We start from the raw sequence: 114420 nt of genomic DNA on the forward strand, positions 1-114420 counted from the left end.
TGTTGACCACCGATGGCCCCACCTGGTCCACCAGGTCGGTGAAATCGGGCAGGCCGCGCACCGCTGCAGGTGCGGGCGTCTGAGCTGCAGCGGGCAGCATCATAGCGCTGCTGACGGACAAAATCGCCGCCAGTGCACTGACCTGGAAAGGCTTCCAACGCTTTAGAGACATATCACTCCTCAATTTGACAATATGGCGGCACCGTATTCGCGAAGATTCAAGCCGTTTGCGATGGAGCCGTGCCGGAATTGGAGGGGCATCTAGCCTCAAGGTTCCACCCGTGCATCTCCATCAGATAGGCGGCAAACCACCGGTTTCAAGCCTTCAGCGCTGAAAGGCATAAAAAAACACCTGCAAGCAGGTGTTTTTGGCAGGTTCAGGCGATGTTCAGCTTCAGCACAGCCGCGAAGCCTTGTCCGCGCAACCACCGGTACGCTTCTCGGCATTGAAGGTGGCATTGCGCAAGAAGCCAGCAGGCATCTGCAAGTTGGCAGTCACGCCAATCTGGCCGCGGGCAGCGAGCACCTCATCCAAACGCGGATCGCGCAGCATGATGGTGGAGTTCTGGCCTACCGTCACTTGCTGTTCAATGAAACCTTGCGCGTTGGCAGCAGCAGGCCGGGTAGAGGCTGCAGAAGCCAGCACTTGCGGCGTTGCAGCGCTTGCTAGCTGTTGCTGCGCGTTGCCGCCTGCACCACCCGAGAGCAAGCCCATGCTGTTCCAGCCCACCATGGCCACAGCGGCCACCGTGGCAAAACCGGCCACCATCTTCCAGCGGAAGACGGAATGGTTGGCGGCCTCCGCACTGCCCGCCACGGAGGCTGCGGTTGCTGCAGTGGACACCGCAGGCACAGCGACCACGCCAGGTGCTGGCTGGCCTTGGGTCATCAACGGCGGCTCCAGCGCAATCCTGGCATTCAGCGCATCCAGAAATGCCAGGCTATCGGAACAAGGGCTGTGCGCTGAGCGCATTGCGTCGCCTATTACCTGGTACGACTGCACCGAGGCATAGCAGGCCTGGTCGTCGGCCAAGTCCGGCAGCTCTGCCAGCAGCTGGCTGAGCGTTTGCTCATCCAGCTCACCATCGATCCAGGCAGACAGCTGCTCGCAGGCCACCTCAGTGCTTTTGTTTGATGCTTGGGTTTCGAGATTCATAGCCATATTCCTAGCGGGCCCCAGGCCCTTGCAGCCAGTCATCACACTCATAAACAGCTACCAACGCTTGCCGGACTGGCGCTCAAGCATGGGCTTTACCTTGGCGGAAATCGCCTCGCGGGCGCGGAAAATACGCGACCGAACGGTACCGATGGGACAATCCATCGCGGCGGCAATGTCTTCATAAGACATGCCTTCAATCTCGCGCAGCACGATGGCCTGGCGCAGGTCTTCGGGCAACGCATCCATCGCGGTGTTCACAGCCTGGGCAATTTCCTTGGCTGCAATCACCGTTTCCGGCGTTTCATCGGTCGTTAGTTCTCGCCCGGGCACATAAGTTTCATCGTCGTCATCTTTTGCTCGCAGCGCGCTTTCCGTCATCACTGGATTGCGGATCAGCTCTACCATCGCCTTTTTGGCGGTGTTCACAGCGATCCGGTAGAGCCAGGTATAAAACTGGGCATCACCCCGAAACTGCGGCAGCGCCCGATAGGCGCGCAAAAATGTCTCTTGTGCCAGATCGGGCACCAAATCCACATCGCGCACCATGCGCCCAATCAAACGTTCAATGCGACGTTGGTACTTCAGCACCAGCAGGCCATAGGCCTTTTGATCTCCTGCCACCGTGCGCTGCACCAGGTGCAGATCGCTGTCATTTGCATTCGGGGTACTGGCCGTTGGCGTTCCCGTCATAAAAGTGGCCCTCATGGCGCTACAAGCTTGCAGCTATTGTTGTGGTTGTTCAGCTGTAGGCTACACCGGATGGATGTCTTGCGGTTCAGCAGCAAGCGACGAGTATAAAACCCGACGAATATCCAGCCAACGCTCTGGATTAGAGGCTCGCGCCACAAGCAGCCACTGACTGCGCCGGGGCGCTGGCCCCCGCTGCGCCTGCAGCAAAAGCCAGGATTGCCCATCCATCAACACCGCTAGGTGCGCCAAGTCGATGCGGTGTTCAGATGCCAGCACACCTTGCCCAAGGCACCACTGAGAGCCCGTCCAGCACAAAGAAGTTCCGCGCGGCCACAGCGGCATGCGCCAAACGATGGTGATCACCAACGCCAGCACCGCTACGGCCACCGTGCGCGCGATCGCAGAAGGTGCCGAGGCATGCATCCACACCACAGAAAGCGCCACGACGAGACCGACCCAGGCTGCCAGCAACAGCCGGATGCGTGCTGGCTGAGGCAGTGCATAGGACTGAAACGCCAAGAGCGCACGATGGCGCTGCGCAGAAGGAATCGTCGGCATACAGCGCCATTGTTCCCACGCAATGGCCATGCATCCAGCGGGACAAACCCCCTGCGGCACTGGCTATGCAGGCTGTGCAGGCTGGGCTGGCATCCTAAAAAACAAAGGCCTCTGCAAGAGAGGCCTTAGAAGGGAGCTGAACTGCGGCGTCTCTCAGACGCCCGCTCTCAGACCCGTTTGAACACCAAGGTGCCGTTCGTGCCGCCAAAACCAAAATTGTTCTTGACGGCGATTTCCAGCTTGGCATCACGTGCGGTGTTGGCACAGTAGTCCAGATCGCATTCCGGATCCTGGTCCACCAGATTGATGGTTGGCGGAATCTTCTGGTCCTTCAAGGCCATCACGGTGAAAACGCTCTCCAGACCGCCGGCCCCGCCCAGCAAATGGCCGGTCATGGATTTGGTCGAGCTGATCACCATCTTCTTGGCATGGTCGCCCATGGCCGCCTTGATGGCATTGGTCTCGTTGAGGTCACCCAGTGGGGTGGAGGTGCCGTGGGCATTGAGGTAGTCCACCTGGTCGGCGTTGACACCTGCATTGCGCAAAGCAGCCAGCATGGCGCGGCGTGGGCCGTCCATATTGGGCGCGGTCATGTGACCGGCGTCAGCGCTCATGCCATAACCCAGCAACTCGGCGTAGATCTTGGCACCACGGGCCTTGGCGTGTTCGTACTCTTCGAGCACGACAATGCCAGCGCCCTCACCCAGTACAAAGCCATCACGGCCCTTGTCCCAGGGGCGCGATGCGGCCTTGGGATCGTCGTTGCGTGTGGACAGCGCGCGCATTGCTGCGAACCCACCCACACCCAACGGAGAAACAGTAGCTTCGGTACCACCTGCCACCATGACGTCGGCATCGCCGTACTCAATCATGCGACCGGCTTCACCAATGCAGTGCAAACCTGTCGTGCAAGCAGTCACCACCGACAGGTTCGGGCCCTTGAAGCCAAAACGCATCGATACATGACCTGCGACCATATTGATGATGGACGCGGGAACAAAGAAAGGCGTGATGCGGCGCGCACCACGGCGCTCATATTCACCGTGCGTGTTCTCGATCAGTGGCAGGCCACCAATACCCGAACCAATCACACAGCCAATACGAGTTGCGAGCTCTTCATCCAATGCCTCGCCCAAAGGCAGGCCGGCGTCTTTCACTGCCTCTTGGGCAGCGGCAATGCCGTAATGAATGAAGGAGTCCATCGTGCGTGCTTCCTTGGCACTCATATAGGACTCAAGATCGAAGCCTTTGACCTCACCTGCAATCTTGCAGCTGAAATCGGTGGTGTCGAACTTGGTAATGAGGTCAATGCCGGATTGACCGGCCAAAATGTTGGACCAGGCCTCAGCAACCGTGTTACCCACGGGGCTGATGCAACCCAGACCAGTCACGACGACGCGACGGCGACTCATGCGTTACAACTTTCTTGTTGATCTCTCGGAAGATTGGCAGCAAGACACTTGCGCCACAAGGGCGCCAAGTGCATGCGCAATCAATTAAGCCTTTTGGTGGCTGTTGGCGTAGTCGATGGCGTTCTGCACCGTCGTGATCTTCTCTGCGTCTTCGTCAGGGATCTCGATCTCGAACTCATCTTCCAAAGCCATCACCAGTTCCACGGTGTCCAGCGAGTCAGCACCCAGGTCGGCTACAAAAGCCTTTTCGCTTGTTACTTGAGACTCTTCCACGCCGAGTTGCTCGGCGATGATTTTCTTGACACGTGCTTCGATATCGCTCATGGTTTCCCTCTGGGGGTTGTGAATGAACCCGCGATTCTAGCTGCTTCAGCAATACCTGAGTGCAACTTGCCGTCGCGAGGAAACGGCATTCAACTTTCGTCAAATCTACATATACATGCCGCCATTGACATGCAACTCCTGTCCGGTCACGTATCCAGCGCCATCTGACGCCAAATAGACCACAGCGTTGGCAATGTCTTGCGGCTGTCCCAGCTTGCCCAAGGCAATCTGCGACTGCAGTGCTTTCTTCTGCTCTTCGGGCAACTGGGCCGTCATATCCGTCTCGATAAAACCAGGCGCCACGCAGTTGACCGTGATACCACGGCTGCCCAACTCCTTGGCCAGCGAGCGCGTCATACCTGCCACACCGGCCTTGGCCGCTGCATAGTTGGCCTGACCGGCATTGCCGGATGCACCTACCACGCTGGTGATGCTGATGATACGGCCAAATCGCTGCTTCATCATCGGGCGGATGGCGGCACGGCTGGCGCCGAACACGGCCTTCAGATTGGTGCCCAGCACCGCATCCCAGTCCTCGTCCTTCATGCGCATGGCCAGGGTGTCGCGGGTGATGCCGGCGTTGTTGACCAGCACATGCAAGCCGCCTTGGGTCTTGACCAGGCTGTCAATCAGCGCCTCAACGGCTACGCCATTGTTCACATCCAGCGCCACGCCACGCGAGCCTGCGAAGGCCGACAGCGCCTGCGAGATCTTGGCAGCACCGTCTTCCGTCGTTGCCGTGCCGATCACCTGGTAGCCGGCAGCGCCCAGCGCCTGGGCGATGGCTGCGCCAATGCCGCGCGATGCGCCCGTAACCAGGGCGACTTTGGCTGTTGAAGTGGTTTCAGTCATGCGATGGCTTCTTTGGTTTCTTGCAAAGTGGCGGGGTCATACAAGGCCACACCGACGAGTTCAGGATCAATGCGCTTGGTCATGCCGCTGAGCACCTTGCCCGGGCCGCATTCGACCAGGTGGGTCGCACCCAACGCCCGCAGGCGCTGCACGCACTCTACCCAGCGCACGGGGCCAAAGGCCTGGCGGTAGAGCGCATCACGGATGGCATCCGCATCAGTGGGCATCGCCACATCGATGTTGTTGAGCACCGGAATCTGGGGCGCAGCCAGCTGCAGCCCTGCCAGTGCCAGCTTGAGCTTCTCAGCGGCGGGCTTCATCAGGCTGGAATGGAAAGGTGCCGACACAGGCAGCGGCAGCGCGCGCTTGGCGCCTGCTTCCTTCACGGCCACGCTGGCCGCTTCCACTGCAGCCTTGGAGCCGGCAATGACCGTCTGGCCCGGGTCGTTGAAGTTCACCGCCTCAACCACCTCGGCACCGCCCAGCTGGGCCGTCACCTGAGCGCACACGGCCTTGACCTTGTCGGCATCGAGGCCCAGCACAGCGGCCATGGCACCAGCACCCACCGGCACCGCCTCTTGCATGGCAGCGCCACGCAGGCGCACCAAGGGCGCGGCCTGGCTCAGGGTCAGCACACCGGCGGCAACCAGGGCGGAATACTCGCCCAGCGAGTGACCAGCAACGGCCATCGGCAGGGGGCCGCCTTCGGCTTGCCAAACGCGCCAAGCGGCCACACCGGCCACCAGCATCACGGGCTGGGTGTTGGCGGTCAGCGCCAGCGTCTCTTTGGGGCCGTTATGGATCAGCGCGCCCAGGTCTTCACTCAGCGCGTCCGAGGCTTCCTGCAGCGCCTGAACGACAGCAGGGTGGCTGCCCCAGGCATCCAACATGCCCACGGCCTGCGAGCCTTGGCCCGGAAAAACAAATGCAAAAGCGCTCATGTCTCGGTCAAATCAGTATTTTTATCAAACAAGGTTCAGGCAGTCTGCAGCTAGCCGCAATGCTACATTTTCAGCAGCACGGCACCCCAGGTGAAGCCACCGCCCACGCCTTCGAGCATGACGTTCTGGCCTGGCTTGACCTGGCCGCTGCGCACCGCATGGTCCAGCGCCAAAGGGATCGACGCGGCCGACGTATTGCCATGCTGGTCCACGGTAACCACCACCTTCTCCGGTGCCAGCTTGAGCTTGCGCGCCGTGCTCATCATGATGCGCAAATTGGCCTGGTGCGGAATCAGCCAATCAATATCGGATTCCTGCATGTTCGCCTTGTCCAAGGCGGCACGCGCGGCCTTGTCCAGCACGCCAACCGCCAGCTTGAAGACAGCCTGGCCATCCATGCGCAACAAGGGCGAGCCAATCACCTGGCCACCCGAGACATTGCCCGGCACGCACAGGATATCGACATGGCTGCCATCGGCATGCAGCTCGGTGGCCAAGATACCGGGGCGGTCAGAGGCCTCCAGCACCACGGCACCGGCACCATCGCCAAACAACACACAGGTGGTGCGGTCGTTGAAGTCCAGGATGCGGCTGAATACTTCAGCGCCCACCACCAGCACGCGCTTGGCCGTGCCGGACTTGATCATCGAATCAGCCACCGTCAGCGCATAGACGAAACCGCTGCACACGGCCTGCATGTCAAACACTGGGCAACCATTGGCAATGCCCAGCTTGTTTTGCAGGATGGCGGCAGTCGACGGGAACACCATGTCCGGCGTCGAGGTCGCGACGATGATCAGGTCGATATCGCTCGCCTGAATATTGGCCGCCTGGAGCGCATTTTTCGATGCCTCCAGTGCCAGATCGCTGGCAGCCACATCGGCGCTCGCGAAATGGCGCGCCTTGATGCCGGTGCGCTCGACAATCCACTCGTCGGAGGTTTCCAGACCGCGCGTGGCCAGCTCAGCGGCTAACTCATCATTGGTGACACGGCGTGGCGGCAGGTAACTGCCTGTGCCGGTAATGCGGGAATAAATACTCATCGAATTCAGGTAGGAGACGTCACGGTTCTGGCAGCAGCGGCGCTGTCTGCCGACATCAGCAAGGGCGCAGCCGTCTGAATCTTGGTCTGCACACGCCCCAGCAAATCATTGCGGGCGGCGTCATAAGCGCGCCGCAGGGCATGCTCATACGCCACCGCATCGGCCGAGCCATGGCTTTTGAATACCAGGCCACGCAAACCGAGCAATGCAGCCCCATTGTAGCGGCGGTGGTCCACGCGCTTCATCAAGCGCGCCAGCACCGGGTAAGCGATCACTGCGGCCAGCTTGGTGAACAGGTTGCGCTTGAACTCTTGCTTGAGCCCGTTGCTGATCATGCTGGCAACCCCTTCGCTAGCTTTGAGCGCGACATTGCCGACAAAGCCGTCACAGGTGACGATATCCACCGTGCCTTTGAAGATATCGTTGCCTTCGACATTGCCGTAAAAATTGAGGTAACCCGATTGGCCTGCAGCGCGCAGCAGCTCGCCGGCACGCTTAATGACCTCACTGCCCTTGATGGCTTCTTCACCAATATTGAGCAGGCCGACGCTGGGGTTTTCCTTGTCTTCCAGCGCGCTGACCAAGGCCGAGCCCATGACAGCGAACTGCAGCAAATGCTCTGCACTGCAGTCCACATTGGCGCCCAGATCCAGCACCGTGGTGGCACCGCCCTTGGCTTGGGGAATCTGAGAGGCGATCGCTGGGCGGTCAATGCCATCGAGCGTTTTGAGCACATAGCGGGCAATGGCCATCAGCGCGCCCGTATTGCCGGCCGACACCGCAGCCAGTGCAGCGCCCGATTTCACCTGGGCAATGGCCACCCGCATCGAAGAATCTTTCTTCCTGCGCAGAGCCACCTCAACCGGGTCATCCATAGTGACCACTTCACTGGCATGCACGATGGTCGCGCGCGCGTGCTGAAAAGACTGCAACGCCTCGGCCTGCCCGACCATCAGCAGATGGGCATCGGGGTGGCTATCCAAAAACTTTTTGCATGCAGGCAGCGTGACACGGATACCCGCATCCCCACCCATGCAATCCACGGCCAGTGTGATCATTCGTTCGGCAATTCTTTGACGTTATTCGCACCGAGTCACAGGCAGATGACGCCTTGCACGGCCACCCAATACGGCAATAAAAAAGGCCCGCGCTACTACGTAGCTGCGGGCCTTTTTTATACAGCTATGGCTTAGGCTTCCGACTTGTTCTTCAGAACTTGGCGGCCGCGGTAGAAACCGTTAGGGCTGATGTGGTGGCGCATGTGGGTTTCACCGGTGGTGGGTTCCACAGCGATTCCAGGCACGTTCAGTGCATTGTGCGAACGGTGCATGCCGCGCTTGGAAGGGGATTTCTTGTTTTGTTGAACAGCCATGGTGGCTCCTGAGTCTTGAAAGGGTTGGTGACATGGCCTGCGTAAACACAAACGCATGCCCTAAATTTACGCGACTGGCCCATTAAAGACACGAGGGGATTCGCGCGAAGCCTCAAATTATAGCAAAAATCACGTGGTGGCTTCAAGCCACCCACACTAGGATTGGTTTTTATCGATGCGCAGTGACGCCAAAGCCGCAAAAGGGTTGGTTTTTTCCACAGGGCTGTTGTCAAAATCCTGGGTCGCAGACTCCAGCTTGACCTCGACCGGGCACACCTCGTGCATCGGCACCATGGGCAAAGCCATCAGCAGCTCGTCTTCAATCAGCTCCAGCGCATCTGTCAGCGGTTCGAGCACCAGCAGGTCTTCGTCGCTCTCGTCATCCATGGCCGCTGCCGTCGCTTCGTCTTTCACAAAGCGGAAAGAACGGCTGCTTTCCACCGCCACATCCACCGGGCGCATGCAGCGCTGGCACTGCATTTGCATCTGCGCTTCGGCATGCAGATGCAGCCAGGCCTGGCCTGCTCCGGCGGAAGACCCTACCCACTCGCCATCCAAGACCCAGCGTACGGGCTCGGCCGCTGCGGCTTCCCCGCGCAAATCATCGGCCAGCAAACGGCGCAGCTGCCCCAAGGGCAATTCGCCCTCCAGTGCCGCTTCTTGTTGGGCAAACGCCTTGATGTCCAGGCGATTGACTGAAAATTCCTTTGTCATGCGCGTCAGTGTAAGAGAATCTGGGCATGTCTGAATCCCTGATGCCACGCGCCCTTGTACTGGGCTCCACCTCCCGCTACCGGCGAGAGCTTCTGTCGCGCTTTCGCCTGCCCTTCGAAACCGCCTCGCCCGATGTGGACGAAACCCCGCAACCCGGCGAAAGCCCCGCTGCCCTGGCCCTGCGCCTGGCTCTGGCCAAGGCCCATGCCGTGGCCGCCTTGTGGCCCGAGGCCATCGTGATCGGATCCGACCAGGTGGCCGACCTCCATGGCCAGCCCCTGGGCAAACCGATGGTGCACGACAAGGCCGTCGCACAGCTGCGCGCCATGAGCGGGCAAAGCATGCAGTTCCATACCGCTGTGGCCGTGGTTTGCAAGGCCAGCGGCTTTGCACAGGCCGATACCGCCGTGGTGCGCACCGTCTTCCGCCCACTGGATGACGCCGAAATTGAGCGCTACCTATTGGCCGAGACGCCTTACGACTGCGCCGGCAGTGCCAAAAGCGAAGGCCTGGGCATCACCCTGCTCGATGCGATTGAAAGCGACGACCCCACCGCCTTGATCGGCCTGCCCCTGATTCGCACAGCCCGCCTGCTGCGCGCTGCTGGATTGGTGTTGCCATGAACCAACAAGTCAAAAAAGGACGTTTGTTCCTGGTACCCACCCCACTCGACTTTGGCTGCGCCACCGAGGCCCCGCTGGCCGATGTACTGCCCCTGCACACCGTGCAGACCGCAGCGCAGATCACCCACTGGATCTGCGAAAACGCCAAAAGCTGCCGCGCGTTTTTGAAACGGGTCGATGCCGTCGCACCCCTGGCCGCAGCACTGCAGCAGCAGCAGATTGCCGAGCTGCCGCGCGAAGCCCATAAAAAAGGCGACCACAACCCCCAGACCACCAGCAGCAGCGACAGCAGCGCGCTGCTGGCCGCAGCACTGCAAGGCCATGATGTGGGACTGGTCAGTGAGGCGGGCATGCCCGCCATTGCCGACCCGGGCAGCTCGGTGGTGCGCGCCGCCCATGATGCGGGGATTGAGGTGGTGCCGCTGGTAGGGCCCACCTCGCTGCTGCTGGCCCTGGCCGCCAGCGGCCTCAATGGCCAGAACTTTGCGTTTGTCGGCTATGTACCCAGCGATGCCACCGAGCGCAGCGCCCGCCTGCGGGAGCTGGAGCAACTGGCGCTGCGCCAGGGCCAGACGCAGATCTTTATCGAGACGCCCTACCGCAACCAGGCGCTGCTCGGCGCCCTGCTGCAAACTCTGCAGGCCAACACCCGTTTGTCGATCTCCAGCGGGCTGACCCTGGAGAGCGCCAGCACGCAAAGCCGCCTGGTCAAACAGTGGAAGCCACTGAACACCAGCCTGGACAACCGCACACCGATGGTGTTCGCCATTGGCCGCTGAGCGCTCGTGCGTTAGCGCGTTGGTGCGCTGATGGCACCCACAAAAAAGCGGTGCCTCGGCACCGCTTTCGCATTCAAACCCCCAGCACCGGGGCGCCAGGGCATGGACTCAACGCACCGCCGGCAGCAGCGACATCGAGCGCAAAGTCCCCACGGCACCCGCACCGACCGAAGCCCCAAAACGCTTGGCAAAGCGCTCGGCCACATTCTCGCGGCGGGTGTAATCCACCACTTCTTCGGCACCCACCACATCGCGGGCCACCTGGTCGAGGCTGCCCAGGCCATCGGCCAGGCCCAGCTTCACGGCCTCTTGGCCGGTCCAGAACAGGCCGCTGAAGGTGTCTTCGGTTTCCTTGAGGCGATCACCCCGGCCCTGGCGCACCACCTGGATGAACTGCTGGTGGATCTGGCCCAGCATCTGCTGCGCAAAAGCCTTTTGCTTCTCATTCATGGGGCTGAAGGGATCGAGCATGCCCTTATTGGCGCCGGCCGTCAGCAGACGGCGCTCCACGCCCAGCTTGTCCATCGTGCCGGTAAAGCCAAAACCATCCATCAGCACACCGATGCTGCCCACAATACTGGCCTTGTCCACATAGATGCTGTCAGCAGCGGAGGCAATGTAATACGCGGCAGAAGCGCAAGACTCCTCAACCACCGCATACATCGGCTTCTTGTACTGGGCCTTGAGGCGCATGATCTCGTCATTGATCATGCCCGCCTGCACGGGGCTGCCGCCGGGCGAGTTGATCAGCAGCACCACCGCCTTGGCGGCGTCATCTTCAAAAGCGGTGCGCAACGCAGCAATCACATATTCGGCACTGGCATCTGCACCCGAGGCAATCTCCCCCTTGAGCTCCACCACAGCGGTGTGTTCCGTCGAGGTTTTGGTGGCCGTGCCATCCGAGCCAAACAGATAGGCCACGAATGCCATCACCAACCCCAGCCAAACCAGGCGAAAGAAAATTTTCCAGCGGCGCGCCGCACGCTGCTCCTTGAGGGTGTCAAAGGCCAGGCGCTCCAGCACGGAGCGCTCCCAGCCCGGCGACTGCGCCGCCGCTCCCACAGAAGCGGCTGCTGCATTCCCCCATAAGTCAGGCGCCGGCGGGGAGTTTTGCTGAGGATTGTTGTCCATGGGGTTCATCTTAAAAATCAACAGGTTGGATTCGGCTATCCGGATGCCAATAGACCAGGCCATCGTTTTCAGTCAGCGCAAGCTTGACCAAACCACCACGGCAAGGGCCACCTGCACAGACACCCGTATCGGGTACGTAGGCCGCGCCATGCGTGGCGCAGAGCAACCAACTCCCGGTATCGTCAAAAAACCGCCCTGGCTGGTAGTCCATCTCCATCGCCACATGGGTGCAGCGGTTCAAATAAGCATGCACCCCTTCTTGGTAGCGGATGGCAAAAGCCTGGCAAGTCTGGCCAGCGTACACCACGTCAAAAGCAACAGCCCGCCCACCATGGTGCAGCGCACTGCTTGGGCATATGGCCACCGCAGGGGCCGCAGCATCCGTCATGCGGGCACCTGCTGACCGAGCTTTATCTGACTGTACATACAGACAGTGATTGCACCATAGCTAGGAATGATCCGCCATCCACCGTTGCAATTCGGCAACAGAATGCGCCACATACAGCGGCTTGAAAGGCCCAAACCCATCAAAGTGGTGGGCACCATAGCTCACACCCACACTGGCACAACCGGCATTCACCGCCATTTGCAGATCATGGGTCGTGTCCCCCACCATCAGCAAGCGCTCGGGCGCCACATCCAGCTCGGCCATCAGCTCCTGCAGCATCAGCGGATGGGGCTTGCCCGCCGTCTCATCGGAGGTGCGCGTGGCGTGGAAGCGCCCCTTGAGCAAGGTCGTGTCCAGCACCCGGTCCAGCCCATTGCGGTTCTTGCCCGTGGCCACCGCCAGCAGGTGGCCGCTGGCGGTCAGCTGGTCGAGCAGCTCCAACACCCCTTCAAACAAAGTCACCTGCTCCTGGCGCTTGAGAAAATGCAAGCGGTAGCGGTTGGTCAAGGCCACCATCTGCTCGTCCGGCACATCGGGCGCGGCATGGCGCAGTGCGCTTTGCAGGCTCATGCCAATTACGTACTTGGCATCGGCCAGGCTGGGCACCGTACCGCCCACATCCCGCACCGCATCCTGGATCGACAGCGCAATCGCCGCGGTCGAGTCAAACAAGGTGCCATCCCAGTCAAAGGCAATCAAATCAAATTGGCGGGCCATGGGGTGTTCTTTCTCTATCTGTCACAAAACTGATCTATCGGCCGCCGACGACAGCTGCACGGCCGCTGCCGAGCAAACAACCACATCGGGCGATGTGTGGCCGTCCTAAACGGGCTCGGCCGGGTCGTTGGTTTAACGGCAGGCATTTTAGTTCAGGCACCAGCATCTACGCAGGCCAACGGATTGACAGCAAGAGGCTGCGACTTCTCTCCAACAACAGGGCATGCATCCCCATGGCTGTCTCCAAGAGCCGACACAGGCCCACTTTATATGTACCTAAATGCAAGCTACCGGCAGCGGACGCCTGCCGAACGGCCAGGCTGATTGCAAGGACTTACGCCCTCCTGGCAATATGACAGGGCGCATAAATTTTTCGTTTCAATCCGGCCTCGCAGCGCCGGCTTATACAGCCAGAGCTTGTTTAGCATGGGAATTTGACAAACCAAGGGTCTGCCCGACAAAGCAGGCCTTCAATCCCCCCAAGTGGCGCACCATGCAACGGATTTTGATCAATGCCACATACGCCGATGAGCGACGTCTCGCCATGGTGGATGGCCAACAACTGCTGGACTACGAGATTGAAATAGAAGGCGAAGAGCAGCGCAAAGGCAATATTTACCAAGGCGTGGTCACACGCATCGACCGCATCTCGGGCGCCTGCATGGTGGATTACGGCGATGGCCGCGACGGATTGCTGCCTCTCAAAGAAATCTCCATGCAGTGCCTCAGGCAAGGCTTTGCCCCTAGCCAGTTATACAACCCTCCAGCGATCAAGGAAGGTGACGAGCTGATGGTTCAGGTGGTGGAGGAAGAGTTCGAAACCCAAGGAGCCATCCTCTCCACGGCCATCGCGCTCATTGGTCGCTACCTGGTGTTGGTACCCAGCGGCCACCATGGCAATGGCATATCACGATGCATCGAAGGCAATGCGCAGGCAGGGCTCAACGATCTGCTGAGCCAGCTGGCCTACCCCCAAGGCATGGCGATCACTGCGCGGGACGCGGCCATGAGGCGCAGCGCCACCGAGCTGCAAAGAGACCTCAATTACCTGCTCAAGCTCTGGGACGCCATTGAAGGCGCCACCCAAAACAATGAAGGTGCTTATCTGATCTACCAGGAGTCAAACCTGGTGATTCGTACGATCCGCGACTATTTCCACGACGATGTCGCCGCTATCCTGATTGATAGCGAGGAACTCTATGAACAGGCCCGGCAGTTCATGTCGATTGTGATGCCCGAGTATGCGGGAAGGATCGAACACTACCAGGAAGACATGCCGCTGTTCGAGCACTTCCGGGTTGCCGATCAGATGGAAGCGGTGTACCCCCATTCCGGCCGACCCGCCCCCGCCCAACGCTGAGAAAAGGCGTCCCGAGCGCCATCCATCGCCTGGGCGCGTAAACAAGCACGTTGTTTATTCGGCCGCCGATGCTGCCGCCACAAAGTCCGCCAGCTCCGGCGGTAGCTCAGCCCCCAGCTCCACCCGCTCTGCCGTTTGCGGGTGGTTGAACTGCAGGCGCCAGGCGTGCAGGAACATGCGCTTGAGGCCCTGCTTGGCCAGGCGCTTGTTCAAATCAAAGTCGCCGTACTTCTCGTCACCGGCAATCGCATGGCCGCTGCTGGCCAGGTGTACGCGGATCTGGTGGGTGCGCCCGGTCTTGATGGTCACCTCCAGCAGGCTCAGCGCGGGCAGGCCCAATGGATGCTGGGCTGGGAACAGCTGCTGCACCTTCACCAGAGACACTGAACGCATGCCTTCGGGGTCGTCGGCCGTGGTGGCGCGCACCCGGCGCTCGCCATCGGGCAGCAGGTACTTGCGCAGCGGGGTGTCGATGACTTTCTTGTTGGCGGGCCACGCCCCCAGCACCAGGGCCAAGTAGGTCTTGCCGGTCTCCCGCTCGCGGAACTGGTTCTGCAGATGGGTCAGGGCCGAGCGTTTCTTGGCAACCAGCAAAATACCCGAGGTTTCGCGGTCCAGCCGGTGCACCAGCTCCAGAAAGCGGGCATCGGGGTGGGCGCGGCGCAGTTGCTCGATCACGCCAAAGCTCACTCCGGAGCCGCCATGCACGGCCACGCCAGCGGGCTTGTTGATCGCCAACATGACATCGTCATCCAACAACAAGGGAAACTCCCTAGCTGGCACCGCGCGCTCCGATTCCTCGGGCTTGGAGGACACGCGCACGGGCGGAATCCGGACCACATCGCCGGGCTGAACGCGAGCGTCCGCTGACGTGCGGCCCTTGTTGATACGGACTTCACCCTGGCGAATGATGCGGTAAATGTGGGTCTTAGGCACGCCTTTGAGGTGGCGCATCAGAAAATTGTCCAGACGCTGTCCAGCGTCGTCGGGATGGACCTCCACCAGCCTTACAGCGACTGGGGCTGCTTGTGGACTGCGGGGCTCGCCCGGTTTGCCCCCTATAATATGTTTCACCTGCGCGATAGAGTTATTGGTTAACCGGTGAGCATTTTAATTCACCCACCAGTACCCGCACAGGCCGGTCGATGTCTGGCTGATCACTTTGCCGCTCCACCTGCATTCCAAGAGATTGCGCAGGAGACGCCCAGTGAATCAGGCGGGCAGACACATTGAAACAACGAAAAAACAGATTTTTGGCGGCAGCTGTCGCAAAGGCCTGGCATCAGGCCCCGCCCAGCTGACCGTCTTCACACCAAACATGTTGATTTTGTGGGCTTGGATGGCAACTCTCTGGCACAGCAGCAGCTGCGCGCCAGTGCGTCTTGCCGTGCCCACCGTGCGCATGTCCTCAGGGCAAATTTCTCAGCCGGAGGCAGCTCAGCGCTGGCTGGCTGGTTATTTACATGCCCTCTCCCGCGTGCCTAGGTCCTTTGTGCTGACATAAGTATTACCAGCAAACATGACACGCTCTGTGAATTCTTTCGTTTCTCTGCGTCTGTCCCGGCATCTGTGGCTCCAGTAAGAGCCTGTTTATTGTTGGGATTGGAGACAGGTGCCTGACTGACAAAGGCAGCCTGTCCCGCATTACGAAGGACGCGCATCATGAAACGGATGCTGATCAACGCCACGCAAGCTGAAGAGCGCCGCCTCGCCATTGTTGATGGCCAAAAGCTGCTGGATTACGAGATCGAAATCGAAGGCCGCGAACAACGCAAAGGCAATATCTACAAAGCCGTTGTTACCCGGGTCGAGCCCTCCCTGGAAGCCTGCTTTGTCGACTACGGCGAAGACCGCCACGGCTTTCTGCCGTTCAAGGAAATCTCCAAACAATATTTCGCCGAAGGCGTCTCGCCCAGCCAGGCGCGCATCAACGATGTGATCCGCGAAGGCCAGGAGCTGATTGTCCAGGTCGAAAAAGAAGAACGTGGCAACAAGGGCGCAGCGCTCACCACCTTCATCTCGCTGGCTGGCCGCTATGTGGTGCTGATGCCCAACAACCCCCGGGGTGGTGGTGTCTCGCGCCGTATCGAAGGCGATGAGCGCGCCGAGCTCAAAGAAGCCATGGACCAGCTGGACTACCCCAAGGGCATGTCCATCATCGCGCGCACCGCCGGCATTGGTCGCAGCGCACCTGAGCTGCAATGGGATCTGAACTACCTGCTCAAGCTCTGGGGTGCCATCGATGGCGCTGCCAAGTCCGGCAAGGGCGCCTTCCTGATTTACCAGGAATCGAGCCTGGTGATCCGCGCGATCCGCGACTATTTCCACAATGACATCGGCGACATCCTGATCGACACCGATGACATTTATGAACAAGCCCAGCAGTTCATGGCCCATGTGATGCCTGAGCACGCTGCCCGCGTCAAGCGCTACCGCGATGACGCGCCGCTGTTCAGCCGCTTCCAGATCGAGCACCAGATCGAGTCGGCCTACTCCCGCACCGTGACCCTGCCGTCCGGCGGCGCCATCGTGATCGACCACACCGAAGCGCTGGTCTCCATCGACGTGAACTCGGCCCGCGCCATCAAGGGCGGTGATATCGAAGAAACCGCCACCCGCACCAACCTGGAAGCCGCTGACGAAGTCGCCCGCCAGATGCGTCTGCGCGACTTGGGCGGCCTGATCGTCATCGACTTCATCGACATGGAAGAGTCGAAGAACCGCCGCGATGTGGAAAGCCGCCTGCGCGATGCGCTGCGCCAAGACCGCGCCCGCGTGCAGTTCGGCACCATCAGCAAGTTTGGCCTGATGGAGATGAGCCGCCAACGCCTCAAGCCTGCGCTGAGCGAAGGTGCCCACATCAACTGCCCACGCTGCGGCGGCTCGGGCCACATCCGTGATGCGGAAAGCTCGGCACTGCAGATCCTGCGCATCATCCAGGAAGAGTCGATGAAGGACAACACGGCAGCCGTCAACTGCCAGGTACCTGTCGAAGTCGCCTCCTTCCTGCTGAACGAAAAGCGTACCGAGATCCAGAAGATCGAGCTCAAGCAGCGCGTGTCCGTCACCATGGTGCCCAACAAGGCGCTGGAGACCCCGCACTACAAGCTCGAGCGCATGAAGCACGACGACCCGCGCCTCGACTCGATGGAAGCGAGCTACAAGCTGGCCGATCCCGAAGAAGAGAGCCTGGGCTTTACCCGCCGCTCGCAAGAGCCGACCAACAAGCAAACGCCCGTCATCAAGGGTGTGCTGCCCGATGCTCCGGCACCGATTGCCGAGCCGCGCCCCGCACCGGCTGCGCGCCCCGCCAATGCCCAGCCAGCGCAGAATGGCAAGCCTGCAGGTACCCCAGCAGCCGCCGCGCCCGCCGCAGCCGCTGCTGCCGTACCGCAAAAGGGCTTCTTCGCCTGGCTCAAGCGCTTCTTCGGCATGGCCCCTGAGCCCGCACCAGCACCCGTGCCAGCAGCCGCTGCCGCTCCCGCCGGCGACGCCCGCCGCGAAAACCGTGACGGCCGCAACGGCGGCCGTGGTGGCCGTGGTGAGCGCACCGAGCGTGGCGACCGTGGTGACCGCAAGGACGGCAACCGTCCCGCCCGTGGCGAGCGCGCCGAAGGCGAACGCGGTGACCGCAATGGCCGTGGCAACAATGCCGCTGCCGAAGGCAGCCGCAGCCCCCGTGGTGGTGACCAGGAAGGCCGTAACCGCCGTGGTGAGCGCGGTGAACGTGGCGACCGCCAGGACCGCAGCCGCCGCGACGAAGCGCCGCTGAACCCGCAAGCGGGCGACAACGCTGTTGCCAATGGCGAGCGCCAAGAACGCGCACCCCGCCCCGAGCGCGCTCCCCGCGAGCCGCGTGAAGGCCGCCGCGACCGTGGTGGTGAGCGTGGTGAGCGCCAAGAGCGCCGCAACCCCACCGATGAAAGCGCCCAGCCGCTGAACGCCGTGGCAGCTGCGCCCATCAACGCCGATGCGGTGATCGCGTCCCTGCCATCGCTGGACCTGGATACGGGCAACCAGACCGAAGCCGGCACCGATGCGGACAACGCGACGCCCGAGCGCCGCGAACGCCGCTCGCGTGACCGCTATGGCCGCGACCGCCGCAACCGTGGTGACCGTGAGCGCACGGGTCGTGACGAGCAGGCAGAAGGCGAATCCGCTGCAGCTGATTCGGGCTTTGCCCCGGATGCTGTGCCTGCCGTGCCGCAAGACGCAGACGACGCACCACGCCGCAGCTACTTCAATGCCGCATCCGCGCCTGCGCCGGTTGCAGCACCGGTAGTGGCCGCCGTGGCTGACGCAGCGCCTGTGGTGCCAGCACCGGTGCAGGCCCCTGTGGCCCCTAGCGCCCCGGTCAGCGTTGCCGCAGACAGCCGCCACGCCGAGCAGGCACCCCTGGCCGCAGCGGTTGCTGCACCAGTGGCAGCCCCGGTCGCCGCGCCTGCACCTGTGGCAGCGCCTGTCCCTGCCGCTGCTCCAGCAGTAGCAGCGCCCGTGCAAGCAGGCCTGCCGGTCATCGCCAGCTACGCGCTGCCATTGGATGCCCTGCACCAGATCGCCAGCACCGCTGGTCTGCAATGGGTCAACTCCGATGCCGACAAGATCGCTGCCGTGCAAGCCGCCATCGCGGCCGAGCCCAAGCCCGTGCATGTGCCGCGTGAGCGCCAGCCGGTGGTGCAGATCGACGAAGGCCCGCTGGTCCTCGTCGAGACCCGCAAGGATCTGACCGACCTGGTCCTGCCGTTTGAGCGCGAAACCGCTTAAAACCTGCTGACCCAGCAACCCTCAGGCCGGAGCGATCCGGCCTGTTTCATTGATGGAGCCCAAGATGCTGTTTTTGCTCTCGCCTGCCAAATCCCTGGACTACGAAACCCCGTTGCCTGCCGGTTTGACCAGCACGCAGCCCCAGTTCATCCCCCAGTCCAAGGCCTTGATAGCGGTGCTGCGCACGCAGTCGCCCCAGCAAATCGCCAGCCTGATGGCCATCAGCGACAAGCTGGCGGCGCTAAATGTGGCCCGCTATGAGGCCTGGTCGCCCAAATTCAGCAGCAAGAATGCCCGCCAGGCCATCATGGCCTTCAATGGCGATGTGTATGACGGCCTGCAGGCCCCTAGCCTGAGCGCCAAGCAGCTGGACTGGGCGCAGTCCCACCTGTGCATGCTCAGCGGCCTCTACGGCGTGCTGCGCCCGCTCGACTTGATGCAGCCCTACCGGCTGGAGATGGGCACGCGCCTGGTTACCGAGCAAGGCAGCAATCTGTACCACTTCTGGGGCACGCAGATCGCTGACTACCTCAATGCCCAGCAGGCCAGTGAAGACAAGCCCGTCGTCGTCAACCTGGCCTCGCAGGAGTACTTCAAATCGGTGGACCGCAAGGTGCTGCGCGCCCGGGTAATTGACTGCAGTTTTGAAGACTACAAAAACGGCCAGTACAAAACCATCAGCTTTTACGCCAAAAAGGCGCGCGGCCTGATGGCGCGTTACGCCATCGAGCAGCAAATCAAGACGCCCACTGCCCTGAAAAAATTCAGCACGGCCGGCTACGCCTTCACGGCCGATGCCTCCAGCGATGACCATTTCGTGTTCAGGCGCAAAATCGATTGATGCGACTTTGATGCACAATGGGCCGCGAAAGGAATCCGATGACAGCCACGCAACCCCTCACCCCGGAACTGCGCGCCTGGATCATTGATCAGGCCAGCGCAGGCGTCAGCGCCGATCGCGTCTTCAAAGCCATGTGCGATGCCGGCTGGAACGCCGATGTTGCCGAATCCGCGATGGAATCGGTGCTGACCGAACACCTGGCGCAGTTGCAGGCGAGCAAGGAGACCGCAGCAGCCCCTACCCAGCCTGCGACCCCCACCCGCCCCCTGCCCGAGCCCAGCTTGGCGCAATCGCCCTCAACGATTGATGTCGGTGACCGCGAGGTCAGCGTGCTGCTGGCCCTGCAGCACCCGCGCGTCGTCGTCTTCGGCAACCTGCTGTCCGACGAAGAGTGCGACGCCATCATCGCAGCAGCTGAGCCGCGCATGCAGCGCTCGCTCACCGTCGAGACCCAAACCGGCGGCGAAGAAGTCAATGCCGACCGCACCAGTGACGGCATGTTTTTTCAGCGCGAGGAAACGCCTGCCGTCGCCGCGCTGGAGCGCCGCATTGCCAAGCTGGTCAACTGGCCGGAAAACCATGGCGAAGGCCTGCAGGTGCTGCACTACCGGCCTGGCGCCGAGTACAAGCCGCACTACGACTACTTCGACCCGACGCAGCCGGGCACGCCGACGATTTTGAAGCGTGGCGGCCAGCGCCTGGCCACCTTGGTGATCTACCTGAACAACCCGCAAGCCGGCGGCGGCACCAGCTTCCCCGACGTGGGCTTGGAAGTCGCGCCGCGCCGGGGCAATGCCGTGTTCTTCAGCTATGCCGCGCCTGACCCTGCAACCAAAAGCCTGCACGGCGGCTCGCCCGTGCTGGAGGGCGAGAAATGGATCGCCACCAAGTGGTTGCGCGAAGGCGAATTCAAGTAAACCGCGGCCCCCTGCCTGGCCACCTGCCGGGCAAGGGGTTACCTACCGTTCAAAAGCATGACCGTCCCTTCTTCGCCCGAGCAGTCTCCGCTGGGCCAGCGCTCTGCGTACATCGACCAGTACGACCCCACCCTGCTCTTCCCGCTGCCGCGCCAGGCCAAGCGCGATGAGATCGGCCTGCACCCCGACAAGCTGCCTTTTTTTGGCGCCGACCTGTGGACGGCGTACGAGCTCTCCTGGCTGAACCTGCGCGGCAAGCCCCAGGTCGCGCTGGTGAGCTTCACCATCCCCTGCGAGACGCCCAACATTGTCGAGAGCAAGTCCTTCAAGCTCTACCTCAACAGCTTCAACAACAGCCGCTTTGCCTCGGTGGATGACGTGCGCGCCAAGCTGCTGGCCGATGTCAGCGAGGCGGTATGGCGCGGCGCGCCCTACCAGGCCTCCATCGGCGTGCAGATGATCGACCCCGAGGTCTTCGACACCCTGCCGCTGCAAGAGCTCGATGGCCTGAACCTGGACCGGCTGGACATCGACTGCGAGCACTACCAGCCCCAACCCCAGCTGCTGCGCGCCGCCTTTGACGAGGCGCCCGTCACCGAAACCCTGAGCAGCCGCCTGCTCAAGAGCAACTGCCTGGTTACCGGCCAGCCCGACTGGGGCAGCGTGCGCATCAGCTACACCGGCCCGGCCATCGACCAGGAGCGGCTGCTGCAATACATCGTGAGCTTCCGCAACCACAACGAGTTCCATGAGCAGTGCGTCGAGCGCATGTTTGTCGATATCTGGCAGCACTGCAAGCCGATCCGCCTGACGGTCTATGCCCGCTACACGCGTCGGGGCGGCCTGGACATCAATCCGCTGCGCACCAGCCAGCCGATGGCCTTGCCGGCCAACATCCGCACCGCCAGACAGTAGTCAGTCCAACTCGTCAAACAGCGGCAAGGTGTAGGGGTCGGCCTTCTGCTCCATGCTGCTCTGGGCTTGGCGTATGGCCTGCCAGTCGCCCACCAGCCCTTGGCCCAAGGCCTGCTCCAGTGGCAGCAAGCCGCCCACGCGCACGCCCAGCAGGCGCAGGCGCTGGTCCAAAGGCGCGCGCTTGAGGCACTGGCCGGCGGCATGCCGGATGGCCGCCGCATCCTGGGTGTACAGCGGCAGGCTGTGGTCGCGCGTGGCAATGCGAAAGTCCGGGTAACGCAGCTTGACGCCAATCGTGCGCCCCACATAGCCTTTGCGCTGCAAATCGGCCGCCACCATCTGGCACAGCTCGGTAAAGATCGCACCCAGCTCGGCCTTGTCGCGCACCGCATGCAAGTCGCGGTCAAAAGTCGTCTCGCGGCTCATCGATACCGGCTCGCTCTCGGTCACCACCGGCCGGCTGTCCAGGCCCCAGCTCGATGCATGCAGCCAGGCGCCATAGCTGCGGCCAAAGTGGGCCACCAGCCAAGCCAGGTCCTTGGCCGCCAGATCCCCCAGGGTGTGGATGCCCAGCGCCTGCAGCTTGGCGTCCGCCTTGGGGCCCACACCATTGATCTTGCGGCAGGCCAGCGGCCAGATCATCGTCTGCAGATCGCTCTCCAGCACGATGGAGACGCCATTGGGCTTGTTGAACTCGCTGGCCATCTTGGCCAGCTGCTTGTTGGGCGCCACCCCCACCGAGCAGGTCAGGCCCGTGGCCGCATGGATGGCCGCCTGCATCTGCAGCGCCAGGCTGCGGCCGTGGTCCTCCTGGCCCCCTTGCACATGGGTGAAGTCGATGTAGACCTCGTCCACGCCCCGGTCCTCCATCTGCGGCGCCATGGCCGTGATGATGGCCTTGAACTGGCGCGAGAACTGCCGGTAGCGCGCAAAGTCCACCGGCAGCAAGATGGCTTGGGGGCAGAGCTTGGCGGCCTTCATCATGCCCATGGCCGAGCCCACGCCAAAGGCCCGTGCCGGGTAGGTCGCCGTGGTGATCACGCCCCGGCCTACATAGTCCTTCAGCTGCGGGAAAGCCTCTGTTGGAATCTCATGCAGGCGGTCGCCATAGCGGGCTTTCAGCGCCTCATCTGCTGCCCGGCGGCCCCCGCCAATGATGACCGGCAAGCCCTTGAGCTGCGGGTAGCGCAGCAGCTCGGCCGAGGCATAGAAAGCATCCATGTCCAGATGCGCAATGCGGCGGCGCGGGGGCAGTACAACAGGCGATGGCGAGGGGGCGGAGCACACCTGTCTATTGTCTCCCAGCGCGGCGCGGCCTGCAGCCGACGGCAGCGCAAAATCGGCCGCCGAGCGGGGTCAGTGGTCGTGGTGCAGGTAGGCCGCCTGCTTGGGCAGCCGCAGGCTGAACAAAAAGGCAATCACCATCATCGCCGACACATACCAAAAGAAGGCGTTTTCATGGCCGGCGTTCTTCAGCGCCAGCGCCACAAACTCGGCCGACCCGCCAAAAATCGCATTGGCCACCGCATAGGCCAGGCCCACACCCAAGGCGCGTACCTCGGGCGGGAACATCTCTGCCTTCACAATGCCCGAGATCGAGGTGTAGAAGCTCACAATCGCCAGCGCCACCAGGATCAGCAGGCCGGCCGTCACCGGCGACGAGGCCTGGTGCAGGGTCGTCAGAATCGGCACCGTGCCCAGGGCGCCCAGCGCGCCAAACAGCATCATGCTGGTGCGCCGGCCAATGCGGTCGGACAGTGCGCCAAACAACGGCTGCATGCACATGTACAAAAACAGGCAGACGGTCATCACATAGCTGGCGGTCTTGATCGGCAGGCCCACGCTGTTGACCAGGTACTTCTGCATATAGGTGGTGAAGGTGTAGAAGATCAGCGAGCCGCCGGCGGTGTAGCCCAGCACGGTGACAAAGGCGCGCCAGTGGTGCTTGAACAGGTTGCCCAGGGTGCCGGTCTCCTTGTTCTGCATGGCCTCTTTGGACTGGGTCTCATGCAAGGTACGGCGCAGCAGCATGGCCACCACCGCCGCTGCCGCCCCCACCACAAAGGGAATGCGCCAGCCCCAGGCGCGCAGCTCGGCATCCGTCAGCACGGCTTCCAGAATCACGATCAGCAGCACCGCCAGCAGCTGGCCACCAATCAGGGTCACGTACTGGAACGAGGAGTAAAAACCGCGCTGGCCCTTGAGCGCCACTTCGCTCATATAGGTGGCCGTGGTGCCATATTCACCACCCACCGACAGGCCCTGGAACAAGCGGCACAGCAGCAGCAAGAACGGTGCCCAGGCGCCCACCTGCGCATAGGTAGGCAGGCAGGCAATCACCAGCGATCCGGCGCACATCATGGTCACCGAGATCAACATGGATTTTTTGCGGCCGTACTTGTCGGCAATGCGGCCAAACAGCCAGCCGCCGATGGGGCGCATCAAAAAGCCGGCGGCAAACACACCGGCCGTGTTCAGCAGCTGTACGGTGGGGTCGCCTTTGGGGAAGAAGGCAGCGGCAAAGTAAATGGCCGAGAAGGCATAGACATAAAAGTCAAACCATTCGACCAAATTGCCCGAGGAGGCAGCCATGATGGAGAAAATGCGGTGGCGCTTTTCTTCCGGGCTGTAGTGGGGAGGGGTGTTGGCCGAAGTCTGGGCGGCAGAGGGCCCAGGTCCTGGCACGGAGGGTGTTGTCATTGGAGTAGTCCCGTGTAGCAATGCGGACCATGATGCGCCGCCTGCGAGACCCTCTGATGTCAGACGGACGCTGAATTTCCCCGCTCCCCTGCCAGCGCCTGCGCAGTGCCAAGGCCCTCTACAGCTGGGTGCAGATCACCACAATGCCCACCAGCATCAGCGCAATGCCCCATTTCTCATTGCGGCGCAGCTGCTCCTTGAGCAGCCGGCGCGAGACCAGGTAGCTGAACACCACCTCGACCATGCCCAAGGTGCGTACCGAAGCGGCACTTTGCAGCGCATAGGCGCTGAACCAGGCGAGAGACGCCGCACTGCCCATGCAGCCAGCCAGCAGCGACACGCGCCAAGCCTTGGCAATGCGAACCAGCACGCCGCGGTCACGCCAGACAAACCAGGCGCCCATGGCCAGGGTCTGCATGCATTGGGCAATGAACACGCCCCAGGCCCCGGACAGCAGTGCGCTCGGCGCATCCAGCGCCAGCGCCGCACCGCGAAAGCCCACCGTCGCAATGGCAAAGCAGGCACCGCAGATCAGGCCATACATGGCTGCCTTGCTGCGCCAATCGAGCTTGGCGCCCAGTTGGCGCGGCGGCAAGGACAGCAGCGCCACGCCTACGGTGGCAATGGCCATCGCCGCCAGCGCCCAGTAGGTGGGCAGCTCACCCAGAAAGACCGCGCCAAACAGCGCCACCTGCAGCACCTCGGTCTTGGACAGGGTCACGGCCACCGCAAAATTGCGCTGCTGCATCGCCAGCAGCAAGGCACCAGTGGCCGCGATTTGAAAGAAGGCCCCCAGCGCCAGCCAGCCAAAATAAGCGCCGCTCCAGTGCGCAATCTCAGGCGCCTTGGCGGGCAGGGTATAGAGCAGCACCAGCACCAGGCCGGCCAGCGGCAGGCCATAGAGAAAGCGCACCAAGGTGGCCGGCCAGGTGCCCAGATCGCGGGTCAGCGAGCGCTGCGCCGCGTTGCGCGCCGTTTGCGCCACGGCGGCAAACACCACCAGCGCCATCCACCAACCACCCCATTGCATTCCTGCTCCGTCAGCCATCACCGCATCCCATCCATCACAAGGCCCACGATGGTAGGCGATAGGCAGCACTTGCGCGCCTGCATTTGGCGATGCGAGCCTGCGGCATCAAGAGGGGCCAGCACGCTGCCTGCCCCCTGCTCCGCTCAATAAGGCTGGGGATAGGTGCCGGGCACCAGAATCCCCTGGTCCACGTTGTTGATATTGGTGTGGCCGCAAAACGCCATGGACACATCCAGCTCCTTGTGGATGATCTGCAGCGCGCGCGTCACGCCCTCTTGGCCGTAGGCGCCCAGGCCGTACAAAAAGCTGCGACCAATCAAGGTGCCCTGGGCGCCCAGCGCACGGGCCTTGAGGACATCCTGGCCACTGCGGATGCCGCTGTCCAGCCAGACCTCGATGTCTTTGCCGGCAGCCTGCGCGATCGACGGCAGCGCATCGATGGTCGCGGGCGCGCCATCCAGCTGGCGGCCGCCATGGTTGCTGACGATCAGCGCATCGGCGCCGGTCTGTGCCGCCAGCCGGGCATCGTCGGCCTCCATCACGCCCTTGAGGATGAGCTTGCCACCCCAGCGCTTCTTGATCCATTCCACATCGCCCCAGTTCAGGCAGGGGTCAAACTGGTCAGCCGTCCAGGACGACAGCGAGCTCACATCGCCGACGCCATCGACATGGCCGACGATATTGCCAAACGTGCGTCGCTTGGTGCCCAGCATGCCCATGCACCAGCGCGGCTTGGTCGCCAGGTTGATGAGGTTTCTGAGGGTCGGCTTGGGCGGTGTGGACAGCCCGTTCTTGATGTCCTTGTGGCGCTGCCCGAGTATTTGCAGATCCAGGGTGAGCTGCAAGGCCGAGCAGTTCGCCGCCTTGGCCCGGTCGATCAGGCGCTCCATAAAGCCCCGGTCGCGCATCACATACAGCTGGAACCAGAACGGATGGCGGCCGGTGTGCTCGGCCACATCTTCGAGCGAGCAGATGCTCATCGTCGACAAGGTGAACGGGATGCCAAAGGCCTTGGCCGCGCGGGCCGCCAGGATTTCGCCATCGGCATGCTGCATGCCTGTCAGGCCCGTCGGCGCAATGGCCACGGGCATGCTCACCTCCTGGCCCACCATGGTGCTGCGCGTGCTGCGGCCTTCCATATTCACCGCCACGCGCTGGCGCAGCTTGATTTTGTGGAATGCCGCCTCGTTGTCGCGGTAGGTGCCCTGGGTGTAGGAGCCCGAGTCCGCATAGTCATAAAACATCCGCGGCACCCGCTTCTCGGCCACGACGCGCAAATCTTCAATACATGTGATCTTGGATAAATCAGCCACAAATCTTCCTTGTTATCAAGCCACTGCAGCGGCGCTGGCGGCCAGACCCTATGTGTAACGTGCTGTGAGCGGCGTCCTTGTCACGCAGGTGGCAGACCCAACACCATCTCGTTACAAGGTCTAGGGGTTTTACAGGACTGCGGGCCACCAGCTAGGCCGACATTATGTCGATGTTCTATCCATCCAGGTGTTTTTGTAATAACAGCAGCTAATGGCACGGCTCCCGGCCGCGCACCTGCGCTGCACTACAACGAGGAGTCAGGCATGGTTTGGCAACAGATCTACAACCCGGTGGGCAATATGGTGCTCTCCACCTTGCTGGCGGCGCTGCCGGTGGTGGTAATGCTGGTGGGGCTGGGTTTTCTCCACCTCAAGGCGCATATTGCGGCCGGCGCAGGCCTGGTCTGCGCACTGCTCATTGCCATCCTGGTCTATGGCATGCCGGCCGATATGGCGGGCCGCGCGGCGGTCTTTGGCGGCCTCACCGGCCTGCTGCCCATTGGCTGGATCGTGCTCAACATCATCTTTTTGCACCAGCTGACGGAGCACAACGGCAGCTTCAAGATCCTGCAGGACTCGATTGCCGGCATCACCGAGGACCGGCGTATCCAGCTGCTGCTGATCGCCTTTGCCTTTGGCGCCTTCTTTGAAGGGGCGGCAGGCTTTGGCACGCCGGTGGCGGTCACGGCGGCCATCCTGATCGGCCTGGGCTTTTCGCCGCTGGCGGCCTCAGGCCTGTCGCTGATTGCCAATACCGCGCCCGTCGCCTTTGGCGCACTGGGCACGCCGGTGATCACCCTGGCCAAGGTCCATGGCTATGACCTGATGGAGGTCACCGCCATGGTCGGCCGCCAGCTGCCCTTCTTCTCGGTGCTGGTGCCCTTCTGGCTGATCTGGGCCTTTGCCGGCCGCAAGGCGATGGTGGAGATCTGGCCGGCCATCCTGGTCACCGGCCTGTCGTTTGCGATTCCGCAGTATCTCGTCTCCAACTTCATCGGCCCGGAGCTGGTCGACATCATTGCCGCGATCGTCTCCATGGGCTGCCTGATCGGCTTTCTGCGCGTGTGGCAGCCCAAGACCATCTGGCGCAGCACCTCGCTCAAGAGCCGCGACACCAGCGAAGACACTACGGCCAAGCCACGTGCCGTGGTGGCGCATGCCCGCGCCGATGTGATCCGCGCCTGGACGCCCTGGGCTATCCTGACGGTGTTTGTGTTTATCTGGGGTCTGCCCTCGGTCAAGAGCGCGCTCAACGGCTTGTTTGCGCCGTCCTTCCCGATGACGGGGCTGCACAACCTGATCGAGAAGGTGCCGCCCGTCGTGCCCCAGCCCACCAAGGAAGGCGCGGTCTATGTGCTCAACCTGCTGTCGGCCACCGGCACCGGCATTCTGCTGTCGGCCATCGTCGGCGGTCTGGTGATGAAGTACAGCCCACTGGCCCTCATCAAGCAGTTCTTCAAAACCATCTGGCTGGTGCGCTTTTCGCTGCTGACCATCGTGCTGATGCTGGCGCTGGGCACCCTCACCCGCTACTCCGGCACCGACACCACCTTGGGTCTGGCCTTTGCCAACACCGGCGTGTTCTACCCGTTCTTTGGCACGATGATGGGCTGGCTGGGCGTGGCGCTGACGGGTTCGGACACGGCCTCCAACGTGCTGTTTGGCGGCATGCAAAAGGTCGCTGCCGAGCAGCTGGGCCTGTCGCCCAACCTGATGGGCGCGGCCAACAGCTCGGGCGGCGTGATGGGCAAGATGATCGATGCGCAGTCCATCGTTGTGGCTTCCACCGCCACGCGCTGGTTCAACCATGAGGGCGACATCCTGCGCTATGTGTTCTTCCACTCGGTGGCCCTGGCTACTTTGGTGGGCATCTTTGTCAGCTTGCAGGCCTATGTCTACCCCTTCACCTTGATGGTGGTGAAGTAAGCAAAACGGGGCTCACCGAGGAGCCCCGTTCACCGCATCCCGTGTGTTAAACGGCAGGGACCGCAGGGTTCAGGCTGTACAAGCCGGTGATGCGGGCCTGGCCCAGCACCGGAGCCTGGGCCAGCGCGGCACGCACATTCGCACCGGTCAGTGCACCGTCGACTGCCAAGCTTGGCGTGGCCAGCGCATACACCGTGAACACATAGTGGTGCAGCAGGCTGTCGTTCCAGGGTGGGCAAGGGCCGTCGTAGCCGTAGTAATCGCCCTGCATCTGCGCATCAGCGGCAAACCAGGCGCTGTAGTCATTGATGCCATGGCGCAGGCCCTGGGGCGCAGCCGGGCCGGGCTTGCCATGGGCGGTGATGCCGTCCGACTGCGCGCCGGCGGCGATCTCGGTGGTGCTCGCCGGAATATCGAGCAGCAGCCAGTGGAAGAAGTCGACCCGGGGCAGATCGGCCGGCACCGTGCGGCCTTCCTGGTTCACATCATCGCCCCGGCTGGGCACATCGGGGTCATGGCAGACGATGACAAAGGACTGGGTGCCGGCGGGCACATCGCGCCAGGCCAGGTGCGGATTGCGGTTGGACGACAGCAAGACATGGGCTGTCGCATCGGGCACGGCAAAAGCGAATTCGCCAGGAATGGCCTGGCCGTCTTGAAAGCTGTGGCTGCTGAGCTGCATCTGATAAATCCTTTGCGGGAAAGAAAAAAGCCAAAGGGCCTCGACCGGGGTCGGGGCACTTTGGCAAATTTTAGGCGCAGCAGCACCGCCGACTGTCGCCCAGGCTCAGCGGACTGGCAGCCCGGCAGCTACCAGCCCCCTCAATGCCCGCCGATATAGGCGAACTTGAACAGGAACAGCGCCGCAATGATCCAGACCATCCAGTGCACCTCGCGGGCGCGGCCGGTGCACAGCTTGATGGCCGCGTACGAGATAAAACCAAAGGCCAGGCCGTTGGCGATGGAGTAGGTAAAGGGCATCATCACGGCGGTGATGGCGGCGGGAATGGCCTCGGTCGTGTCCGCCCAGTCCACCTCGGTCAGCTCCTTGAGCATCAGGCAGGCGACAAACAGCAGCGCGGGCGCGGTGGCGTACGCAGGCACCGAGCCGGCCAAAGGCGCAATGAACAAGCAGGCCAGGAACAGCACGGCAACCGTCACGGCGGTCAGGCCTGTGCGGCCACCGGCCTGTACGCCCGAGGCGCTTTCGACATAGGCCGTCGCGCTAGAGGTGCCCAGCAGCGAACCGGCAAAGATCGCGCCACTGTCGGCCAGCAGCGAGCGGTGAAAGCGCTCCATCTTGCCGGGCACCAAGAGGCCGGCGCGCTTGGCCACGCCCATCAAGGTGCCGGTGGCATCAAACAGCTCCACCAGAAAGAACACCAGCACCACGTTCAAGAAACCGCTGGACAGCGCCGTCTTGATATCGAGCTGCAAGAAGGTGGGCGCAATCGACGGCGGTGCCGAGAACACACCCTGGAACTGGTTGCCGCCAAAGATGAAGGAGGCCACCGTCACGGCCAGAATGCCGATCAGGATGGCACCGGGCACACGCAGGCGGTCCAGCACCACGATCAGCAAAAAGCCCAGGCCGAACAGAATTACCGAGGGCGAATGCAGATCACCCAGGGTCACCAAGGTGGCCTTGGATTCCACCACCACGCCGGCGCTCTTGAGCGCAATCAGCGCCAAAAAGAGCCCGATGCCAACGGTGATGGCCACGCGGATGGAGGCCGGTATGCCATTGATGATCTGGTCGCGTATGCGAAAGATGGTGACCAGCAAAAACAGGCAGCCCGAGACAAACACCGCCCCCAGCGCCGCCTGCCAGGTGTAGCCCATGCCCAGCACCACCACATAGGCAAAATAGGCATTCAGTCCCATGCCCGGTGCCACCGCAATCGGGTAGTTGGCATACAGCCCCATGAGTACCGAGCCCAGCGCCGCAATCAGGCAGGTGGCCACAAACACCGAGCCCTTGGGCATGCCCGCATCCCCCAGGATCGAGGGGTTGACGAACATGATGTAGGCCATCGTCAAAAAGGTGGTGATCCCCGCCAGCACCTCGGTTCGCACCGTGGTGCCATGCTCTCCAAGCTTGAAATATTTGTCCAGCGCACTCATGGCTGCTCCTTCTGGTTATTCATCGTTTAAAGGGAAGCTGATTCGTATCGAAGGCGGCGAGTATCGCAGCTGCCCGTGCAGGCTGCCGGCTCGCAGCGTCAAAGCCCTGTCTGCACGGCCGCGATGGCGTCGAGCACCGCCTCGGCCGTGGCCGGTGCGCGCAGCGGCGGGCAGCAGCCCGGCGCGCCGGTCGCAGCCACCGCATCGCGTATCGCAAAGAACACCGAGAACGGCAGCAGCAGTGGCGGCTCGCCCACCGCCTTGCTGCGGTGGATGCTGTCATGCGGGTTGGCGCCGTCGAACAGCTGCACATTCAGCACCGGCGGGCAGTCGTTGGCGGTCGGTATCTTGTAGGTGCTGGGGGCATGGGTCATCAAGGCCCCTGTCTTGGGGTGCCAGACCAGCTGCTCCATCGTGAGCCAGCCCATGCCCTGGATAAAGGCGCCCTCGACCTGGCCAATATCGACGGCCGGGTTCAGCGACTGGCCCACGTCGTGGAGCACATCGGCGCGCAGCAGCTTGCTCTCGCCGGTCAGGGTATCGACCACTACCTCGCTCACAGCCGCGCCGTAGGCAAAGTAAAAGAAAGGCCGGCCGCGCATCGCCGCCCCATCCCAAGACAGGCCGGGCGTCGCATAAAAACCATCGGACCAGAGCTGCACCCGCGCCAGATAGGCCTGCTTGACCAGGGCCGCAAAGCCCAGCGTTTGGCCCGCGCAATGCACTTCGTCATTCACAAAGCGCACCGTGGCCGGGTCGGCCCCAAGCGGGGCGGCCATGCAAGCGGCCAGGCGCTCGCGGATCTGGCGCGCCGCATCTTGCGCCGCCTTGCCGTTCAAATCGGTGCCGGTCGATGCTGCGGTGGCGGAGGTGTTGGCCACCTTGGTCGTGTCGGTGGCGGTCACCCGCACCCGCTCAAAGGCCACGCCCAGCTCATGCGCCACCACCTGGGCCACCTTGGTGTTCAGGCCCTGGCCCATCTCGGTGCCGCCATGGTTGACGAGGATGGAGCCATCGTTGTAGACATGGACCAGGGCGCCCGCCTGGTTGAAGTGCTTGACGTTGAAGGAGATACCGAACTTGACGGGGGTCAGCGCCAGACCGCGCTTGAGCACCGGGCTGGTGGCATTGAAGGCATCGACCTGGGCGCGCCGCGCCCGGTAGTCGCTGCGTGCCTCCAGCTGCGCCACCAGCTCGTCGATGATGTTGTCGTCCACCTCCTGGCCATAAGGCGTGCACTGGCCGCTGTCCTTGGCATAGAAGTTCGCACGCCGCACATCGAGCGCATCCTTGCCCAGCTGCCGCGCGATGGAGTCCATGATGTTCTCCATCACGATCGCGCCCTGCGGCCCGCCAAAGCCGCGAAAGGCGGTATTGCTCTGGGTATTGGTCTTGCCCATAAAGCCGCGCATGCGCACATTGGGCAGCCAGTAGGCATTGTCGAAGTGGCAGAGCGCGCGGGTCATCACCGGCGCCGACAGATCGGCCGAATGCCCGGCGCGCGAGACCATGGTCACCTCGGCGCCGAGGATGCGGCCGCTGTCGTCATAGCCAATGTCGTACTCGTACCAGAAGCAATGGCGGCGGCCGGTGATCATAAAGTCATCGTCACGATCGAGCCGCAGCTTGACGGGCCGGCCCAGCTTGCGCGCCGCCACCGCCGCCACGCAGGCAAACAGGGCTGATTGGGATTCCTTGCCGCCAAAACCGCCGCCCATGCGCCGGCATTCCACATGCACTGCATGGGCCTGCACCCCCAACGCATGCGCCACCAGGTGCTGCATCTCGCTGGGGTGCTGGGTGGAGCACAGCACATGCATGGCGCCCCCTTCCTTGGGGATGGCGTAGCTGATCTGGCCTTCCAGGTAAAACTGCTCCTGGCCGCCCACCTCCCAGCTGCCCTGCAGGCGGCGCGGGGCCTGGGCAATGGCCTGGGAGGCGCCGCCGGCATCGGTCTCGCGCAGCAGCTGCATCGGCGGCACCACATACTGGCCCAGCGCATGGGCCTGCTGCGGGGTCAGCACCGGCTCGGCCTCTTCCACCTTGGCCAGCTTGCGCGCCAGTGCCGCCACGCGCCGTGCGGTTTGCCGGTCGCCGGCCAGTACCGCGAACATCGGCTGGCCCAGGTAGCGTATTTCGCCATCGCAGAGGATGGGGTCGTCATGGACGATGGATCCGCAGTCATTGACGCCGGGGATATCGGCCGCCGTCAGCACCGCTACCACGCCAGGCTCGGCGCGCAGTGCGTCCACATCCAGCGACAGCAGGCGGCCATGGGCAATGGGCGACAGGCCCAGCGCGCAATGCAGGCTGCCGGCCAGCTCGGGCAGGTCGTCGATATAGGTGGCTTCACCGGCCACATGCAAGGGGGCGGACTCATGGGGGCGGCTGATGCCCACCTGGTGGCCTTGCTGCTGCGCCCGGGCCTCTTGCGCCACATCGATGCGCGCCTTTTGGTTGTCGCGGTAATCGGCAAAGGCCTCAGCGCCGGCCAGCAGATGTTTGGGAATAGACGTGTTCATATCAGGCTCCCGGTGCAACAGCATGGTTGGCCTGGGCAGTGCTCACCAAATGCGGCATGGCGGCCCAGACGGTGGTGGCCTCTGGCGCCAACGGGGCATCGGCCCGGGTCTCCAGCCACAGGCGCTGCAGCAGGTTTTGCGCCACCTTCAGGCGGTAGGCCGCGCTGGCCCGCATATCGGTCATTGGTTGAAAATCCTCGGCCAGCGCCGCCTGGGCGCGCTGCACGGCTTGCGCCGTCCAGGCCTGGCCCAGCAGGGCTGCTTCGGCCTTGGCGGCACGCCGTACAGTGGCCGACATACCGCCAAAGGCCAGGCGCACGGTCTCCACCTGGCCCTGGGCACCCAACTGCAGCGAAAAGCCCGCGCACAGCGCCGAGATATCGCAGTCAAAACGCTTGCTGATCTTGTAGGCCCGCACCTGGCGTGCCTGCACCGCCAGCGGCACCCGCAGGCCCTGCACCCACTCACCGGGCTCCAGCTGGTTCTTCATGTAGTCCAGGTAAAACTCGGTCAGCGGCATGCGCCGCAGGCGATCGCCCAGGCGCAGCTCGATCTCGGCATCCAGCGCCATCAGCACCGGTGGGGCATCGCCAATCGGCGAGCCATTGGCCACATTGCCGCCCATGGTGCCGGCATGGCGCACGGGGGGCGATGCAAAGCGCAGCCACACTTCGGTGAGCGACGGAAAACGCTGGGCCAGTGCGCCCCAAGCGGCCTCCAGCGAAGCGCCTGCGCCAATGCAGAGCATGCCATCGCGCTCCTCGATGCGGCGCAGCTCAGCCACCCGCCCCACGGCAATCAAATCACCCAGCGGCCGAAACTGCTTGTTGATCCACAAAGCCACATCGGTGGTGCCCCCAATCAAACGGGCATCGGGCAGCGCGGCGCGCAGCTGGGCCAGGCTGGCGATGCTGGCCGGCGCGTGGAAATGCTGGGGCTGGCCGCAGCTGGGGGTATAGGCATAGCTCCAGTCGGCATCGCTGCGCAGCGCCTGCAAGGCGGCTACCACGGGCGCTGCATCCAACTGGCGGGCAGGCAGGTCCAGCATCTGCTGGCCGGCATCCAGAATGGGCCGGTAGCCGGTGCAGCGGCAGAGGTTGCCCGACAGCGCATCGGCCAGCTGCTGGCGCGTGGGCGCAGCGCCCTGGCGGGCCTGCTGCTGCTCGTAGACGGACCACAGCGACATGACAAAACCGGGCGTGCAAAAGCCGCATTGCGAGCCGTGGCAGTCCACCATGGCCTGCTGCACCGGGTGCAGCGCGTTGCAAGCCTGGCCGCCCTCTTTGGGCCGGCAGCTGGTCTTCATGTCTTCGACGGTGAACAGCGCCTTGCCATGCAGGCTGGGCAGCAGCTGGATGCAGGCATTGACGGTCTGCAGCTTGAGGCCTTGCACGGCCTGCGGGTCGCCGGGTTCGGCCAGCTCAGCGAGCATCACCGTGCAGGCGCCGCAATCGCCTTCATTGCAGCCCTCCTTGGTGCCTGTGCAGTGCGCGTCCTCGCGCAGCCAGTCCAGCACACTGCGTGTGGGGGCCAGGCCTTGCACGTCGGTGATACGGCCTTGGTGGTAGAAACGGATGGCTTGTGGGGCGGTCATGGGGCTCATGGTGGGGCTCGGTCTGGCATGCTGCCTTGCCGGTCTGCAAAACTGTGTACTAGCGTAGTGTGCCGCGCAGCGCCAGCCATAACAAGCCAGCCATAGGCGCTATGGTGCAACCTGTATATTTTTGGGTTTACCCGTATCTTTCGGGGCTGCAAAAACGTAAGCAATGGTCGTGTCCCCGGGTTTACCAGGGCTGCGGCCGGGGCAAGCAGGTATATTGCCAGGCATGATGTTCCGCCGCCCCCTCCCCGCGATGCGCCAGCTCGCCACCGCCGCCAGCCTGGGCCTTGCCGCCTGCGCCGTTTTTGCCCAAACCAGCGCGCCGCAAGAGGCGCCCAACCTGAGCGAGGCCGAGTTCCAGTCCTGCCTGAGCGAGCTGCGCGCCAGCAAGGCCTTTGCCGCCATCACGCCCGCCACCTTCAGCCAGTACACCGGCCAGCTCCAGCCCGATGCGACGGTGCTGCCCCTGCTCAACCGCCAGCCGGAGTTCACGATGCCCGTCTGGGATTACATCGCCGTGCTGGTGGACGAGCAGCGTGTGGCCGAGGGCCGCGCCGCCTATGCCAAGTGGAAAAGCACCTTGGACAAGATCGAACAGAGCACCGGCGTATCCCCCCAGATCGTCATTGGCGTTTGGGGCGTGGAGAGCAACTTCGGCCAGAACCTGGGCGGCCGCTCCCTGGTGCAGTCACTGGGCACCTTGTCGTGCTTTGGCCGCCGCCAGGCCTATTTCCGGGGTGAGTTCGCCAGCGCGCTGCGCATCTTGCAAGAAGGCCATATCGCCGAATCCAAATTGGTGGGCTCCTGGGCGGGCGCCTTTGGGCAGACGCAGTTTATGCCCTCGACCTTTTTCCGCAGCGCTGTCGACTTTGACGGCGATGGCCGCCGCGACATCGTCGACAGCGTGCCCGATGCGCTGGCCTCCACCGCCACCTTCTTGAAGAACGCCGGCTACCGCCCGGGCCAGCCCTGGGGCTTTGAGGTCAAGCTGCCCAGCGGTTTCAGCACCGCCGATGCCAGTCGCAAAAACAAAAAGCCGCTGGCTTTCTGGCGCTCGGCCGGTGTCACCCTGGTCAACGGTGATCCGTTGCCGGAGTCCCTGCCATCGGCTGGCCTGATGATTCCAGCAGCGGGCGGCCCCGCCTTCCTGGTCGGCCGCAATTTTGATGCGCTCTACAGCTACAACGCCTCGGAAAACTATGGCTTGGCGATTGCCCAGCTGTCCAACCTGGTAGCAGACACCCGCCAGAGCCAAACCAGCTTTGTCACGCCCTGGCCCACCGATGACCTGGGCCTGTCACGCGCGCAAAACAAGGCGCTGCAGCAGGCGCTGCTGACCCGAGGCTACGCCATTGGCGAGCCCGATGGAATGATTGGCGCCAAGACGCGCGAAGCCATCAAGGCCGAGCAAAACCGCCTGGGCATGAAGGCCGACGGCCGCGCCGGCCAAAAGCTGCTGCGCGCACTCGCCAACTGATACCGCTGGAGCCACACCATGATCGTGACCACCACCCCCAGCATCGAAGGCAAGCGCATCAGCCGCTACTGCGGCATCGTCAATGGCGAAGCGATCCTGGGTGCCAACTTTTTCAAGGACTGGTTTGCCGGCATCCGCGACATCGTCGGCGGGCGCTCGGGCACCTACGAAAAAGAGCTGCAAAAGGCCAGAGATATTGCACTCAATGAGTTGCAGGAACGCGCCAAGGCGCTGGGCGCGAATGCCGTCGTCGGCATCGACCTGGACTATGAAGTGCTGGGCAAGGACAACGGCATGCTGATGGTCTCCGCCAGCGGCACTGCCGTGGTGGTCGATTAAGCGCCTCTGTCAGCGCTGCAGCAGCCCCCTTGCGGGTGGCTGCTGCCAGCTTTAGCGCTTGGAGTGCTTGACCCCGGCGCCGCGCACTTCCAGCCGAATGCTGTCCAGCACCTCGCCCTGGGCATTGACCAGCTCCACCTGGTGGCGGCCCGGCCAGGGCAGCCAGGCCCAGCGTGCGCCGCGCGCGACATCCTTGCCATCAATGCGCCAGCGGGCAGAGGCCGAATCGGCGACAAACTGCAGGCGCTGGCGGTCGGGCGGAATGTCCGGATCCACCGCCACAATCGTGCCGTTGGCGGGGGCCAGAATGCGCACGGCAGGCGGTGCTGCCGAGCTAGTGCTGTCGGCGGATCGCCCGGCTACGCTGCGCCCACCCACCATTTCATCGACCCCGGTGGCCTGGCCATCGAGCGCAAAGCGCGGCTGCGCGGTGCCGGCCAGAAACCATTCCTCGCGCCGGGCTTCCAGCGCAAAACCGGCACCTGATTGCCCAGCCGGCGCCGGTCCAAAATCCACCCACTGCGCGCGCAGATCTGCCGGTGGCTTGGGCGCGCGGCTGGGCTGGCCCTGGTGCAAAAAGGCCATGATGCTGGCCCAGACGGGCGCCGCACCACTGGTGCCACTGACCGAATGCATGGCCTCGCCGCTGGCATTGCCCACCCAGACACCGACCGTGTAGCGGTCCGACCAGCCCACGGCCCAGTTGTCGCGCATGTCCTTGCTGGTGCCGGTTTTCACCGCCGCCCAGCTGCGCGTGCCCAGCACGCTGTCCATTCCAAAGGTGCGCACGCGGGCATTGGTATCGGCCAGCATATCGCCCACCACATAGGCGGCGCCGGCATCCATGGCCTGGCGGAACGCGGGCTTGCCGCCGCGCGTATAGGCCACCGGGCTGTAGCGCCCGCCATTGGCCAGCGCGCGGTAGGCATTGGTCAGCTGCACCAGCGGAATATCGGGGCTGCCCAGCGCCAGGCTGTAGCCAAAATAGCTGCCGCTCTCGCGCATGGGCATGCCCAGGCGCACCAGCTGGTCAAAGAAATCGTCCACACCGACCATCACCAAGGTGCGCACCGCCGGCACATTGAGCGACGCGCCCAGCGCCGTGCGCACCGACACCCAGCCCTTGAAGCTGCGGTCATAGTTCTGCGGAATATAGAGGCCGCTGGCCGTGGGAATGCGGGCGGGCGAGTCCTCGATCAGCGAGGCGGCAGTCAGCTTGTGCTCGGCAATCGCCTGGCCGTAGAGAAAGGGCTTGAGGGTGGAGCCCGGCTGGCGCGGCGCCAGCACCGCATCCACCGCCTGCGCCTGGCTCAGTGCGCCCGATGAGCCCACCCAGGCGAGCACCTCGCCGCTGGCGTTGTCCAGCACCAGCACCGCGCCATCTTGCACATTGCTGCTGCGCAGCGCCTGCAAATGCTGGTCCAGGCTGTCCACCGCAAAGCGCTGCAGCGGCGCGCTCAAGGTGGTGCGCAGGCTGGCGGCTGCAGGCGGCTTGTTCGCCGTACCAGACGACGTGGCTTGGCGCGCCTCGCGCAGCGCGATGCGGCTGAAATGCGGGGCAATGCCTTCGCTGGCGTCAAAGGCGCGCTTTTTCAGCGCCACTTCGGTGAAAAACACCACCGCCTCGCAATCCACTTTCGGGTCGCGCCGCATCTCTTTGAGCACGCCGCAGGCGCGCTGGCCCACTTGCACAGCCCGCGCATTGGGGGCGCGCACCAGGGCGGCAGCCACCGCCGCCTCGCGGTCGTCCAGGCCATGCGGGGCCTTGTCAAACAAAGTGCGCGACAGCGCATCGATGCCCACCAGCTCGCCCCGGAACGGCACCAGGTTCAGGTAGGCCTCCAGGATCTGGGTTTTCTGCCAGCGCCGGTCCAGCACCTGGGCGGCCACCGTCTGCCCCACCTTTTGCACCACCGAGCGGCCACCGCTGCTGCGGCGCCAGTCGCCATCGAGCAGGCCCGCCAGCTGCATGCTGATGGTGCTGGCCCCGCGCGTGCGCTGGTTCCAGAGGTTGCCCCAGGCGGCCGATGTGACGGCGGCCCAGTCCACACCGGCATGTTCGTAAAAGCGCTTGTCCTCGCTCAGCAGCATGGCGGTGCGCAGCGCAGCCGATACATCGCCCAGGGCCACCCAGTCGCCCCGGCGCACCGTGCTGTCAGTGCGCACCCTCTGCAGCAGTTCGCCTTCGCGCGACAGCACCCGCGTCTCCGACGAGCTGAAATCCTGCCGCACCTCGCCAAAGCTGGGCACGGCCTGGGCCAGCGGTGCCTGCACCAGGCAGACCAGGGCCAGCGCCCGCCAGCGGGCTATGCGCCGCAGCCTCATGGCGCGACGGGCACAACCGTCACCTTGGGGTTGGGTGCCATGCCAAACATCTCGGGCGCATACAGTGCCTCGACGCGGGTCGATGGCAATGCAAACTCACCCGTGTTGTTGACCCGGTAGCTGTACTGCAGGCTGAGCTTGCCCTGCGGCAGGTAGCCGTAGTAGGCGCGGTAGCTCTCGAAAGACCGCTCCTCAAAAGCCTTCCAGCCCCAGCCGGTCGATTTCTCGCCCGCGGTGGACAGCGCCGAGTCCCGGCCCAGGCCGCTGCCCAGGATGGTGGCACCGCCCGGGATCGGGTCGGTGATCGCCACCCAGGTCATGTTGGCGCTGGCATTCACCTCCAGGGTCACGCGCAGCACATCGCCGCGTGTGTACTGGCCGGCGGGCAGGTTCTTGTTGGCCTGCTCCACCGCCACCACCGTCTTGCTGATGGTGTAACCCGCCGACAGCGACTGCTTGAGCGGCACGGCCGCCTGCGACTGCACCGTCAGCCAGGGCTTGCCGGTGCCCTTTTGCTGCACCTTGAGGCTCTGGTTGCCAGGGGCCCAGGGCAGGTCGATCGTGTTGTTCAGCCATTGCGCCACCTGCTCGGTCGGGCCGGGCGTGTGCTTGGCGCCTTGTGCCAGCAGCTCGATGGCGTCCTGCGCCTTGGTCACGCGGCTCCAGTCCACCGTGCCGGACTTGCCGGCCATGCTGGCCTCGGTGGTGCCGGTCACCGGGATCGACTCATAGGTGCGCGAGAAGCGCTCCAGCGCCAGCGCGCCCCAGAGGTTGGCCGTGGTGGTCATCCAGGCACCGCTCTTTTGGCGGCTGATGAAGCTGCTGGCCAGGCGCGGCATGTCGTCCTTCCAGGCCGGGTCATCCATCACCACCAGCAGGAAGCGCGCCAGGGTGGTATCGCCGTTTTGCATCAGCCACCACCAGTAGTCGTTGTTCTCATTGGCGAACAGCACCTTGGTGCCCTGGTAGCTCAGGCGCGCACGCAGGATCTGGTTGGCCTCTTCCATCAGCTTGCTGCGGTTGGGCGCATCCTTCATGTGGCCCAGGATGGACAGCCAGTCCACCACGGTCTGGGTGGGCCAGTCGTTGGGCGAAATCTGGATGCTGGTCAGCATGCGTGGCTGCGCCTTGCCATACAGCGCCAAAGCGTTGATGGCGGCCAGCTTGCGCACCTCCAGGTCAGAGCGCGGGCTCCAGAACTTGCGCTCGATGCGGCCATCGATAAAGCGGGCCAGCGCGTCTTGCATGCGGCCCAGCGGCGCTGCGGGGATCGCAAAGGCCGGGTCGATGCGCTTCATCTCGAAAGCGGCCTGCAGCAGGTGGGCGGTCAGCGCATCGCTGCCGGTGTTGCTGCTGCCCGCTTGCGGCGGGAAGTAGTTGGCCAGGCCATCGCCATCCAGGTAGGTGGGCAGGCGCTCCATCGTGCTCTTCCACAGCGCTGCATCCTGCATGCCGATGGATTTGCTGGTGGTCTGCTCCAGGCAAGCATACGGGTAGGCACGCCACCAGTCACGCACACCCGGCAGGCCTTCGGCCAGGCGCGGCACCAGCGACAGCTTCAAACCGCCCCGGCCGGGCAAGGCATCGGCCGGTGCGCTCACGGGCATGTCCAGGCTGCCGTCCAGCTGCACCAGGGTGGCCTGCAAGGTCTCCACCGCCACAGCGGGCACCACGCGCTGGCTCACCTTGAGCGCATCGGCCGCGTCGCCCTGCTTGTCCTTGGCGCTGATCTCCCAGAGCAGCTCGCCCTGGCGGCTTTGCGACATGTCGACTGGCGCCGTCACGCTCCAGCTCACGGTGCGGGCCTCATTGGCCGCCACTTCCACGGTCTGCGGCTCCAGCTGCAGCAAGGTGGCCTTGGGGGTCACCAGCACCTGCATGGGCTTGCTGGTGGTGTTGCGCAGGGTAACCTGGGCGTCATAGCGGTCGCCATCGCGCACTAGCGGCGGCAGGCCGCTGATGATCTGCAGCTCCTGCGAGGTGCGGATCTGCGTGCTGCCGGTGCCAAACAGCTCCAGCCCGCTCTCGGCCACGGCCACGATCTTGAAGCTGGTCAGCGCATCGTTGAGCGGCACATCCACCTCGGCGCGGCCATTCGCATCCAGCACCACATTGGGCTGCCACAGCAGCAAGGTGTCGAGCAGCTCGCGGGTCTGGCCATTGCCGCCGCCGCCGCCCGCTGCCACCGCCTTGCGGCCGTAGTGGCGCCGGCCAATGATCTCCATCTGCGCGGTGGAGGTTTCCACCCCCCAGGACCGCTTTTGGTACATGGCTTCGAGCAGCGCCCAGGTGTCATTGCTCTTGAGCTCCAGCAAGGCCTGGTCCACGGCGGCCACCGACACGGCCGCGCCCGCTGCCGGCTTGCCATTGGGCAGCTTGGCTTCGATGGTGACCTTGGCGGTATTGCGGATGCGGTAGCTTTCCTTGTCGCTCTTGACGGTCACCGCCAGCTGGCGGTCGGCAATACCCACGCGTATTTCGGCCGCGCCCAGGCGGTAGGCGGGCTTGGACAGGTCGACCAAGGCGGTGGGTGCCACGTATTCTTTGCCCTCGTACCAGAACGAGGTCCACCATTCACGCGGTGACTTGAAGCCCCAGGTGAAGAAGCTGTACCAAGGCACCTCGCGCAGGCGGCCACGCAGGGCCATCACGCTGACATAGACATTCGGGCCCCAGCCCTCTTGCACCTTCAGATGGACGGTAGGGTCATCGCCGCGCAAGGTAATGACCTGGCTGTACAGCACGCCTTCGCGCTCCACCGTCACCAAGGCCGTGGCCTCGCGGAAGGGCATGCGCACCTGGAAGCGGGCGGTATCCCCCGCCTTGTAGGATTTTTTCTCCGGCAGCAGGTCCATGCGGTCGTTATCCTCGCCGCCAAACCACAGCTCGCCTTGCTTGGTCACCCAGACCGAGGTCGCCGCCTTGGCGCTGCGGTTCTTGTCGTCGGTGGCTTCGGCAATCAACTCGGTCTCGCCGCCTTCGCTCAGCTGGGTGCTGCAGGCGAGCAAGCCCTTGGCATCGCTCTTGCCGCTGCAGACCACCCCCAGGTCCTTGTAGCTCTCATGGTTCTCGTAGCTGTAAAAGCCGCCCACCATTCGCTTGCGCGTGGAGGTAACGATACGCGCCACGGCCCGCACCTGCAGCTTGACGCCCGAGGCCGGCTTGCCCGAAGGCGTGAGCGACAGCGCCTGGAAGCTGAGTTTTTTATCGGTAGAAGCCCAGTTCTCGGCCTTGATGCCGGCGACCACCGAGGCGGGCCAGATCACGCTGTGGTTGCTGATGGTCTGTACCTCGCCATTCGGGTCGGAGAAGCTCGCTTCCAGCAGCAGATCCTGCGGCGCCACCGAGGTGGGCACCTGGTCGATCACCACCTTGCCCACGCCATTGGCGTCCAGGGTCAGGGCCAGCTTGTCGGCAATCACGCGGCGGTCATTGCTGTAGTCTTCGCCGTCGTTGCCTGCACCGGGCAGCTTGCGGCTGAGGTAGGGCCGGCCGAAGGAGAAGGTGTCGTAGTCCTCAAAGCTCACCGCATGCGACTGGATCGCCGCCGACACCTTGACCGCCTCCTTGGCCGCTGCGCCACCGGACAGGTAAGACAGCTGCACCTGGGCGCCCAGTTTCTCGGGCTGCACAATCGGTGCAGGCAGGTCGGGCGTCACACTGCCTTTGAACACCGGCAAGCGGTACTCTTCCACCCGGAACGAGGTGGTCTGCATCTCGGCAGTGCCCCATTTGCCTTTGCCGCCTTTGAGGGTGACGCTGTAGGTGCCCAGCTTGGCGGATTTGGGAATCTTGAACTCCGAGACCGCCGACAGGCCCTGGCCCGGACGGCTCCAGCTGATGGGCAGCACAAATTCATCGTTGCTGCCTTGGTGGGTGACCAGCACCTGGTCGGGCAGCTGCTCTTTCGTGGGCAGCCCCAGGCCGCCCATGGTCTGGGCGCGGATCAGATGCTTCATCGACACCGTCTCGCCTGCGCGCAGCAAGCTGCGGTCCAGCACCGTGTGGGCCACCAAGTCCTGCTGCGGGCTGCTGTCGGTCTCCAGGTTGAAGCGCCAGCTCTCGATGCCCCGCTGCCAGTCACTCCAGACAAAGGCCATGTCAGCCTTGCCATCGACCGTGGCGCGGGCACTGACAAAGTAGGCCGCGCTTGTGTCGCTCTCAACGCTTGAATTGCAGCGCACCGATGTCTGGGTGTCCAGCTTGTCAAAGCGCGCAACCCCTTCCTTGTCGGTGGTGGCCTGCACCAGGGTCTTGCCATCGCAGGTGGAGACACGCACCTGCGCATTGGCCACCGGCTTGCCCTTGTCCAGGCTGGTCACCCAGGCCATGGCGTTTTCACGCCCGAGCTTGAAATGCACGGCCAGATTGGTCACCAGCGCGGAGCTGCGCACATACATCACCCGGCGGCTGCTGTCGTAGTCGGCGTTGAGCAGTGCATCGCCCAGCATCGGCGAGGCGATCTCCACCACATGGAAGCCGGTCTCTAGCGGAATGCCCACCACCTCGAAGGGGCGCGGGTCCTTGCTGTCGGTCTTGGGCAGGGCGAGCTTCTTGCCGTTGGCCTGGCCTTCGAGCAGCGAGAGCATGCGCGTCTCGACATGGTGCTTGTCGCCATCGGGCAGCACATTGGGCAGCGGGCTCTTGCTGTCCAGCGCGGCCTGCTTGCGGCTGACCTGCCAGTTGTCATAGCGCTGCAGCTTGCGGTACCAGCGGATGATGTCGGCATCGCTTTGCAGCTGCAAGGTGGAGACGGTGCCCTTGTCTTCGATCGCCAGGCCGCTGATCTGCAGGTCGTGCTCCACATTGCGCAAGGTCACCGGGAACATGGCCGGGCCCTTGTCGCCTTCGGCAAAACGCTCCACCACGCCAAACGGCGCGGCAGCAAACTTGGCCAGCGGCGGCATCAGGCCCGCCTGCACCTGGAGTGGAAACAGGTTGGCATTGGCCAGGGGCCGGTCGGCCTCATCCTTGAAGCCCGCCGGCAACACAATGCGCATGGCCTCTTTCTCAGCAAATGGCGGCGCAAACTGCAGCCGGCTGACTTCGCTGGCCTCGCCATCATCGGGGAAGCTGGGTTTGAGCTTGCCCTTGGCGGTCTCCAGGATGATGGTCTCGGCCAGCTTGCGGTCCACCGGTGCGCTGAAGAACAGGTTCAGCGGGCGAATCGGCAGGCAACCGGCCTGCGCATTGGCGCGCTCGCAGCTGAACTCCGCCGTGAACGGCGGGCGCACCTGGAAGTCAAAGCGGCGTTCACGGCTTTGCTTGACGCCGTTGTCCGTGCTCACCCCGGCCCCTACCACCAGGCTCATCTGCGCGCCTTCGGGCAAGGCCCGCTGGCACTGCAAGGCCACATGGCGGCGCGGCTTTTGCTGCAGCGCATCGGGGCCAAACTGGCTTTGCATGAAGCCGTCCGATTCCGAGGCGCTCAAAATGCGCACCGGAATGCGCTCGCCAATGCCCTTGACCGTGCACCAGGTGCTGTCCTGCACCGTGGAGCTCACCACATCGGCATTGAACTGCAGGCCAAAGAACTGGCGGCTGTCGAGTTCTTCGTAGCTGCTGGGTGCCATGCGCGTCACCGACGGCCCGCCAGTGCCAAAGCGGTACTGGGCAGCGCCTTTGACTGGCTCGCCGGCCGCATCCTTGAGGCTGGCAAGCTTGTCGACCGTGCAACGCACACCGGGTGGCAGGTCATCGGCCAGGTCAAAGACCCATTCCCGGGGCCCCGTCCAGCGGCCCGTGCCCTGGCCCAAGGCCTGTTTGTTGTCGCAGTCCACCTTGACGGGGGCGGGCGCACGCAGGTCGCCCATCGGCACCACGGCCGCATCGAACTTGACCACGATTTGCCGTACCCGGGCCACCTCGCCCTGCGGTGACACCGATGTGATGGATGTGGCATGGGCCGACAGGCCGAGCGCAGCCCAGCCTGCGCCGACCAGCCAGCGTTGTAATGTTGTATTCACGGAGCTCTCCCCTAGGATGGTGAGAGCGTACCAAAATTAGCCTGCGCCAGTGTTGGCTGGCTGCCTAGGGCAGCCGGGTGTTTCATTTGGCAACAAGATGAGCCTATTTATTGGGCTTGTGGCTTGCCAGGGCTAGGTGCAGGGGTCTGCACTGCTATCGGCACGCCGCCCAGGCCCTCATTGGGGCTGGAAGCCGCTGTCGCGAATGATGCGGCTCCAGACGGCCGAGTAGGCACGCTCGCGTGCCAGCAATTGCTCGGCGGTCATATAGCCCACGCTCAGGCCCATGCCCACCAGCTGCGCATGCACATCAGGGGCGGCCACCGCCTTGGCCACGGCCTGCGATACCGCCTGCACCATCTCGGGTGGCGTGCTAGCGGCGGCATACATGCCGTAGTACGGCATATCTTCCAGACCGGGCAGGCCCAGCTCACTGAAGGTGGGCACATCGGGCAAGGCCTGCTGGCGCTTGCCGCCCAGCACCGCCAGCACCCGGATCTTGCCGGCCTTGTGGCTTTCGATGAAATCCTGCACCGAGCCAATGCCCGCTGGGATCTGGTTGCCCATCATGTCGGCCAGCATGGGCGCGCTGCCCCGGTAGGGCACGGCGACCAAATCGGTCTTGAAGCGCTGGTTGAGCACGCGCACCAGAAACTCCGGGGTCGATGCCGGCGCCGGAATGCCGACTGCGCTTTTGCCGCCCTGCTTTTTGATCCACTGCAGATAGGCCTCGAAGCTGCGCACGCCCAGGCCTTCGGAGACCGCCAGCGCATTGACAAAGCTGGCAAAACCGGCGACCGGCACAAAGTCCGCATGCGGGTCAAACCCCGGGTTTTTGACAACCTGGGGCAGGATGGAGATGGTGTGGTCGTGGGTGACAAAAAAGGTGGCGCCATCGGCCGGCGAGGCCTTGAGGATCTGGGCCGCAATCTGGCCGCCCGCGCCAGGCTTGTTCTCCACCACCACCGAGGTGCCCAGGCTGTCCTTCATCTTCTCGGCCAGCAGACGCGCGATCACGTCGGTGCCGCCGCCCGGCGGAAAGCCCACCAGCAGCCGCACCGGCTTGCCCTTGTTGTAGCCCGCCGCCCAGCTAGGCGCTGCCAGGCTCCCGGCCGCAGCGGCGGCCAGCAGTTGTTGGGAGAAATGGCGGCGGCGCAAGGACATGCTTAGCTTTCAGGAATCAAGAAGAACCGTTCAAGCAAGGCTTATGCCAGACGCACGCGGTGCTTGGCCAGCTGGGCCCGCACCTGCGCGGGCGCCGTGCCGCCCAGGGTATTGCGCGCATTGAGCGAGCCTTCCAGGCTCAGCGCCTCGAACACATCGGCTTCGATGTTCGGGTTGAAGGCCTGCAGCTCGGCCAGGGGCAGCTCGGTCAGGTCCACACCCTTTTGTGTGGCCAGCTTGACGGCATGGGCCACGGTCTCGTGCGCATCGCGGAAAGGCAGGCCCTTCTTGACCAGGTAGTCGGCCAGATCGGTGGCGGTGGCGTAGCCCTTGAGCGCAGCGGCGCGCATATTGTCGGCATTGACGGTGATGCCGCCTTCCTTGGCACCGGTCGCTGGGTTGACCTGGCCGCCCATCATCTCGGCGAAGATGCGCAAGGTGTCCTTCAGGGTATCGACGGTGTCGAACAGCGGCTCTTTGTCTTCCTGGTTGTCCTTGTTGTAGGCCAGGGGTTGGCCCTTCATCAAGGTGATCAGGCCCATCAGGTGGCCCACCACACGGCCGGTCTTGCCGCGCGCCAGCTCGGGCACATCGGGGTTCTTCTTCTGCGGCATGATCGACGAGCCGGTGGTGAAGCGGTCGGCAATGCGCACAAAGCCAAAGTTCTGGCTCATCCAGATGATCAGCTCTTCGGACAGGCGGCTGATGTGCACCATGCACAGCGAAGCCGCTGCGGTGAATTCAATGGCAAAGTCGCGGTCGCTAACGCCGTCCAGCGAGTTCTGCGAAACACCCTCCATGCCCAGGGTCTGGGCCACACGCTCGCGGTCCAGCGGGTAGGTGGTGCCGGCCAGGGCGGCAGAGCCCAGGGGCAGCACATTGACGCGCTTGCGCACATCCAGCATGCGCTCGGCATCGCGCTTGAACATTTCCACATAGGCCAGCAGATGGTGGGCAAAGCTCACCGGCTGGGCCACCTGCAGGTGGGTAAAGCCCGGCAGGATCACCTCCACGTTCTTTTCGGCCACTTCGACCAGCGACCGCTGCAGCTCGCCCAGCAGGCCTTCGATCAGGTCGATCTCAGCGCGCAGCCACAGGCGCACATCGGTGGCGACCTGGTCATTGCGGCTGCGGCCGGTGTGCAGGCGCTTGCCGGCATCGCCCACCAGCTGGGTCAGGCGCGCTTCGATGTTCAGGTGCACGTCTTCCAGGTCCAGCTTCCATTCAAAGCTGCCCGCTTCAATCTCTGAGGTGATCTGCGCCATGCCTTGCTCGATGGAGGCCAGGTCCTGCGCGCCGATGATCTTCTGGGCGCAGAGCATTTGTGCATGGGCCAGGCTGCCCTGGATGTCGGCCTGCCACAGGCGCTTGTCAAAAAACACGCTGGAGGTGTAGCGCTTGACCAGATCGCTCATGGGTTCGGAGAACAGCGCCGACCAGGCTTCGGACTTGGAATCGAGCTGGTTGTGCGAAGGAGACGAAGCTTGTGGTGTAGACATGAAGGTCGCAATATTCGGGTTAAGCTGCCAGTTGCGCTGCGGAAACACAGCCCCCGGTGCTGTGCCTGTGGCCCGCCGAAGCCCTGGGCGAAAAACCAGGATTTTATCGACCCTGCACGACCATGCCAGCAACATCAACTAATCCTGCCCCGCGCGAAGCCATCGTCGGCACGGCCTATGTGTTCGATGCCTGCACGGCCAGCGTGATCGGCCGCACGGTGGCCTTGGTCGAGACGGTGGTGGCCATTGCCGCCGCTTTTGGCGCCAGCAGCGCGGTGGATTGGTTTTTCCGGCTGGCCCTGCTCACCGCCGTGGTGCTGCCCGCCAGCCTGTTATGGCTGGTGCTGGCCTGCCAGCAGAAAAAGCTGCTGCAGCGCTGCAGCACCCGCGTGCAGTACCTGGCGGGTGCGGCACTGGGCATCGTCTGCGGCCTGCTGGCCGCCTTGCTCTACCAATGGACCACGATGGCGGCCGAGACCGCCTGGCTGGCCAGCGCCGCGGCCGGCGGCTTTTTGGCTGCCATGGTGGTGGTAGGCCTGCAGTGGCGTGCCCAGGCCCGCACGCCTGCGGCCACCACCGCACGCCTGGCCGAGCTGCAAGCGCGCATCCGGCCGCATTTTCTGTTCAACGCGCTCAACAGTGCCATCGCGCTGGTGCAGGACCATCCGCAAAAAGCCGAGGCCATGCTCGAAGACCTGAGCGATCTGTTCCGCCATGCGCTGACCGAAAAGCGCGAGGCCTCCACCCTGGCCGAAGAGGTGATGCTGGCACGGCGCTACCTGTCGATCGAGCAGATCCGCTTTGACGACCGCATGGCGGTGCGCTGGAACCTGGATTCGCGCGCCGATGACGCCACCGTGCCGCCCTTGTTCTTGCAGCCGCTGGTGGAGAACGCCGTCAAGCACGGCATCGAGCCCAGCCACGGCCATGGCCGCATCAGCATTGCCACGCGGCGCCGGGGCAAGATGGTGCAGATCCAGATCATCAACACCACGCCGCGCCCTTTCAGCACCCCGCAGCCCGAGCGCCGCGCAGGCACGGGCACCGCGATCCTGAATGTGAAAAAGCGCCTGCGCCTGCTCTACGACCTGGAGTACGACTTCAAGGCCAGCAGCAAGGACGGCATTTACATGGTGCGCATCAGCATTCCGGCTTGAGCGGGCGCAAATACACGACGGCCGGTGTTGGCAGGCAGCCCCCGGCTCCGCTAGCATAGTCGCCCATGCGAGTATTGATTGTGGATGATGAAGCCTTGGCCAGAAGCCGCCTGCGGCGCCTGCTCGTCGAGATGACGCCAGCGCCTGAGGCGGTGCAAGAGGCCGCCAATGTGCCGGAGGCGCTGCACGCCCTGGCCAGCGCGGCGGCGCTGGGCCAGGCCTTTGATGTGCTGCTGCTGGATATCCACATGCCCGGCCCCAGTGGCATGGATTTGGCGCGCCAGCTACAAACCTTGCCCCCCGCCGGCCCGGCTGTGGTGTTTGTCACCGCCCACCCCGAGCATGCGCTGAGCGCCTTCGAAGTCAATGCCGCTGACTACCTGACCAAGCCCGTGCGGCGCGAGCGGCTGGCCGCAGCGCTGCACAAGGTGCGCTTGGTGGCCCATGCCCGTGCCTTGCAAAGCGCTCCCAGCCCGGCTGAGGCAGACCCTGATGCCGACACCTTGCTGATCACCGACCGGGGCCGTACCGAGCGGGTGCGCCTGGCCGAGGTGCTGTATTTCAAATCCGAGCTGAAATATGTGACGGTGCGCACCGCCACGCATGAATACCTGTGGTCCGGCAGCCTCAACGACCTGGAGGCGCGCTTTGCCAAGCGCTACCTGCGCGTTCACCGCAATGCACTGGTGGCGCCGGCGGCCATACGCTGCCTGGAAAAAGCCTACGACATCGACGACAGCGACGGCTGGCAGCTGCGCCTGTTTGGTATCGGGGATGTGCTGCTGGTATCGCGCCGCCAGCTGCCCGTGGTGCGGGCCTTGCTGGCCAACAAGAACGGCCTGCGCGCCGGCGATTGACTAGGCACTGCGGCAGGCCTGGCACCCCTCGCCCGCTCAGTGCTTGTGGCCGTCGTGGTCCCCATGGGGTTCATGGGCTTCATGCTGCTCAGTGCCTTCATGGGCATGGCCATGCTCATGGTCGCCATGTGCCCAGGTGCTGACGGCACTGACCACGATCATGCCCACCGCCAGCCAAACCACCTGCTGCACGGTTTGCCTGGCCGTCAGCTGGCGCTGCAGCTGCGGGATCAGATCGGCCAGCGCCACATAGATAAAGCTGCTCGATGCAATGGCCAGAAAATACGGCAGAAAATCGGCCAGCGAGCTGACCAGAAAATAGCCCACCACGCCGCCTAGCGCGGTGACTGCGCCTGCCAGCGATAGCTTGAGCAGCGCGATCTTGCTTTGGCTGCTGCTGCCATTGCCTGACAGCACCACCAGGTCACCCATGTGGTGGGGCACCTCATGGGCCAGCACCGATATCGCCGCCACAATGCCCAGCCACATATCGGCCATGAAGGCCGAAGCAATCAGGATGCCGTCGCCAAAGCAGTGCACGCTGTCACCGGTCAGCAGCGACCAGCGGCCTGCGCTGTTGTTGTGGGCATGGTGGTGGTCGTGCCCATGGCCATGCGCCGCATCGGCATGGCCGTCATGCGCGTGGCCGCGCTCTTCGGGCAAAGCGTGGCGGTGCTCATGGCCGTGGTGCCAAAGCTCGGCCTTGTCCAGCAAAAAGAAGAACACCAAGCCCAGCAGCAGCACCACAAACAGCGCCTTGGGGTTGATGTGGCTCTCAAAAGCCTCGGGCAGCAAATGCACAAAGGCCGTGGCCAGCAGCGCGCCAGCGGCCAGGCTGAGCAGGTGCTGCGCACCAAAACGGCTGCCCTGGCTGCCAATGCCCGTGCGCATCAGCACGGCGGCCACCCACACGCTGCCCAAACCAGCGGCCAAGGTCGCCAGCACAATCGCTATCAAAGTCATGAAACCATCCTTCAGCAGGGGCCAGGCTTAACCGATACGCCTGCTTCCACACGGGCCTGCGTACTGCAGATCTACGCAGCCGCCGGGCACCGCTGCCCCCTCAAACATGCCGCGCATAGTAGCACTTGTTGCAACGCAGTTGCATTAACTGCCCCAAATCCTGTGGGCGCTGCAGGGCTTGGGGCGTCGGCGTCAGTGGGCTTTTTCCCAGTTGGGGCCAAAGCCGATTTCTGCCAGCAAAGGCACCTTCAGATCGGCCACCCCAGCCATGATGGCGGGGATCTCGCTGCGCACCCAGTCTTGCTCGGCAGCGGGCAGCTCGAACACCAGTTCATCGTGCACCTGCATGATGACCAGCACATCAGGATTGTCCGCGTCGAGCTTGGCCTGCACGGCGACCATGGCCTTTTTGATCAGGTCCGCCGCGGTGCCCTGCATCGGCGCGTTGATGGCGGCGCGCTCGGCCGCTTTCTTGCGCGGGCCGTTGCCGCCATTGATCTCGGGCAGCACCAGGCGCCGGCCAAACACGGTCTCGACATAGCCCTGCGTATGGGCCAGCTCCACGGTCTGCTCCATGTAGCGCTTGACGCCGGGGTAGCGCTGGAAGTACTTGTCGATGTAAGCCGCCGCTGCCTTGGTCTCAATGCCCAGGTTCTTGGCCAGGCCAAAGCTGCTCATGCCGTAGATCAGACCAAAGTTGATGACCTTGGCATAGCGGCGCTGCTCGCTGCTGACCTGGTCCACGGTCACGCCAAACACCTCGGCGGCGGTGGCGCGGTGCACATCCAGCCCATCGCGGAAGGCGTTGAGCAGCGCCTCGTCGCCTGACAGGTGGGCCATGATGCGCAGCTCGATCTGCGAATAGTCTGCGCTGGCAATCAGCTTGCCCTCGGGCGCGACAAAGGCTTCGCGGATGCGCCGGCCTTCGGCGGTGCGCACGGGAATGTTCTGCAGGTTGGGGTCGTTGCTGGACAAGCGGCCGGTGACGGCCACCGCCTGCGCATAGTGGGTGTGCACGCGGCCATCGCTGGGCAGGGCCATCTGCGCGAGCTTGTCGGTGTAGGTGCCTTTGAGCTTGGACAGCGAGCGGTGCTCCAGGATCTTGGCCGGCAGCGGGTAGTCTTCGGCCAGTTTTTCCAGCACTTCTTCATCGGTACTGCGCGCACCGGTGGCGGTTTTCTTCACCACCGGCAGGCCCAGCTTGTCAAAAAATATCTCGCCCAGCTGCTTGGGGCTGCTCAGGTTGAACTGCTGACCAGCGATCTCATAGGCCTCGGCCTCCAGCGCCAGAATGCGCCGGCCCAGGTCATTGCTCTGGCGCGCCAGCTCGGGCGCATCTATGCGCACGCCGTTGCGCTCGATGCGGAACAGTGCTTCGCTGGTCTGCATCTCCAGCGCATAGATGTGCGCCAGGCCAGCGTTGGCCTCGATGCGCGGCCACAGCACGCGGTGTACGTCCAGGGTCTGATCGGAATCCTCACAGCTGTACGCTGCCGCCTTGTCCACCGGCACCTGGGCAAACGGGATCTGGCCCTTGCCCTTGCCGCAGAGGTCTTCGTAGCTGATGCCCGTGCGGCCGGTGTGGCGCAGCGCCAGGCTGCCCAGGTTGTGGGGGCGGTCGGCTTCGAGCACATAGGACTGCAGCATGGTGTCATGCGCATAGCCTTGCACGCGGATGCCGTGGTTGGCCAGCACATGCTGGTCGTATTTGACGTGTTGGCCCAGCTTCTTTTTGCTGGCGTCTTCCAGCCAAGGCCTGAGCTTGGCCAGCACCAGGTCCAGCGGCAGTTGCTCGGGCACATCCAGGCCTTCATGGCGCAGCGGCACATACGCGGCCTCGCCCACTTGCACGCTGAAAGAGATACCGACGATGCGGGCCTGCATTTCATCGAGCGAATCGGTTTCGGTGTCCAGCGCCGTCAGCTCGGCTGCCTGGAGCTTGAGCAGCCAGGCGTCAAGCTCGGCCTCGGTCAGGATGGTGTGGTAGACCACATCGCGCTGCTGGGCCACGATGGCGACTTCGGTCGCCGCTGCATCGTCGCTGTCAAACAGGCCCGCCTGGCCGGCCGGGCTGGCGGCTGCTGCCTTGCTGGCCGCAGGGGCTGCCGCCGCCGATCCCAGCGACCGGGCCAAGCCCTTGAAGCCATATTGCTCATAAAACGGCACCAAGCCCGTGGCATCGGGCTCGCCCAAGGCCACGGCGTCCAGCGCTGGCAAGCCTTGGATGTAGTCGTCCAGCGCGCAGTCGGTCTTCATGGTCACCAGCTGGCGGCTGAGCGCCAACTGGCCGCTGGCGATGGCATCGCGCAGGTTCTGGCCGGCAACGCCCTTGATCGTATCGGCTTTGGCGATCAACTGGTCGAGCGAGCCGTGCTCCTCCAGCCACTTGGCAGCGGTCTTGGGGCCTACCTTGCTGACGCCGGGCACGTTGTCCACCGTATCGCCCACAAGGGCCTGGTACTCCACCATCTGCGACGGCGGCACGCCAAACTCGGCCGTGACCCCGGCGACATCGCGGCGCTTGCCGTTCATGGTGTCGATGATGGTCACATGCTCATTGACCAGCTGGCTCAAATCCTTGTCGCCGCTGGAGACGATGACCTGGATGCCCTGTGCGGCAGCCATCTGCGCCAGGGTGGCGATCACGTCGTCGGCCTCGACGCCGGGCACGGCCAGAATCTTCCAGCCCAGCAGCTGTACCACCTCGTGGATGGGGGCGATCTGCGAGCGCAGGTCGTCGGGCATCGGCGAACGGGTGGCCTTGTATTCGGTGTAGAGCGTGTCGCGGAAAGTCGGGCCGCTGGCATCAAACACACAGACCGCGTACTCGGCCTGTATGTCTTTACGCAACGCCTGCATCATGTTGATCATGCCCCGGATGGCCCCGGTGGCCGGGCTGGCAGCATCGCCGGGGACCGCACGAAGATCGGGCATGGCATGGTAGGCACGGTACAGATAGCTGGAACCGTCCACCAGCACTAAAGTAGGAGGATTACGCATATTGACATTGTGCCCGGTACGCAAACACCGGGCGACAACTTACAATTGAGTCATGCGCGCAATCACCACTTCTTTTATCGCCCAGGCCTTGGCCCTGGTGCTGGCAGCCCCTGCGCTGGCCCAGCAACCCGCAGCCCCGGCTGAGCAACCCGCCGCCCAGCCTGCGGCCCCTGCCGATGCAGCCCCGGCGACGGACAAGTACAACCAGAAGGCCGAATACATCCGGGTGGAAGATTCGGGCAGCCGCATCGACGAGGTACGCATTGGCGGCCAGACCCAGAGCATCCATGTGCAGCCCAAGATGGGCAATATGCCAGCCTATGAGGTCAAGCCCACCGATGGCGCACGCAGCCGCCCCGATGGTTTTGGCGAGACCCAGAACAAGAAGCGCGTCTGGAACATCGGCAATTTCTGATCCAGATACCACAGCAATTAGCCTGTACTCACGCAGGCTTGCGATAATCGCGTCTTTGCTCCCGCCAGCATGCGGGCCAGGCCAGCCACCGAGGCTGGCCTTGTTTTTGTAGTGACGATATACACCCATGGCTGTTTTCACCGAAGTTTCCGACAAGGCTGCCAAGGCCTTGCTCAAACGCGTCCCGCTGGGCGATTTCGTCTCCTTGCGCGGTATTGAAGGCGGTATTGAAAACACCAACTACTTTCTGACCACCAGCCAGGGCGAGTATGTATTGACCCTGTTCGAGCGCCTGCGCGCCGACCAACTGCCGTTCTACCTGTACCTGATGAAGCACCTGGCCAAGGCCGGCGTGCCCGTGCCCGAGCCCCAGGCCGATGGCAAGACCGGCGACATCCTGCTGCAGGTGGAGGGCAAGCCAGCCGCCATCGTCGGCAAGCTGCCCGGCAAGAGCCAGCTGGCGCCCCAGGCGGCGCATTGCCAATCGCTGGGCGAAGTACTGGCCAAGATGCACCAGGCCGCGCTCGACTACCCGCGCCAGCAACCCAACCTGCGTGGCCTGCCCTGGTGGAACGAGACGGTGCCGGTGGTACTGCCCTACCTGGATACCGCCACTGCCGAGCTGCTGCGCAGCGAGCTGGCCTACCAGAACCATGTGGCACAAAGCTCGGCCTATACCGCGCTGCCGCGTGGCCCCGTGCATGCCGACCTGTTCCGCGACAACGCCATGTTCGAGGGCGAAACCCTGACGGGCATCTTCGACTTCTATTTCGCCGGAGTCGATACCTGGCTGTTCGACATTGCCGTGGTCGTCAATGACTGGTGCATCGACCTGGCCACGGGTGCCATCGACAAGCCCCGCGCCGATGCGCTGCTGGCCGCCTACCAGGTCGTGCGCCCGCTGCAGGCCTGCGAGCGCGAGCTGCTCAACGCCATGCTGCGCGCAGGCGCGCTGCGCTTTTGGATCTCGCGCCTGTGGGATTTCTACCTGCCGCGCGAAGCCTCGCTGCTCAAGCCCCACGACCCCACCCATTTCGAGCGGGTGCTGCGCGAGCGCCTGGCCACGCCCTACCAGCTGCGCTGAAGCGGCAGGCAAAGGCGGCGGCTGCCGGCCAGACCATGCCCACATAGGCGCCTGCCCCATGGGCGCATGGGTTACAGTGCGCCATCCCCTTTGATTTTTTATCGCTGCAGCCCGCGCTGCAGCGCGCTGGTGCATGAAACTTCGTATCGCCACTGCCCGCCAGGGTGTTGCCTGGGTGCAAGACGGCTTCAAAACCTTCAAGACACAGGCCCTGGCCCTGACCTCGCTGTTCTTTTTGTCGATGATGGTGATGTCCCTGATCGGGGCCATTCCGATTGCAGGCACCTTCATTGCGCTGGCCTTGCTGCCAGTCTCCACCTTGTGCATGATGATTGGCGCCGCCTTGGCCACCCAAGGCACGCGCCCCAGCCTGCCGGTGGTGCTGGCCGCCTTGCGCATGGACAAGGAGCGCCGCAACGCCTTCATCGTGCTCGGTGTGTTCTATGCGCTGTCCTTTTTGCTGGTGCTGGGCTTTTCCGCGCTGTTTGACGGCGGCCAGTTCGCGCGGCTGAACCTGATGGGCGGCGAGATCACGCGCGAGATCGTCGAGCAGCCCGCCTTTCAGCAGGCCATGTTTGCCACCATGCTGCTGTACATTCCGCTGTCCTTGCTGTTTTGGCATGCACCCGGCCTGATTTACTGGCATCGCGTGCCTGCCATCAAGGCCGTGTTCTTCAGCCTGATTGCCTGCAGCCGCAATATCGGCGCCTTCACCATGTTTGGCCTGGCCTGGATGGCCGTGGGCATTGGCTTTGGCATTGCCATGGCGCTGTTGTCAGCCTTGCTGGGCACGCTGCTCGGTGCCTGGGCGGCAGGGGCCATCGCCATTGCCGGCTCGCTGATGCTGGCCGCCATGTTTCTGACCTCGGTGGTGTTCAGCTTTCGCGACTGCTTTGAGGCACCCGAGCAGAGCGACAGCGTCGCGCTCTGAACCTCACCGCATCCCGCAAGCCCGGCCTGTTCCACACAGCCCGGGCTTTTTTATGCCTGCCACTTGGCCCGCTACTGCGGGCGCTGGCCTTTACACCACCGTCAGCTTGGCCACCGACAGCGCCAGCCACTTGGTGCCGTGGCGCGGAAAGTTGACCTGGGCGCGGGCATCGTCGCCGCTGCCTTCAACGGCCAGCACCTTGCCCTCGCCGAACTTGTTGTGGAAGACATTGGCGCCCTTTTTGATGCCATGCGCAGGCTCGGCCTTTTGCGCCGGCACGGGGGTCTTGCCCCACATGCTGGGGGCCGCATCGCCATAACCGCCGCCGCTGGACGAACGGCCACCGCCGCCGCCATAAGCCAGACTGCCCATGCCGCTGCCAAAGCCCGAATGCTTGGGTGACAGCCACTTGAGCGCCTCTTCGGGCAGCTCATCAAGAAAGCGGCTGCGCACGTTGTAGCGCGTGGTGCCATGGAGCATGCGGGTCTGCGAGGTACTCAGGTACAGGCGGTTGCGCGCCCGGGTGATGGCGACATACATCAGGCGGCGCTCTTCTTCGAGCCCGCCGGTGTCGGTCATCGCGTTCTCGTGCGGGAACAGGCCTTCTTCCAGCCCGCCGATAAACACCACATCAAATTCCAGCCCCTTGCTGGCGTGCACCGTCATCAGCTGTACGGCATCCTGGCCGGCTTGCGCCTGGTTGTCGCCAGCCTCCAGCGCGGCATGGGTCAGGAAGGCCACTAGCGGCGACAAGGTCTCGCCGGTATCGGGGTTCACCATGGCCGGATTGGCGGCATCGGGCAGCTGGATATCGAGCGCTGGCGCATCCGGGTCCAGCCCCTGGCTGACGGGGCTTTGCCCGCTGCCTGGCACGCCCATGGCCTGCTGCTCATCCAAGGGGATGGCCACGGCATCCTTGCCAAAGCCCTCCTGGGTGACAAAGCTCTCTGCCGCCGTGACCAGTTCACCCAGGTTGTCAATGCGGTCCGCGCCTTCTTTTTCACTCTGGTAGTGCTCGATCAGGCCGCTCACCACCAGCATGCGCTCGATGGTCTCGCGCAAGGTCTTGCCCTGGGTTTCCTCACGCAGCACATCCACCATCGCGACAAAGGACTGCAGCTTGGTGCCTGCCTTGCCAGCTACGGCGGTCACTGCGTCGTACAAGGAGCAGCCGGCGGCCTGCGCCCCTTCTTGCAACTGCTCGGTGGTGCGGGCGCCAATGCCGCGCGGCGGAAAGTTCACCACCCGCATAAAGCTGGTGTCGTCGTGCGGGTTCTCCAGCAAGCGCAGATAGGCCAGCGCATGCTTGATTTCCGCCCGCTCGAAAAAGCGCAGCCCGCCGTACACGCGGTAGGCCACGCCGGCATTGAACAGGCTGGTTTCCAGAATCCGGCTCTGGGCATTGCTGCGGTAAAGCACGGCGATCTCGCTGCGCGCCACGCCATCGCTTTTGACCAGCGACTTGATCTCCTCGACCATCCACTGCGCCTCGGCCATGTCGGTCGCGCTCTCGGACACGCGCACCGGCTCGCCCGGGCCCTGGTCGGTGCGCAGGTTCTTGCCCAGGCGGTTGCTGTTGTGGCTGATCAGCGCATTGGCGCTGTCAAGAATATTGCTGTAGCTGCGGTAGTTCTGCTCCAGCTTGATCTGCTGGCGCACATCGAACTCACGCACAAAATCCTGCATATTGCCCACGCGCGCACCCCGGAAGGCGTAGATGCTCTGGTCGTCATCGCCCACCGCAATCACGCTGCTGTGCGACTGGAACTGGCCACCCACCATGTCGCCGGCCAGCTGCTTGAGCCAGAGGTACTGCAGGCGGTTGGTGTCCTGGAACTCGTCGACCATCATGTGGCGAAAACGGTGCTGGTAGTGCTGGCGGATGGGGAGGTTGTCGCGCAGCAGCTCGTAGGAGCGCAGCATCAGCTCGCCAAAATCCACCACGCCCTCGCGCAGGCATTGCTCTTCATAGAGCTGGTACAGCTCCACCTTCTTGCGCTCGGCCATGTCGCGCGCCTGCACATCCGAGGGGCGTAGGCCCTCTTCCTTGCAGCCGCTGATGAAATACTGCAGCTGCTTGGGCGGCAGCGCTTCTTCGTCCACCTGGAACTGCTTGCACAGGCGCTTGACCGCCGAGAGCTGGTCTTGCGTGTCCAGGATCTGGAAGGCCTGGGGCAGGTTGGCCGATTTGTAATGCGCCCGCAGCATGCGGTTGCACAGACCGTGGAAGGTGCCAATCCACATGCCGCGCACATTGATGGGCAGCATGGTCGACAGGCGGGTGAGCATCTCTTTGGCGGCCTTGTTGGTGAAGGTCACCGCCAAGATGCCGCCAGGCGTGGCGCGGCCGGTCTGCAGCAACCAGGCAATGCGCGTGGTCAGCACCCGGGTCTTGCCCGAGCCGGCGCCGGCCAGAATCAAGGCATGGCCACCCTCCAAGGTGGCAGCGGCCAGCTGCTCGTCGTTAAGGCCATTGAGAAGCGGCAATTGCCCCGTGCTACCCGCGCCAGACGGCAGCGCAAACAAATCATTCGAATCCATGCCGCCATTGTAGGGAGATCAGCCAGGGCCAGCATGCCCGCGCGGCGCTGACGCATACTGCAGCGGCTGCCAAGGCTTTTGCAAAGCCGGCGCATGCTGCTAGAATCAGTCACCGGGCCCAAGTTTCTTGTGACCCGGTTTTTTTGCGCCTGCAACAGCGCAATCCAGGACCTTCCGATGCGAAGTGCTCCCCCAAAAAGCCGGTCTCCAAGCCAAGCGCCCCATCACCGCGAAATAGTTTGCGGTGACCTTTCATGGAGCTTGGAATCAAATGGAAATCTTCGACTACGACAACATTCTTTTGCTGCCCCGCAAGTGCCGCGTGGAAAGCCGCTCGGAATGTGACGCCAGCGTCGTGCTCGGCAACCGCACCTTCCGCCTGCCGGTGGTGCCTGCCAACATGAAGACGGTGCTGGACGAGAAGATCTGCAAGTTTTTGGCGCAACACGGCTACTTCTATGTGATGCACCGCTTTGACATCGACAACCTGGCCTTCACCAAGGCCATGCAGTCGCAAGGCCTGTTCGCCTCCATCTCGCTGGGCGTCAAGCAAGCAGACTACGAGGTAGTCGACCGCTTTGTGGCCGACGACATCTGCCCCGAATACATCACCATCGACATTGCCCACGGCCATGCCGACAGCGTGAAGAACATGATCGGCTACCTCAAAGAAAAGCTGCCCGAGGCCTTTGTGATCGCCGGCAACGTGGCCACCCCCGAGGCCGTGATCGACCTGGAAAACTGGGGCGCCGATGCCACCAAGGTGGGCGTGGGCCCGGGCAAAGTCTGCATCACCAAGCTCAAGACGGGTTTTGGCACCGGCGGCTGGCAGCTGTCGGCGCTCAAGTGGTGCGCGCGCGTGGCGACCAAGCCCATCATTGCCGACGGCGGTATCCGCAGCCATGGCGACATCGCCAAGAGCATCCGCTTTGGCGCCACCATGGTGATGATCGGCTCGCTGTTTGCCGGCCATGAAGAGTCGCCCGGCAAGACGGTCGAGCTCGACGGCGAGCTGTTCAAAGAGTACTACGGCTCGGCCAGTGACTTCAACAAGGGCGAGTACAAGCACGTCGAAGGCAAGCGCATCCTCGAACCCATCAAGGGCAAGCTGCAAGACACCTTGATCGAGATGGAGCAGGATGTGCAGTCTTCCATCAGCTATGCAGGCGGCAAGCAGCTGATGGACATCCGCAAGGTGAACTATGTGATCCTGGGCGGCGACAATGCCGGCGAACATCTGCTGATGTAAGACTTGCCTGGGGCAAGCGCAGACGGCCCGGCAGTGTCCGGGCCATTTTTTGTCTCCAGCACTGCGGGCCTGCCGGAAAAAACCAGCATTGATATCGGTATTTTTCCGAGCAAGCGTAAAAATTAGTGCATAATACAAGGCTTGCTGCAGCGCACTGCTGACAGCAAAATATGTGGGCTCTTAGCTCAGTTGGTAGAGCAGCGGACTCTTAATCCGTTGGTCGAGTGTTCGAATCACTCAGGGCCCACCACATATCCTGGCTTGCGATTGAAAACGCAAACCGCCGAAACAAAAGCACTCCAAGGTGCAAGCGTTTCGGGCTCTTAGCTCAGTTGGTAGAGCAGCGGACTCTTAATCCGTTGGTCGAGTGTTCGAATCACTCAGGGCCCACCAAGATCGACGGCCTAGGCAAACGCCTAGGCCGTTTTTTATTTCCCTCTTCCATTCGCGCAACCCGCAGTCTCCTGTGTGAAGGGCTGCCATGGAACTGCGCTTGTAGAATGCAGGCATCGACCTTCCTCTGACACTTTTCTACCCTCCACGCCATGCGCCCCCTGCTCCCCTCCTTGCTCGCCGCCCTCGCCTTTGCAACGGCATCCAGTGCTTATGCGCATGTCACGGTCAGCAATCCCTGGGCGCGTGCCACCGTCGCGCAGCAGCAGGCCTCCGGCGTGTTCATGGATTTGCGCTCCGCGCATGACAACGCCCAGCTGCTGAGCGTGACCACCGATGCCGCCAGCACCGCCGAGGTGCATGAGATGCGCATGGAAGACAATGTGATGAAGATGCGCGCCGTTCCCAGCGTCAGCCTGCCCAGCGGCCAGACGGTAAGCCTCAAGCCGGGCGGCTACCACATCATGCTCATGGGCCTGAAAAAGCCTTTGGCGGCAGGCGACAACATCGATCTGACCTTGGAAGTGCTGCACGAGGATGGCGCCAAAGAACGCATTGCCGTGCGCGCACCGGTGCGCGCACTGGCGCCCGCAGCGGCGGCTGGCCATCAACCGCACTCCGGTGCGCACCAGCACTGAATGACTCCAACACCAGGGCCAAGAGCCCTGTTGTTTATTTGATTACTAGATAAGCCTTTGTATACATCTGGGATGTGGACCTGCGGCTTCACCACATCGTAGCCAAGAAAGGTAGTTACACTTTTCAGGCGCCAGCACTTAGACTGGCATAGAGATCAAACTATAGTTGCCATTCATCAATTATTTGATATTAATATATCCAATATATTGACATATTATTACAAGCTTTGAAAATGGAACAACCAGCATGCGGGGCCCCGGAGCCCGCATCTGACGGCCATTTTCGCAGCGCTTGACGGTGAATGTGCTAGGGAGAGTTGTTATGTCCGAGTTGATCCTGCATGCCGCCCACTTGAGTGAAGCCCATCAACTACGCTTCAGCTATTTGTTTGAAGTCGCGGCCAAGCACTGGCGCGACAAGCAGCCTGCGCAGGCCGCCAAGCCTGCCACCGAGCTGTGGGTGATCGATGCCCAGAGCGCGCCTGACGCCATCCGCAACCGCTCCAACAGCTCCTTCGTGCTGCTGATTGCCACCGACGACCAGGCCCAGGCCTTGCGTGCCCAGTGGCCTGACCAGATCGATGCCCAGTTGCCACCTGACTACAGCGTGGGGCGCTTGACCCAGTTGCTGGAGCACATCAGCGTACAAGCCCATGGCAAGCGCCTGCGCGAGACGCTGAAAAACCGCCGCCAGCACAGCATGACCCTGGCCCATGACGTCCAGCTCAAGAATGCCGATGCCGCCTTCCTCAAGGCCACCGACCTGACCCAACCGGTATTAGCAGTGGCCGAGCCAGCCATCGAGCCGCCAGCCGTGGCCACCCCTGCTGCCGCAGCGGTGGTAGCCGTTGGCAGCGAACCTGCCGCTGGCACCCGCTTTCGCATCAAGCGCTGGACCCAGCTGACGGGCAGCATGGCGGACCAGACCCACCGCCAATTGCTCGCCGCAATGATCTCCGCCGATCGCAGCATCGAAGAGTTGGGCGAGCGCACCCAGCTGCAGCGCAGCGAAATCCTGCGCGTGCTGCAAGTGTTGCGCGGCAAAGGCGTGCTGCTGGAAACCGCGCCTCCGGCGGCCGCTGCCGCTGCGCTTGAATCTCTCGCAAGCCCCGCCCCTTCGGCTGCCTTGCCGGCTTCCGCCACAGGCAAGACCCGAGGCCTTTTTCGACAACTGAGTCGCTGGATCGGCCAAAACCGGGCTGGCGACAACCCCACCTGACGGGAGGACGGCATGCACCACCCCATCAAACGCATCGTGCTGCTGGGCCCTATGGGCATTGGCAAAACAACGGCCATTCGCAGCCTTTGCGGCAGCCTGGCCATTGAATGCGATGTCCCCAATCTCGACAAGCAAGCCCACGCCAAGGAGACGACCACGGTGGGGCTGGATTTTGGGGAGATCAAGCTCGATGACGAGGACACGCTGCAAGTCTATGGTTGCCCGGGCCAGGATCGCTACGATTTTGTCCGTGAATGGGCGCTGTCGCTGGCTTTCGGGGCCGTGGTCATGGTCGACATCCATGACCCCCAGGCCATGGAGCAAACCATCGACCTGATTCAGCAGTGCCACGCCGCACCCAATATCCAGGCCATCGTCGTGCTGATCGCCCGCCCTGCCTCGGCAACGCAGCAGGAGATGTTCACGGTACGGCTTTCTGCACATGCGCAATGCGCGGTTCCCGTGCTCAGCGCCGATCCGCGCAACCCCTCTCAAATGCTCGATACGCTGGACATCATTGCGGCCATGCTGCCAGACGAAATCCAGCAGCCCTGACACAGCAGGGCCCAGCCCAGCCGGGCCCAGCGCGCCGCATACCGCAGCGACTGCAGATACCCGGGGCTTGAGGTAAGCTCGGCGCCTGCCGCTGCGCACCGGGCCAAGCCCAGGCTGCACCGGCCCCCTCCCTTCACCACTTTGACGACGCCACCGGCCATCCCCGCCAGTGGCGCGCTGGCCATGAACCAACCACGCCCCCCAGATGCTGGATCCACCCAGCCCACACCCCAATGGATTCTGGCGGTCATGCTGGCCTTGCTGGGCATGCTCGGGCCCTTCTCGATCGATACCTACCTGCCCGCCTTTGATGGCATTGCGGCCTCGCTCCAGGCCTCGCCGCTGCAGATGCAGCAAACGCTGTCGGCCTATCTGTTCGGCTTTGCCTTCATGAACCTGTTCCACGGCGCGCTGTCGGACAGCTTTGGCCGCCGCCCCGTCGTACTGTGGGGGCTAGCCACCTTTGCGCTGACATCGGCCGGCTGTGCGCTGGCCCAGACGCCCGAGCAGCTGATCTTGTTCCGCGCGCTGCAAGGCTGCACCACCGGGGCAGGCATTGTAGTGTCGCGGGCGGTGGTGCGTGATCTTTTCCCGCCAGCCCAGGCCCAGCGGATGATGAGCCAGATCACCATCTATTTCGGCATTGCACCGGCCATTGCACCGATGATTGGCGGCATCTTCATCGCCTACGCCAGCTGGCAGTCCATCTTCTGGCTGCTCACCGCCATTGGCGCCCTGCTGTGGGCCTACAACTGGCGTCTGCTGCCCGAGAGCCTGCCGCCCGAAAAACGCCAGGCCTTTGATGTGCGCAACCTCATGCGCGGCTACTGGCAGCTGTGCAGCAGCCCGCGCTTTTTGCTGCTGGCTGCTGCCAGTGGCGTGCCGTTCAACGGCATGTTCATCTACATCCTGTCAGCGCCCACCTTCCTGGGCACCCATATGCACATGCAGCCCACCCAGTTCTTCTGGTTCTTTATCTGCACCATCGGCGGCATCATGCTGGGCGCCTGGGTCAGCGGCAGGCTGGCGGGCAAGATTCCGCCCAAGCGCCAGGTGCGCCACGGCTTCTTGATCATGTTCCTGACCTCCTGCGTCTACCTGGTGATGAACCTGGTGCTGCCGCCGCACCCGGCCTGGGCGCTGCTGCCGATGGGCATTTACTCGTTTGGCTGGGCCTTGATGACGCCGGTGGTCACCCTGCTGGTGCTCGATCTGCACCCCGAGCGCCGAGGCCTGGCCTCCTCATTGCAAGCGGTAGTCAGCTCAGTGGCCAACGGCCTGGTGGCCGGTGTGCTGGCACCCTTGGTGATGCATTCCACGGTGGCGCTGGCCATCGCATCGATGGGCCTGATGCTGACCGGCCTGCTCAGCTGGATCTATTTCCACCACCGCTGGCCGGATATTGGCCGCAACAACGCAGTCTGAGCCCGACACACCCTTCCGCCGCACGAGGTCAGCGCCTTTCAGGCACAAAAAAGAGCTTCCCGTGGGAAGCTCTTTTGCATGGCCTGGGCGCTGCGGCACATCAGATGCCGCTGTACCCTCTGCCTGGATTAACGGCTGCGTTCGGTGCGCTTGCGGTCACCACCGGCTGGTGCGTAAGGACGGCCGCCGCGATCGCCACCGAAGCGGCTCTCACCGCTGGGACGGCGCTGGGCGAAATCGCCACCAGCGGCATGGCGTGGGCCTGCGCTGCGGGGTGCGCGGCTGTCAGCACCACGGGTGTCAGCGGCAAAACGGTCTGGGCGGTCTGCACGGCGCTCAGGAGCGCGGTCAAAGCTGCGGCCTTCGGGGCGTGGAGCGCGGTCCTGGAAACGGTCTGCACCACGGTCCTGGAAGCGGTCACCGCCACGCTCAGCGCCGCGGTCCTGGAAGCGATCGCCACCACGCTCAGCACGTTGCTCAAAGCGTGGAGCGCCATCACGCTGCTCGAAACGAGGACGGCTGTCGCCGCCACGTGGCGCACCACCAAAACCAGCGTTCTCGCCAAAGCCAGGCTTGCGGCCATAGCCTTCGCCATCACGGCGGGCACCAAAGCCACCACGGTCAGCACCGAAACCACCACCGCCACGGCGATCACCGCCACGGCCAGCGCCAGCACCTGGGCGACCACGGTCACCACCACGGCCAGCACCAGCGCCACGCGAGCCTTCGCTGCGGGCAGGGAAGCGTTGCTGAGGCTCCAGACCTGGAATCACTTCCGGCTTGAACTGCTGCTTGGTGTAGGCCTCGATATCGAACACACGGCGGCGGTCACGGAACTCGGCGAAGGTGATCGCCAGACCCGAGCGGCCAGCACGGCCGGTACGGCCAATGCGGTGGGTGTAGTCTTCGGCCTTCATCGGCAGGCCGTAGTTGAACACGTGGGTAATGGTGGGCACGTCGATACCGCGTGCAGCCACATCGGTAGCCACCAGAATCTGTACCTGGCCACTGCGCAGTGCCATCAGGCGGCGGTTACGCAAGCCTTGGCTCAGGGCGCCGTGCAGTGCAACGGCGGAGAAGCCTTCTTGCTGCAGGTCATTGGCCAGACCGTCACATTCCACTTGGGTGGATGCAAACACGATGGCCTGGTTGATCGACGCGTCGCGCAGCCAGTGGTCCAGCAACTTGCGCTTGTGCTGCGAGTTGTCAGCCCAGAACAGCACTTGCTTGATGTTGGCATGCTTTTCTTGGGGCGAGTCGATGGTGATCTTCTGCACGCCCGAGCCGTTGTCGTGCATCACACGCATGGCCAGCTGTTGAATGCGCGGCGCGAACGTGGCGCTGAACATCATGGTTTGCTTGCGCTGTGCGGTCAGCTGGTTGACTTCGGCCAGATCGTCCGAGAAGCCCAGGTCCAGCATGCGGTCGGCTTCATCAACCACCAGGAACTGCACCTTGTCGAGCTTGATCTGCATCGAGCGCTGCAGGTCGAGCAGACGGCCAGGCGTGGCCACCACCAGATCGGCGTTTTGCAGCTTGGCGATTTGCAGCTGGTAAGGCATGCCACCCACGATATTGGCCACACGCAGGCCCTTGCAATGGCGCACCAGTTCGATGGCGTCATGCGCCACCTGCTGGGCCAGTTCACGGGTCGGGCACAGAATCAGGGCGCCAGGTTGGGCGGCCTTGAAGTTGCGCGGGCTCAGTGGGTTCTTGCGCTTGGCGCGCTTGGGCGCTTGCTCGCCACGGGCCACGGCCTCGGCCGCCATACGCTCGTACTCGGCGCGCTCTTCGGCTTCCGCCTGGCCTTGCTGCTGGATCAGGGTGTGCAGCACGGGCAGCAAGAATGCCGCCGTCTTGCCGGAACCGGTTTGGCTGGACACCATCAGGTCGGTGAAGTGCTGGCTGTCACCAGTTTCATCCAACATGGCCAGCGGGATGGCGCGCAGCTGCACGGCGGTAGGTTGGGTGTAGCCCAGATCCTTGACGGCCTGAACCAGCTCAGGCGCCAGGCCCAGCTCGACAAAGCCATTCGGGCCTTCTGGCACCACTTCGGCTTCGGTTTCCACCTCGGCGTCAGCCACCAGCGCGGTGTTGTCTTCTTGCGAAGCGTCTACGGCTTCAGCGGACAGGGAAGGGGTATTGACGATCTCTTGGATAGCGTCAACAGAATTTTGCACAGGCGCGGCTTCGCCCTGCAGATGGAGGTCTTGCGTCATTTTTGAACAATAGCAATAGGTCGGCCACTGCGCGTTTCGCGACGCAGTTCCGTACCGTTCATGGTTTAAAAACATCAACCATCAAACGGTAACGGCCATACAGATTGCCGCGGGCTTGTTCAAATCGGCCATGCTGCGAATTGCATGGCCTGGACGCCCAAAGAATGAAGGGAGATGTACGTATCAACCGCCTGTTTGGCGGGGAAGCCAGCATTATCGCACGATCTGGGGTTTTCCCGCAGGCACAAGGGTCAATAGCCCGAAAAAACCACGCTTTCGCATCGCACGCCAGCGCGGCCAGTGCCCCGTATCACTCTGCCGCTGTCTCTGTGGCCGCCGGCAGTTGGAGGAAATGCTGGCGGTAGTACAGCATCTCGTCGATTGACTCATGCACATCGGCCAGCGCCGTGTGCTTTTGCGCCTTCTTGAAGCCGGCAATCAGCTCGGGGCGCCAGCGCCGCGCCAACTCCTTGAGGGTGCTGACATCGACATTGCGGTAGTGGAAATAGGCTTCCAGATCGGGCATGTAGCGCGCCAGAAAGCGCCGGTCCTGGCCAATGCTGTTGCCGCACATGGGCACCTTGGCCTTGGGCACATGGCGCTTGAGGAAAGCCAGCACCTCGGCCTGTGCGGCCGCCTCGTCCGTGGCCGAGGCCTTCACGCGCTCGGTCAGGCCGCTGCGGCCATGGGTGTTGCGGTTCCAGGCATCCATCTTGGCCAGCTCTTCATCACTTTGGTGGATGGCAATCACCGGGCCTTCAACGCGCAGGCTCAAGTCGGCATTGGTGACCACCAGCGCGATCTCGATCACGCGGTGCTCTTGCGGGTTCAAACCGGTCATTTCACAGTCCAGCCAGACCAGGTTCAGGTCGGACTTGGCCAGCGTCGGTGCTGGCGTCAACGCCGTGTCCAGGGTGTTCTTGTTTTGCATGGGGGCGATTGTCGCCTATGCCCTACACTGTCCGGTATTTGCCAACCAACACCCCCACTTGTGACTCTATCGCTGCTGTTCACCCTGATCTTTGCCGTCGCGCTGGCTGCCAGCGTGCTCACCAAACTCTGGCTGGCCAGCCGCCAGATGCGCCATGTGGCAGCCCACCGTGATGCGGTGCCTGCCCTGTTTGCTGACCGCATCAGCCTGGCCGCCCACCACAAGGCCGCCGACTACACCATTGCCAAGACCCGCTTTGGTTTGCTGGAGCTGGCCATTGGCAGCGTGGCCCTGCTGGGCTGGACCTTGTTGGGCGGACTCGACCTGCTCAATGCCAGCTTGCTGGGCGCCCTGGGTGGCGGCATATGGCAGCAGCTCGCGCTGGTGGCGGCCTTTGCGCTTATCAGCGGCCTCATCGATCTGCCCGGCAGCTACTACCAGACCTTTGTGCTGGAGCAGCGTTTTGGCTTCAACAAGATGACCTTGGGCCTGTGGCTGGGCGATTTGCTCAAAGGCACTGTCATGGGCGCACTCATCGGCCTGCCGATTCTGGCGGTCATCCTGTGGTTGATGGGCTCGGCCGGCCCATGGTGGTGGCTCTGGGCCTGGGCGTTCTGGGTGGGCTTCAACCTGCTGCTGATGGTTATCTACCCGGCCTTTATCGCGCCGCTGTTCAACAAGTTCCAGCCGCTGGAGGACGAGAGCCTCAAAGCCCGCGTGCAGGCGCTGATGCAGCGCTGCGGCTTTGCCGCCAAGGGCCTGTTTGTGATGGATGGCAGCCGCCGCAGTGCGCATGCCAATGCCTATTTCACCGGCTTTGGCGCCAGCAAGCGCGTGGTGTTTTTCGATACCCTGCTGCAAAAACTGAGCGGCGACGAGGTCGAAGCCGTGCTGGCCCATGAGCTGGGCCATTTCAAGCACAAGCACATCATCAAGCGCATGCTGGGCCTGTTTGGCCTGACCTTGCTGGGCTTTGCGCTGCTGGGCTGGCTGTCGCAGCAGGCCTGGTTCTACACCGGTCTGGGCGTGACGCCCAACTTCAACATCCCCGGCGTGCCCGGCTCCAGCCCCAACGATGCGCTGGCCCTGCTGCTGTTCATGCTGGCCGTGCCGGTGTTCAGCAGCTTTGTCTCGCCGCTGATGGCGCATTCGTCGCGCAAGCACGAGTTCGAGGCCGATGCCTATGCCGTCAAGCAAACGCGGGCGGCCGATCTGCAATCGGCCCTGCTCAAACTCTACGAGGACAATGCCTCGACCCTGACGCCCGATCCGGTCTATGTGCGCTACTACTATTCGCACCCGCCGGCCGTCGAGCGTATTCGCCACATGCAACAATTGGCCCATGACTGATACCCACCTGCCCAAACAAGACTGGTCCACCCAGGCCCGCCGTGCGCTGTCCGCCTCCGAGGTGGTGACACAGCTGAGCCCACTGAGCGGCTGGGTGCTGAGCGGTGATGGCGCCGATGTGGCCATCGAGAAGACGTTCCGCTTTGCCAACTACTACGAGACCATGGCCTTTGTGAATGGCGTGGCCTTGGTGGCCCATACCCAGGACCACCACCCCGACCTGTCGGTGCACTACAACCGCTGCGTGGTGCGCTTCAACACCCATGATGTGCATGGGCTGTCGCTGACCGATTTCGAATGCGCGCGCCGCATCGAAGCCCTGCTGCAGCTGGCCTGACCTCCATGGCAAAACCTGCAAGACGCCCCGGCAACAACAACCTCAGCGCGACCCAGACCGGCCTCGTCGTGGCCAGCTACGGCCGCCACTGCATTGTGGAGACGCCGGACGGCGTGCGCCGCATCTGCCACCCTCGGGGCAAGAAAAGCCAGGCCGTCGTCGGCGACCATGTGCGCTGGCTGGCCCCCCCTGCGGGCCAGGGCGACGAAGGCACGATCGAGAAGGTGCTGGAGCGGCGCAATGTGTTCTACCGCCAAGATGACATCCGCACCAAGACCTTTGCTGCCAACCTGGACCAGTTGCTGATCCTGATTGCCGCCGAGCCGGTGTTCAGTGAAGTGCAGCTGGCCCGCGCGCTGATTGCGGCCGAAGCTGCCCATATCACGCCCATCATTGCGCTCAACAAGATGGACCTGGGCGAACCCTTTTTGCGCGCCTGGGAAAGGCTGGAGCCCTACCGCAACATGCGCGACCAGGTGGAAGACCCGCCGCACTACACTGTGCTGCCCTGCACCCTCGCCGATGCAGACGACGAAGACCGCGACGCCATCTACGGCCTGCTCGAAGGCAAGACCACCTTGGTGCTGGGCCCTTCTGGCGTGGGCAAAAGCACCTTGATCAACCTGCTGATTCCGGGCGCCAATGTGGCCACCAACGAGATATCCCAGGCCTTGAACACCGGCAAGCACACCACGACCAGCACCACCTTGTATTGGATCGACGAGGTCCGCAAGACGGCGCTGATCGACTCGCCTGGCTTCCAGGAATTTGGTCTGTACCACATTGCGCCCACCCAGCTGGCCGCCTGCATGCCCGACATCGGTGCCCATGCCAAGGCCTGCAAGTTCTACAACTGCACGCATTTGCATGAGCCCGGCTGCGGCGTGATCGAGGCGGTCAAAAACGGCCATGCCGCGTTGCCCATCAGCGAGAACCGCTACCGCATCTACGGCGAGCTGTTCGACGAGCTGAACCTGAGCGCTTACTAAACCGGTTGACCAGACCTTAGAACCTGTTCAAAGTCTCTACGCAGCCGCGTTGGAGTGCAATCGGGATGAGTTCGAAGGGCTGGTCCGCAGCTTGCACCGGGGTGCAAGCAAGGGCCAGCGCGCAGAAATCGCCCGATTTCACTCCAACCCGTAGGGACAGTGGCTTTGCGGGTGCCCGACTAGGGGCGGTCTGCGTCGTTGCAAATCCTCGCAATAGCTGGGCTATTGCTGCGGTGTTGCGCGGCTAGGCGCCCCCCTCGCATCCCATCTCGCAAAGACACTGTCGCGGCGCGAGGAGACTTTGAACAGGTTCTTAGCCCCGGCACCACTCTTTGGGCAAGGTTTCGGCATGGCCCAGATCGACATGGGCCTTCAAAAAATCGAGCACCGCCCGGGTGCGTGAGGGCAGGCGCTCGGGCTTGCCCAGGTAGACCGCATGGATGGGCTCCAGCACGCCGGTGTTGTAGGCCTCCAGCACCACCTGCAGCCGACCTGCGGCAATATCGTTCCAGGCATGGAACAGCGACAGCCGCGCCAGGCCTACCCCCGCCACCGCCAGGTTGCGCATCACATCGCCATCGTTGACGCGCAGCAGCTCCCCAATGCCCACCCCCACCTCTTGCCCCGCCACCCGAAACGGCCAGTGCGGCACCGTGCGCTGGTAGTTCCAGCCGATGCGCACATGCTCGGCCAGCAGGTCGGGGTGCGTGGGCACGCCATGGGCATCCAGATACGCGGGTGCGGCCACGATGATCTGGCGGGTATGGCCCAAGAGGCGCGCCACCATGTCCGAGGCGGGCAGCTTGCCCCAGCGGATCGCAATGTCGGCCTGCGCCTCCATCAGGTCCACCACCTCGTCGGTAAAGCTCAGATCCAGCACCAGGCCAGGGTACTGCTGCATCAGCTGGGCAACCAGGGGCACCAGCAGCGCCTGGCCCGTCGATGAACTGGAGTTGATGCGCACGACGCCCTTGGGCGCGCTGCGCAACGAGGCGGCCGCCTCCGCCTCCTGCAGATCGGCCAGCACCCGCTGGCCACGCTCGTAGAACTGGCGGCCCTCGGGGGTGAGCTGCACCCGGCGCGTACTGCGCAGCAGCAGCTGTGCGCCCAGCCGCGCCTCCATACGCGCGACGATCTTGCTGGTGGCCGAGGGTGAGACACCCAGATGGCGGGCTGCGGCCGAGAAACTGCCGTGCTCTGCGACCTGTACAAACACCTCCAGCTCGCCGGAGCGGTTGGTCTCGAATGTGGGGCTGGCGGGAAAAGCAGGGTTGCGCATGGTCAATGGCGTCATAGCGACAGATGGTGATGGCAAATTCTGCGCTTATTTATTCCATATGGGAACAAATACCTTTCCGTTGTTCCATCTACACAAAAATCAGACCGCCCTTCACAATCCAGTCCCTGGGTGAAAGCCGTCGGCCTTCGCCTCTCTACATACAAGGAATCCTCTCATGCCTGTCTCATTGCTGGCGCTCGCCGCCGGTGCCTTTGGCATCGGCACCACCGAATTCATCATCATGGGCCTGCTCACCCAGGTCAGCCAGGACCTGGGCATCAGCATCCCCACGGCCGGCACCCTCATATCCGGCTATGCCTTTGGCGTAGCGATTGGTGCGCCCGTGCTGACGCTGGCCACCCGCCGCTGGCCGCGCAAATGGCTGCTGCTGGGCCTGATGATGATCTTTATCGCAGGCAATATCGCCGCTGCCCTGGCCCCTACCTACGGCTGGCTGATGCTGGCACGCATGCTCACCTCGCTGACCCACGGCACCTTCTTTGGCGTCGGGGCCGTGGTGGCCACCGGCCTGGTCGCCAAGGACAAGCAGGCCTCGGCCATTGCGCTGATGTTCTCCGGCCTGACCCTGGCGACCTTGCTGGGCGTGCCTGCCGGCACCTGGATCGGCCAGCATTTTGGCTGGCGCATGGCCTTTGCCGCCGTGGCGGTGATCGGGGTCGTGGCGCTGGGTATTTTGGCTGCGTTTGTGCCCAGCAAGCTGCAGCAGGCGGCGCCGGCCGCTTTGCGCGACGAGCTGTCCATCCTGTCAAGCACGCCCTTGTGGCTGGGCCTGGGCATGACGGTGTTTGGCTTTGGCGGTGTGTTTGCGCTCTACACCTATGTGGAGCCACTGCTCTCGCAGATCACCCAGATGGGCAACACCGGCGTGGCCGTGAGCCTGCTGCTGTTTGGCGCCGGCTCGGCCGTGGGCAATATTGCCGGCGGCAAGCTGGCCGACCGGGGCGTGGTGCGCGCGCTGTGGATCACGCTGAGCGCCTTGGTGCTGGTGCTGTTGGCAGGTCGCTGGGCCTTTGGCATCTCGGCGACGGTGGCCATGGCCTATGTCACGGTGCTGGGTGTCGTCGCCTTTGCCACCGTGGCCCCCATGCAGATGCGGGTGATGCAGGGCGTGGGCAGCCAGGGTGCCACCTTGGCCTCCAGCCTCAATATTGCGGCCTTCAACCTGGGCAATGCGCTGGGCGCCTGGGTGGGCGGCAGCCTGATTGCCGGTGCCGGGCTCCTATCGATCATCTGGGGAGCGGCAGCGCTGTCGGCCATCGGCCTGGTGCTGGTAGCCATGGGCCAGCGCCGCAGTCCAGCCGCTGCGCTGCGCACGGCCTGACACGCAATAAGCGCTGCCTGGCCCAGAGGGTAACGCTGCCTCGCTCAGGCTAGCGCAGCCATCAGCCCAGCAATCGCGCCAGGGTCAGCAGCGCCAGCAGCAGCATCCAGACCACTACCGAGCGCCACACCAGGCCCACCACGCTGCGCAGGTGGGCCACTTCCGGGTCACGGCCCGGGGTGGTGGCGCCGTCCCCTTGGATCTGCAAGGGCGCGGCGGCATCGGCATCACCGCTGCGGGCACGCAAGGCCACACCGCCCAGGCGGATGTCAATGGCACCGGCCGTGGCAGCCAAGATCACGCCATCGTTGTCATTGGGAAAATGCTGGGTCTGAAAGCGCCAGCCATCAATGGCTTCTTCAAAGTTACCCACGACGGCAAAGCTCAGCGCCGTCAGCCGGGACGGCAGCCAGTCCACCACCATCCAGGCCTTGGCGGCCACGGTCTCGAAAGCGCCTTGCACCAGGGGGGCAGCCTGGGCAGAGGGGCGTGCAAAGCGCGAGGCGTATTCGGCCATGCGAAAAAACACCGCCCCGGCGGGGCCCAGGCCCAGCGCCGATCCGATGGAGTAACAGGCCAGCACGCCAAACACATGGCGGTGGGCGGCCAACACCGAGTACTCGATCACATGGCGCACAATCTCGCGGCGCGGCAGGTCATCGGCATCGACCTGCTGCCAATCGGCCAGGTACTGGCGGGCCTGGTCCTCATCACCCGATTCCAGCGCGTGGCGAATCCGCGTGAAATGGTGGCTGAACTGGCGGAACCCCAGGGTCACATAAAGCACCAGCACATGCCAGGCCATGGCCAGGGGCCAGCCCACCAGGGCCACCAGCAGCCAATGCATGCCCATGGCCAAGGCGGTGGGCAGCAGCACGGCCACACTCCAGGCCAGCCAGCCATGGCGCTGCTCGCCGGCATCCAGGTTGCGGCTAAGCCATTGCACCCAGGCACGCACGCCGGCATACACCGGGTTGTCACGAGACAGGGATTTGGCCTGCTCCAGCAGCAAGGCCATCAGCGTAGCGAAAAAACTCATGGACGGTGATCATACCGGCTGTGGTGTAACACACAAGCCGTTACAAACTAGGAAGCGGGTGGAAAAGCCAAAAACCGGTACAGATTGCGCAGCATGCTGGCCGTAGCCCCCCAGATGAAGCGGTGCTGGCCCGATTCTGGGTCGTCATAGGGCATCGACAGCCAACGCCGACTGATCTCGGGCGTGTCCAGCTGCTGCCAGCGGTGGTGCGCCGGGTTCATCAAGAACGACAGCGGCACCTCGAAAACCTCGTCCACCTCGCCGGGGTTGGCCTGCAGGCTGAAGGGCGGCTGCACCAGCCCGACGATGGGCGTCACCTCAAAGCCCGAGCCGGTCGCGTACTCGGGCAGGCGGCCAATCACCTCTACCCGTTCGCGCGCCAGCCCCACCTCCTCCCAGGCCTCGCGCAATGCGGTGTCGTTGACATCGCGGTCTTCCGGGTCCTGGCGACCACCGGGAAAGGCAATCTGCCCCGAGTGGTTGGACAGGCCAGCGCTGCGCTGCGTCAGCAGCACATGCATCTCCTGGCGCTGCACCAGGGCCACCAGCACGGCAGCCTTCGCAGGCGGGCGGTCCGTCCACATGCGCTCGCGAAATATCTCGGGCTCGCCGCCTTGCGGGTGTGCCACAAAGGCCTGGCGCAGGTAATCGGCCCGCAAATGGCTGGGTGCCACCGCAGGCAGGGCCGAATCGACCTGCACCACCAGCGCACGGCGCGGGTCGGTAATGGCGGCGCGCAGCCGGGGCGCAATCGCGGGGGCTGAGGGATGCGGGGGAGAGGAATGTTTATGCATAGACAGCACGCGGTGACCCATGTAAAAAAAGCCGCCACAGCTTGCACTGTAGCGGCTTTCAGCACTGGGCTCTGGTGCAGCGCTATTACGCAGCTGCCACAGGTGCTGCCTTGCGTGCTGGCAGCTTTTCCTTGATACGAGCCGACTTGCCGCTGCGTTCACGCAGGTAGTACAGCTTGGCACGGCGCACATCGCCGCGGCGCTTGACTTCGATACCGGCGATCATAGGGCTGTAGGTTTGGAACGTACGTTCCACGCCTTCGCCGCTGGAGATCTTGCGCACGGTGAAGCCGCTGTTCAGACCGCGATTGCGCTTGGCAATCACCACGCCTTCATAAGCCTGCACGCGCTTGCGCGTACCTTCGACCACGTTCACGCTTACGATCACGGTGTCGCCAGGGGCAAATTCAGGAATGGTCTTGTTCAGGCGAGCAATTTCTTCTTGCTCGAGAATCTGGATCAGGTTCATGGTTTCATCCAACGATCGTACGCGCGCCATGAATTTGGCAGCCGCGCCAAGCACGGTGTGCTGGGCATTTGCGGCGTATTGCTTCTCTCACCATTGAAAAAAGCGGCCGTGTAGAGGATCGTAAAACCGGCAATTATAGCGGTTTTGCCAAATTTACCAAATCGGCGCTGGCCAGCAGCTGCTCATCCTTGCGGCTGAGCTGCTTGCGGCCCCGGGCCAGCTCCAGCAACTCGGGGCGGTTCATCGCCGTGTTGCGCAGGCTTTGCTCACGGCGCCAGCGCTCAATATTGGCGTGGTGGCCCGACAGCAGCGCGGCGGGCACCGTCTCGCCTTCCCACACTTCGGGCCGGGTGTAGTGCGGGCAGTCGAGCAAACCGTCAAGGGCGGGGTTGAAGCTGTCGAACTGGTGGCTGCCCTCGTCATGCAGCACCCCCGGCTGCAGCCGGGCCACGGCATCGAGCAAAGCCATTGCCGCAATCTCACCGCCCGAGAGCACAAAATCGCCCAGACTCAACTGCACATCCACATGGCGGTCAATAAAGCGCTGGTCCACGCCCTCATAGCGGCCGCAGAGCAAGATGGCGCCCTGCGAATCGGACCAGCCCTGCACCTGGGCATGGTCAATGCGCTCGCCAATGGGCGAGAACAGCACCAGCGGCGCGGGCTGCGCCTCGGCACGTTCGGCGCGGATAGCGGCCAGGCAATCTGCCAGCGGCTGGGCCATCATCACCATGCCCGGGCCGCCGCCAAAGGGGCGGTCGTCCACCCGGCGGTAGTTGCCGGGGGCGTAATCGCGCGGGTTCCAGCACTGCACGGCGACCTGGCCGCTGCTATAGGCGCGGCGGGTAACACCCACTTCCACAAAGGGAGTGAACAGCTCGGGGAACAAAGTGATGATGTCAAAGCGCATAGAAATTCTCCCCCGAAGCCACGGGCTGGCCCGGCACGATCAATAGTCCGGCTGCCAGTCGACCGTGATGCGTTTGTTGGGCAGCGATACCTCGTCGACAAAGGCGTCGACAAAAGGAATCAGGCGCTCCTGCGCCTTGCCGTCTTCTTCATAGGTCAGCACCAGCACCGTCTGCGGACCGGAGGCCATCAGATCATGGACGGTACCCAGCGCCACGCCTTCGCGGTTGACCACGGCCAGACCCAGCAGGTCCACCCAGTAGTATTCGCCATCCTCGGTCTTGGGAAAATCGGCACGCGAGATGAACACCCGTGCGCCTCTGAGCTTTTCAGCCTGGTCGCGGTCATCCACGCCCTGGGCCCAGCCGACGATGCCATCGCCATGGAAGCGCGACTGGCGCATCTCTAGTTGGGCAACGCCCTGGAAATGGCGGCCACCCTTCTCAGGCGGCTGGATAAACCAGATTTTGGACTTGAGCAGGGCCTGCGGATCAGGGCTCAGTGCCACCACCTTGAACCAGCCCTTGACGCCCCAGGCATCGGCAATGCGCGCCACTTCAATGGCGTCATCGGGCAAGGTGGCGGGGCTTAACAACAACTCGGTAGCGGGCATGGCAGTTCAACAGGGCAATAAAAAACGGGCCGCAGTGCTTATCGCAACAGCGGCCCGCATGCACCAATGGTACCTAGGCACCATCGGTGATGAGAGAGGCAAATTAAGCAGCAGCCTTAGCAGCAGCTTGCTTAGCCAGACGGTCCACGGTGGTGGAAGCCTGGGCACCCACGCTCTTCCAGTAAGCCACGCGGTCCAGTGCAATGCGCAGACCTTCAACACCGTCCTTGGCCAACGGGTTGTAGAAGCCCAGACGCTCGATGAACGAGCCATCGCGGCGCACGCGCTTGTCAGCAACGACGATGTTGTAGAACGGACGGGCCTTGGAGCCGCCGCGGGACAGGCGAATTACGACCATAATATTCCTTCGGGTGGTTAGTTTTCTTACCACGTTTGAGACACGCAACTAGCCACCCGGCCAGCGACACGCAGTAAAGCCGACCATTATACAAACTTCTTCAGACCATGCCAAGTGTTCGTTTTAGCAGCCCCGAAGACATCCCCGCCATCACCCGCATTTACGCCCACCACGTACGCCATGGAACGGGCAGCTTCGAGACCGATGCCCCCAGCGAAGACGAAATGGCACGCCGGCGTGAAGAGGTGCTGTCGCGCCAATTGCCCTACCTGGTGGCAGAAGATGCAGATGGCCAGGTGATCGGCTATGCCTATGCCAACTGGTTCAAGGCCCGGCCCGCGTACCGCTTCTCGGCAGAAGACTCCATCTATGTGGCCGACGGCCAACACGGCCGGGGGCTGGGGCGGCTGTTGATGAACGCCTTGATCGCGCATTGCGAGGCTGCAGGCGTGCGCAAACTCATTGCCGTCATTGGCGATTCCAGCAACGCTGGCTCGGTCGGCGTGCATACGGCTGCGGGCTTTACGCCCGTGGGCACCATGCGCTCGGTGGGCTGGAAATTTGGCCGCTGGCTGGACATTGTGATGATGGAAAAAACCCTGGGCGATGGCGACGCTACCGCTCCCACCCCATGACCCGCACCATGCGCCGCACCAAGAACAAGACCCTCGCCACCTGGCTGGCCTTTCTGGGCGGCCCGCTGGGCCTGCACCGCTTCTACCTGCATGGCCTGGGCGACATGCTGGGCTGGATGCTGCCCATTCCCACGGCGCTGGGCCTTTATGGCATGGAGCGCATTGCCAGCAATGGCATTGATGACCCCGTCAGCTGGTTGCTGGTGCCGCTGCTGGGTTTTACCATTGCCGCCTGCGCGCTGGTGGCCATCATCTACGGCCTGATGGCACCCGAGAAATGGAACGCACGCCACAACCCCCAGCTGGCTCCGGACGCCCTGCCCGGCCGCACCCAGTGGATGACGATCTTCGGCATTGTGGCATCGCTGCTGATCGGCACCACCATCCTGATGGCCAGCCTGGCCTATAGCTTTGAGCACTATTTCCAGTACCAGATTGAAGAGGCGCGCAAGATTTCGCAATAGCGACAAGTCTGGGCTGGTGATGGCAGCCGCTCAGCGCGCTTGCAGGTGCTGGCGGAGGAACCCAAACACCTGCGTCTCATAAGCCGCTTGCGCAAACTGGTACAGATCCACATGGGCGGCGCCCGGCACCAGCCATAGCTGGTGGGGCGCATCTGTCGCAGCCTCGGCCATCTGCCGGGTCTCGGCCTCGGGGGTGAAGCGGTCTTCGCTGCCACCGGCCACCAGCAAAGGCATGCCCATGCCTTTCAAACGCGCGATAGGCCGCAAGCGCTCGGGATCAATGCCCAGCCGCAGCGGCATCTGCCACAGCAACAGCGGTGTGGCCATGCGCGCCAACGGTGCCAGCGGGCCCAGCAGCGCGCGCACCCGGTTGTCCACTGCGGCTTGCATGGTGGGGAACACGCCCTCCAGCACCACGGCATCGGGCGACTGCGGCAGCTCGGCCATCAGCAGGCTGGCACCACCCAGCGATACACCAATCACCGCCACTTTTTCGGTCGGCTGCTGCGCCTGCAGCCAGCCCAGTGCCTGGGCGATGCCCAGCCCTTCGCGGGGGCCGAAGGACAGCATCTCGCCATCGCTCTCACCGTGCGCGGGCAAATCAATCAGCAGCACGCCATAGCCCCGACCGTGCAGGGCCAGCGCCCGGGGCAACATCGCGCGCCGGTCGGCACGCACGCCGTGCAGCAGCAGCACGGCACCCTGGCCGGGCTCGCCGGGGGCATACCAGCCCCGCACCACGCCGGGTGCCGATGCGATCTCTACCGCCACCGCGCCCAGCTCTGCGGGCGCTGCACCGATGGGCTGGCGGAAGGGCTGCGCCAGCCAACCTGCCAGCAACCAGGCCAAGGCCAGCGCCACCAGCAAAAGCACCGCCAGCACAGCAGCCACCCAGGCGAGTGGATGCAGCGGGAAAAACGAGGGGGTCAGCGGTGAATCGCTCATGTCGGTCCAAAAAAAAGCGGCTGGCAGATCATATCCGCCAGCCGCCTTTTGGCTATCGATTTGCTAACATCAATAGATCTGCAAGCTGACCCAGTAGGCAAAGGCTGCCACAAAGGCGCTGGCCGGAATGGTCAGCACCCAGGCCCAGACGATATTGCCCGCCACCCCCCAGCGCACCGCGCTCATGCGCTGGGTGGAGCCCACGCCTACGATGGCGCCGGTGATGGTGTGGGTGGTGGAGACCGGCACGCCCAGGGCGGTGGCGATGAACAGGGTCATCGCGCCACCGGTTTCGGCGCAGAAGCCGCCCACCGGCTTGAGCTTGGTGATCTTCTGGCCCATGGTCTTGACGATGCGCCAGCCACCAAACATAGTGCCCAGGCCAATGGCTGCGTAGCACGAGACAATGACCCAGGTAGGCGGGCTGGCATCGCTGGCCGAGACATAGCCGGTGGACAGCAGCAGCAGCCAGATGATGCCGATGGTCTTTTGCGCATCATTGCCACCGTGGCCCAGGCTGTAGGCACCGGCAGACACCAGCTGCAAGCGGCGGAACCACTTGTCGACCCGCCCCGGCGTGGTTCGGCGGAACAGCCAGGCCACCGCCACCATCATGATCGAGCCCAGCAAAAAGCCGAGCACGGGTGACACGAAGATGAAGGCGATGGTCTTCCAGATGCCGCTGGCGATCAGCGAACCCGCACCGGCCTTGGCAATCACCGCGCCCACGATGCCGCCAATCAGCGCATGCGAGGAGCTGGACGGAATGCCGTAGTACCAGGTGATCAGGTTCCAGACGATGGCGCCCACCAGCGCGCCAAAGATCACATGCGTATCGACAATGCCCGGTTGGACAATGCCTTTGCCGATCGTCGCTGCCACGCTGAGGTGGAAGACAAAGATCGCCACAAAGTTGAAAAATGCCGCAAACACCACCGCTTGGGTGGGCTTGAGCACGCCGGTCGAGACAACGGTCGCAATCGAGTTGGCCGCGTCATGAAACCCGTTCATGAAGTCGAACAAGATGGCCAGCGCCACCAGCACGACAATCACCCACAGGGCTGTTTGCATCGGTTCCATGGAAGTTCAGTCTCCTGCTTGCTGCAACGGATCAGGAGTTTTCCAGGATGATGCCTTCGATGTGGTTGGCCACATCTTCGCACTTGTCGGTAATGGTCTCGAGCAGCTCGTAGATGGCCTTGAGCTTGATCACCTCGCGCACATCGGGCTCTTCGCGGAACAGCTTGCTCATCGCCGCGCGCATCACGCGGTCGGCATCGCTCTCCAGGCGGTCGATCTCTTCGCAGGTCTTGATGGCGGCCTCGGTGGTCGCAGGATCGGCAATGCGGTCGAGCATCTTGACGGCATCGCGCACGCGCTCGCAGCACTTGACGCTCAGGTCCGTCAGGCGGGTGATTTCTTCAGTCATATGGCGCACGTCATAGAGCGCCATGGTCTCGGCCGAGTCCTGGATCAGGTCGGCCACATCGTCCATGGTGTTGATCAGCGAGTGGATCTGCTCACGGTCGATGGGGGTGATGAAGGTCTTGTGCAGGGTGCGGTTGACCTCATGGGTCACCCGGTCGGCTGCGCGCTCTGCGTTGTCGACATCCTGGTTGTATTTCTCACGCAGATGGGGATCGTTGTAATTGGCCACCAGCTGGGAGAACGCATGGGCCGCTTCAACGATGCGGTCGGCGTGCTGGTTGAACAATTCGAAGAAATTACCTTCGCGCGGCAAGAGTTTGCCAAAGAGCATGGGGGCACCTATTCGGTTTCAATGCAAAAAAGGGAAAAAACCTGCGCACACCCGGCCGGATACGGGCGTATCCCTGCTGGGCCAACAGGCCCCATCGCCACCCTGCAACTCCTTGAATTGCCAGCGGTGTCAGCGGTTTGCCGTGCGCAAAATCTGTCATTCACGGCGCATTGCTGCACTGCAAAATTCACCAATTTTAAATGCAATTGTCATTTCTTTGTCGCATTTGAGGCCGCCGCGCCTAAAACAGCGCAGCCGCCACCCTGTCCGCCGCAGCCGCTACAGAGGGAGAGAGGCACCGCTGGGCCTGTCTCCAAAAGCGCGCAAGCATTTTCTTGCCGCCATCGCATTCAGTGCGGCTTTTGCTGTGCGATCGCTTGGAAGCGCTGACCCCCAAAGACAGCCATAAAAAAAGCACTGCCAGGCAGTGCTTGGGGCGGAATGCGCGCGGCCGCTACTCGCCCAGGTAGGCGGCACGCACCTTGGGGTCGGCCAGCAGCTGCTGGCCCGGGCCGGTCATGGTGATAATGCCGGACTCCATCACATAGCCCCGGTCGGCAATCGCCAGCGCGCGGCTGGCGTTCTGCTCGACCAGCACGATGGTCACGCCCATCGCATAGACATCGCGCACCACCTCGAAGATCTTGTCCACCATGATGGGCGACAGGCCCATCGACGGCTCGTCGAGCAGCAGCACCTTGGGCTGCGCCATCAGCGCGCGCGCCATGGCCAGCATCTGCTGCTCGCCGCCGGACATGGTGCCGGCCAGCTGGTCCTTGCGCTCACGCAGGCGCGGAAAGATGCTGAACATCTTCTCGATGTCGGCCAGGATGCCCGCCTTGTCCTTGCGCAGGTAGGCGCCCAGCATCAGGTTGTCGGTAATGGTCTGGCGCGTGAACACACCCCGGCCCTCGGGCACCATCACCAGGCCCTTGGCCACCAGGTCCCAGGCGCCCCGGCCCTTGAGGTTCTCGCCCAAAAACTCGATCTGCCCGTCATTGATGGCCTGGGTGGCCGTCACTGCCTTCATGGTCGTGGTCTTGCCTGCACCGTTCGAGCCAATCAACGAAACCAGCTCGCTCTCATGCACCTCAAAATCGACGCCCTTGACTGCCTGAATGCCGCCATAGGCCACTTTCAGCCCGCGTACCTTCAGCAGTACGGGGTTGGATGTCTTGTCAACCATGCTCAGTGTCCTCCGGTGCCCAGATAGGCCTCAATCACTTTTTCGTCTTTCTGCACCTCGGCGGGCGAGCCCTCAGCCAGCCGCTTGCCGTAGTCGAGCACCGTCACCCGGTCGCACAGGCCCATCACCAGCTTCACATCATGCTCAATCAGCAAGATGGTGCGGTTGTCATTGCGTATGCGGTCAATCAGCTCACGCAGCTGCACCTTCTCGGTCGCATTCATGCCGGCGGCCGGCTCGTCGAGCGCAATCAGCTTGGGGTCGGTGGCCAGCGCGCGGGCAATCTCCAGGCGGCGCTGGTCGCCATAGGACAAGGTGCGCGCCTTGTAGTCGGCATAGCGCTCAATGCCCACATAGGCCAGCAGCTCACGCGCCCGCTCGGTGATGGCCCGCTCCTCGGCCTTGAAGCCCGGTGTGCGAAAGATCGCCCCCAGCAGACCCGAATGGCTGCGCACATGCCGGCCCACCATCACGTTCTCCAGTGCCGTCATCTCGGAGAACAGCCGAATGTTCTGGAAGGTACGGGCAATGCCCGCCTTGGCCACCAGGTGCACGGCCTTGGGCTCGTAGGCCTGGCCGGCCAGCTCAAAGCTGCCGCTGTCGGGTGTGTACAGACCGGTAATCACATTGAAGAACGTGGTCTTGCCCGCACCATTGGGGCCAATCAGGCCATAGACCTGGCCGCGCTCAATGGTCAGCCCCACATCCGACAGGGCCTGCAAGCCCCCGAAGCGTTTGGAAATACCTGCCACTTTCAGTGCAGGAGCCTGTGTATTCGTCATGCTCATCTCTCCTGCTCAGTCTTTCTGAATGGCACTCTTGCCATGCTCGGGTGCCGGCCACAGGCCGCGTGGGCGCAGCAGCATCACCACAATCATCGCCACCGCAATCAACAGCTGGCGCAGGATGGAGGCATCCAGGCGGCCATCGGTCAACTCCTGCAGTGGCCCGGCCACATAGCGCAGCACCTCGGGCAGGGCCGACAGCAGCACGGCACCCAGAATCACACCCGGTATATGGCCCAGCCCGCCCAGCACCACCATGGCGACGATCATGATCGACTCCATCAGGCTGAACGATTCGGGCGAGACAAAGCCCTGGAAGCCCGCAAACATCGCGCCGGACACGCCGCCAAACGTGGCGCCCATGCCAAAGGCCATCAGCTTGAGGTTGCGGGTGTTGATGCCCATGGCCTTGGCAGCAATCTCATCTTCGCGGATGGCCATCCAGGCGCGGCCGATGCGCGAATCCTGCAGGCGGTAGCAGATCACGACACTGGCCACCACCAGCACCAGGAACAGGTAGTAGTACAAGGTCACCGACGAAATAGTATGGCCGGCAATCTCCAGCGGTTTGCCAAAGTCAAAGCCAAAGATCTTGATCGAGTCGATCTGGCCCAGGCCCTTGGGCCCATTGGTGATGTTGACCGGCTGGTCCAGGTTCAGCATGAAGATGCGGATGATCTCGCCAAAGCCCAGGGTCACAATCGCCAGGTAGTCGCCCCGCAGCTTGAGCACCGGAAAGCCTAAGATCATCCCCGCGATCGCGGCGAGCAAGGCGGCCAGCGGTATCACCAGCCAGATGGAGGTGTGCAGGCCATTGGGGAACAGGGCCTTGAAGCCCTCAAAGGTCTCAGCCAGGTGGGGCGAGGCCATCAGGCCCAGCATGTAGGCGCCCACGGCATAGAAGGCCACATAGCCCAGGTCCAGCAGGCCGGCAAAGCCCACGACGATGTTCAGGCCCAGGGCCAGCAACACATACAGCAGTGCCAGGTCGGCAATGCGCACCCAGGCATTGCCAAAGGACTGCAGGATCAGCGGCAGCACCAGCAGCGCAATCGCGCCCACAATCCATTGTGCTTTGTTGTTCTTCATGCTGTTCTCCCTTAAGCCCGGTCGGCCACCCGCTCGCCCAGCAAGCCCGAGGGACGCAGGGTCAGCACGATGATCAGCACAATGAACGAGAAGATATCGACATACTGGCTGCCCAGCACGCCACCCGTGAGCTCGCCGATGTAGCCCGCGCCAATGGCTTCCACCAGGCCCAGAATCATCGCCCCCACCACCGCGCCGGCCAGGTTGCCGATGCCGCCAAACACCGCCGCAATAAAGGCTTTGAGCCCCGGCAAAAAGCCCATGGTGTGCTGCGCCGTGCCGTAGTTCGAGGCCCAGAGCACACCGGCAATCGCCGCCAGCACCGCGCCGATCACAAAGGTGGCCGAGATCACCATGTCGGGCTTGATGCCCATCAGCGCCGCCACGCGGGGGTTCTCTGCCGTGGCCCGCATCGCGCGGCCCAGTCGCGTGTAGTTCACCAGGTACATCAATACCGCCAGCACCACCGCCGTCACGCCCAGCACCAAAATCTGGGTCGGCGTGATCACCGCGCCGGCCACATCAAAGGGCTCCATCGGCAGCAGGGTCGGATAAGGCTTGTAGTTGGGCTTCCAGATGATCATCGCCAAGGTCTGCAGCAAGATCGACATGCCAATCGCGGTGATCAGCGGCGCCAAGCGCGGGCTGTTGCGCAAGGGCCGGTAGGCCAGCTTCTCGATCGTGAAATTGAGCACCGCTGCCACCACGCAGGCGATCAGCGTCGCGATCAGCAAAATGATCCAGCCCGGCGTATTGGGCATCGCCTCCTGCATCGCACCGATGATGCTCCAACTTGTCAGCACCCCGATCATCAGCACTTCGCCATGGGCAAAGTTAATCAATTGAATAATGCCGTACACCATGGTGTAGCCCAAGGCTATCAAAGCGTACATGCTGCCCAATACCAGACCATTAATGATCTGCTGCAGCAAAATATCCATAAAACCAACCCTTCAGCAGTTGAACCACCACGGCAAAAACTGCATGAAACGGGGGTCTCCCGAAATGCAGCCGCCTCTAACCGCGATAACAGTTTTATGCGGATCGAAACAATTCTATAGACGCCCTCTGTACTTTTCGGGGATTGTCGCGCTAGCGCTTTCCCTAGTCACCCATGCGCAAAACGCATGAATGCAAGCGAGACCGCCGCCGCCACCTAGGGAATTTACTAGGTATAAATTCAGTGGATAACACTGCTTTTTGCATGATTAATGCGAGAAACACAATAATCCGCCAACGCCAACGTCGCCCCCGTTAGACACTGGTAGAAATACCTATCCCTGCTGGCGCTTGCCATCACCAGCAAAGCAGCCACACCGTTCAGGCATAAAAAAACGCGGCCGGGGCCGCGTTGGGTGCAAGGAGCGGAGACGCTCAGAGCTTGCTGGCCATCTCAGGCACGGCCTCAAACAGATCCGCCACCAGGCCATAGTCGGCCACGCTGAAGATCGGCGCTTCTTCGTCCTTGTTGATCGCCACGATCACCTTGGAGTCCTTCATACCCGCCAAATGCTGGATGGCGCCCGAGATGCCCGCTGCCACATACAGCTGGGGCGCGACGATCTTGCCGGTCTGGCCCACTTGCAGGTCGTTGGGCGCGTAGCCCGCGTCCACCGCAGCGCGGCTCGCGCCAATGGCGGCGCCCAGCTTGTCGGCCAGCGGGGTCATCACTTCGTTGAACTTCTCGGCGCTGCCCAGCGCCCGGCCACCGGAGACGATGATCTTGGCGGCCGTCAGCTCGGGGCGGTCGTTCTTGGTCACTTCGCGGCCCACAAAGCTGCTTTTGCCGCTGTCTGCGGCGGCGGCGATGCTGTCGACGGCGGCCGAGCCACCGGTGGTAGCAGCGGCATCAAAGCCGGTGCCGCGCACGGTGATGACCTTGGTGGCGTCGATCGATTGCACGGTGGCAATGGCGTTGCCCGCGTAGATGGGGCGCTCGAAGGTGTCGGCGCTGACCACCTTGGTGATGTCGCTGATCTGGGCGACATCGAGCTTGGCTGCTACGCGCGGGGCCACGTTTTTGCCGGATGCGGTAGCTGGCGCCAGGATGTGGCTGTAGTTGCCGGCAATGGCCAGCACTTGCGCGGCCAGGTTCTCGGCCAGGCCATCTTTGAGTGAGGGGCCTTCGGCGAGGATGACTTTGGCAACGCCGGCGATCTGGGCTGCGGCTTGCGCTGCGGCTGCGGCACCAACGCCGGCCACCAGCACGTGCACATCACCACCGCAAGCCAGGGCTGCGGTGACGGTGTTGAGCGTGGCGGTCTTGATGCTTTGGTTGTCGTGTTCTGCAATAACGAGAGCGGTCATGTCTATCGTCTTTCAATTCAAAGTGTCAGGTGTCGTTCGCGGCCTTCAAAACTGGCGCCCCCGTGCGGCGGGACGACTAGCAAGGGCCGCCCCCGCAGCGAGGTCGTCGTCCCCCTGGGGGGAAGGCGCCGCAGGCGACTCAGGGGGGTCAAGGTCAGATGACTTTGGCTTCGTTCTTGAGCTTGTCGATCAAGGTGGCCACATCGGGCACCTTCACGCCTGCGCCGCGCTTGGCGGGCTCTTGCACTTTCAAGGTCTTCAGGCGCGGGCTCACGTCCACGCCCAGCTCTTCTGGCTTCAACGTGTCGAGCTGCTTTTTCTTGGCCTTCATGATGTTGGGCAAGGTGACGTAGCGTGGCTCGTTCAGACGCAGGTCGGTGGTGATGACGGCGGGCATCGACAGCTGCAGGGTCTCCAGACCACCGTCCACTTCGCGCGTGACGCTGACTTTGTCGCCAGCGACTTCGACCTTGGAGGCGAAGGTGGCCTGGGGCAGGTCGGCGAGCGCGGCCAGCATCTGGCCGGTCTGGTTGGCGTCGTCGTCAATGGCTTGCTTGCCGCAGATCACGAGGCCCGGTTGCTCTTTGTCGACCAGGGCCTTCAAGAGCTTGGCCACGGCCAGGGGCTGCAGCTCTTCGGCGGTTTCGACCAGGATGGCGCGGTCGGCGCCAATGGCCATGGCGGTGCGCAGGGTTTCCTGGCACTGGGTCACGCCGCAGCTCACGGCGATGATCTCGGTGACGATGCCCTTTTCCTTCAAACGCACGGCCTCTTCCACCGCGATCTCGTCGAAGGGGTTCATCGACATCTTCACGTTGGCAATGTCCACTCCCGAGCCATCGCTCTTGACGCGCACCTTGACGTTGTAGTCCACCACGCGTTTGACGGGTACCAGTACTTTCATAGTCTCAGCTTTCTAACAATAAACTCTGGGCCCGCTGCGGCGTCGTGCGCCAGCTGCGGGCCTCGGTATCAATCGGGCAAGGTCAGCACGCCTTGCGCCTGGAGTGCTTGCAATTGCGAATCACTCAAACGCAGCAGATTTTGCAGCACTTCGCGTGTACCTTCACCCAGTGTGGGTGGTGCGCGGCGGATCGGCAGGCGTTCGCCATCCATGCGGATGGGCGGCGCCAGCACAGCGGTGTGGCCGGCCACCGGGTGGGGCATGTTCTGCACCAGGCCGGCTTGCTGCACCCGCTCGGAGGTCAGCGCCTCGTGCAGGCCTAGCACTTCGCCGCAGGGCACGCCGCAGGCCGTCAGGCGCTCGATCAGGACTGCGCGCGGAAAACTGCGAATCGTCTCGATCATCAAAGGCAGCAACAGCTTGCGGTCCTTGGCACGCTCCACATTGGTCGCGTACTTGGGGTTGTCGGCCAGGTCGGGGCGGTCGATCACATCGCGGCAGAAGCGCTCGAACTGCGAGTTATTACCCACCGCGATGATCAGCGGGCCATCGGCCGCCTCGAACATGCCATAGGGCACGATGGAGGGATGGGCATTGCCAAAGCGCTCCGGGTCCTTGCCCATGAACAGCGCATCCAAGCCGTAGTAGCCGGTGATGCTGATGCCGTTGTCAAACAGCGCCATGTCGATCTTGCGGCCCTGGCCAGTGCGCTCGCGGGCAAACAGCGCAGCCAGCACGGCCTGGGCGGCGCTCATGCCGGTCATCAAGTCCACGACGGCCACGCCAAACTTCAGCGGCGGCTGCGAGGCCTCGCCGTTCATCGCCATCAAGCCGGCCTCGCCTTGCACCAGAATGTCGTAACCCGGGCGGGCTGCTTCCTCGGTGTCGGTGGCATAACCCGTCACGCTGCAGTAGATGATGTCCTGCTTCAAGGCCTTGAGGGCCTCGTAACCCAGGCCCAGCTTGTCAGCGCCGCCATGCTTGAAGTTGTGGATCACCACATCGAACTGCGGCAGCAGCGCCAGAATCAGCGCCAGCCCTTCGGGCTTTTGCAGATCGACGGTGATGGACCGCTTGTTGCGGTTCATGCTGTTGTAGTAAGTGGTCTCGGTCTTGCCAATGCGCAGGCCCCAGTCGCGGGTGTCATCACCGCGCTGGGGGTGCTCCACCTTGATGACCTCGGCCCCCAGATCGCCCAGCACCTGGCCGCACAGCGGGCCAGCGAACACGCGGGACAGATCCAGAACCTTGACACCCGCCAGTGGCAAGGCCCCGGCTTTTTCTTCCTGATGCATACATGTCTCCTCGGATCACCGGGCGTGCCGCAAAGCGGGCCAGCCCGGCGTCACTTTTTTCAATCCATCTCAGCGGCGCAGCTGCAGGTAGTTGGCGGGGCGCTTTTCCAAAAATGCCGCAATGCCTTCTGCCGACTCGGGCGTGCCCTGTGCCTGCACCATCAACTCGGCCTCCATGTCCAGCTGCTCTTCGAGCGTGTGGTCGTAGGCGGCGCGGCACAGCGACTTGATGCTGGCCATCGCCTGCAACGGGCCATCGGCCAGCTGCGCGGCCAGCGCCACCGCCTGTGCCAGCGCATCGCCCGGCTCAGCCAGGCGGTTGACCAGGCCCAACTGCTGCATGCGCTCGCCGCTCACCCGGTCGCCGCTCAGGCACAGCTCAGTCAGCAGCTGGCGCGACAGGTGCTCGGCCAAAAACGCGGTCGCTCCGCCATCAGGCGATAGTCCCACCTTCACATAGGCCACCGAAAACGCGGCATTGCGCGCGGCCACCAACATGTCGCAGGCCAGCGCCAGCGACAGGCCCGCGCCTGCGGCTGCGCCCTCGACTGCGGCCACCACCGGCTTGGGGCAGTCGCGCAGCGCACGCACCAGGTCATGCAGGCCTTCGAGCAGCTCGCGGCGCTTTTCAGCGGGCTGGTCCCGGCGCGTGGCAATGCGGCGCAGATCGCCACCCGAGCAGAAATGCCCGCCCGCACCGGTGAGCACAATGGCACCCACCGCGGGGTCGGTTGCAGCACCTTTGAGCGCTGCGGTCAGGCCCAGGTAAAAGTCGGGCGACAGCGCATTGCGCGCCGCCTCGTTGTTGTTGGTCAGCACCAGCACGCCGCCTTCGCGGCGCGCCAGCAGCGCGGGGTTTGCGTTGCTGGCGGTCGCCATCAGGCGGCCTTCTGCGCAGCGCGTTCCTGCGCCTGCAGCGCCATGTAGCGCGCCAGGTGGTGGTCCATGTCGCCCAGCTGGTGGTCAATCATGATGATGCGCTTGGCGTAGTGCGCCAGTGGCAGCTCCCAGGTCACGCCAATGCCGCCATGCATCTGGATCGCCTCTTCGGCCATCAAGGTGCCAATCTGGCCCACGCTGTACTTGGCCGCCGACAGTGCTTTTTCGCGCTCCAGGTAGTCGGGGTTGTCGATGGCCGCTGCCGCGTTGATGACAGCCGAGCGCGCCTGCTCGGCTTCGAGCAACAGATCGGCCATGCGGTGCTGCAGCGCCTGAAAGCTGCCAATCGGCACGCCGAACTGCTTGCGCGTGCGCAGGTATTCCAGGGTGTGGTTCTTGGCCACATCCATCGCGCCCAGCGCTTCGGCCGCCAGCGCCAGCAGGCCAAAGCCGCAGAGGCGTTCGAGCAGCGCATGGCCCTCGCCCAGCGTGCCCAGCAAGGCGTCGGCACCAACTTTCACATTGGCCAACACCAGCTCAGCGGCATGGCCACCATCGATGCGGCCATAGCCTCGGCTGCTGATGCCTGCAGCATTGCCCGGCACCAGGAACAGCGAGATGCCGGCCTCATCACCCACGGCGCCTGCCGTGCGGGCGGAGACCAGCAGCAGCTGCGCCTGGTCGCCAAACAGCACGACGGCCTTGCTGCCATTGATCACCCAGCCATCGCCCTCGGGCTGGGCAGTGGTGGCCACGCGGTTCAACTCGTAGTGGTTGGCCGGCTCGTCGTGCGCCAGCGCGGCAATGGTTTCGCCGCCGATGATGCCTTCGAGCTGGGCCTTTTGCGCGTCGCTGCCCGCTTCGGTCAGCGCGCGGCCCACCAGCAGTGCGCCCAGCAGGGGCTCTGCGACCAGGTGCGTGCCCAGCGCCTCAAACACCACGCTGATATCCACGCCATCACCGCCAAAGCCGCCATCGGACTCCTTGAACAGCGCGCCAATGGCACCCAGCTCAGCCAGCTTGGCATAGGTGTCGGCACTAAAGCCTTGGGCGCCATAGGCCGACTTGTTGCGGTAGTCGGTGCTGTACTGCTCGCTCAGGTAGCGGCCCAGCGCATCGGCCAGCATGCGGCGGTCTTCATCCAGTTGAAAGTTCATCGATGTCTCCTTACAAGCCCAGGATCATCTTGGAGATGATGTTGCGCTGGATTTCATTCGAGCCGCCAAAGATCGACAGCTTGCGGTAGTTGAAATAGGCGGCGGCCGCTGTGGCGGCCTCTGCCGGGCCCACGGGCGCGTCGGCGTACTCAGCAAACTGTGCCTCTTCGATAAAGGGCAGCGCATACGGCCCCATCGCGCGGCGGATCAGCGACAGCAGCTCCTGGCGGATGACGGTGCCCTTGATCTTGAGCATCGAGCTTTCGGCACCGGGCACACCGCCGTCCGCCACCGAGGCGATCACGCGCAGATTGGTGGTGGCCATGTTCAGCAGCTCGATCTCGACCTTGGCCATGCGGGTGGCAAACTGCGGGTCTTCGATCAGCGGCTTGCCATTGCGCTGCACGCGCTGGGCAATCACCTTGAGCTTTTCCAGCCCGGCCATCGAAAAGCCTACCCCTGCGATACCGGTGCGCTCATAAGTCAGCAGGTACTTGGCATAGGTCCAGCCCTTGTTCTCCTCGCCCACCAGGTTTTCCAGCGGCACCTTCACGTCCGTCAGAAAGACTTCGTTGACTTCCTTGTCGCCATCCAGGGTGCGGATGGGGCGCACTTCCACACCCGGCTGGTTCATGTCGATCAGCACAAAGCTGATGCCTTGCTGGGACTTCACCTCTTTGTTGGTGCGCACCAGGCAGAACATCATGTTGGCGTGCTGGCCCTGGGTGGTCCAGGTCTTTTGGCCATTGACGATGTAGTGGTCACCGTTGCGCACGGCCGTGGTCTTGAGCGAGGCCAGGTCGGAGCCGGCGCCGGGTTCGGAGTAACCCTGGCACCACCAGTCATCGCCGTTGAGGATGCGCGGCAACCAGTGGGACTTTTGCGCCTCGTTGCCGTACTTGATCAGCACCGGGCCGAGCATGGACAAACCAAAGGGCACCAGGCGCGGACCACCGGCCATTGCGCATTCGTCGTCAAAGATGAACTTCTGCACCGCAGACCAGCCGGTACCACCAAACTCTTGGGGCCAGTGGTAGGCCAGCCAGCCCTTTTTGTTCAGGATGGCATGCCAGTTGTCCTGGTCAAAGCGCGTCAGGCGCTGGCCGGCCTTGACCTTGGCGGCCAACTCCTGGGGCAGGCTCTCTTTCAGAAACGCACGTACCTCGGCGCGGAACGCTTCTTCTTCGGGGCTGAATTGCAAATCCATCGCAGTTCCTTAAAAAATCTCAAAGAGGCCAGCGGCACCCATGCCGCCGCCCACGCACATGGTCACCACGCCCCACTTCACTTTCTCGCCCCGGGCCTTGCGGCGCTGGCCTTCGAGCAGAATGTGGCCGGTCAAACGCGCGCCGGTCATGCCAAAAGGGTGGCCGATGGAGATCGCGCCGCCGTTGACATTGAGGCGATCCAGCGGAATGCCCAGCTTGCGCTGGCAGTACAGCGCCTGCGAGGCAAAGGCCTCGTTGAGCTCCCAGAGGTCGATGTCCTGCACCGTCAGGCCGTGGCGCGCCAGCAGCTTGGGGACAGCAAACACCGGGCCAATGCCCATCTCATCGGGCTCGCAACCGGCAATCGCCAGGCCCCGGAAGGCGCCCAGCGGCGCCAGACCCAGCTTGGCCGCTTCCTTGGCCTCCATCAGCACGCAGGCGGCCGAGCCGTCCGACAGCTGCGAGGCATTGCCTGCGGTGACAAAGTTGCCCGCGCCCTTGACGGGCTCCAACTTGGCCAGGCCTTCGAGCGTGGTCGAGGGGCGGTTACAGTTGTCCATGGTGGCGGTCACATCCTTGTAGCTGACCTCCCCGGTTTCCTTGTTCTTCTCGGCCATGCGCGTGGCGCAGGGCACGATCTCGTTGTCGAAAATACCATTCGCCTGGGCCGCTGCCGTGCGCTGCTGGCTTTGCAGCGAGAAGGCATCCTGGTCTTCGCGGCTGATGCCGTAGCGCTTGGCCACCACATCGGCCGTGTCGATCATCGCCATGAACAGATCGGGCTTGTGTTCCAGCAGCCAGGGGTCGGCATCGGCGGGGTTGGTGTTGCTCGAGCGGATCAGCGAGATGCTCTCGACACCGCCGGCCACCATTGCCGGTGCGCCATCGACAATGATGCGGCCGGCCGCAAAGGCAATCGCCTGCAGGCCCGAGGCGCAGAAACGGTTGACCACGGTGCCACCCACGCTGATGGGCAGGCCGGCGCGCACGGCCGCCTGGCGGCCGATATTGCGGCCGGTGGTGCCTTCGGGATAGCCGCAGCCCAGCACCACGTCTTCGATCAAGGCCGGGTCGATGCCGGCGCGCTGCACCGCCGCGCTGATGGAAAAGGCCGCCAGCTGCGCACCGGGCGTGACATTGAACTCCCCACGGTGGGATTTGGCCAGCGGCGTACGCGCTGTCGAAACGATGACGGCTTCACGCATGCATGTCTCCTTGGGTCTGAGCGACCGTTGATTGTGATTTTTTGCGCCGCCAGCACTTGTCACACAAGCGCTAACAGCTATTTTTTATGTAGCAACCCGGGGTTTGGCTGTGTGAAAGCCCCGGGCTGCGCTGCCGGCCTGGATGGGCCGGGTTGGCAAGATAGACCTCAGACGGCCTTGTTCAGGCTCTCGAAGTTCTCGCCCTTCTCCACCAGCTCCACCAACAGCGGCGATGGCGTCCAGAACAGCGCGTCTTCCTTGGCAAACTCGCGGATGTCGGCCAGGACCTTGTCCAGGCCCACCATGTCGGCCCACTTCATCGGGCCGCCCCGGAAGCGCGGGAAGCCGTAGCCGTAGAGGAAGGTGACATCCACATCCAGCGGGCGCAGCGCAATGCCTTCGCGCACTACATTCGCGCCCTCGTTGACCATCGCGGCCATGTAGCGGCGCATGATTTCTGCGTTGCTAAAGCTGCGCGGCGTGATGCCGACGCGCTGGCGCTCGGCGTCCACAATCGCCAGCACCTCCGGGTCTTGCTGGCCAATGCGCGCGCCTTGCGGGTACAGGTAGTAGCCGCGCTGGGTCTTCTGGCCAAACCAGCCTTTTTCGGCAATGCGGTCGGCAATCTGCACATAGCGGGCATTGGGGTTGCGCGTGGCGGCCTTGCGCTTGCGCGTGGCCCAGCCAATGTCGCCACCGGCCAGGTCGGCCACCTGGAAGGGGCCCATGGGGTAGCCAAACTCGCGCACGGCCTCGTCGATCTGGTAAGGCGAGGCTCCGTCTTCGAGCAGGTAGTTGGCCGCCTCGCGGTACACCGCCAGAATGCGGTTGCCGATAAAGCCATCGCAGACGCCGGCGCGCACCGGCACCTTCTTCATGCGGCGGGCCAGATCGAAAGCGGTGGCCACCACATCGGCGCTCACCTTGGCGGGCACCACAATCTCCAGCAGCTTCATGATGTTGGCGGGGCTGAAGAAGTGCAGACCGATGACATCCTGCGGGCGCGAGATGCTCGCGGCGATCGCATCGATATCCAGGTAGGAGGTGTTGGTGGCAATCACCGCGCCGGGCTTGCAGACCTTGTCCAGCTCGGCAAACACGGCCTTCTTGACGCCCATCTCCTCAAACACCGCCTCGATCACCAGGTCCACCTGGGCCAGCGCGGCGTAGTCGGTGCTGCCGCTGTAGCGCGCCATGATGGCGGCTTTTTTCTCGGCCGTCAGTCTGCCCTTGGCGATCAGGCCGTCGTAGACCTTTTCGACATTGGCGCGGCCCCGGGCGATGGATTCCTCATCGCGCTCGACCATCACCACCGGCAGGCCCGCATCGAGTGCCGCCACGGTGATGCCCGCGCCCATGGTGCCACCGCCGACGACGCCGATGCTGTTCAAGGCGCGCGGTGCAGCGGCCTTGGCCTCGGGGATCTTGGCGGTCTCACGCTCGGCAAAAAAGGCGTGGATCAAACCCGCGCGCTGCGGGCTCTCCAGGCACTGCACAAACAGCTTGCGCTCGTTTTGCATGCCTTGCTCAAACGGCAGATCGAGCGCGCCTTGCACGCATTCAATGATCTTGCCGGGCGAGAACAGGCCTCGGCTCTTTTTGGCGGAGTCGGCCTTGGCGGCATCCAGCTCGGCCTGCGACGCGGCTTTATCGGCCAGCGCGGTGGCTTCGCGGGTGCGCCGCACGGGGGCGTTCTGGGCCAGCAGCTCGTTGGCGTAGGCCAGGCCTGCGCTGTGGGCATCCGTCCCTGCGGGCTCAACCTTGTCGACCAGGCCCATGGCCAGTGCTTCTTCAGCGCTGGCGTGACGGCCCGAGAGCATCAGATCCAGCGCAGCCTGGACGCCGATCAGGCGGGGCGTGCGCTGGGTGCCACCGGCGCCGGGCAGCAGGCCCAGTTGCACCTCGGGCAGGCCCAGCTTGGCGCCGGACACGGCCAGCCGGTAGTGGCAGGACAGCGCCACTTCCAGCCCACCGCCCAGCGCGGGTCCGTGGATGGCGGCTACGACCAGCTTGTCGCTGTTCTCCAGCTGCACCAGCACATCGGGCAGGCTGGGGGGCATGGCAGGCTTGCCAAACTCACGGATATCGGCACCGGCAATAAAGGCCTTGCCACTGCCCACCAGCAAGATGGCTTTGACCTGCGCATCGCTGCGCGCCTGGGCCACGGCGTCGGCCAGGCCTTGGCGCACGGCCTGGCTCAAGGCATTGACGGGGGGGTTCTGGATGGTGACGACCAGCACGTGCCCTTCGCGGGCAAGGCTCACCACAGCAGCGTTCTCTGCGCTCATGCATGTCTCCTGGTAGATCAACCGAAATCGGCTTGCGAACCATTGTCAGTGCAACTAGGCTTATTTGACAATCACATAGAGGATTGACAGACTGTCAAAAGAATTTGGACAATCGCAACCCATGGACCACAACGCCCTCACCTTGCTGGTGGAAATCATCGACTCCGGCAACCTCAGCCGCGCCGCCGCCAAGCTCAAGATGAGCCGCGCCAATGTCAGCTACCACCTGGGCCAGCTGGAGAAATCGGTGGGCGTGCAGCTGGTGCGCCGCACCACGCGCCGGGTCGAACCCACCGAGGTAGGCATGCGCCTGTATGAGCACGGCCGCAGCATCCGCAACGAGCTGGCCGCCGCCGCCGAGACCATCCGCAGCCTGGGCAAGGGCCTGCAAGGCCGGGTGGGCCTGGCGGTACCCAGCGGCTACGGCCAGCTGGTGATGACCGACTGGCTGATCGCCTTCAAGCGCCTCTACCCCGACATCGTGCTCGATGTGATCTTTGAGAACCGGGTGGACAACCTGGTGCGCGACGAGGTGGACATTGCGGTGCGCGTGCTGCCCACGCCGCCGGACAACCTGGTGGCCCGCCACATGGGCGAGATGAACTATGTCGCCTGCGCCAGCATCGACTACGCCGGCCAAAACATGCTGCCCCAGCAGCCCGAGGACCTGCGCCATGTGCCGCTGATCACCAGCGGCGTGGTGGGCAAGCAGCTGCTGGTGCGGGCCTACCAAGGCGAGCTGCGCAAGGAGATCCGCCTGGAGCCCAGCCTCATCTCCGAGCATTTTCCGTTTCTGCGCCAGGGCATCATGGCCGGCCTGGGCGTGGGCATCGTGCCCGACTATGTGATCCGTGCCGAGGTCGAGCGCGGCGAGGTCGTCACCACCTTGCGCGACTGGCGGCTGAGCATTTTCGGCAACCACATGTACCTGCTGTGGATGCCCAACCGCCACCAGACCAAGGCGGTGCGCACGATGATCAGCTTCTTGCTGGAGCAATCGCAGCTCGCCGGCAACCTGCCGGCGCTGGACTGAGCGATTTCTCCCGTTTCTCCCGTAGCCATCCGCGCTCTCAGTCTCTGCCCCCAGTCGCCCGCAGCACGGCTGCGCGCGCGACCGGCCCCTTCACTCAGGTTCCCGTCAGGTAAGCGCCTTTAAGGTGGCGGCGCCTGCGTGCGTGCCCATTCCTGGCCCCCATGCGCGCCGGCATGGAACCACACAGGATTGAACCCAATGAAAATGACAAGAGACATCCATGACATCGTCGGCGGCCTGCTGATGTCAGCAGCAGGCCTTTTCTTTGCGCTCTACGGGCGCGAATACAACTTTGGCAGTGCCGATCGCATGGGGCCGGGCTACTTCCCCGTCGTGCTGGGTTGGCTGCTGTTTGGCCTGGGCCTGCTGCTGGCGATACCCGCCTGGTGGCGCCAGGGCAGTCCCATCGTGCTGCAGTGGGGCAACCTGTTTTGGTCCGTGGCCAGCCTGCTGGCCTTTGCCGTGCTGCTCTACCCGCTGGGCGTGGCCCTGGCCTCGCTGGCGGCCAGCCTGGTCGCGCTGCTGGCCACCAAGATGACCCTGCGCACGCGCCTGTTGGTGAGCCTGGCCGTGGCGGCCTTGACCACCGTTATTTTTCCCATTGGTCTGCGCATGACGCTGCCTATCTGGCCCTGAGCCCGGCACTGACAAAGGATCTCTATGGATTTGCTTGGAAACCTCTGGATGGGCCTCAATGTGGTGGCCGATCCCTCTACGCTGTGGTACTGCTTTTTGGGCGTCTTTCTGGGCACCGTCGTCGGCGTGTTGCCCGGCATCGGTGCGCTGGCGGCCATCTCGCTGCTGCTGCCTTTTACCTACCATATGTCGCCAACGGCAGCCATCATCATGCTGGCTGGCGTCTACTACGGCGCGCAGTACGGCGGCTCCACGGCCTCCATCTTGCTCAACCTGCCCGGGTCACCGTCGTCGGCGGTGACCTGTCTGGACGGCTACCCGATGGCGCGCAAAGGCAAGGCCGGGGTGGCGCTGTTTGTCACCACCATTGCCTCGCTGGTCGGCGCCATGTCGGGCCTGATCCTGCTGGTGCTGTTCTCGCCCGCGATCTCCAAGATCGGCCTGCAGTTTGGGCCCACGGAGTTTTTCTCGATGATGCTGCTGGGCCTGGTCGCTGCCTCGTCGATGAGCGCCGGCTCGGCCACCAAGGGCCTGTGCATGGTGGTGTTTGGCCTGCTGCTGGGGATGATCGGCACCGATGTGAACTCGGGCGTGGCCCGCTACTCCTTTGACATTCCGGAACTGATGGACGGCATCAACCTGGTGGCGCTGGCCATGGGCCTGTTTGGCGTGGCGGAGGTGATGCGCTGCATCAACCTGGCCGATGCCAACCAAAAGCCTGACAAGGTCACGCTGCGCTCCATGGTGCCGGAGCGCGAAGAGTTCCGCGCCACCATCAAGCCGATGCTGCGCGGCTCGGCGCTGGGCTCCTTCCTCGGCGCCTTGCCGGGCGTGGGCCCCTCGATTGCGTCCTTTATGTCGTACGCGATTGAAAAGCGCGTGGCCAAGGATCCCTCCCGCTTTGGCCATGGCGCCATCGAAGGCATCACCGCACCTGAATCTGCCAACAATGCCGCTGCCCAAACCGCCTTTGTGCCTTCGCTGTCCATCGGTATCCCCGGTGATGCAGTGATGGCCGTGATGCTGGGCGCGCTGATCATTCATGGTATCCAGCCCGGCCCCATGTTGATGACCGAGCAGCCCGAGCTGTTCTGGGGGCTGATCGTCAGCTTCGCGATTGGCAATATCTTCTTGGTGATTCTGAACCTGCCCACCATCGGGCTATGGGTCGCGCTGCTGCGCATTCCGTTTGCCTGGATGTACCCGGCCATCCTGGTGTTTGTCGCGCTCGGCGTCTACAGCGTCAACAACAACCTGTTCGACATCTACATGGTCGCCATCCTGGGCATCATTGGCTATGTGCTGATGGTCCTGCGTTTTGAGGCCGCGCCACTGCTGCTGGGATACATCCTGGGGCCGATGCTGGAGGAAAACCTGCGCCGCGCGATGCTGCTGTCGCGGGGCGATGCCTCGGTGTTCTTCAACCGCCCGATCAGCGCCTCCTTGTTGGCGCTGACCGGTGCGATCTTGCTCTGGGCCATCTGGTCGGGTGTGCGCAAATCGCGCAAGGAAGCCCGGGACTTTGCCCATGCCCAAGAGAACGCCGTACCCGCGACGGCGTCTTCTTAAGCTTTTGCACTCCAGTGCGCCTGTTCTCGCCACCCGGCCTGAACAGGCTTTTTTCTGGCTGCTGTGTTTTGCTTTTGCTAGGCTTGGGCCATGCGAATTCTTGTGATTGAAGACGATGCCGTGCTGCGCGATGTGGTCGTCAGCAGCCTGCGCGATGCGGGCCACCATGTGGACCAGGCAGCCGACCTGGGTGCGGCGGAGCACTGGTGGCGGGTGCAGCGCTTTGATGCCATCCTGCTCGACCTGAACCTGCCCTGCAGCGCCGTGCGCGGCAGTGCGATGGGCAGCGGCCTGGCACTGCTGCAGCAGGCGCGGCGGCGCGGCGACAACACCCCCGTGCTGGTGCTCACCGCCCGCAACCAGACCCCCGACCGCATCGCCGGCCTGGACAGCGGCGCCGACGACTACCTGGGCAAGCCTTTCGAGTTGGCCGAGGTCGAGGCGCGGCTGCGCGCGCTGGTGCGCCGCGCCATCGGTGCGCAGGATGTATCGACCGTCGGCCAGCTCAGCCTGGAGCGCAACAACCGTCGCTTTCGCATCGCTGCGCAGCCGCTGGACCTGCCCGCGCGCGAGTTTGAAGTGCTGTGGGAGCTGATGAGCCCGCCCGGCCGCGCGGTGAGCAAGCGCAGCCTGTCGGACAAGCTCTCGGACTTTGATGAAGCCCTGGGCGACAACGCGCTCGAAGCCTTTATCTCGCGGCTGCGCAAAAAGCTGCAGCACAGCGGCGCGGCGATCCGCACCCTGCGCGGCATTGGCTACCTGATCGAAGCCGACAGCGGCGATGTCGCATGACGGCATCAACGCTACCAGCCAGCGCCCTGCCCTCGCTGCGCAAGCGTGTGCTGCGCCATGTGCGCGGGCCGCTGGTGTGGACCTGGCTGCTGGGCACCGTGTTCATGATGGGCCTGGCCAACCACTTCACCCAAAGCGCCTTTGACCGCGCCTTGCTCGACGATGCCTACGCAATTGCTTCGCATCTGCGCGCCGATGACAGCGGCGAGGTGGCCTTGCAGCTGACCGACAGCGAGCTCAAGGCCGCCCTCTTCGACCAGGCCGAGTATGTGTACTACGCCGTTTACCGCGCTGATGGCAGCCAGCTGGCCGGCGAGCCGCTGCCGCTGCTGCCCTGGGACGAGAGTGAGCCGGTGAGCTACCGCGAAACCCTGTACAACGGCCAGCTGGTGCGGGCTGTGGCCCTGCGCAGTGCGGTGGGCGAGCAGCAATTCAGCGTCGTGATGATGCACACCACCCGGGTGCGCGACAGCCTGATCCAGCATTTGTTTCTGTATGCCGCGATCCCGCAGCTGACCTTGCTGGGCCTGCTGCTGTGGTGGCTGCGCCAGCGCATCGGCCAGGACATGGCGCCGCTGGCAGCACTGCAGGCCTCGCTGTCGCAGCGCGACGCGCATGATCTGACCCCCATCCAGCACAGCGCCCCCGCCACCACGCGCGAGATCGAGCAGCTGCGCCACACCACCAATGCGCTGCTGGCCCGCATTGCAGACAACGTCGAAGCCCAGCGCGAATTTGCCGGCAATGTGGCCCATGAGGTGCGCACACCGCTGGCGGGTATCAAGGCGCTGGCCGACTACGGGCTGGGCCATGCCGACCCTGCCGTTCAGCAGCAGCAACTGCAGCGCATCTCCGACAACGTCGCGCGCGCCAGCCACCTGGTCGATCAGCTACTGCTGCTAGCGCTGAGCGACGAGGCCAGCGCTGTGCAGCTGGTGACCGTTGCCCCCGCTGACCTGGTGCAGCAGGCGGTGCTGCGCCACTGGGATGCCGCCAGCCGTGCCCAGATCGACCTGGGTGCCGAGGGCCTGGATACGGCCGAGGCCGAGCAGCTGCGCATTGCTGCCGATGCCAACCTGCTCGCAGCCATGCTCGACAACCTGGTCCTCAATGCGCTGCGCTATGGCGGCCAGTCGGTCACCGTGGCCTTGCAGGCGGCAGCAGATGGCAGCCGCATCGAGCTGGCCGTCATCGACGACGGCCCGGGCATGAGCGAGGCGCAATGCCAGGCCGCCATGCAGCGCTGGCAGCAAGGGGCCAGCGGCCAGTCGCTGGGCCAGGGCGCGGGGCTGGGCCTGGCGATTGTGGGCAAGCTGGCGCATCTGCAACAGGCGGGTTTTAGCCTGGCTCCCCGGGCGGGCGGCTCAGGGCTGCGCGCCAGCCTGGTGTTCAACGCAGTACAAAATCCCGCACCTCGGGTGCCTTAGCGCGCGGTGCCTCGCCCAGCATCTCCAGCACCGAGGCCTCGATGCCGTAGACCATCGCATCCAGCGCCAGGTCGTTGGCCTCCAGGCCAAAGGGGTGCTCCAGCTCGGCGCCCAACGCCTCCAGCGCGAAAAAGGTGTAGGCGATAAAGCAGACGATCACCGGCGTCATCGTGCCGATGGAGTCGAGCAGGCCAAAGGGCAACAAAAAGCAGTAGATGTAGATGCTGCGGTGCAGGATCACCGAATAGGTGAAGGGAATGGGCGTGCTGGCGATGCGCTCGCAGCCGCCCAAGGCAGCGCCCAGCCGCGCCATGGATTGCTCAAACACGGGCACCACGGCAGGCGCAATGCTGCCCTGCTGGCACTGCGCGCCCACCCAGCGCTGCACCTGCAGCATGGCCACCGCCGCAGGAAAGCGCGCCTGGCTGATCTGCTGCACCTCGCCCGCCGGCAGAAACAGCGCCAAATCGGCACGCGCATCGCTGCCGCGCAGCTGGTGCTTGAGCGCATAGGCAAAGGCGCACAAGCGCAGGCCCAGCGCGCGCGCCTGCCCGCTGTCCTGGGTCAGCGTCAAAGCCTGGGCCGTCAGGTGCCGGCTCTCCACCAGCAAAACGCCCCACAAGGTGCGCGCCTCCCAGAAGCGCGCATACGAGGTGCTGTTTCTAAAGCCCAGAAAAATCGCCAAGGTCAGGCCGATCAGCGAGAACGGCACAAAGTTCAGCGAGACTTTCCAGCTCAGGATCGAGCCGTGCAGCAGGGTCGCCACCACGGCCAGGATGGTGATGGTGATCAGCTGCGGCGTGATGGCCGGCAGGATGGAGCCGCGCCATACAAACAGCATGCGCAGCCAATGCAAAGGGGGACGGACGATCATGGCCGGTATTGTCCTGCCGGGCGCTAATCTGACGGGCATGGTGGCTGCATTTGGGCAGCCGGGATGGCTGGCTGGCGGCCGCTGGCCTCAGCGCTCTCCCGCCTCGTCGTCCCAGCGCTTGAGCTGGGCCAGCTTCTCGCCAATCTTCAGCTCCAGGCCCCGGGGCACAGGCTGGTACCAACCGGGCGCGTCCAGGCCCTCGGGCAAATAAGTCTCACCGGCCGCATAGGCGTTGGGCTCGTCATGGGCGTAGCGGTATTCATGCCCATAGCCCAGCTCCTTCATCAGCTTGGTGGGGGCATTGCGCAGGTGCACAGGCACTTCGCGGCTCTTGTCTTGCTTTACAAAGGCCTTGGCCTGGTTGTAGGCGTTGTAGCCCGCATTGCTTTTGGCGGCCATGGCCAGGTAGATGACGGCCTGGCCCAGGGCCAGCTCGCCCTCGGGGCTGCCCAGGCGCTCATAGGTCAGCGCGGCATCGTTGGCGATCTGCATCGCGCGCGGGTCGGCCAGGCCAATGTCTTCCCAGGCCATGCGCACAATGCGCCGGGACAGGTAGCGCGCATCGGCGCCGCCGTCGAGCATGCGGGTGAGCCAGTACAGCGCGGCATCGGGGTGGGAGCCGCGCACGGATTTGTGCAGCGCGGAGATCTGGTCGTAGAAGTTGTCGCCGCCTTTGTCAAAACGCCGGCTGTTCAAGCTCAAGGCGTTCTGCAAAAACTCGGCCGTGATCTCGGAGGTACCTGAAGCTTTGGCTGCCGTGCTGGTCTGTTCCAGCAGGTTCAAAAACCTTCTGGCGTCACCATCCGCATATCCCACGATGGTATCAACGGCCAAGTCTTCAAACGCCAGATCGTCAAGGGCATGTTCTTCCCGGGCCCTCTGGAGCAATAGCTTCAGCTCTGCTTCTGTCAGCGACTTGAGCACGTACACCTGCGCCCGCGACAGCAGCGCCGAGTTGACCTCAAAGGAAGGGTTCTCGGTGGTAGCGCCGATGAAGGTGAACAGACCTGATTCCACGTGAGGCAACAGGGCATCTTGTTGGGACTTATTGAACCTATGGATTTCGTCCACGAACAAGATGGTGTTTTTGCCCTGCGCAAGGTATTGTCTCGCCTGCTCCATGGCCTCCCGGATGTCTTTCACCCCCGACAAGACCGCCGACAAGGCGATGAACTCGCACTTGAACGCCGTGGCCGTGAGCCGCGCCAGGGTGGTCTTGCCCACGCCGGGTGGCCCCCAGAAGATCATCGAATGCGGTTTACCGGACTGAAAGGCCAGCCGCAGGGGCTTGCCTTCTCCCAGCAGATGGGACTGCCCAACCACTTCGTCCAGGGTTTTGGGGCGCAGTGCCTCGGCCAGCGGTGCGGCGGGTTCCTGGCTGAACAAATCAGCCATGCACGGCTCCTGCCAGGCGGCCCACGGCAGAGGCAGCGCCAACGGGCCGCGCCCCTGGGCGGGGCTGGTGCTTACTACTTTTATGCAACACACCCCACGTTATCCCGGGGGTGAATATGCCTTTGATGATCTGGGTCACGATTTTTCGCAGAAAATAAGGGTTTATACGGATCCACTTCGCATCAGATGCCAGCGGCCCTCTTTCTAGAGAGCCAGCCCGCTTGACATGCCCCTGGCATGGCCGCCATGCACCTAGCGCCTATGCGCCACGCTGGCAGGCACAGCGCCTGGCAGCAGCGCCCTCGATGGGGCCATCCTTTTCTGATGCCCGTTTCCGCGACTCCATTCGCCGTGTGCCGCATCCCACCGTGGGCGCTGCCCGGCAAGAACCAAGAGCCATTATGAAATCACTGAAAACCAGGGACATTATCGCCCTCGGATTCATGACCTTTGCCCTGTTCCTCGGCGCAGGCAACATCATCTTCCCGCCACTGGTCGGACTGGCCGCCGGCGAGAACCTGCTGGGCGCCACCACCGGCTTTTTGCTGACAGGCGTGGGCCTGCCGCTGCTGGGCGTGGTCGCGCTCGCCCGCGTGGGCGGCGGCCTGGACCAGCTGACCCATCCGATTGGCCGCATCGCTGGCCTGGTGCTGGCCACCACGATCTACCTGACGATCGGCCCCTTCTTTGCCACGCCGCGCACCGCCACTGTCTCGTTCGAGATGGGCATTGCGCCCTTTGTCGGTAACACCTCGTTTGCGCTGCTGGTGTTCAGCATTGTCTATTTCTCGCTGGTGCTGCTGCTGTCGCTGTTCCCCGGCAAGCTGATGGACACGCTGGGCAAGCTCATCACCCCGCTGCTGATTGCCGCGCTGCTGGCGCTGGGCAGCATGGCGGTGCTGGCCCCCGTGGGCGGCTACAGCGCCGCCAGTGCCGACTACAGCACGCAGGTGGCCGCCTTTGCCCAGGGCTTTGTGCAGGGCTACCAGACCATGGACGCTCTCGCCTCGCTGGTGTTTGGCATTGTCATCGTCAACGCCATCAAGGATGCCGGCGTGACCGATTCCCGTCTGCACACCCGTTACGCCATCTATGCCGGATTGATTGCGGCTGTGTGCCTGAGCCTGGTCTACATCTCGCTGTGCTACCTGGGCGCTACCAGCGGCGAGCTGGCACAGAACGCCGTCACCGGTGTGCAGATCCTCACGGCCTTTGTACAGCACCGCTTTGGCAGCGCCGGCATCTGGCTGATTGCGGCCGTGATTTTGCTGGCCTGTTTGACCACGGGCGTCGGCCTGGTGAGCGCTTGCAGCAGCTTCTTCAGCCAGCTGACCGGCTTCTCGTACCGGAGCGTGGCGCTGTTTTTGTGCATCTTCAGCGCGGCCGTCGCCAACCAGGGCCTGGCGCAGCTGATCGAGATTGCCGGCCCGGTGCTGGTGGCCCTTTACCCGCCCGCCATTGCGCTGGTCTCGCTCAGCCTGCTGCAGCGCTGGCAGCATCCGGCGCGCGTCTACATCCCGGTGATGCTGGTGGCCCTGGTGTTTGGCCTAGCCGATGGTGCCAAGGCGCTGCAGTGGGCCGACCTGCTGCCCAGCTGGCTGGAGCACCTGCCCGGCGCTGCACTGGGCTTGGGCTGGGTCACGCCGGTGGCCGTGACGGTGGTTGGCGCCGGCATGGCCGATTGGTTTTTGGCCCGCCGCCAAATACCCGTGCGCCCTTGATGGCTGATTAAGCACTTCCAGCCCAATGGATATTCAGCGCCACCGTTAATATCGGCCTCGGATATTCATTGGCAACCTTTACTCAAAACCGCCTAAGCCAAGCAGCTCAATACCGTCAGAACAGGCAACCAAGAATCGGAGAGACATTGAGCCTGCTTAAACCATGGTTATTCATGGTCTTTTACGACAACACTGTCAAAATCCAAAAATTTGTGGAGTTTCAGCAATGACGAATCCAACAGAAAATCCCCAAGCGGCCTCCGCTGCTAAAGCGCCCAAGAAGGGCTTCACCCGTCGCAAGTTTGTCGCCTCGGCGGCCGCGGTCGGTGCGGGCGTGGTGGGTTACCAGTATTTCTTTGGTAGCCAATACCGCGCAGAAAAAGCAGACCGCCAGGTCGATGTGCTGCTGATTGGCGGCGGCATCATGAGCGCCACCTTGGGCGTTTATCTGCAGGAGCTGGAACCCGGCTGGACCTATGAATTGTTCGAGCGCCTGGACCAGGTTGCCGAAGAAAGCTCCAACGGCTGGAATAATGCCGGCACCGGCCACTCGGCGCTGTGCGAGCTCAATTACACGCCGATGGATAAAAATGGCAATGTGCAGATTTCCTCTGCCATTAACATTAATGAGAACTTCCAGGTGTCGCGCCAATTCTGGTCGCACCAGGTGCGCACCGGGGTACTGGGCAATCCCCGCGAGTTCATCAATTCCACGCCCCACATGAACCTGGTGTTCGGCGAAGAAAACCGCTCCTTCATCCAAAAGCGCCTCAAAGCCCTGGAAGCCTCGCCGCTGTTCACCGGCATGGAGTCGTCGATTGATCCGGCCAAGATCAAGGAATGGATCCCGCTGATGATGGAAGGCCGTGACCCGGCCGAAGTGGTGACCGCCACCCGTTCGCCACTGGGCACCGATGTGAACCTGGGCGAAATCACCCGCCAGTTCTACAAGAACCTGTCGTCCAAGTCCAACTTCAAGCTCAGCACCGGCCAGGAAGTGCGCTCCATCACGCGCAACAGCGATGGCTCCTGGCGCGTGTCGGCTTTCGACATGAAGGACGGCAGCAAGATCCAGACGGTGGATGCGCGCTTTATCTTCATCGGCGCCGGCGGCGCAGCACTGCCGCTGCTGCAGCTGTCGGGCATCCCTGAGTCCAAGGTCTACGGTGGCTTCCCCGTGGGCGGCGAGTTCCTGGTCACCGAGGACCCCAAGATCGCTGAACGCCACTTGGCCAAGGTCTACGGCCTGGCCGATACCGGCTCGCCTCCGATGTCCGTACCCCACCTGGACACCCGCGTGCTGGATGGCAAGCGCGTGCTGCTGTTCGGGCCGTTCGCCACCTGGTCGAGCAAGTTCTTGAAGAACGGTTCGTACTTTGACCTGGCCAAGGCCACGACCTTTGCCAACGTGATCCCGCAGCTGCAGGTCGGCGTCAACGAGTTTGCCTTGGTCAAGTACCTGGCCCAGCAACTGAGCCTGAGCAAAGAGCAGAAGATGGACGCATTGCGCCATTACATGCCCGAGGCCAAGGATGCAGACTGGCGCCTGTGGGAAGCCGGTCAGCGCGTGCAGATCATCAAGAACGACCCGGAAAAGGGCGGCATCCTCAAGCTCGGTACCGAGGTCGTCGTGGCGCAAGACCGTTCGCTGACTGCGCTGCTGGGTGCATCGCCAGGCGGCTCCACCTCGCCAGCCATCATGCTGACCCTGCTGGAAAAGGCCTTCCCCGAGAAGGTCAAGAGCGCCGAATGGCAAGCCAAGATCCGCAAGATCGTGCCGAGCTACGGTGTCAAGCTCAACGAGAACCCCGCCCTGCTGCAGCAAGAATGGCTGGCCACCGAGCAGGCGCTGAACCTGGCCATTGCGTCGCCCAACCTGCAAGGCGTTGAAGCGGGCGTGCAGCCCAACGAAAACATGAAGGACCTGAAGAAGGTGCCGGACATGGCGCTTTGATGGACGCAAACCGCCATACGGCCACTCAGCCGTTGCCGCTACTGTAGACAGCTAGCAGCGCATGCGATGCGCAGACCCAAACGCTTTCGATCCGCGTCTCCCAAGACAAGAGTCGTGACCCGCCCTTCCTGAGGTGGGCAGTTTGGGCTGCTGGCACCTGCCAGAGCCATTCGGCCAAAAGACGCCCGATGCATTGCATCGGGCGTTTGCATTTTCAGCACTGCCTGCGGTGTCACGCCATGGGATATCTGCATGGCCTTGGCCACCACTTATAAGACTTACGCATACCCAAGCACGAAAAACTTCGTTGTCACCTACAGCGCGCAGCCCGAACAATAGTGTGTATCAGCGGTCATTGTTCTCTCTTTTTCTGCGCCTAGGCAGCCTATTTCATATGCGTTCGACGGTCTCTTTCTCTTCCCACCAACTCTCGACCATGGCCTTCGCCGCTGCCCTGACGCTGTGTGCCGCTAGCGCCCATGCGGATGCCACGCTGGACAAGATCAAGGCCAACAAGTCCGTCACCATTGGCGTGTTGCTCAACGGCGGCCCCACAGGTTCGATTGACCCCTCCAACCAGCGCTTCATTGGCTGGAACCCCGAACTCGCACGCCAACTGGCGCGTGACCTGGGCGCGGACGCCACGTTGATTCAGGTGCAGCCTTCTAATCGTGTGCAGTTCCTGCAGTCGGGCAAGGTCGATTTGCTGATCGCCTCCATCGACTGGAACCCAGAGCGTGCCGAGGTGATGGGCTTTGCGCCCACCCCGTTTTACAAGGTGGGCGGCACCGCCATCGCACGCAAGGGCAGTGGCCTGACCAAGTGGGAAGACTTGCGAGGCAAACCCGTCTGCGCCTCGCAAGGCGGCAGCTATGCCCGCATTTTGGGGGCCGATTATGGTGTGCAGGTCAAGGGCTTCAAAGGCTCGGCAGAGGCCTTGCTGGCATTGCGCGGTGGCAACTGTGTAGCCTCCGTGCACGACACCACGCTGATTTACCCCCTGCTCAAAACCAATGCCGATTGGAAAGATTTTGATGCACCGATCACCCTGGCCTTGGGTGAGGCGCCTTCCGTCGTTTGGACCCGCAAAGGCGAGAACGACACCATTGCTGCAGTCGACCAAGTCATCCAGAACTGGCACCGCACGGGCTGGTTGATCGCCACAGAGAAGCGCCTGGGCATCACGCCACCGCTGCCGGCACTGCTGGAACTGCAGCAACAGGCCTTGCAGGCCGCCAAGTTCAAGTAATCCACCTCAGCGTCCAAGCCTCCTAGCGGCCCTCCCTCTACGGCGGGTCGCCACTGCCCATTTGCCATGATTTATCGCCTTTTCTCCACCGCCGCCATCACCGCCCTGGCGCTGACCGGCAGCCTGGCCCATGCGGATGCCACGCTCGACAAAATCAAGCAGCGTGGCCAGGTCACCATCGGTGTCATTCTGTCGGGCCCGCCGTTTGGCACGATTAACCCAGCCACCCAAAAGCCCGAAGGTTTTAATGTCGATCTGGCCCAGGCCGTGGCTACAGGCCTGGGTGTGAAGCTGGATGCCGTGCAGGTCCAGCCTTCCAATCGCGTGCAGTTTCTGCAGTCCGGCAAGGTGGATGTGCTGATCGCCAACATGTCTTGGACGCAGGAGCGCTCCGAAATTCTGGACTTCGCCCCTACCCCGTTTGAGGAGATCGGCGGCGCGCTGCTGACCCGCAAGGGTGGCAGCTTCAAGCAATGGGACGACGTGCGCGGCAAGACCGTATGCGTCTCGCAAGGATCGAACTACACCAAGCCGCTGATCGAGGAATACGGTGCCAAGATCAAGGCTTTTCGTGGACAGCCCGAATCGCTGTTGGCACTGCGCGGCGGCGGCTGCGATGCCGCCGTCCATGTCAGCCCCACCTTGCGGCTCATGGTCGCCACCGGCAGCGACTGGAAAGACTACGAACTGCCACTGGCCCAGGACCTGATTCCCTCGCCCCAGGTGATCTGGGTGCGCAAGGGCGAGAACGATGCCAGTGCCGCCATTGACCGCATCATTCAGCAATGGCACCGCAGCGGCTGGCTGATTGAGACGGTGAAAAAGAACGGGCTGAGCCCATCGCAAAGCCTGTTCGAGCTCCAGGCCAAGTACCGCAAGACTCCGTCCTGACGGAATGGCCATGTTGGAGCACAGCTTTTTCCCGTGGCTGGTGCAGGCCGCCAAGCCGCTCGGCCTGAACTTCGCATTTCTGCTGGAAGCCTATGAACGCGATGCCTTCATCCGTGGCCTGGGCGTCACCTTGCAGCTGTGCCTGCTGGTGATTCCAGGCAGCCTGGTGGCAGGTGTATTGCTGGCTGCCGGACTGACTTCAGACCAGCGCTGGCTGCGTGGAACGACGCGCGCCTTTGTCGAGCTCACCCGCAACACGCCCACCTTGGTTCAGTTGTACTGCGCCTTTCTGGTGCTGAACATGCTGATCACGCAAAGCCTGCAAGCGCATGGCGGCGTGAACCCGCTCACGCCCTTTGTCTGGGTCTTTATCGTGGTCTCGCTGCACAAGGGCGTATTCCATGCCGAGGCGCTGCGCGCCGGTATCGAGGCCGTGCCACATGCAACCTTGGAGGCAGGACAGTCGCTGGGCTTCAGCCGCCGCCAGCTGCTGTGGCGCGTAGAGCTGCCACTGGCCCTGCGCTTTGCGCTGCCGGCCCTGGTGAACAACATGGTCGATCTGGTGAAGATGACGGCCGTGGCATCGGCCATTGCGGTGGGCGATGTGACCTACGAGTCCGTGATGATCTGGACGCAGCGTGACAACGTGCTGGAGCTGCTGCTGCTGATCCTGCTGTATTTCTGGGGCTTGACCTGGCTGGTCAGCCGCGCGGGCCGCTGGCTCGAACACCGCCTGAGGATGCCCGGCTATGGCCAGTGAACTGACATCTCCACAGCCCGCACCGGCCCCGCGCTGGCCCGCGCTGCTGCTGAACCCCTGGCTGCTGGGACTGCTGGTGGCCGCCGCGCTGCTGGCCGTTTGGTGGCATGCCGAGGGCCGCTTTCCGCCTGCGCTGGCCCATTTGTGGCAATGGTCACCCGCCTTGGTGCGCGGCATGTGGACCAATATCTACATCAGCATGCTGGCCATGGCCATTGGCACGGTGGCGGGTCTGGTCGTGGGGGCACTGGCGCTCTCGCAATGGGCCGCGCTGCGCAGCGCCACGCGCTGGTATGTACAGGCCTTTCGCAATGCGCCCATCCTAGTGCTGATCTATTTCACCACCTATGTCTTCCCGTTCGAGCTGCAGCTGCTGCACTGGCGCCTGCCCTTTCCAGACTGGATCAAGGTCGTGCTAGGCCTGGCCTTGCCGACTTCGGCCGTGGTGGCCGAGATCTTTCGCGGGGCCATCCAGTCCATTCCGACGGCCCAGTGGGAGGCCGCGCAGTCGCTGGCCTTCAAGCGCAGGCAGATCTTTGGCTGGATCATCCTGCCGCAGTGCGTACGCCGCATGCTGCCGCCCTGGATGAACCTCTACGCCAGCATCACGATGAGCACCTCGCTGGCCTCGCTGGTCGGTGTGCATGACATTGTGGACACGGCCCAGATTGCCAGCAACACCGTCGCCCGTACCGACTTCACCATCCTGGTGTATGTCACGCTGCTGGCGCTGTTCTTTGCCTATTGCTACCCCATTGCGCGCACCACTCGGCGCCTGGAAAAACGCCATGCCTTCCGCTGAAACCCCCTCCTCCCAGACCGCGCCGCTGGTGCAGCTGCGCGATATCCATCTGGCCTTTGGCGCCAACGAAGTGCTCAAGGGCATTGATGTCGATATTCCACGCGGCCAGGCCGTCACCATCATCGGCCCCTCGGGCTCGGGCAAATCCACCATCCTGCGCTGCATCACCGGCCTGCTGCGCCCGCAACAAGGCCAGATCCGCGTGGGCGAGACCCAGGTGCAGGAGCTGCGCACCGAGGCCGAACTGATCGCCCTGCGCCAGCGCGTGGGCTTTGTCTTTCAGCAGTACAACCTGTTCCCGCACCTGACGGTGCTGCAGAACCTGGTGATCGCGCCCATCCGCGTGCTGGGCCGCGAGCGTGGCGAAGCCGAGCGCGAGGCGCGCGTGCTGCTGGACAAGGTGCGCCTGTCGCACAAGGCCCATGCCTACCCTGGCGAGCTGTCCGGCGGCCAGCAGCAGCGCGTGGCCATTGCCCGTGCGCTGGCCATGCGGCCCGAGCTGATGCTGTTCGACGAAGTGACCTCGGCCCTGGACCCCGAAACCGTCGGCGAGGTGCTCACCGTGATCCGCGAACTGGTGCGCGACGGAATGACCTGCGCGCTGGTGACGCACGAGATGCGCTTTGCCAACGAGATCAGCGACCACGTCTATTTCACGGAGGCAGGCCGCATCGTCGAACACGGCACCCCCGCGCAAATCTTTGGCCAGCCGAGCAACGAACGCACCCGCAGCTTTCTGCACCGGGCGCTGGGCGGTGACCGCAGCGCCAGCCTGCCGCCTGCAGCGCAGCATCCATCGACCCCTTTTACGCCAGCCACCCCACTGGCTTTCTGACCATGACCCTCAGCCAGGACTTTGCGCGGCGCATTGCCAATGCCCGCCCGCTGGAAGATGCCGCCGCCGTGCAGGCCGCACGCGAAGGCGTGCTGGATTTTCTGGCTGCGGCCTTTCCCGGCGCAGCCGACCCGGCCTGGCACAAGCTGCGTGGCGTACTGCCGCAAGCTGACGGCGCGGCCCGTGTGATCGGCCAAGCCACCACGGCCGATGCCGCGAGTGCCACCTTGCTCAACGGCTATGCCGGCCATGCTTTGGACTTTGACGATGTGCACTCCAGCGTGCGCGGCCACCCCGGCACCGTGCTGCTGCCGGCGCTGTTTGCGCTGGCCGATACCCTGCCCGCAGCCAGCGCCCTCGGCCTGCTGGATGCCTATATCGTCGGCGTCGAGGCCATGGCCCGCCTGGGCCTGGCCCTGGGCAGCAAGCACTACGAAACCGGCTTTCACAACACCGCCACGCTGGGGCCGCTGGGCGCAGCGGCTGCCTGCGCCCGCCTGCTGAAGCTGGACGCCACCGCAACCGAGAACGCACTGGGTCTGGCAGCCACCCAGGCCGGTGGCCTGCGTCTGCAGTTTGGCAGCGAAGCCAAGCCGCTGCACGCCGGTCTGGCCGCACGCGCTGGCCTGTTTGCGGCGCAGCTGGCCCGGGCCGGCCTGCAAGGCGCACCCGGCGTACTCGAAGCGCCCATCGGCTTTCTGGATGCCTATGGCTTTGGCGCCGCCGACGCACAGCGCGCGCTGGCCGACTGGGGCGCGCCCTGGCAGATCGTCACGCCTGGCCTGTACTTCAAGCCCTATGCCTGCTGCACGGCCACGCACTATGCGGCCGACGCCGCGCTGGCGCTGCGCGCCGAGCACCAGCTGCGCGCCGACGACATTGCCGCAGTGCGCGTGGTCTTCCCGCCCGCCGGTGATACGCCACTGACCGTGACCGACCCAGCCACGGGTCTGGAAGGCCGCTTCAGCGTCGAATATGTGCTGGCCGCTGCCTTTGTCGATGGCGCCCTGGGCCTGTCGCTGTTTGACGAACGCCCTGCCCGCGAAGACCTGCGTGCCTTTGGCCGCCGTGTCAGCCGCGCCCATGACGAGGATGCACCGCGTGCATCCACCGATCCCAAGACCCGCTTCTCCACCGTGCAAGTAACGCTGCACGATGGCCGCCAGTACACGCAGCACGTGCAAGGCCTCAGCCGAGCCAAGGACCTGGCCGCCAAGTTTGCCGACACCACGCAGCAGCAGCCAGAGGCACTACGCGCCGTGCCTGCACTGGTTGGCCGCATGCACAGCCGCGACGACCTGATTCAACTGACCGCTTTGTTCTCTTTGGTGCAAGCATGACCTCTACCTCCACTCCCCGCCAGATGCGCCTGGGCCTGTTCCTGCAAGGCGCCGGCCACCACGTGGCTGGCTGGCGCCACCCCGATGCCGAGTCTGGCAGCGAAAACCTGGGCCTGATCCAGCGCCTGGCCAAGACCGCTGAAGACGCCAAGTTCGACATGGTCTTCCTGGCTGATGGCCTGAGCGCCACACCCGACATGCACCCTTCGGCCGCACTGCGCTTCGAGCCGCTGACTCTGCTGTCGGCCCTGTCCATGACCACCAGCCACATCGGCCTGGCGGCCACGGCCTCGACAACCTACAGCGAGCCCTACCACATTGCCCGCTCGTTCGCCTCGCTGGATCTGCTCTCACAGGGCCGGGCCGCCTGGAACGTGGTCACCACCTCCTACGACCGCACGGCCGCCAACTTCAGCCGAGGCAACCACCCCAACCATGCCGAGCGCTATGCCATGGCCGGCGAGTTTGTCGACGTGGTCAAAGGCCTGTGGGACAGCTGGGATGACGACGCCATCGTGCGCAACAAGGACAGCGGTGTGTACTTCGACCCGGCCAAGCTGCACACGCTGGGCTACGAGGGCGCGCATTTCCGCATCAAAGGCCCGCTGAATGCACCGCGCCCGCCGCAGGGCCACCCCATCGTGATCCAGGCGGGCTCCTCCGAGCCCGGCCAGGCGCTGGCGGCCCGCACGGCCGATGTCGTCTTCACCGCCCAGCAGACGCTGGAAGAAGCCAGCGTTTTCTACCGTGGTCTGAAAAGCCAGCTGGGCCAGTGGAACCGGGACCCTTCTCAGGTGCACCTGATGCCCGGCGTGTTCCCCGTCATCGGCCGTACGGCGCAAGAGGCCAAGGACCGTTACGAGCAATTGCAGCAATGGGTGGACACCTCGGGGGCACTGTCCATGCTGTCCGAGCGTCTGGGCCACGATATCTCCGGCTACCCGCTGGACGGCCCACTGCCCGACCTGCCCGAGTCCGACCAGCTCAAGAGCCGCGCCAAGCTGCTGACCGACCTAGCCCGCCGCGATAAGCTGAGCCTGCGCCAGCTCTACCACCTGGTCGCCGGCTCTCGCGGGCACCGCATCGTGGTTGGCACGCCGGTGCAGATTGCCGACGCGCTGCAGGAGTGGTTTGAGGGCGAGGCCGCCGATGGCTTCAACATCATGCCGCCCTACTTCCCCGGCGGCTTAAATGACTTTGTGGCCCTGGTCCTGCCCGAGCTGCGCCGCCGAGGCCTGTTCCGCACCGAGTACAGCGGCCGTACCTTGCGCGACCACCTGGGCCTGAGCCGCCCGGCCAGCCGCTACGCTGCGCGCTAAGCCGTTGTCTCGTCCCTTGAGCTTGACGCGATCCCTGCCCTGCATTGCTCATAACAAAGCCCTGGCCGTTCATGACCGCCAGGGCTTTGTTGCAATGGTCTTATGCCTTACTGGCGAATCACTTCCGCACCGGACGGAATCGCAAACTCAAACGCTGAGCCGGGAAGCGATGGCAAGGCCTTGAAGCCGACAAAGCGCAGCACGGAGCGCTGGCCAAAGCCGTCCTCGATCTCCAAACTCTGCAGCTCGTCGCCCTTGAAGCCGACCTTGACCTGCTTGATCTGGCCGTCCTTGTTCTTGGGAATGGCCTGGGCCCATTGCTGGCCGTCGGCCTCGGGCAGGCTGCTCACATCAAACTCGGCTTTGAGCGCTTGCAGGCTCGATGCCGACGCCAGCAAGGCAGCCGGGGTCTGGCCCAGGGCCTTGCTCTGCTGGCGCTGGGTGACCTGGTTCAGGTCGGCGTCATAGACGGTGAGCACCGTGCCATCGGCCACGATGGTCTGGTCAAACGGCTTTTGGTAGATGAACTTGAACTTGCCCGGCCGCTGGAACGCAAAGCTGCCGCTGGAGGTCTTGACCCTGCCTGCCTGGCCTTGCTTGGCAGGTGACGTTACCGTCTGCGTGAACTGGGCTTCACCAGCCTGCGAGCTGGTCATGAACTTTTCCAGGCTTTGCAGGCCATCGGCCTGCGCCCAACCGGCCAGGCTGACCAGGGCAGCTGCAGCAATCCATTGTTTCATCGTGAATCCTTTCGTGCTTTGCGAACAAAGCCAATGCATGGGCCCATCTCAGGCCAACCAGGGGTTTGGAGTGCGGCATGGGGCCACAAGTGCCCGTCTCATGCCTCTGGGGTGCTGGCTTTGCGAATGTTTACCGGCCGCTGCGCTACTTACTCTTCACCGCCGGGCCGGTGGGCCACCAGCACTTCGCGCTGGCCGCTGCCGGTCAGGGCGCTCACCAGGCCGGCGCGCTCCATCTCTTCGAGCAGGTTGGCCGAGCGGTTGTAGCCGATGCGCAGCTTGCGCTGCACGTAGGAGATGCTGGCCTTGCGGTCCTTGAGGACGATCTCGACCGCCTGGTCGTACATCGGATCTTTCTCGCCACTGCCGCCGCCTTCCTCATCGCCAAAGCCGGAATCGCCCTCGCCCGTGCTGCCTTCGAGCACGCCGTCGATGT

99 protein-coding genes and 2 tRNA genes (2 of these 101 only partly in view) are annotated in these 114420 nt (G+C 63.6%); 42 read left to right on the top strand and 59 right to left on the bottom strand.

All coding sequences use genetic code 11. The features are described from left to right. From M2375_RS01300 to M2375_RS01355, 12 genes are all read right to left on the bottom strand, one after another. Positions 1-172 carry the beginning of a DegQ family serine endoprotease gene (locus M2375_RS01300; protein ID WP_404979257.1) on the bottom strand. The gene continues 1301 nt to the left of window position 1, outside the view, so only the first 172 of its 1473 coding nucleotides appear in the window; its start codon is at positions 170-172; its stop codon lies off the left edge, out of view. 222 nt (positions 173-394) lie between these two features. Next, positions 395-1156, bottom strand: a complete 762-nt coding sequence (locus M2375_RS01305) for a sigma-E factor negative regulatory protein (RefSeq protein ID WP_259163446.1) — start codon at positions 1154-1156, stop codon at positions 395-397. A gap of 57 nt (positions 1157-1213) precedes the next feature. After that, entirely contained in the window at positions 1214-1849 is a 636-nt protein-coding gene (gene rpoE, locus M2375_RS01310; RefSeq protein WP_259163447.1) for an RNA polymerase sigma factor RpoE, read from the bottom strand. A gap of 60 nt (positions 1850-1909) precedes the next feature. After that, positions 1910-2407, bottom strand: a complete 498-nt coding sequence (locus M2375_RS01315; protein ID WP_259163448.1) for a hypothetical protein — start codon at positions 2405-2407, stop codon at positions 1910-1912. A 167-nt stretch (positions 2408-2574) separates the two neighbouring features. Beyond that, on the bottom strand, positions 2575-3819 hold the full coding sequence (gene fabF / locus M2375_RS01320) for a beta-ketoacyl-ACP synthase II (RefSeq protein ID WP_259163449.1): 1245 nt from the start codon (positions 3817-3819) through the stop codon (positions 2575-2577). An 84-nt stretch (positions 3820-3903) separates the two neighbouring features. Continuing rightward, the gene (gene acpP / locus M2375_RS01325; protein ID WP_259163450.1) at positions 3904-4143 is read right to left on the bottom strand and encodes an acyl carrier protein; all 240 of its coding nucleotides are present in this window, start codon (positions 4141-4143) and stop codon (positions 3904-3906) included. Positions 4144-4248: 105 nt separating this feature from the next. Beyond that, positions 4249-4995, bottom strand: coding sequence for a 3-oxoacyl-ACP reductase FabG (gene fabG / locus M2375_RS01330; protein ID WP_259163451.1), 747 nt, complete (start codon positions 4993-4995; stop codon positions 4249-4251). Then, entirely contained in the window at positions 4992-5936 is a 945-nt protein-coding gene (fabD, locus tag M2375_RS01335) for an ACP S-malonyltransferase (protein ID WP_259163452.1), read from the bottom strand. The genes fabG and fabD overlap by 4 nt, the downstream gene beginning before the upstream one ends. A 62-nt stretch (positions 5937-5998) precedes the next feature. After that, positions 5999-6979 (bottom strand): beta-ketoacyl-ACP synthase III, encoded by a 981-nt coding sequence (locus tag M2375_RS01340; protein ID WP_259163453.1) that lies wholly within the window; start codon positions 6977-6979, stop codon positions 5999-6001. A 5-nt stretch (positions 6980-6984) separates the two neighbouring features. Next, positions 6985-8037 (bottom strand): phosphate acyltransferase PlsX, encoded by a 1053-nt coding sequence (plsX, locus tag M2375_RS01345; protein ID WP_259163454.1) that lies wholly within the window; start codon positions 8035-8037, stop codon positions 6985-6987. A 131-nt stretch (positions 8038-8168) separates the two neighbouring features. After that, on the bottom strand, positions 8169-8351 hold the full coding sequence (gene rpmF, locus M2375_RS01350) for a 50S ribosomal protein L32 (RefSeq protein ID WP_021027949.1): 183 nt from the start codon (positions 8349-8351) through the stop codon (positions 8169-8171). A 156-nt stretch (positions 8352-8507) separates the two neighbouring features. Further along, positions 8508-9065 (bottom strand): DUF177 domain-containing protein, encoded by a 558-nt coding sequence (locus M2375_RS01355; RefSeq protein WP_259163456.1) that lies wholly within the window; start codon positions 9063-9065, stop codon positions 8508-8510. A 26-nt stretch (positions 9066-9091) separates the two neighbouring features. Here M2375_RS01355 and M2375_RS01360 point away from each other — a divergent pair, with 26 nt between their 5' ends. After that, entirely contained in the window at positions 9092-9688 is a 597-nt protein-coding gene (locus M2375_RS01360; RefSeq protein ID WP_259163457.1) for a Maf family nucleotide pyrophosphatase, read from the top strand. Then, positions 9685-10467: an SAM-dependent methyltransferase gene (locus M2375_RS01365; protein ID WP_259163458.1), complete on the top strand. Its 783-nt coding sequence runs from the start codon at positions 9685-9687 to the stop codon at positions 10465-10467. The genes M2375_RS01360 and M2375_RS01365 overlap by 4 nt, the downstream gene beginning before the upstream one ends. A gap of 108 nt (positions 10468-10575) precedes the next feature. Here M2375_RS01365 and M2375_RS01370 read toward each other — a convergent pair whose 3' ends face one another. Genes M2375_RS01370 through M2375_RS01380 form a run of 3 tightly spaced genes read right to left on the bottom strand, consistent with a single transcriptional unit; the run spans position 10576 to position 12703 of the window. After that, entirely contained in the window at positions 10576-11607 is a 1032-nt protein-coding gene (locus M2375_RS01370) for a S49 family peptidase (RefSeq protein ID WP_259163461.1), read from the bottom strand. A 1-nt stretch (position 11608) separates the two neighbouring features. Beyond that, positions 11609-11986 (bottom strand): Rieske 2Fe-2S domain-containing protein, encoded by a 378-nt coding sequence (locus M2375_RS01375; protein WP_259163462.1) that lies wholly within the window; start codon positions 11984-11986, stop codon positions 11609-11611. 60 nt (positions 11987-12046) lie between these two features. After that, positions 12047-12703: an HAD-IA family hydrolase gene (locus M2375_RS01380; protein WP_259163463.1), complete on the bottom strand. Its 657-nt coding sequence runs from the start codon at positions 12701-12703 to the stop codon at positions 12047-12049. A 493-nt stretch (positions 12704-13196) separates the two neighbouring features. On the opposite strand from M2375_RS01380, the gene M2375_RS01385 reads away from it, so the two are divergent. Next, complete coding sequence (locus tag M2375_RS01385) at positions 13197-14063, top strand: ribonuclease E/G (RefSeq protein WP_259163464.1); 867 nt, start codon at positions 13197-13199, stop codon at positions 14061-14063. A 54-nt stretch (positions 14064-14117) separates the two neighbouring features. Here M2375_RS01385 and M2375_RS01390 read toward each other — a convergent pair whose 3' ends face one another. Beyond that, positions 14118-15137 (bottom strand): RluA family pseudouridine synthase, encoded by a 1020-nt coding sequence (locus M2375_RS01390; RefSeq protein WP_259163465.1) that lies wholly within the window; start codon positions 15135-15137, stop codon positions 14118-14120. 588 nt (positions 15138-15725) lie between these two features. Between M2375_RS01390 and M2375_RS01395 the strand changes: the two genes are divergently transcribed. The 4 genes from M2375_RS01395 (at position 15726) to queF (ending at position 21500) form a co-directional block, all read left to right on the top strand. After that, complete coding sequence (locus M2375_RS01395) at positions 15726-18827, top strand: Rne/Rng family ribonuclease (protein WP_259163466.1); 3102 nt, start codon at positions 15726-15728, stop codon at positions 18825-18827. A 64-nt stretch (positions 18828-18891) separates the two neighbouring features. Continuing rightward, positions 18892-19668 (top strand): peroxide stress protein YaaA, encoded by a 777-nt coding sequence (gene yaaA / locus M2375_RS01400; RefSeq protein ID WP_259163467.1) that lies wholly within the window; start codon positions 18892-18894, stop codon positions 19666-19668. A gap of 38 nt (positions 19669-19706) precedes the next feature. Continuing rightward, positions 19707-20585 (top strand): 2OG-Fe(II) oxygenase, encoded by an 879-nt coding sequence (locus M2375_RS01405; protein WP_259163468.1) that lies wholly within the window; start codon positions 19707-19709, stop codon positions 20583-20585. Positions 20586-20642: 57 nt separating this feature from the next. Continuing rightward, positions 20643-21500, top strand: a complete 858-nt coding sequence (gene queF, locus M2375_RS01410) for an NADPH-dependent 7-cyano-7-deazaguanine reductase QueF (protein WP_259163469.1) — start codon at positions 20643-20645, stop codon at positions 21498-21500. Here the strand turns inward: queF and M2375_RS01415 are convergent, their stop codons facing one another. The 4 genes from M2375_RS01415 to M2375_RS01430 all read right to left on the bottom strand — a co-directional run bounded on the left by M2375_RS01415 (position 21501) and on the right by M2375_RS01430 (position 26543). After that, positions 21501-22721, bottom strand: a complete 1221-nt coding sequence (locus M2375_RS01415) for a DNA polymerase IV (RefSeq protein ID WP_259163952.1) — start codon at positions 22719-22721, stop codon at positions 21501-21503. It lies immediately after the preceding gene. Positions 22722-22856: 135 nt separating this feature from the next. Next, complete coding sequence (locus M2375_RS01420; RefSeq protein WP_259163471.1) at positions 22857-24200, bottom strand: MFS family transporter; 1344 nt, start codon at positions 24198-24200, stop codon at positions 22857-22859. Positions 24201-24318: 118 nt separating this feature from the next. Then, positions 24319-25230, bottom strand: a complete 912-nt coding sequence (locus M2375_RS01425; RefSeq protein ID WP_259163472.1) for a DMT family transporter — start codon at positions 25228-25230, stop codon at positions 24319-24321. A 143-nt stretch (positions 25231-25373) separates the two neighbouring features. Further along, on the bottom strand, positions 25374-26543 hold the full coding sequence (locus M2375_RS01430; protein ID WP_259163473.1) for an alpha-hydroxy acid oxidase: 1170 nt from the start codon (positions 26541-26543) through the stop codon (positions 25374-25376). A 264-nt stretch (positions 26544-26807) separates the two neighbouring features. Between M2375_RS01430 and M2375_RS01435 the strand changes: the two genes are divergently transcribed. After that, entirely contained in the window at positions 26808-28469 is a 1662-nt protein-coding gene (locus M2375_RS01435) for an L-lactate permease (protein ID WP_259163475.1), read from the top strand. Positions 28470-28515: 46 nt separating this feature from the next. On the opposite strand, the gene M2375_RS01440 is transcribed toward M2375_RS01435, so the two are convergent. From M2375_RS01440 to xdhA, 4 genes are all read right to left on the bottom strand, one after another. Continuing rightward, positions 28516-29151: a YbhB/YbcL family Raf kinase inhibitor-like protein gene (locus tag M2375_RS01440; protein WP_259163476.1), complete on the bottom strand. Its 636-nt coding sequence runs from the start codon at positions 29149-29151 to the stop codon at positions 28516-28518. A gap of 140 nt (positions 29152-29291) precedes the next feature. After that, entirely contained in the window at positions 29292-30593 is a 1302-nt protein-coding gene (locus M2375_RS01445) for an NCS2 family permease (protein ID WP_259163477.1), read from the bottom strand. Positions 30594-30691: 98 nt separating this feature from the next. Next, positions 30692-33115: a xanthine dehydrogenase molybdopterin binding subunit gene (gene xdhB / locus M2375_RS01450; protein WP_259163478.1), complete on the bottom strand. Its 2424-nt coding sequence runs from the start codon at positions 33113-33115 to the stop codon at positions 30692-30694. Between the two features lies 1 nt (position 33116). Next, positions 33117-34718, bottom strand: coding sequence for a xanthine dehydrogenase small subunit (gene xdhA / locus M2375_RS01455; RefSeq protein WP_259163479.1), 1602 nt, complete (start codon positions 34716-34718; stop codon positions 33117-33119). A 223-nt stretch (positions 34719-34941) separates the two neighbouring features. On the opposite strand from xdhA, the gene M2375_RS01460 reads away from it, so the two are divergent. Further along, positions 34942-36192 carry a lytic murein transglycosylase gene (locus M2375_RS01460; RefSeq protein WP_259163480.1) on the top strand — a complete coding sequence of 417 codons (1251 nt, stop codon included), beginning with the start codon at positions 34942-34944 and terminating at the stop codon, positions 36190-36192. Positions 36193-36210: 18 nt separating this feature from the next. After that, positions 36211-36531 carry a heavy metal-binding domain-containing protein gene (locus tag M2375_RS01465; protein WP_182343220.1) on the top strand — a complete coding sequence of 107 codons (321 nt, stop codon included), beginning with the start codon at positions 36211-36213 and terminating at the stop codon, positions 36529-36531. Between the two features lie 51 nt (positions 36532-36582). Here the strand turns inward: M2375_RS01465 and pbpC are convergent, their stop codons facing one another. From pbpC to argH, 4 genes are all read right to left on the bottom strand, one after another. Beyond that, the gene (pbpC, locus tag M2375_RS01470) at positions 36583-38856 is read right to left on the bottom strand and encodes a penicillin-binding protein 1C (protein ID WP_259163482.1); all 2274 of its coding nucleotides are present in this window, start codon (positions 38854-38856) and stop codon (positions 36583-36585) included. Next, positions 38853-44822 carry an MG2 domain-containing protein gene (locus M2375_RS01475; RefSeq protein ID WP_259163484.1) on the bottom strand — a complete coding sequence of 1990 codons (5970 nt, stop codon included), beginning with the start codon at positions 44820-44822 and terminating at the stop codon, positions 38853-38855. Before M2375_RS01475 ends, pbpC begins: the two co-directional genes overlap by 4 nt. Before the next feature lie 177 nt (positions 44823-44999). Continuing rightward, positions 45000-45986 (bottom strand): Bug family tripartite tricarboxylate transporter substrate binding protein, encoded by a 987-nt coding sequence (locus tag M2375_RS01480; RefSeq protein ID WP_259163485.1) that lies wholly within the window; start codon positions 45984-45986, stop codon positions 45000-45002. Positions 45987-46027: 41 nt separating this feature from the next. Then, positions 46028-47485 (bottom strand): argininosuccinate lyase, encoded by a 1458-nt coding sequence (gene argH, locus M2375_RS01485; protein ID WP_259163486.1) that lies wholly within the window; start codon positions 47483-47485, stop codon positions 46028-46030. A gap of 122 nt (positions 47486-47607) precedes the next feature. On the opposite strand from argH, the gene M2375_RS01490 reads away from it, so the two are divergent. Both M2375_RS01490 and M2375_RS01495 read left to right on the top strand, forming a co-directional pair. Further along, entirely contained in the window at positions 47608-48642 is a 1035-nt protein-coding gene (locus tag M2375_RS01490) for a sensor histidine kinase (protein ID WP_259163487.1), read from the top strand. Positions 48643-48707: 65 nt separating this feature from the next. Beyond that, entirely contained in the window at positions 48708-49499 is a 792-nt protein-coding gene (locus M2375_RS01495; RefSeq protein ID WP_259163488.1) for a LytTR family DNA-binding domain-containing protein, read from the top strand. Between the two features lie 36 nt (positions 49500-49535). On the opposite strand, the gene M2375_RS01500 is transcribed toward M2375_RS01495, so the two are convergent. Next, positions 49536-50462 (bottom strand): ZIP family metal transporter, encoded by a 927-nt coding sequence (locus tag M2375_RS01500; RefSeq protein WP_259163489.1) that lies wholly within the window; start codon positions 50460-50462, stop codon positions 49536-49538. Between the two features lie 192 nt (positions 50463-50654). Next, positions 50655-53462, bottom strand: coding sequence for a DNA polymerase I (polA, locus tag M2375_RS01505; RefSeq protein WP_259163491.1), 2808 nt, complete (start codon positions 53460-53462; stop codon positions 50655-50657). Positions 53463-53514: 52 nt separating this feature from the next. On the opposite strand from polA, the gene M2375_RS01510 reads away from it, so the two are divergent. The 3 genes from M2375_RS01510 to M2375_RS01520 all read left to right on the top strand — a co-directional run bounded on the left by M2375_RS01510 (position 53515) and on the right by M2375_RS01520 (position 55892). Beyond that, the gene (locus M2375_RS01510; RefSeq protein WP_259163493.1) at positions 53515-53877 is read left to right on the top strand and encodes a hypothetical protein; all 363 of its coding nucleotides are present in this window, start codon (positions 53515-53517) and stop codon (positions 53875-53877) included. 127 nt (positions 53878-54004) lie between these two features. Next, a complete protein-coding gene (locus M2375_RS01515) occupies positions 54005-54961 on the top strand; it encodes a homoserine kinase (RefSeq protein WP_259163494.1) in 957 nt (318 codons plus the stop codon). 133 nt (positions 54962-55094) lie between these two features. Further along, positions 55095-55892: a BPSS1780 family membrane protein gene (locus M2375_RS01520; RefSeq protein ID WP_259163495.1), complete on the top strand. Its 798-nt coding sequence runs from the start codon at positions 55095-55097 to the stop codon at positions 55890-55892. A 90-nt stretch (positions 55893-55982) separates the two neighbouring features. Here the strand turns inward: M2375_RS01520 and M2375_RS01525 are convergent, their stop codons facing one another. Continuing rightward, a complete protein-coding gene (locus tag M2375_RS01525) occupies positions 55983-58433 on the bottom strand; it encodes a UvrD-helicase domain-containing protein (protein ID WP_259163496.1) in 2451 nt (816 codons plus the stop codon). Positions 58434-58704: 271 nt separating this feature from the next. Between M2375_RS01525 and M2375_RS01530 the strand changes: the two genes are divergently transcribed. The 7 genes from M2375_RS01530 to M2375_RS01560 all read left to right on the top strand — a co-directional run bounded on the left by M2375_RS01530 (position 58705) and on the right by M2375_RS01560 (position 63912). Continuing rightward, on the top strand, positions 58705-59682 hold the full coding sequence (locus tag M2375_RS01530; protein ID WP_259163497.1) for a GMP reductase: 978 nt from the start codon (positions 58705-58707) through the stop codon (positions 59680-59682). A gap of 174 nt (positions 59683-59856) precedes the next feature. Then, positions 59857-59932: transfer RNA gene (locus M2375_RS01535), tRNA-Lys, on the top strand. A gap of 67 nt (positions 59933-59999) precedes the next feature. Further along, a tRNA-Lys gene (locus M2375_RS01540) sits at positions 60000-60075 on the top strand. 152 nt (positions 60076-60227) lie between these two features. Beyond that, a complete protein-coding gene (locus tag M2375_RS01545) occupies positions 60228-60713 on the top strand; it encodes a copper chaperone PCu(A)C (protein ID WP_259163499.1) in 486 nt (161 codons plus the stop codon). Between the two features lie 322 nt (positions 60714-61035). After that, positions 61036-61932, top strand: coding sequence for a hypothetical protein (locus tag M2375_RS01550; RefSeq protein ID WP_259163501.1), 897 nt, complete (start codon positions 61036-61038; stop codon positions 61930-61932). A 12-nt stretch (positions 61933-61944) separates the two neighbouring features. Next, the gene (locus M2375_RS01555; protein ID WP_259163504.1) at positions 61945-62487 is read left to right on the top strand and encodes an ATP/GTP-binding protein; all 543 of its coding nucleotides are present in this window, start codon (positions 61945-61947) and stop codon (positions 62485-62487) included. Positions 62488-62670: 183 nt separating this feature from the next. Continuing rightward, a complete protein-coding gene (locus M2375_RS01560; protein WP_259163953.1) occupies positions 62671-63912 on the top strand; it encodes a multidrug effflux MFS transporter in 1242 nt (413 codons plus the stop codon). Positions 63913-64040: 128 nt separating this feature from the next. Here M2375_RS01560 and M2375_RS01565 read toward each other — a convergent pair whose 3' ends face one another. Together M2375_RS01565 and orn are read right to left on the bottom strand one after the other, a co-directional pair. After that, complete coding sequence (locus M2375_RS01565) at positions 64041-66131, bottom strand: DEAD/DEAH box helicase (protein WP_259163505.1); 2091 nt, start codon at positions 66129-66131, stop codon at positions 64041-64043. Positions 66132-66441: 310 nt separating this feature from the next. Beyond that, entirely contained in the window at positions 66442-67062 is a 621-nt protein-coding gene (gene orn / locus M2375_RS01570) for an oligoribonuclease (RefSeq protein WP_259163506.1), read from the bottom strand. Between the two features lie 60 nt (positions 67063-67122). Here orn and M2375_RS01575 point away from each other — a divergent pair, with 60 nt between their 5' ends. Genes M2375_RS01575 through rsgA form a run of 3 tightly spaced genes read left to right on the top strand, consistent with a single transcriptional unit; the run spans position 67123 to position 69738 of the window. Continuing rightward, the gene (locus M2375_RS01575; protein ID WP_404979258.1) at positions 67123-68412 is read left to right on the top strand and encodes a M48 family metallopeptidase; all 1290 of its coding nucleotides are present in this window, start codon (positions 67123-67125) and stop codon (positions 68410-68412) included. Continuing rightward, on the top strand, positions 68405-68749 hold the full coding sequence (locus M2375_RS01580) for a 4a-hydroxytetrahydrobiopterin dehydratase (RefSeq protein WP_259163507.1): 345 nt from the start codon (positions 68405-68407) through the stop codon (positions 68747-68749). The genes M2375_RS01575 and M2375_RS01580 overlap by 8 nt, the downstream gene beginning before the upstream one ends. Before the next feature lie 5 nt (positions 68750-68754). After that, positions 68755-69738, top strand: a complete 984-nt coding sequence (gene rsgA / locus M2375_RS01585) for a ribosome small subunit-dependent GTPase A (protein WP_259163508.1) — start codon at positions 68755-68757, stop codon at positions 69736-69738. 313 nt (positions 69739-70051) lie between these two features. Here the strand turns inward: rsgA and M2375_RS01590 are convergent, their stop codons facing one another. Continuing rightward, positions 70052-71032 carry a LysR family transcriptional regulator gene (locus M2375_RS01590; protein WP_259163509.1) on the bottom strand — a complete coding sequence of 327 codons (981 nt, stop codon included), beginning with the start codon at positions 71030-71032 and terminating at the stop codon, positions 70052-70054. Between the two features lie 160 nt (positions 71033-71192). On the opposite strand from M2375_RS01590, the gene M2375_RS01595 reads away from it, so the two are divergent. Next, positions 71193-72359 carry an MFS transporter gene (locus M2375_RS01595; RefSeq protein WP_259163510.1) on the top strand — a complete coding sequence of 389 codons (1167 nt, stop codon included), beginning with the start codon at positions 71193-71195 and terminating at the stop codon, positions 72357-72359. 61 nt (positions 72360-72420) lie between these two features. Here the strand turns inward: M2375_RS01595 and M2375_RS01600 are convergent, their stop codons facing one another. From M2375_RS01600 to rpsP, 6 genes are all read right to left on the bottom strand, one after another. After that, positions 72421-73398 (bottom strand): CobD/CbiB family protein, encoded by a 978-nt coding sequence (locus M2375_RS01600; RefSeq protein WP_259163511.1) that lies wholly within the window; start codon positions 73396-73398, stop codon positions 72421-72423. Between the two features lie 47 nt (positions 73399-73445). Beyond that, positions 73446-74192 carry a CoA pyrophosphatase gene (locus M2375_RS01605; RefSeq protein WP_259163512.1) on the bottom strand — a complete coding sequence of 249 codons (747 nt, stop codon included), beginning with the start codon at positions 74190-74192 and terminating at the stop codon, positions 73446-73448. Between the two features lie 85 nt (positions 74193-74277). Further along, positions 74278-74661, bottom strand: coding sequence for a 50S ribosomal protein L19 (rplS, locus tag M2375_RS01610; protein WP_027011119.1), 384 nt, complete (start codon positions 74659-74661; stop codon positions 74278-74280). Positions 74662-74794: 133 nt separating this feature from the next. Then, on the bottom strand, positions 74795-75571 hold the full coding sequence (gene trmD / locus M2375_RS01615; RefSeq protein WP_259163513.1) for a tRNA (guanosine(37)-N1)-methyltransferase TrmD: 777 nt from the start codon (positions 75569-75571) through the stop codon (positions 74795-74797). Positions 75572-75610: 39 nt separating this feature from the next. Beyond that, the gene (gene rimM, locus M2375_RS01620; protein ID WP_259163514.1) at positions 75611-76183 is read right to left on the bottom strand and encodes a ribosome maturation factor RimM; all 573 of its coding nucleotides are present in this window, start codon (positions 76181-76183) and stop codon (positions 75611-75613) included. 103 nt (positions 76184-76286) lie between these two features. Then, positions 76287-76541, bottom strand: coding sequence for a 30S ribosomal protein S16 (rpsP, locus tag M2375_RS01625; RefSeq protein ID WP_259163515.1), 255 nt, complete (start codon positions 76539-76541; stop codon positions 76287-76289). Between the two features lie 107 nt (positions 76542-76648). Between rpsP and M2375_RS01630 the strand changes: the two genes are divergently transcribed. Then, a complete protein-coding gene (locus M2375_RS01630) occupies positions 76649-77176 on the top strand; it encodes a GNAT family N-acetyltransferase (protein ID WP_259163516.1) in 528 nt (175 codons plus the stop codon). Further along, complete coding sequence (locus tag M2375_RS01635; RefSeq protein WP_259163517.1) at positions 77173-77640, top strand: hypothetical protein; 468 nt, start codon at positions 77173-77175, stop codon at positions 77638-77640. The genes M2375_RS01630 and M2375_RS01635 overlap by 4 nt, the downstream gene beginning before the upstream one ends. 30 nt (positions 77641-77670) lie before the next feature. On the opposite strand, the gene M2375_RS01640 is transcribed toward M2375_RS01635, so the two are convergent. From M2375_RS01640 to M2375_RS01710, 15 genes are all read right to left on the bottom strand, one after another. Further along, the gene (locus M2375_RS01640) at positions 77671-78585 is read right to left on the bottom strand and encodes an alpha/beta hydrolase (RefSeq protein WP_259163518.1); all 915 of its coding nucleotides are present in this window, start codon (positions 78583-78585) and stop codon (positions 77671-77673) included. A gap of 69 nt (positions 78586-78654) precedes the next feature. Continuing rightward, entirely contained in the window at positions 78655-79665 is a 1011-nt protein-coding gene (locus M2375_RS01645; protein ID WP_259163519.1) for an inorganic phosphate transporter, read from the bottom strand. A gap of 31 nt (positions 79666-79696) precedes the next feature. Next, complete coding sequence (locus M2375_RS01650) at positions 79697-80344, bottom strand: DUF47 domain-containing protein (RefSeq protein ID WP_259163520.1); 648 nt, start codon at positions 80342-80344, stop codon at positions 79697-79699. Positions 80345-80798: 454 nt separating this feature from the next. After that, a complete protein-coding gene (locus tag M2375_RS01655) occupies positions 80799-81530 on the bottom strand; it encodes an ABC transporter ATP-binding protein (protein ID WP_259163521.1) in 732 nt (243 codons plus the stop codon). 2 nt (positions 81531-81532) lie between these two features. Next, on the bottom strand, positions 81533-82312 hold the full coding sequence (locus M2375_RS01660) for an ABC transporter ATP-binding protein (RefSeq protein WP_404979259.1): 780 nt from the start codon (positions 82310-82312) through the stop codon (positions 81533-81535). Between the two features lie 15 nt (positions 82313-82327). Further along, positions 82328-83404: a branched-chain amino acid ABC transporter permease gene (locus tag M2375_RS01665; RefSeq protein ID WP_259163524.1), complete on the bottom strand. Its 1077-nt coding sequence runs from the start codon at positions 83402-83404 to the stop codon at positions 82328-82330. An 11-nt stretch (positions 83405-83415) separates the two neighbouring features. Beyond that, a complete protein-coding gene (locus tag M2375_RS01670) occupies positions 83416-84345 on the bottom strand; it encodes a branched-chain amino acid ABC transporter permease (RefSeq protein ID WP_259163525.1) in 930 nt (309 codons plus the stop codon). 433 nt (positions 84346-84778) lie between these two features. Beyond that, positions 84779-85711: an electron transfer flavoprotein subunit alpha/FixB family protein gene (locus tag M2375_RS01675; RefSeq protein WP_259163526.1), complete on the bottom strand. Its 933-nt coding sequence runs from the start codon at positions 85709-85711 to the stop codon at positions 84779-84781. 154 nt (positions 85712-85865) lie between these two features. Then, positions 85866-86615: an electron transfer flavoprotein subunit beta/FixA family protein gene (locus tag M2375_RS01680; RefSeq protein ID WP_259163527.1), complete on the bottom strand. Its 750-nt coding sequence runs from the start codon at positions 86613-86615 to the stop codon at positions 85866-85868. Positions 86616-86683: 68 nt separating this feature from the next. After that, positions 86684-87910 carry a CaiB/BaiF CoA-transferase family protein gene (locus M2375_RS01685; RefSeq protein WP_259163528.1) on the bottom strand — a complete coding sequence of 409 codons (1227 nt, stop codon included), beginning with the start codon at positions 87908-87910 and terminating at the stop codon, positions 86684-86686. 69 nt (positions 87911-87979) lie between these two features. Next, complete coding sequence (locus M2375_RS01690; RefSeq protein WP_259163529.1) at positions 87980-88789, bottom strand: oxepin-CoA hydrolase, alternative type; 810 nt, start codon at positions 88787-88789, stop codon at positions 87980-87982. Beyond that, on the bottom strand, positions 88789-89946 hold the full coding sequence (locus M2375_RS01695) for an acyl-CoA dehydrogenase family protein (protein WP_259163530.1): 1158 nt from the start codon (positions 89944-89946) through the stop codon (positions 88789-88791). The genes M2375_RS01690 and M2375_RS01695 overlap by 1 nt, the downstream gene beginning before the upstream one ends. 10 nt (positions 89947-89956) lie before the next feature. After that, the gene (locus M2375_RS01700) at positions 89957-91153 is read right to left on the bottom strand and encodes an acyl-CoA dehydrogenase family protein (RefSeq protein ID WP_259163532.1); all 1197 of its coding nucleotides are present in this window, start codon (positions 91151-91153) and stop codon (positions 89957-89959) included. A gap of 9 nt (positions 91154-91162) precedes the next feature. Beyond that, on the bottom strand, positions 91163-92359 hold the full coding sequence (locus M2375_RS01705) for an acetyl-CoA C-acyltransferase (RefSeq protein ID WP_259163533.1): 1197 nt from the start codon (positions 92357-92359) through the stop codon (positions 91163-91165). Positions 92360-92526: 167 nt separating this feature from the next. Then, positions 92527-94647 (bottom strand): 3-hydroxyacyl-CoA dehydrogenase NAD-binding domain-containing protein, encoded by a 2121-nt coding sequence (locus M2375_RS01710; RefSeq protein WP_259163534.1) that lies wholly within the window; start codon positions 94645-94647, stop codon positions 92527-92529. A gap of 121 nt (positions 94648-94768) precedes the next feature. On the opposite strand from M2375_RS01710, the gene M2375_RS01715 reads away from it, so the two are divergent. The 5 genes from M2375_RS01715 (at position 94769) to M2375_RS01735 (ending at position 100104) form a co-directional block, all read left to right on the top strand. Beyond that, positions 94769-95680 carry a LysR family transcriptional regulator gene (locus M2375_RS01715; protein WP_259163535.1) on the top strand — a complete coding sequence of 304 codons (912 nt, stop codon included), beginning with the start codon at positions 94769-94771 and terminating at the stop codon, positions 95678-95680. A gap of 198 nt (positions 95681-95878) precedes the next feature. Then, positions 95879-96316, top strand: a complete 438-nt coding sequence (locus M2375_RS01720) for a tripartite tricarboxylate transporter TctB family protein (protein ID WP_259163536.1) — start codon at positions 95879-95881, stop codon at positions 96314-96316. Between the two features lie 24 nt (positions 96317-96340). Next, on the top strand, positions 96341-97885 hold the full coding sequence (locus tag M2375_RS01725; protein WP_259163537.1) for a tripartite tricarboxylate transporter permease: 1545 nt from the start codon (positions 96341-96343) through the stop codon (positions 97883-97885). A 90-nt stretch (positions 97886-97975) separates the two neighbouring features. After that, complete coding sequence (locus M2375_RS01730; protein ID WP_259163538.1) at positions 97976-98677, top strand: response regulator transcription factor; 702 nt, start codon at positions 97976-97978, stop codon at positions 98675-98677. Next, the gene (locus M2375_RS01735) at positions 98674-100104 is read left to right on the top strand and encodes a sensor histidine kinase (protein WP_259163540.1); all 1431 of its coding nucleotides are present in this window, start codon (positions 98674-98676) and stop codon (positions 100102-100104) included. The genes M2375_RS01730 and M2375_RS01735 overlap by 4 nt, the downstream gene beginning before the upstream one ends. Here the strand turns inward: M2375_RS01735 and M2375_RS01740 are convergent. Beyond that, entirely contained in the window at positions 100067-100978 is a 912-nt protein-coding gene (locus M2375_RS01740) for a bestrophin family protein (RefSeq protein WP_259163541.1), read from the bottom strand. The two genes, M2375_RS01735 and M2375_RS01740, sit on opposite strands and share 38 nt — an antisense overlap. An 87-nt stretch (positions 100979-101065) precedes the next feature. After that, on the bottom strand, positions 101066-102373 hold the full coding sequence (locus tag M2375_RS01745) for a replication-associated recombination protein A (RefSeq protein ID WP_259163542.1): 1308 nt from the start codon (positions 102371-102373) through the stop codon (positions 101066-101068). A 401-nt stretch (positions 102374-102774) separates the two neighbouring features. On the opposite strand from M2375_RS01745, the gene brnQ reads away from it, so the two are divergent. The 9 genes from brnQ to M2375_RS01790 all read left to right on the top strand — a co-directional run bounded on the left by brnQ (position 102775) and on the right by M2375_RS01790 (position 113244). Further along, positions 102775-104094, top strand: a complete 1320-nt coding sequence (gene brnQ, locus M2375_RS01750; RefSeq protein ID WP_310473153.1) for a branched-chain amino acid transport system II carrier protein — start codon at positions 102775-102777, stop codon at positions 104092-104094. Between the two features lie 226 nt (positions 104095-104320). Further along, complete coding sequence (gene mqo, locus M2375_RS01755) at positions 104321-106048, top strand: malate dehydrogenase (quinone) (protein WP_259163543.1); 1728 nt, start codon at positions 104321-104323, stop codon at positions 106046-106048. A 436-nt stretch (positions 106049-106484) separates the two neighbouring features. Then, a complete protein-coding gene (locus tag M2375_RS01760) occupies positions 106485-107297 on the top strand; it encodes a transporter substrate-binding domain-containing protein (RefSeq protein ID WP_259163544.1) in 813 nt (270 codons plus the stop codon). A gap of 66 nt (positions 107298-107363) precedes the next feature. Next, positions 107364-108188, top strand: a complete 825-nt coding sequence (locus tag M2375_RS01765) for a transporter substrate-binding domain-containing protein (RefSeq protein ID WP_259163546.1) — start codon at positions 107364-107366, stop codon at positions 108186-108188. A 10-nt stretch (positions 108189-108198) separates the two neighbouring features. Then, a complete protein-coding gene (locus tag M2375_RS01770) occupies positions 108199-108948 on the top strand; it encodes an amino acid ABC transporter permease (RefSeq protein WP_259163547.1) in 750 nt (249 codons plus the stop codon). Continuing rightward, entirely contained in the window at positions 108938-109750 is an 813-nt protein-coding gene (locus tag M2375_RS01775) for an amino acid ABC transporter permease (RefSeq protein ID WP_259163548.1), read from the top strand. The genes M2375_RS01770 and M2375_RS01775 overlap by 11 nt, the downstream gene beginning before the upstream one ends. Then, complete coding sequence (locus tag M2375_RS01780) at positions 109737-110585, top strand: amino acid ABC transporter ATP-binding protein (protein WP_259163549.1); 849 nt, start codon at positions 109737-109739, stop codon at positions 110583-110585. Before M2375_RS01775 ends, M2375_RS01780 begins: the two co-directional genes overlap by 14 nt. Positions 110586-110587: 2 nt before the next feature. Then, positions 110588-111925, top strand: a complete 1338-nt coding sequence (locus M2375_RS01785) for an MmgE/PrpD family protein (RefSeq protein WP_259163550.1) — start codon at positions 110588-110590, stop codon at positions 111923-111925. Continuing rightward, positions 111922-113244, top strand: a complete 1323-nt coding sequence (locus M2375_RS01790) for an LLM class flavin-dependent oxidoreductase (RefSeq protein ID WP_259163551.1) — start codon at positions 111922-111924, stop codon at positions 113242-113244. Before M2375_RS01785 ends, M2375_RS01790 begins: the two co-directional genes overlap by 4 nt. A 107-nt stretch (positions 113245-113351) precedes the next feature. Here the strand turns inward: M2375_RS01790 and lolA are convergent, their stop codons facing one another. After that, positions 113352-113984: an outer membrane lipoprotein chaperone LolA gene (lolA, locus tag M2375_RS01795; protein WP_259163552.1), complete on the bottom strand. Its 633-nt coding sequence runs from the start codon at positions 113982-113984 to the stop codon at positions 113352-113354. 149 nt (positions 113985-114133) lie between these two features. Next, positions 114134-114420: the final stretch of a DNA translocase FtsK gene (locus tag M2375_RS01800; RefSeq protein ID WP_404979260.1), read on the bottom strand. Its footprint extends 2122 nt past the window's final position; the window shows 287 of its 2409 coding nt (coding positions 2123-2409); its start codon lies off the right edge, out of view; its stop codon occupies positions 114134-114136.

The organism is Comamonas sp. BIGb0152, assembly GCF_024809975.1.
Classification (GTDB): domain Bacteria; phylum Pseudomonadota; class Gammaproteobacteria; order Burkholderiales; family Burkholderiaceae_C; genus Comamonas.

What these genes read in the sequence shown, in the direction of transcription:
- M2375_RS01745 (WP_259163542.1), bottom strand. Translation starts at nt 102,373, where the DNA reads ATGGCTGATTTGTTCAGCCAGGAACCCGCCGCACCGCTGGCCGAGGCA.
- xdhA (WP_259163479.1), bottom strand. Translation starts at nt 34,718, where the DNA reads ATGAGCCCCATGACCGCCCCACAAGCCATCCGTTTCTACCACCAAGGC.
- M2375_RS01740 (WP_259163541.1), bottom strand. Translation starts at nt 100,978, where the DNA reads ATGATCGTCCGTCCCCCTTTGCATTGGCTGCGCATGCTGTTTGTATGG.
- yaaA (WP_259163467.1), top strand. Translation starts at nt 18,892, where the DNA reads ATGCTGTTTTTGCTCTCGCCTGCCAAATCCCTGGACTACGAAACCCCG.
- M2375_RS01600 (WP_259163511.1), bottom strand. Translation starts at nt 73,398, where the DNA reads ATGAGTTTTTTCGCTACGCTGATGGCCTTGCTGCTGGAGCAGGCCAAA.
- M2375_RS01495 (WP_259163488.1), top strand. Translation starts at nt 48,708, where the DNA reads ATGCGAGTATTGATTGTGGATGATGAAGCCTTGGCCAGAAGCCGCCTG.
- fabG (WP_259163451.1), bottom strand. Translation starts at nt 4,995, where the DNA reads ATGACTGAAACCACTTCAACAGCCAAAGTCGCCCTGGTTACGGGCGCA.
- rimM (WP_259163514.1), bottom strand. Translation starts at nt 76,183, where the DNA reads ATGCCCGCTACCGAGTTGTTGTTAAGCCCCGCCACCTTGCCCGATGAC.
- M2375_RS01765 (WP_259163546.1), top strand. Translation starts at nt 107,364, where the DNA reads ATGATTTATCGCCTTTTCTCCACCGCCGCCATCACCGCCCTGGCGCTG.
- M2375_RS01530 (WP_259163497.1), top strand. Translation starts at nt 58,705, where the DNA reads ATGGAAATCTTCGACTACGACAACATTCTTTTGCTGCCCCGCAAGTGC.
- M2375_RS01465 (WP_182343220.1), top strand. Translation starts at nt 36,211, where the DNA reads ATGATCGTGACCACCACCCCCAGCATCGAAGGCAAGCGCATCAGCCGC.
- M2375_RS01730 (WP_259163538.1), top strand. Translation starts at nt 97,976, where the DNA reads ATGCGAATTCTTGTGATTGAAGACGATGCCGTGCTGCGCGATGTGGTC.
- M2375_RS01370 (WP_259163461.1), bottom strand. Translation starts at nt 11,607, where the DNA reads ATGAACCCCATGGACAACAATCCTCAGCAAAACTCCCCGCCGGCGCCT.
- M2375_RS01435 (WP_259163475.1), top strand. Translation starts at nt 26,808, where the DNA reads ATGGTTTGGCAACAGATCTACAACCCGGTGGGCAATATGGTGCTCTCC.
- M2375_RS01550 (WP_259163501.1), top strand. Translation starts at nt 61,036, where the DNA reads ATGTCCGAGTTGATCCTGCATGCCGCCCACTTGAGTGAAGCCCATCAA.
- M2375_RS01340 (WP_259163453.1), bottom strand. Translation starts at nt 6,979, where the DNA reads ATGAGTATTTATTCCCGCATTACCGGCACAGGCAGTTACCTGCCGCCA.
- M2375_RS01590 (WP_259163509.1), bottom strand. Translation starts at nt 71,032, where the DNA reads ATGACGCCATTGACCATGCGCAACCCTGCTTTTCCCGCCAGCCCCACA.
- M2375_RS01690 (WP_259163529.1), bottom strand. Translation starts at nt 88,789, where the DNA reads ATGGCGACCGCCAGCAACGCAAACCCCGCGCTGCTGGCGCGCCGCGAA.
- rsgA (WP_259163508.1), top strand. Translation starts at nt 68,755, where the DNA reads ATGGCAAAACCTGCAAGACGCCCCGGCAACAACAACCTCAGCGCGACC.
- M2375_RS01395 (WP_259163466.1), top strand. Translation starts at nt 15,726, where the DNA reads ATGAAACGGATGCTGATCAACGCCACGCAAGCTGAAGAGCGCCGCCTC.
- rplS (WP_027011119.1), bottom strand. Translation starts at nt 74,661, where the DNA reads ATGAACCTGATCCAGATTCTCGAGCAAGAAGAAATTGCTCGCCTGAAC.
- M2375_RS01645 (WP_259163519.1), bottom strand. Translation starts at nt 79,665, where the DNA reads ATGGAACCGATGCAAACAGCCCTGTGGGTGATTGTCGTGCTGGTGGCG.
- M2375_RS01365 (WP_259163458.1), top strand. Translation starts at nt 9,685, where the DNA reads ATGAACCAACAAGTCAAAAAAGGACGTTTGTTCCTGGTACCCACCCCA.
- M2375_RS01520 (WP_259163495.1), top strand. Translation starts at nt 55,095, where the DNA reads ATGAAACTTCGTATCGCCACTGCCCGCCAGGGTGTTGCCTGGGTGCAA.
- M2375_RS01460 (WP_259163480.1), top strand. Translation starts at nt 34,942, where the DNA reads ATGATGTTCCGCCGCCCCCTCCCCGCGATGCGCCAGCTCGCCACCGCC.
- argH (WP_259163486.1), bottom strand. Translation starts at nt 47,485, where the DNA reads ATGTCTACACCACAAGCTTCGTCTCCTTCGCACAACCAGCTCGATTCC.
- M2375_RS01425 (WP_259163472.1), bottom strand. Translation starts at nt 25,230, where the DNA reads ATGCAATGGGGTGGTTGGTGGATGGCGCTGGTGGTGTTTGCCGCCGTG.
- M2375_RS01760 (WP_259163544.1), top strand. Translation starts at nt 106,485, where the DNA reads ATGGCCTTCGCCGCTGCCCTGACGCTGTGTGCCGCTAGCGCCCATGCG.
- M2375_RS01515 (WP_259163494.1), top strand. Translation starts at nt 54,005, where the DNA reads ATGGCTGTTTTCACCGAAGTTTCCGACAAGGCTGCCAAGGCCTTGCTC.
- rpmF (WP_021027949.1), bottom strand. Translation starts at nt 8,351, where the DNA reads ATGGCTGTTCAACAAAACAAGAAATCCCCTTCCAAGCGCGGCATGCAC.
- M2375_RS01445 (WP_259163477.1), bottom strand. Translation starts at nt 30,593, where the DNA reads ATGAGTGCGCTGGACAAATATTTCAAGCTTGGAGAGCATGGCACCACG.
- M2375_RS01665 (WP_259163524.1), bottom strand. Translation starts at nt 83,404, where the DNA reads ATGAAGAACAACAAAGCACAATGGATTGTGGGCGCGATTGCGCTGCTG.
- M2375_RS01725 (WP_259163537.1), top strand. Translation starts at nt 96,341, where the DNA reads ATGGATTTGCTTGGAAACCTCTGGATGGGCCTCAATGTGGTGGCCGAT.
- M2375_RS01595 (WP_259163510.1), top strand. Translation starts at nt 71,193, where the DNA reads ATGCCTGTCTCATTGCTGGCGCTCGCCGCCGGTGCCTTTGGCATCGGC.
- M2375_RS01655 (WP_259163521.1), bottom strand. Translation starts at nt 81,530, where the DNA reads ATGGTTGACAAGACATCCAACCCCGTACTGCTGAAGGTACGCGGGCTG.
- rpoE (WP_259163447.1), bottom strand. Translation starts at nt 1,849, where the DNA reads ATGACGGGAACGCCAACGGCCAGTACCCCGAATGCAAATGACAGCGAT.
- M2375_RS01705 (WP_259163533.1), bottom strand. Translation starts at nt 92,359, where the DNA reads ATGCGTGAAGCCGTCATCGTTTCGACAGCGCGTACGCCGCTGGCCAAA.
- queF (WP_259163469.1), top strand. Translation starts at nt 20,643, where the DNA reads ATGACCGTCCCTTCTTCGCCCGAGCAGTCTCCGCTGGGCCAGCGCTCT.
- M2375_RS01770 (WP_259163547.1), top strand. Translation starts at nt 108,199, where the DNA reads ATGTTGGAGCACAGCTTTTTCCCGTGGCTGGTGCAGGCCGCCAAGCCG.
- M2375_RS01630 (WP_259163516.1), top strand. Translation starts at nt 76,649, where the DNA reads ATGCCAAGTGTTCGTTTTAGCAGCCCCGAAGACATCCCCGCCATCACC.
- M2375_RS01650 (WP_259163520.1), bottom strand. Translation starts at nt 80,344, where the DNA reads ATGCTCTTTGGCAAACTCTTGCCGCGCGAAGGTAATTTCTTCGAATTG.
- M2375_RS01420 (WP_259163471.1), bottom strand. Translation starts at nt 24,200, where the DNA reads ATGACAACACCCTCCGTGCCAGGACCTGGGCCCTCTGCCGCCCAGACT.
- M2375_RS01415 (WP_259163952.1), bottom strand. Translation starts at nt 22,721, where the DNA reads ATGGATGCTTTCTATGCCTCGGCCGAGCTGCTGCGCTACCCGCAGCTC.
- trmD (WP_259163513.1), bottom strand. Translation starts at nt 75,571, where the DNA reads ATGCGCTTTGACATCATCACTTTGTTCCCCGAGCTGTTCACTCCCTTT.
- M2375_RS01640 (WP_259163518.1), bottom strand. Translation starts at nt 78,585, where the DNA reads ATGAGCGATTCACCGCTGACCCCCTCGTTTTTCCCGCTGCATCCACTC.
- lolA (WP_259163552.1), bottom strand. Translation starts at nt 113,984, where the DNA reads ATGAAACAATGGATTGCTGCAGCTGCCCTGGTCAGCCTGGCCGGTTGG.
- M2375_RS01480 (WP_259163485.1), bottom strand. Translation starts at nt 45,986, where the DNA reads ATGTCCTTGCGCCGCCGCCATTTCTCCCAACAACTGCTGGCCGCCGCT.
- pbpC (WP_259163482.1), bottom strand. Translation starts at nt 38,856, where the DNA reads ATGAGGCTGCGGCGCATAGCCCGCTGGCGGGCGCTGGCCCTGGTCTGC.
- brnQ (WP_310473153.1), top strand. Translation starts at nt 102,775, where the DNA reads ATGAAATCACTGAAAACCAGGGACATTATCGCCCTCGGATTCATGACC.
- M2375_RS01380 (WP_259163463.1), bottom strand. Translation starts at nt 12,703, where the DNA reads ATGGCCCGCCAATTTGATTTGATTGCCTTTGACTGGGATGGCACCTTG.
- xdhB (WP_259163478.1), bottom strand. Translation starts at nt 33,115, where the DNA reads ATGAACACGTCTATTCCCAAACATCTGCTGGCCGGCGCTGAGGCCTTT.
- M2375_RS01605 (WP_259163512.1), bottom strand. Translation starts at nt 74,192, where the DNA reads ATGCATAAACATTCCTCTCCCCCGCATCCCTCAGCCCCCGCGATTGCG.
- M2375_RS01720 (WP_259163536.1), top strand. Translation starts at nt 95,879, where the DNA reads ATGAAAATGACAAGAGACATCCATGACATCGTCGGCGGCCTGCTGATG.
- M2375_RS01685 (WP_259163528.1), bottom strand. Translation starts at nt 87,910, where the DNA reads ATGCATCAGGAAGAAAAAGCCGGGGCCTTGCCACTGGCGGGTGTCAAG.
- M2375_RS01385 (WP_259163464.1), top strand. Translation starts at nt 13,197, where the DNA reads ATGCAACGGATTTTGATCAATGCCACATACGCCGATGAGCGACGTCTC.
- M2375_RS01680 (WP_259163527.1), bottom strand. Translation starts at nt 86,615, where the DNA reads ATGAAAGTACTGGTACCCGTCAAACGCGTGGTGGACTACAACGTCAAG.
- M2375_RS01660 (WP_404979259.1), bottom strand. Translation starts at nt 82,312, where the DNA reads ATGACGAATACACAGGCTCCTGCACTGAAAGTGGCAGGTATTTCCAAA.
- M2375_RS01305 (WP_259163446.1), bottom strand. Translation starts at nt 1,156, where the DNA reads ATGAATCTCGAAACCCAAGCATCAAACAAAAGCACTGAGGTGGCCTGC.
- M2375_RS01675 (WP_259163526.1), bottom strand. Translation starts at nt 85,711, where the DNA reads ATGACCGCTCTCGTTATTGCAGAACACGACAACCAAAGCATCAAGACC.
- M2375_RS01710 (WP_259163534.1), bottom strand. Translation starts at nt 94,647, where the DNA reads ATGAGCGCAGAGAACGCTGCTGTGGTGAGCCTTGCCCGCGAAGGGCAC.
- M2375_RS01490 (WP_259163487.1), top strand. Translation starts at nt 47,608, where the DNA reads ATGCCAGCAACATCAACTAATCCTGCCCCGCGCGAAGCCATCGTCGGC.
- fabF (WP_259163449.1), bottom strand. Translation starts at nt 3,819, where the DNA reads ATGAGTCGCCGTCGCGTCGTCGTGACTGGTCTGGGTTGCATCAGCCCC.
- M2375_RS01775 (WP_259163548.1), top strand. Translation starts at nt 108,938, where the DNA reads ATGGCCAGTGAACTGACATCTCCACAGCCCGCACCGGCCCCGCGCTGG.
- M2375_RS01555 (WP_259163504.1), top strand. Translation starts at nt 61,945, where the DNA reads ATGCACCACCCCATCAAACGCATCGTGCTGCTGGGCCCTATGGGCATT.
- M2375_RS01780 (WP_259163549.1), top strand. Translation starts at nt 109,737, where the DNA reads ATGCCTTCCGCTGAAACCCCCTCCTCCCAGACCGCGCCGCTGGTGCAG.
- fabD (WP_259163452.1), bottom strand. Translation starts at nt 5,936, where the DNA reads ATGAGCGCTTTTGCATTTGTTTTTCCGGGCCAAGGCTCGCAGGCCGTG.
- plsX (WP_259163454.1), bottom strand. Translation starts at nt 8,037, where the DNA reads ATGATCACACTGGCCGTGGATTGCATGGGTGGGGATGCGGGTATCCGT.
- M2375_RS01790 (WP_259163551.1), top strand. Translation starts at nt 111,922, where the DNA reads ATGACCTCTACCTCCACTCCCCGCCAGATGCGCCTGGGCCTGTTCCTG.
- M2375_RS01440 (WP_259163476.1), bottom strand. Translation starts at nt 29,151, where the DNA reads ATGCAGCTCAGCAGCCACAGCTTTCAAGACGGCCAGGCCATTCCTGGC.
- M2375_RS01375 (WP_259163462.1), bottom strand. Translation starts at nt 11,986, where the DNA reads ATGACGGATGCTGCGGCCCCTGCGGTGGCCATATGCCCAAGCAGTGCG.
- M2375_RS01565 (WP_259163505.1), bottom strand. Translation starts at nt 66,131, where the DNA reads ATGACGCAAGACCTCCATCTGCAGGGCGAAGCCGCGCCTGTGCAAAAT.
- rpsP (WP_259163515.1), bottom strand. Translation starts at nt 76,541, where the DNA reads ATGGTCGTAATTCGCCTGTCCCGCGGCGGCTCCAAGGCCCGTCCGTTC.
- M2375_RS01545 (WP_259163499.1), top strand. Translation starts at nt 60,228, where the DNA reads ATGCGCCCCCTGCTCCCCTCCTTGCTCGCCGCCCTCGCCTTTGCAACG.
- M2375_RS01360 (WP_259163457.1), top strand. Translation starts at nt 9,092, where the DNA reads ATGTCTGAATCCCTGATGCCACGCGCCCTTGTACTGGGCTCCACCTCC.
- polA (WP_259163491.1), bottom strand. Translation starts at nt 53,462, where the DNA reads ATGCGTAATCCTCCTACTTTAGTGCTGGTGGACGGTTCCAGCTATCTG.
- M2375_RS01510 (WP_259163493.1), top strand. Translation starts at nt 53,515, where the DNA reads ATGCGCGCAATCACCACTTCTTTTATCGCCCAGGCCTTGGCCCTGGTG.
- acpP (WP_259163450.1), bottom strand. Translation starts at nt 4,143, where the DNA reads ATGAGCGATATCGAAGCACGTGTCAAGAAAATCATCGCCGAGCAACTC.
- M2375_RS01525 (WP_259163496.1), bottom strand. Translation starts at nt 58,433, where the DNA reads ATGGATTCGAATGATTTGTTTGCGCTGCCGTCTGGCGCGGGTAGCACG.
- M2375_RS01560 (WP_259163953.1), top strand. Translation starts at nt 62,671, where the DNA reads ATGAACCAACCACGCCCCCCAGATGCTGGATCCACCCAGCCCACACCC.
- M2375_RS01700 (WP_259163532.1), bottom strand. Translation starts at nt 91,153, where the DNA reads ATGGATTTGCAATTCAGCCCCGAAGAAGAAGCGTTCCGCGCCGAGGTA.
- M2375_RS01405 (WP_259163468.1), top strand. Translation starts at nt 19,707, where the DNA reads ATGACAGCCACGCAACCCCTCACCCCGGAACTGCGCGCCTGGATCATT.
- M2375_RS01580 (WP_259163507.1), top strand. Translation starts at nt 68,405, where the DNA reads ATGACTGATACCCACCTGCCCAAACAAGACTGGTCCACCCAGGCCCGC.
- M2375_RS01695 (WP_259163530.1), bottom strand. Translation starts at nt 89,946, where the DNA reads ATGAACTTTCAACTGGATGAAGACCGCCGCATGCTGGCCGATGCGCTG.
- orn (WP_259163506.1), bottom strand. Translation starts at nt 67,062, where the DNA reads ATGCAAAACAAGAACACCCTGGACACGGCGTTGACGCCAGCACCGACG.
- M2375_RS01735 (WP_259163540.1), top strand. Translation starts at nt 98,674, where the DNA reads ATGACGGCATCAACGCTACCAGCCAGCGCCCTGCCCTCGCTGCGCAAG.
- M2375_RS01355 (WP_259163456.1), bottom strand. Translation starts at nt 9,065, where the DNA reads ATGACAAAGGAATTTTCAGTCAATCGCCTGGACATCAAGGCGTTTGCC.
- mqo (WP_259163543.1), top strand. Translation starts at nt 104,321, where the DNA reads ATGACGAATCCAACAGAAAATCCCCAAGCGGCCTCCGCTGCTAAAGCG.
- M2375_RS01315 (WP_259163448.1), bottom strand. Translation starts at nt 2,407, where the DNA reads ATGCCGACGATTCCTTCTGCGCAGCGCCATCGTGCGCTCTTGGCGTTT.
- M2375_RS01635 (WP_259163517.1), top strand. Translation starts at nt 77,173, where the DNA reads ATGACCCGCACCATGCGCCGCACCAAGAACAAGACCCTCGCCACCTGG.
- M2375_RS01500 (WP_259163489.1), bottom strand. Translation starts at nt 50,462, where the DNA reads ATGACTTTGATAGCGATTGTGCTGGCGACCTTGGCCGCTGGTTTGGGC.
- M2375_RS01785 (WP_259163550.1), top strand. Translation starts at nt 110,588, where the DNA reads ATGACCCTCAGCCAGGACTTTGCGCGGCGCATTGCCAATGCCCGCCCG.
- M2375_RS01715 (WP_259163535.1), top strand. Translation starts at nt 94,769, where the DNA reads ATGGACCACAACGCCCTCACCTTGCTGGTGGAAATCATCGACTCCGGC.
- M2375_RS01670 (WP_259163525.1), bottom strand. Translation starts at nt 84,345, where the DNA reads ATGGATATTTTGCTGCAGCAGATCATTAATGGTCTGGTATTGGGCAGC.